General features: G+C 59.3%; 108 protein-coding genes (2 of these 108 only partly in view). 51 read left to right on the top strand and 57 right to left on the bottom strand.

The features are described from left to right. The 5 genes from mnmE to rpmH form a co-directional block, all read right to left on the bottom strand. Nucleotides 1–1203: the 5' portion of a tRNA uridine-5-carboxymethylaminomethyl(34) synthesis GTPase MnmE gene (gene mnmE / locus HUW52_RS01040; RefSeq protein WP_175552753.1), read on the bottom strand. Its footprint begins 168 nt before the window's first position; the window shows 1203 of its 1371 coding nt (coding positions 1–1203); its start codon is at nt 1201–1203; its stop codon lies off the left edge, out of view. Between the two features lie 81 nt (nt 1204–1284). Beyond that, nucleotides 1285–2967 carry a membrane protein insertase YidC gene (gene yidC, locus HUW52_RS01045; protein ID WP_175552754.1) on the bottom strand — a complete coding sequence of 561 codons (1683 nt, stop codon included), beginning with the start codon at nt 2965–2967 and terminating at the stop codon, nt 1285–1287. Between the two features lie 2 nt (nt 2968–2969). Next, nucleotides 2970–3215, bottom strand: a complete 246-nt coding sequence (gene yidD, locus HUW52_RS01050; RefSeq protein ID WP_010465488.1) for a membrane protein insertion efficiency factor YidD — start codon at nt 3213–3215, stop codon at nt 2970–2972. Continuing rightward, nucleotides 3208–3609: a ribonuclease P protein component gene (gene rnpA, locus HUW52_RS01055; RefSeq protein ID WP_016984072.1), complete on the bottom strand. Its 402-nt coding sequence runs from the start codon at nt 3607–3609 to the stop codon at nt 3208–3210. The genes yidD and rnpA overlap by 8 nt, the downstream gene beginning before the upstream one ends. 16 nt (nt 3610–3625) lie before the next feature. Continuing rightward, nucleotides 3626–3760 (bottom strand): 50S ribosomal protein L34, encoded by a 135-nt coding sequence (gene rpmH, locus HUW52_RS01060; RefSeq protein ID WP_003213577.1) that lies wholly within the window; start codon nt 3758–3760, stop codon nt 3626–3628. A 566-nt stretch (nt 3761–4326) separates the two neighbouring features. Between rpmH and dnaA the strand changes: the two genes are divergently transcribed. The 5 genes from dnaA (at nt 4327) to HUW52_RS01085 (ending at nt 12810) form a co-directional block, all read left to right on the top strand. Further along, nucleotides 4327–5856, top strand: a complete 1530-nt coding sequence (gene dnaA, locus HUW52_RS01065) for a chromosomal replication initiator protein DnaA (RefSeq protein WP_016984073.1) — start codon at nt 4327–4329, stop codon at nt 5854–5856. A 39-nt stretch (nt 5857–5895) separates the two neighbouring features. Beyond that, a complete protein-coding gene (gene dnaN, locus HUW52_RS01070; protein ID WP_007911887.1) occupies nt 5896–6999 on the top strand; it encodes a DNA polymerase III subunit beta in 1104 nt (367 codons plus the stop codon). A 14-nt stretch (nt 7000–7013) separates the two neighbouring features. Beyond that, on the top strand, nt 7014–8117 hold the full coding sequence (gene recF, locus HUW52_RS01075) for a DNA replication/repair protein RecF (RefSeq protein ID WP_003220208.1): 1104 nt from the start codon (nt 7014–7016) through the stop codon (nt 8115–8117). A 5-nt stretch (nt 8118–8122) separates the two neighbouring features. After that, the gene (gene gyrB, locus HUW52_RS01080; RefSeq protein WP_175552755.1) at nt 8123–10540 is read left to right on the top strand and encodes a DNA topoisomerase (ATP-hydrolyzing) subunit B; all 2418 of its coding nucleotides are present in this window, start codon (nt 8123–8125) and stop codon (nt 10538–10540) included. 146 nt (nt 10541–10686) lie between these two features. Further along, nucleotides 10687–12810, top strand: a complete 2124-nt coding sequence (locus HUW52_RS01085; RefSeq protein WP_175552756.1) for a DUF6311 domain-containing protein — start codon at nt 10687–10689, stop codon at nt 12808–12810. 47 nt (nt 12811–12857) lie between these two features. Here the strand turns inward: HUW52_RS01085 and HUW52_RS01090 are convergent, their stop codons facing one another. Further along, complete coding sequence (locus tag HUW52_RS01090) at nt 12858–13577, bottom strand: response regulator transcription factor (protein ID WP_016984075.1); 720 nt, start codon at nt 13575–13577, stop codon at nt 12858–12860. 184 nt (nt 13578–13761) lie between these two features. Here HUW52_RS01090 and HUW52_RS01095 point away from each other — a divergent pair, with 184 nt between their 5' ends. Then, nucleotides 13762–15294 (top strand): HAMP domain-containing sensor histidine kinase, encoded by a 1533-nt coding sequence (locus HUW52_RS01095; protein WP_175552757.1) that lies wholly within the window; start codon nt 13762–13764, stop codon nt 15292–15294. A gap of 168 nt (nt 15295–15462) precedes the next feature. On the opposite strand, the gene HUW52_RS01100 is transcribed toward HUW52_RS01095, so the two are convergent. The 4 genes from HUW52_RS01100 to glyQ form a co-directional block, all read right to left on the bottom strand. Next, the gene (locus tag HUW52_RS01100; RefSeq protein WP_175552758.1) at nt 15463–16242 is read right to left on the bottom strand and encodes a 1-acyl-sn-glycerol-3-phosphate acyltransferase; all 780 of its coding nucleotides are present in this window, start codon (nt 16240–16242) and stop codon (nt 15463–15465) included. An 83-nt stretch (nt 16243–16325) separates the two neighbouring features. Further along, a complete protein-coding gene (gmhB, locus tag HUW52_RS01105) occupies nt 16326–16865 on the bottom strand; it encodes a D-glycero-beta-D-manno-heptose 1,7-bisphosphate 7-phosphatase (protein WP_175552759.1) in 540 nt (179 codons plus the stop codon). Nucleotides 16866–16869: 4 nt separating this feature from the next. Further along, nucleotides 16870–18924 carry a glycine--tRNA ligase subunit beta gene (gene glyS / locus HUW52_RS01110; protein ID WP_134176507.1) on the bottom strand — a complete coding sequence of 685 codons (2055 nt, stop codon included), beginning with the start codon at nt 18922–18924 and terminating at the stop codon, nt 16870–16872. Continuing rightward, nucleotides 18921–19874 carry a glycine--tRNA ligase subunit alpha gene (gene glyQ, locus HUW52_RS01115; RefSeq protein ID WP_034152298.1) on the bottom strand — a complete coding sequence of 318 codons (954 nt, stop codon included), beginning with the start codon at nt 19872–19874 and terminating at the stop codon, nt 18921–18923. The genes glyS and glyQ overlap by 4 nt, the downstream gene beginning before the upstream one ends. An 81-nt stretch (nt 19875–19955) precedes the next feature. Between glyQ and HUW52_RS01120 the strand changes: the two genes are divergently transcribed. From HUW52_RS01120 to HUW52_RS01130, 3 genes are all read left to right on the top strand, one after another. Further along, nucleotides 19956–20513 (top strand): DNA-3-methyladenine glycosylase I, encoded by a 558-nt coding sequence (locus HUW52_RS01120; protein ID WP_016984081.1) that lies wholly within the window; start codon nt 19956–19958, stop codon nt 20511–20513. Nucleotides 20514–20553: 40 nt separating this feature from the next. Then, the gene (locus tag HUW52_RS01125; protein ID WP_016984082.1) at nt 20554–21441 is read left to right on the top strand and encodes a lysophospholipid acyltransferase; all 888 of its coding nucleotides are present in this window, start codon (nt 20554–20556) and stop codon (nt 21439–21441) included. Between the two features lie 82 nt (nt 21442–21523). Continuing rightward, complete coding sequence (locus HUW52_RS01130) at nt 21524–21763, top strand: PilZ domain-containing protein (RefSeq protein ID WP_016984083.1); 240 nt, start codon at nt 21524–21526, stop codon at nt 21761–21763. Nucleotide 21764: 1 nt separating this feature from the next. Here the strand turns inward: HUW52_RS01130 and HUW52_RS01135 are convergent, their stop codons facing one another. The 5 genes from HUW52_RS01135 to def form a co-directional block, all read right to left on the bottom strand. Further along, entirely contained in the window at nt 21765–22079 is a 315-nt protein-coding gene (locus tag HUW52_RS01135) for a tetratricopeptide repeat protein (RefSeq protein WP_016984084.1), read from the bottom strand. 88 nt (nt 22080–22167) lie between these two features. After that, nucleotides 22168–23544 carry a Trk system potassium transporter TrkA gene (gene trkA / locus HUW52_RS01140; protein WP_007911861.1) on the bottom strand — a complete coding sequence of 459 codons (1377 nt, stop codon included), beginning with the start codon at nt 23542–23544 and terminating at the stop codon, nt 22168–22170. A 22-nt stretch (nt 23545–23566) separates the two neighbouring features. After that, the gene (gene rsmB, locus HUW52_RS01145; protein ID WP_175552760.1) at nt 23567–24877 is read right to left on the bottom strand and encodes a 16S rRNA (cytosine(967)-C(5))-methyltransferase RsmB; all 1311 of its coding nucleotides are present in this window, start codon (nt 24875–24877) and stop codon (nt 23567–23569) included. After that, nucleotides 24874–25833, bottom strand: coding sequence for a methionyl-tRNA formyltransferase (gene fmt, locus HUW52_RS01150; protein WP_026000524.1), 960 nt, complete (start codon nt 25831–25833; stop codon nt 24874–24876). Before fmt ends, rsmB begins: the two co-directional genes overlap by 4 nt. A 56-nt stretch (nt 25834–25889) precedes the next feature. Then, complete coding sequence (def, locus tag HUW52_RS01155) at nt 25890–26396, bottom strand: peptide deformylase (protein WP_016984087.1); 507 nt, start codon at nt 26394–26396, stop codon at nt 25890–25892. Nucleotides 26397–26556: 160 nt separating this feature from the next. Here def and HUW52_RS01160 point away from each other — a divergent pair, with 160 nt between their 5' ends. The 8 genes from HUW52_RS01160 to HUW52_RS01195 all read left to right on the top strand — a co-directional run bounded on the left by HUW52_RS01160 (nt 26557) and on the right by HUW52_RS01195 (nt 34742). Next, nucleotides 26557–27582 (top strand): LysM peptidoglycan-binding domain-containing protein, encoded by a 1026-nt coding sequence (locus tag HUW52_RS01160; protein ID WP_016984088.1) that lies wholly within the window; start codon nt 26557–26559, stop codon nt 27580–27582. An 80-nt stretch (nt 27583–27662) separates the two neighbouring features. Further along, nucleotides 27663–28763: a DNA-processing protein DprA gene (dprA, locus tag HUW52_RS01165; RefSeq protein WP_175555630.1), complete on the top strand. Its 1101-nt coding sequence runs from the start codon at nt 27663–27665 to the stop codon at nt 28761–28763. Between the two features lie 55 nt (nt 28764–28818). Next, nucleotides 28819–29376, top strand: coding sequence for an L-threonylcarbamoyladenylate synthase (locus tag HUW52_RS01170; RefSeq protein WP_016984090.1), 558 nt, complete (start codon nt 28819–28821; stop codon nt 29374–29376). Nucleotides 29377–29647: 271 nt separating this feature from the next. Continuing rightward, nucleotides 29648–30316 (top strand): hypothetical protein, encoded by a 669-nt coding sequence (locus HUW52_RS01175; RefSeq protein WP_175552761.1) that lies wholly within the window; start codon nt 29648–29650, stop codon nt 30314–30316. After that, nucleotides 30294–31028, top strand: coding sequence for an iron-containing redox enzyme family protein (locus tag HUW52_RS01180; protein ID WP_016984092.1), 735 nt, complete (start codon nt 30294–30296; stop codon nt 31026–31028). Before HUW52_RS01175 ends, HUW52_RS01180 begins: the two co-directional genes overlap by 23 nt. A gap of 42 nt (nt 31029–31070) precedes the next feature. Beyond that, nucleotides 31071–32165, top strand: a complete 1095-nt coding sequence (locus HUW52_RS01185) for a DUF3419 family protein (RefSeq protein WP_256667895.1) — start codon at nt 31071–31073, stop codon at nt 32163–32165. Next, nucleotides 32162–33430, top strand: coding sequence for an aminotransferase class I/II-fold pyridoxal phosphate-dependent enzyme (locus HUW52_RS01190; protein ID WP_175552763.1), 1269 nt, complete (start codon nt 32162–32164; stop codon nt 33428–33430). Before HUW52_RS01185 ends, HUW52_RS01190 begins: the two co-directional genes overlap by 4 nt. Beyond that, nucleotides 33420–34742, top strand: a complete 1323-nt coding sequence (locus HUW52_RS01195) for a phenylacetate--CoA ligase family protein (RefSeq protein WP_175552764.1) — start codon at nt 33420–33422, stop codon at nt 34740–34742. Before HUW52_RS01190 ends, HUW52_RS01195 begins: the two co-directional genes overlap by 11 nt. 36 nt (nt 34743–34778) lie before the next feature. Here HUW52_RS01195 and HUW52_RS01200 read toward each other — a convergent pair whose 3' ends face one another. Next, nucleotides 34779–35756: an NADPH:quinone reductase gene (locus HUW52_RS01200; RefSeq protein WP_175552765.1), complete on the bottom strand. Its 978-nt coding sequence runs from the start codon at nt 35754–35756 to the stop codon at nt 34779–34781. 150 nt (nt 35757–35906) lie between these two features. On the opposite strand from HUW52_RS01200, the gene hemF reads away from it, so the two are divergent. Then, on the top strand, nt 35907–36821 hold the full coding sequence (gene hemF / locus HUW52_RS01205) for an oxygen-dependent coproporphyrinogen oxidase (RefSeq protein ID WP_175552766.1): 915 nt from the start codon (nt 35907–35909) through the stop codon (nt 36819–36821). Between the two features lie 9 nt (nt 36822–36830). Next, complete coding sequence (aroE, locus tag HUW52_RS01210; protein ID WP_175552767.1) at nt 36831–37652, top strand: shikimate dehydrogenase; 822 nt, start codon at nt 36831–36833, stop codon at nt 37650–37652. Between the two features lie 90 nt (nt 37653–37742). Here the strand turns inward: aroE and HUW52_RS01215 are convergent, their stop codons facing one another. The 3 genes from HUW52_RS01215 to betC form a co-directional block, all read right to left on the bottom strand. Beyond that, nucleotides 37743–39311, bottom strand: coding sequence for a SulP family inorganic anion transporter (locus HUW52_RS01215; protein ID WP_016984098.1), 1569 nt, complete (start codon nt 39309–39311; stop codon nt 37743–37745). A 254-nt stretch (nt 39312–39565) separates the two neighbouring features. After that, nucleotides 39566–40486, bottom strand: coding sequence for a choline ABC transporter substrate-binding protein (gene choX / locus HUW52_RS01220; RefSeq protein ID WP_175552768.1), 921 nt, complete (start codon nt 40484–40486; stop codon nt 39566–39568). A gap of 16 nt (nt 40487–40502) precedes the next feature. After that, nucleotides 40503–42017 (bottom strand): choline-sulfatase, encoded by a 1515-nt coding sequence (betC, locus tag HUW52_RS01225; RefSeq protein ID WP_175552769.1) that lies wholly within the window; start codon nt 42015–42017, stop codon nt 40503–40505. A gap of 114 nt (nt 42018–42131) precedes the next feature. Between betC and HUW52_RS01230 the strand changes: the two genes are divergently transcribed. Next, nucleotides 42132–43082 (top strand): LysR family transcriptional regulator, encoded by a 951-nt coding sequence (locus HUW52_RS01230; RefSeq protein WP_175552770.1) that lies wholly within the window; start codon nt 42132–42134, stop codon nt 43080–43082. Nucleotides 43083–43086: 4 nt separating this feature from the next. Here HUW52_RS01230 and HUW52_RS01235 read toward each other — a convergent pair whose 3' ends face one another. Continuing rightward, complete coding sequence (locus HUW52_RS01235; protein ID WP_175552771.1) at nt 43087–43749, bottom strand: NAD(P)-dependent oxidoreductase; 663 nt, start codon at nt 43747–43749, stop codon at nt 43087–43089. Between the two features lie 82 nt (nt 43750–43831). On the opposite strand from HUW52_RS01235, the gene HUW52_RS01240 reads away from it, so the two are divergent. Continuing rightward, nucleotides 43832–44158, top strand: coding sequence for a DOPA 4,5-dioxygenase family protein (locus tag HUW52_RS01240; protein ID WP_016986424.1), 327 nt, complete (start codon nt 43832–43834; stop codon nt 44156–44158). Here the strand turns inward: HUW52_RS01240 and HUW52_RS01245 are convergent, their stop codons facing one another. Further along, a complete protein-coding gene (locus HUW52_RS01245) occupies nt 44159–44560 on the bottom strand; it encodes a GFA family protein (protein ID WP_175552772.1) in 402 nt (133 codons plus the stop codon). Nucleotides 44561–44883: 323 nt separating this feature from the next. On the opposite strand from HUW52_RS01245, the gene HUW52_RS01250 reads away from it, so the two are divergent. The 9 genes from HUW52_RS01250 (at nt 44884) to HUW52_RS01290 (ending at nt 55478) form a co-directional block, all read left to right on the top strand. After that, on the top strand, nt 44884–46191 hold the full coding sequence (locus tag HUW52_RS01250) for a CitMHS family transporter (protein WP_007911819.1): 1308 nt from the start codon (nt 44884–44886) through the stop codon (nt 46189–46191). Nucleotides 46192–46276: 85 nt separating this feature from the next. Next, nucleotides 46277–47044: a TerC family protein gene (locus HUW52_RS01255; RefSeq protein WP_007911817.1), complete on the top strand. Its 768-nt coding sequence runs from the start codon at nt 46277–46279 to the stop codon at nt 47042–47044. A 432-nt stretch (nt 47045–47476) separates the two neighbouring features. Then, nucleotides 47477–49135 (top strand): Na/Pi cotransporter family protein, encoded by a 1659-nt coding sequence (locus HUW52_RS01260; RefSeq protein WP_016986426.1) that lies wholly within the window; start codon nt 47477–47479, stop codon nt 49133–49135. 168 nt (nt 49136–49303) lie between these two features. Beyond that, the gene (locus tag HUW52_RS01265) at nt 49304–50695 is read left to right on the top strand and encodes a pitrilysin family protein (RefSeq protein ID WP_175552773.1); all 1392 of its coding nucleotides are present in this window, start codon (nt 49304–49306) and stop codon (nt 50693–50695) included. Between the two features lie 191 nt (nt 50696–50886). After that, a complete protein-coding gene (locus tag HUW52_RS01270; protein ID WP_016986428.1) occupies nt 50887–51915 on the top strand; it encodes a DUF5924 family protein in 1029 nt (342 codons plus the stop codon). 54 nt (nt 51916–51969) lie between these two features. Further along, entirely contained in the window at nt 51970–53118 is a 1149-nt protein-coding gene (locus HUW52_RS01275; protein WP_016986429.1) for an ABC transporter permease, read from the top strand. Continuing rightward, on the top strand, nt 53115–53918 hold the full coding sequence (locus HUW52_RS01280) for an ABC transporter ATP-binding protein (protein ID WP_007911797.1): 804 nt from the start codon (nt 53115–53117) through the stop codon (nt 53916–53918). The genes HUW52_RS01275 and HUW52_RS01280 overlap by 4 nt, the downstream gene beginning before the upstream one ends. Before the next feature lies 1 nt (nt 53919). Continuing rightward, on the top strand, nt 53920–54858 hold the full coding sequence (locus HUW52_RS01285) for an MlaD family protein (RefSeq protein WP_110718233.1): 939 nt from the start codon (nt 53920–53922) through the stop codon (nt 54856–54858). Beyond that, entirely contained in the window at nt 54855–55478 is a 624-nt protein-coding gene (locus HUW52_RS01290) for an ABC-type transport auxiliary lipoprotein family protein (RefSeq protein ID WP_175552774.1), read from the top strand. Before HUW52_RS01285 ends, HUW52_RS01290 begins: the two co-directional genes overlap by 4 nt. Nucleotides 55479–55596: 118 nt before the next feature. Here the strand turns inward: HUW52_RS01290 and HUW52_RS01295 are convergent, their stop codons facing one another. From HUW52_RS01295 to HUW52_RS01315, 5 genes are all read right to left on the bottom strand, one after another. After that, nucleotides 55597–56826 carry a nucleoside recognition domain-containing protein gene (locus HUW52_RS01295; protein ID WP_175552775.1) on the bottom strand — a complete coding sequence of 410 codons (1230 nt, stop codon included), beginning with the start codon at nt 56824–56826 and terminating at the stop codon, nt 55597–55599. A 202-nt stretch (nt 56827–57028) separates the two neighbouring features. Continuing rightward, entirely contained in the window at nt 57029–58360 is a 1332-nt protein-coding gene (gltP, locus tag HUW52_RS01300) for a glutamate/aspartate:proton symporter GltP (protein ID WP_016986434.1), read from the bottom strand. Nucleotides 58361–59062: 702 nt separating this feature from the next. Continuing rightward, nucleotides 59063–59527 (bottom strand): inhibitor of vertebrate lysozyme family protein, encoded by a 465-nt coding sequence (locus tag HUW52_RS01305; RefSeq protein WP_016986435.1) that lies wholly within the window; start codon nt 59525–59527, stop codon nt 59063–59065. Nucleotides 59528–59529: 2 nt separating this feature from the next. Next, on the bottom strand, nt 59530–59694 hold the full coding sequence (locus HUW52_RS01310; protein ID WP_003177151.1) for a DUF1328 domain-containing protein: 165 nt from the start codon (nt 59692–59694) through the stop codon (nt 59530–59532). A 73-nt stretch (nt 59695–59767) separates the two neighbouring features. After that, complete coding sequence (locus HUW52_RS01315; RefSeq protein ID WP_016986436.1) at nt 59768–60052, bottom strand: hypothetical protein; 285 nt, start codon at nt 60050–60052, stop codon at nt 59768–59770. A 427-nt stretch (nt 60053–60479) separates the two neighbouring features. On the opposite strand from HUW52_RS01315, the gene algB reads away from it, so the two are divergent. Both algB and HUW52_RS01325 read left to right on the top strand, forming a co-directional pair. Beyond that, on the top strand, nt 60480–61826 hold the full coding sequence (gene algB / locus HUW52_RS01320; RefSeq protein WP_016986437.1) for a sigma-54-dependent response regulator transcription factor AlgB: 1347 nt from the start codon (nt 60480–60482) through the stop codon (nt 61824–61826). Nucleotides 61827–61836: 10 nt separating this feature from the next. Further along, nucleotides 61837–63627 carry an ATP-binding protein gene (locus HUW52_RS01325; RefSeq protein ID WP_175552776.1) on the top strand — a complete coding sequence of 597 codons (1791 nt, stop codon included), beginning with the start codon at nt 61837–61839 and terminating at the stop codon, nt 63625–63627. Here the strand turns inward: HUW52_RS01325 and HUW52_RS01330 are convergent. The 7 genes from HUW52_RS01330 to HUW52_RS01360 all read right to left on the bottom strand — a co-directional run bounded on the left by HUW52_RS01330 (nt 63624) and on the right by HUW52_RS01360 (nt 70928). Next, on the bottom strand, nt 63624–65237 hold the full coding sequence (locus tag HUW52_RS01330; RefSeq protein ID WP_175555631.1) for an EAL domain-containing protein: 1614 nt from the start codon (nt 65235–65237) through the stop codon (nt 63624–63626). The genes HUW52_RS01325 and HUW52_RS01330 overlap by 4 nt on opposite strands. Before the next feature lie 76 nt (nt 65238–65313). Next, on the bottom strand, nt 65314–66096 hold the full coding sequence (locus HUW52_RS01335; RefSeq protein ID WP_175552777.1) for an N-acetylmuramoyl-L-alanine amidase: 783 nt from the start codon (nt 66094–66096) through the stop codon (nt 65314–65316). Nucleotides 66097–66197: 101 nt separating this feature from the next. Then, nucleotides 66198–68264, bottom strand: a complete 2067-nt coding sequence (locus tag HUW52_RS01340) for a diguanylate cyclase (protein WP_175552778.1) — start codon at nt 68262–68264, stop codon at nt 66198–66200. Then, nucleotides 68261–69139: an endonuclease/exonuclease/phosphatase family protein gene (locus HUW52_RS01345; RefSeq protein WP_016986441.1), complete on the bottom strand. Its 879-nt coding sequence runs from the start codon at nt 69137–69139 to the stop codon at nt 68261–68263. Before HUW52_RS01345 ends, HUW52_RS01340 begins: the two co-directional genes overlap by 4 nt. Before the next feature lie 14 nt (nt 69140–69153). Further along, the gene (locus HUW52_RS01350) at nt 69154–69795 is read right to left on the bottom strand and encodes a thiol:disulfide interchange protein DsbA/DsbL (protein WP_016986442.1); all 642 of its coding nucleotides are present in this window, start codon (nt 69793–69795) and stop codon (nt 69154–69156) included. Nucleotides 69796–69982: 187 nt separating this feature from the next. Next, a complete protein-coding gene (locus tag HUW52_RS01355; protein WP_016986443.1) occupies nt 69983–70594 on the bottom strand; it encodes a cytochrome c in 612 nt (203 codons plus the stop codon). Between the two features lie 43 nt (nt 70595–70637). Continuing rightward, nucleotides 70638–70928 carry a cytochrome c5 family protein gene (locus HUW52_RS01360; RefSeq protein ID WP_016986444.1) on the bottom strand — a complete coding sequence of 97 codons (291 nt, stop codon included), beginning with the start codon at nt 70926–70928 and terminating at the stop codon, nt 70638–70640. Nucleotides 70929–71119: 191 nt separating this feature from the next. Between HUW52_RS01360 and yihA the strand changes: the two genes are divergently transcribed. Further along, nucleotides 71120–71764: a ribosome biogenesis GTP-binding protein YihA/YsxC gene (gene yihA / locus HUW52_RS01365; RefSeq protein ID WP_016986445.1), complete on the top strand. Its 645-nt coding sequence runs from the start codon at nt 71120–71122 to the stop codon at nt 71762–71764. A 281-nt stretch (nt 71765–72045) separates the two neighbouring features. Here yihA and polA read toward each other — a convergent pair whose 3' ends face one another. Then, a complete protein-coding gene (gene polA, locus HUW52_RS01370; protein WP_175552779.1) occupies nt 72046–74850 on the bottom strand; it encodes a DNA polymerase I in 2805 nt (934 codons plus the stop codon). Between the two features lie 74 nt (nt 74851–74924). Between polA and HUW52_RS01375 the strand changes: the two genes are divergently transcribed. Then, nucleotides 74925–75221 (top strand): DUF2782 domain-containing protein, encoded by a 297-nt coding sequence (locus HUW52_RS01375; RefSeq protein WP_008081231.1) that lies wholly within the window; start codon nt 74925–74927, stop codon nt 75219–75221. A gap of 61 nt (nt 75222–75282) precedes the next feature. Then, nucleotides 75283–76236: a homoserine kinase gene (locus tag HUW52_RS01380; protein WP_175552780.1), complete on the top strand. Its 954-nt coding sequence runs from the start codon at nt 75283–75285 to the stop codon at nt 76234–76236. Nucleotides 76237–76327: 91 nt separating this feature from the next. Here the strand turns inward: HUW52_RS01380 and HUW52_RS01385 are convergent, their stop codons facing one another. Then, nucleotides 76328–77248: a zinc ABC transporter substrate-binding protein gene (locus tag HUW52_RS01385; RefSeq protein ID WP_175552781.1), complete on the bottom strand. Its 921-nt coding sequence runs from the start codon at nt 77246–77248 to the stop codon at nt 76328–76330. A 66-nt stretch (nt 77249–77314) separates the two neighbouring features. Here HUW52_RS01385 and HUW52_RS01390 point away from each other — a divergent pair, with 66 nt between their 5' ends. From HUW52_RS01390 to HUW52_RS01405, 4 genes are read left to right on the top strand one after another with little or no spacing between them, the layout of a single operon-like run. Further along, nucleotides 77315–77797, top strand: a complete 483-nt coding sequence (locus HUW52_RS01390; protein WP_007911760.1) for a Fur family transcriptional regulator — start codon at nt 77315–77317, stop codon at nt 77795–77797. After that, nucleotides 77797–78582, top strand: coding sequence for a zinc ABC transporter ATP-binding protein ZnuC (gene znuC, locus HUW52_RS01395; RefSeq protein ID WP_007911759.1), 786 nt, complete (start codon nt 77797–77799; stop codon nt 78580–78582). Before HUW52_RS01390 ends, znuC begins: the two co-directional genes overlap by 1 nt. Continuing rightward, a complete protein-coding gene (gene znuB / locus HUW52_RS01400) occupies nt 78575–79363 on the top strand; it encodes a zinc ABC transporter permease subunit ZnuB (protein ID WP_016986450.1) in 789 nt (262 codons plus the stop codon). The genes znuC and znuB overlap by 8 nt, the downstream gene beginning before the upstream one ends. 37 nt (nt 79364–79400) lie before the next feature. Beyond that, on the top strand, nt 79401–80114 hold the full coding sequence (locus HUW52_RS01405) for a PA5502 family lipoprotein (protein WP_016986451.1): 714 nt from the start codon (nt 79401–79403) through the stop codon (nt 80112–80114). A 123-nt stretch (nt 80115–80237) separates the two neighbouring features. Here the strand turns inward: HUW52_RS01405 and katE are convergent, their stop codons facing one another. Further along, nucleotides 80238–82379 carry a catalase HPII gene (gene katE, locus HUW52_RS01410; protein WP_175555632.1) on the bottom strand — a complete coding sequence of 714 codons (2142 nt, stop codon included), beginning with the start codon at nt 82377–82379 and terminating at the stop codon, nt 80238–80240. 260 nt (nt 82380–82639) lie between these two features. Here katE and HUW52_RS01415 point away from each other — a divergent pair, with 260 nt between their 5' ends. The 3 genes from HUW52_RS01415 to HUW52_RS01425 all read left to right on the top strand — a co-directional run bounded on the left by HUW52_RS01415 (nt 82640) and on the right by HUW52_RS01425 (nt 85169). Beyond that, nucleotides 82640–83647, top strand: coding sequence for a methionine ABC transporter ATP-binding protein (locus HUW52_RS01415; protein WP_064389737.1), 1008 nt, complete (start codon nt 82640–82642; stop codon nt 83645–83647). Continuing rightward, nucleotides 83647–84321, top strand: coding sequence for a methionine ABC transporter permease (locus tag HUW52_RS01420; protein ID WP_016986455.1), 675 nt, complete (start codon nt 83647–83649; stop codon nt 84319–84321). The genes HUW52_RS01415 and HUW52_RS01420 overlap by 1 nt, the downstream gene beginning before the upstream one ends. 77 nt (nt 84322–84398) lie before the next feature. Then, nucleotides 84399–85169: a MetQ/NlpA family ABC transporter substrate-binding protein gene (locus HUW52_RS01425; protein WP_150694375.1), complete on the top strand. Its 771-nt coding sequence runs from the start codon at nt 84399–84401 to the stop codon at nt 85167–85169. A gap of 325 nt (nt 85170–85494) precedes the next feature. Here the strand turns inward: HUW52_RS01425 and HUW52_RS01430 are convergent, their stop codons facing one another. The 5 genes from HUW52_RS01430 to HUW52_RS01450 are packed head-to-tail and all read right to left on the bottom strand — an operon-like array spanning nt 85495 to nt 89403. Then, complete coding sequence (locus HUW52_RS01430; RefSeq protein WP_016986457.1) at nt 85495–86130, bottom strand: SCO family protein; 636 nt, start codon at nt 86128–86130, stop codon at nt 85495–85497. Beyond that, entirely contained in the window at nt 86127–87026 is a 900-nt protein-coding gene (cyoE, locus tag HUW52_RS01435; protein ID WP_160054517.1) for a heme o synthase, read from the bottom strand. The genes HUW52_RS01430 and cyoE overlap by 4 nt, the downstream gene beginning before the upstream one ends. Continuing rightward, nucleotides 87014–88093 (bottom strand): heme A synthase, encoded by a 1080-nt coding sequence (locus HUW52_RS01440; protein ID WP_175552782.1) that lies wholly within the window; start codon nt 88091–88093, stop codon nt 87014–87016. The genes cyoE and HUW52_RS01440 overlap by 13 nt, the downstream gene beginning before the upstream one ends. A 10-nt stretch (nt 88094–88103) precedes the next feature. Then, nucleotides 88104–88697, bottom strand: a complete 594-nt coding sequence (locus HUW52_RS01445) for a hypothetical protein (RefSeq protein ID WP_175552783.1) — start codon at nt 88695–88697, stop codon at nt 88104–88106. Next, on the bottom strand, nt 88663–89403 hold the full coding sequence (locus HUW52_RS01450; RefSeq protein ID WP_175552784.1) for an SURF1 family protein: 741 nt from the start codon (nt 89401–89403) through the stop codon (nt 88663–88665). The genes HUW52_RS01445 and HUW52_RS01450 overlap by 35 nt, the downstream gene beginning before the upstream one ends. 71 nt (nt 89404–89474) lie before the next feature. On the opposite strand from HUW52_RS01450, the gene HUW52_RS01455 reads away from it, so the two are divergent. After that, nucleotides 89475–89678, top strand: a complete 204-nt coding sequence (locus tag HUW52_RS01455) for a twin transmembrane helix small protein (RefSeq protein ID WP_175552785.1) — start codon at nt 89475–89477, stop codon at nt 89676–89678. A 9-nt stretch (nt 89679–89687) separates the two neighbouring features. On the opposite strand, the gene HUW52_RS01460 is transcribed toward HUW52_RS01455, so the two are convergent. From HUW52_RS01460 to coxB, 4 genes are all read right to left on the bottom strand, one after another. Then, entirely contained in the window at nt 89688–90575 is an 888-nt protein-coding gene (locus HUW52_RS01460) for a cytochrome c oxidase subunit 3 (RefSeq protein WP_093429494.1), read from the bottom strand. A gap of 25 nt (nt 90576–90600) precedes the next feature. Beyond that, nucleotides 90601–91152, bottom strand: coding sequence for a cytochrome c oxidase assembly protein (locus tag HUW52_RS01465; RefSeq protein ID WP_175552786.1), 552 nt, complete (start codon nt 91150–91152; stop codon nt 90601–90603). A gap of 114 nt (nt 91153–91266) precedes the next feature. After that, nucleotides 91267–92853 carry a cytochrome c oxidase subunit I gene (ctaD, locus tag HUW52_RS01470; protein WP_016986466.1) on the bottom strand — a complete coding sequence of 529 codons (1587 nt, stop codon included), beginning with the start codon at nt 92851–92853 and terminating at the stop codon, nt 91267–91269. Nucleotides 92854–92935: 82 nt separating this feature from the next. Beyond that, nucleotides 92936–94063, bottom strand: coding sequence for a cytochrome c oxidase subunit II (coxB, locus tag HUW52_RS01475; RefSeq protein ID WP_016986467.1), 1128 nt, complete (start codon nt 94061–94063; stop codon nt 92936–92938). Between the two features lie 369 nt (nt 94064–94432). Between coxB and HUW52_RS01480 the strand changes: the two genes are divergently transcribed. After that, complete coding sequence (locus HUW52_RS01480; protein ID WP_016986468.1) at nt 94433–95065, top strand: hypothetical protein; 633 nt, start codon at nt 94433–94435, stop codon at nt 95063–95065. Nucleotides 95066–95188: 123 nt separating this feature from the next. Here the strand turns inward: HUW52_RS01480 and HUW52_RS01485 are convergent, their stop codons facing one another. Continuing rightward, entirely contained in the window at nt 95189–96715 is a 1527-nt protein-coding gene (locus HUW52_RS01485) for a SulP family inorganic anion transporter (RefSeq protein WP_175552787.1), read from the bottom strand. A gap of 90 nt (nt 96716–96805) precedes the next feature. After that, the gene (locus tag HUW52_RS01490) at nt 96806–97534 is read right to left on the bottom strand and encodes a carbonic anhydrase (RefSeq protein WP_007911720.1); all 729 of its coding nucleotides are present in this window, start codon (nt 97532–97534) and stop codon (nt 96806–96808) included. Between the two features lie 472 nt (nt 97535–98006). On the opposite strand from HUW52_RS01490, the gene HUW52_RS01495 reads away from it, so the two are divergent. Next, nucleotides 98007–98336, top strand: a complete 330-nt coding sequence (locus HUW52_RS01495; RefSeq protein ID WP_016983438.1) for a hypothetical protein — start codon at nt 98007–98009, stop codon at nt 98334–98336. A gap of 105 nt (nt 98337–98441) precedes the next feature. Here HUW52_RS01495 and HUW52_RS01500 read toward each other — a convergent pair whose 3' ends face one another. The 4 genes from HUW52_RS01500 to HUW52_RS01515 all read right to left on the bottom strand — a co-directional run bounded on the left by HUW52_RS01500 (nt 98442) and on the right by HUW52_RS01515 (nt 103422). Beyond that, a complete protein-coding gene (locus HUW52_RS01500) occupies nt 98442–99500 on the bottom strand; it encodes a PA0069 family radical SAM protein (protein ID WP_175552788.1) in 1059 nt (352 codons plus the stop codon). 74 nt (nt 99501–99574) lie between these two features. Further along, nucleotides 99575–100876, bottom strand: a complete 1302-nt coding sequence (locus HUW52_RS01505; protein WP_175552789.1) for a cytochrome c — start codon at nt 100874–100876, stop codon at nt 99575–99577. Nucleotides 100877–100888: 12 nt separating this feature from the next. After that, a complete protein-coding gene (locus HUW52_RS01510) occupies nt 100889–102673 on the bottom strand; it encodes a GMC family oxidoreductase (RefSeq protein WP_016983441.1) in 1785 nt (594 codons plus the stop codon). A 2-nt stretch (nt 102674–102675) separates the two neighbouring features. After that, entirely contained in the window at nt 102676–103422 is a 747-nt protein-coding gene (locus HUW52_RS01515; protein WP_175552790.1) for a gluconate 2-dehydrogenase subunit 3 family protein, read from the bottom strand. Between the two features lie 308 nt (nt 103423–103730). On the opposite strand from HUW52_RS01515, the gene HUW52_RS01520 reads away from it, so the two are divergent. Then, nucleotides 103731–104411: a dual specificity protein phosphatase family protein gene (locus HUW52_RS01520; protein WP_175552791.1), complete on the top strand. Its 681-nt coding sequence runs from the start codon at nt 103731–103733 to the stop codon at nt 104409–104411. On the opposite strand, the gene HUW52_RS01525 is transcribed toward HUW52_RS01520, so the two are convergent. The 3 genes from HUW52_RS01525 to prlC form a co-directional block, all read right to left on the bottom strand. After that, nucleotides 104362–106407, bottom strand: coding sequence for a M3 family metallopeptidase (locus tag HUW52_RS01525; protein WP_175552792.1), 2046 nt, complete (start codon nt 106405–106407; stop codon nt 104362–104364). The two genes, HUW52_RS01520 and HUW52_RS01525, sit on opposite strands and share 50 nt — an antisense overlap. Before the next feature lie 111 nt (nt 106408–106518). Further along, on the bottom strand, nt 106519–106809 hold the full coding sequence (locus HUW52_RS01530) for a YheV family putative zinc ribbon protein (RefSeq protein ID WP_016983445.1): 291 nt from the start codon (nt 106807–106809) through the stop codon (nt 106519–106521). Then, entirely contained in the window at nt 106806–108857 is a 2052-nt protein-coding gene (gene prlC, locus HUW52_RS01535) for an oligopeptidase A (protein WP_016983446.1), read from the bottom strand. The genes HUW52_RS01530 and prlC overlap by 4 nt, the downstream gene beginning before the upstream one ends. A gap of 88 nt (nt 108858–108945) precedes the next feature. On the opposite strand from prlC, the gene HUW52_RS01540 reads away from it, so the two are divergent. Together HUW52_RS01540 and HUW52_RS01545 are read left to right on the top strand one after the other, a co-directional pair. Then, nucleotides 108946–109491: a gamma carbonic anhydrase family protein gene (locus tag HUW52_RS01540; RefSeq protein WP_016983447.1), complete on the top strand. Its 546-nt coding sequence runs from the start codon at nt 108946–108948 to the stop codon at nt 109489–109491. Between the two features lie 28 nt (nt 109492–109519). Continuing rightward, a complete protein-coding gene (locus HUW52_RS01545; protein ID WP_016983448.1) occupies nt 109520–110170 on the top strand; it encodes an HAD family hydrolase in 651 nt (216 codons plus the stop codon). Between the two features lie 96 nt (nt 110171–110266). Here the strand turns inward: HUW52_RS01545 and HUW52_RS01550 are convergent, their stop codons facing one another. Beyond that, a complete protein-coding gene (locus HUW52_RS01550; protein ID WP_175552793.1) occupies nt 110267–111349 on the bottom strand; it encodes an aminopeptidase in 1083 nt (360 codons plus the stop codon). Between the two features lie 59 nt (nt 111350–111408). Here HUW52_RS01550 and HUW52_RS01555 point away from each other — a divergent pair, with 59 nt between their 5' ends. Further along, nucleotides 111409–111831 (top strand): hypothetical protein, encoded by a 423-nt coding sequence (locus HUW52_RS01555; protein ID WP_175552794.1) that lies wholly within the window; start codon nt 111409–111411, stop codon nt 111829–111831. A 40-nt stretch (nt 111832–111871) separates the two neighbouring features. Beyond that, complete coding sequence (locus HUW52_RS01560) at nt 111872–112291, top strand: hypothetical protein (protein ID WP_175552795.1); 420 nt, start codon at nt 111872–111874, stop codon at nt 112289–112291. A gap of 6 nt (nt 112292–112297) precedes the next feature. Here the strand turns inward: HUW52_RS01560 and HUW52_RS01565 are convergent, their stop codons facing one another. Continuing rightward, nucleotides 112298–112537, bottom strand: coding sequence for a DUF1161 domain-containing protein (locus tag HUW52_RS01565; protein ID WP_150694394.1), 240 nt, complete (start codon nt 112535–112537; stop codon nt 112298–112300). A 241-nt stretch (nt 112538–112778) separates the two neighbouring features. Beyond that, nucleotides 112779–113210 (bottom strand): OsmC family protein, encoded by a 432-nt coding sequence (locus HUW52_RS01570; RefSeq protein WP_016983453.1) that lies wholly within the window; start codon nt 113208–113210, stop codon nt 112779–112781. Nucleotides 113211–113452: 242 nt separating this feature from the next. Between HUW52_RS01570 and HUW52_RS01575 the strand changes: the two genes are divergently transcribed. Beyond that, a protein-coding gene (locus tag HUW52_RS01575) for an LLM class flavin-dependent oxidoreductase (protein WP_016983454.1) crosses the window boundary here: on the top strand, nt 113453–114080 show its 5' portion. The gene runs 374 nt beyond the window's last position; only the first 628 of its 1002 coding nucleotides appear in the window; it begins with the start codon at nt 113453–113455; the stop codon falls past the right edge of the window.

Here is a 114080-nt window from a genome sequence, read left to right on the forward strand (position 1 = left end):
GGCGTGGCGCAAGGCTTCAAGATGCCGGCGACGTGCGCTGAAACTGCTTTCCGAGGTCTGCTCGTAACCCATGCAGGCCTTGAGATGATCGCGCAGCAGATCCAGACCTTCACCGGCCGACTTGGCGCTGAGACTGATCGTCACATGCCCGTCTTCGCTGGTTTCCAAAACAATGGCTTCGCCCGTTAGATCGGCCTTGTTGCGGATCAGCGTAACTTTGGCCGGATCCGGCCGGGTTTCGAGGAATTCCGGCCACAGGGCAAACGGATCCAGTGCTTCCGGAGCGGTCGCGTCGACTACCAGCAACACTCGATCCGCTTCACCAATGGCTTTCAACGCGCGTTCAACGCCGATCTTTTCCACATGATCATCGGTATCGCGCAAACCGGCGGTGTCGACAACGTGCAGCGGCATGCCATCAATGTGGATATGTTCGCGCAGGATATCCCGCGTGGTGCCGGCAATCTCGGTGACGATCGCCGCTTCCCGACCGGCCAACGCATTCAGCAGGCTGGATTTACCGGCATTCGGCCGCCCGGCAATCACCACAGTCATGCCGTCGCGGAGCAAGGCACCCTGCCCGGCCTCACGCAGTACTGTGGATAACTCATCACGGACTTTGTCGAGCATGCTCAGCACATGGCCATCGGCGAGGAAGTCGATTTCCTCTTCCGGGAAGTCGATGGCGGCTTCGACGTAGATACGCAGCCCGATCAGTTGTTCGGTCAAGTTATGCACACGCTGGGAAAACGCACCCTGCAAGGAACGCAGAGCATTACGTGCAGCCTGTGCAGAACTGGCTTCGATCAAATCGGCAATCGCCTCGGCCTGGGCCAGGTCGAGTTTGTCATTGAGGAAGGCGCGTTCGCTGAATTCACCGGGCCGAGCCAAGCGACACCCCAATTCCAGGCAACGCTTGAGCAACATATCCAGAACGATCGGGCCACCGTGGCCCTGCAATTCCAGAACGTCTTCGCCGGTGAACGAGTTCGGCCCCGGGAAATACAAAGCCAGACCTTCATCGAGCACTTGCTGGTCGGCACTGAAAAACGGCCCGTAATGGGCGTAACGCGGTTTCAGTTCGCGGCCGCTGATGGCTTTGGCCGCAACGCTGGCCAACGGCCCGGAAATACGGACGATGCCCACACCGCCGCGACCTTGAGCGGTGGCGACAGCGGCGATGGTTTCACGAGGTGTGCTCATAAACCGAAATCCAGACAAAAGTGGCAGATAGCAAAACGCCCCACTAGGGGGCGTTTTGAGTGGTGTTATCCACAGTGCAAGTTACGCCTCGGCTTTTTTCGTCGCCGCTTCGATCTTACGCGTGATGTACCACTGTTGTGCAATCGACAGGCAGTTGTTCACAACCCAGTACAGCACCAGACCAGCCGGGAACCACAGGAAGAAGAAGGTGAAGATGATTGGCATCATTTTCATGACCTTCGCCTGCATCGGATCCGGAGGCGTCGGGTTCAGCTGCTGCTGGATGAACATGGTTGCGCCCATGATGATCGGCAGAATGAAGAACGGATCCTTGATCGACAGGTCAGTGATCCACAGCATGAACGGCGCCTGGCGCATTTCCACGCTTTCCAGCAGAACCCAGTACAGCGAAAGGAAAACCGGCATCTGCACGAGGATCGGCAAGCAGCCACCCAACGGGTTGATCTTCTCTTTCTTGTACAGCTCCATCATGGCTTGCGACATTTTCTGCCGGTCATCGCCATGTTGCTCTTTCAGAGCAGCCAGTTTTGGCGCAACGGCACGCATGCGCGCCATCGATTTGTAGCTGGCAGCCGACAGAGGGAAGAAGATCCCCTTGATCAGCATGGTCAGGAAGATGATCGACCAGCCCCAGTTACCAACGATCGCGTGGATGTGTTGCAGCAGCCAGAAGATTGGCTGGGCAATGAACCACAGAATGCCGTAGTCGACGGTCAGTTCCAGACCTGGGGACAACTCTTTCAGCACAGCCTGGCTTTTCGGACCGGCGTACAGCACAGCGCTGGTTTCAACTTTGGCACCTGGTGCAGCGGTCAATGTAGGACCGGTGTAACCGATGATGTAGTTGCCTTTGCTGTCTTTACGGGTCTGAACGACGTTGTTTTCGCCCTTCGCCGGAATCCACGCGGTCACGAAGTAGTGTTGCAGCCAGGCTACCCAACCACCGGTGACGGTTTCTTTCAGCTGCGCCTTGTCCATGTCCTTCATGGACACTTTTTTGTACGGCTCCGAACTTGTCCACAGGGCGGCGCCCAGGTAAGTCGCGGTGCCAGTAGCAGTGGTGGACGAAGGGTCAGCGCTGTTATCACGCTTCAACTGAGCAAACATTGCGCCGTTCCAGGGCTGAGCGCTCTGGTTATCCACAATGTAGGAAACGGCTACGTCATACAGGCCGCGTTTCAAGGTGAAACGCTTGATGTAATTGACGCCGTCCTTGCTGAACTTCAGGTCTACGACCAGTTGGTCCTGACCGTCAGCCAGTTGATAAGTCTTCTTCTCCGAGGAGTAAACCGGACGACCGGCAGGATTTGCATCCGGACCGTTGGTGCCGATCAGACCGCTTTGTGCCAGATAAACACGTTCGCCGCCGTTATCGAACAGCTGGAACGGAACATCAGGACGATCCTGACGACGTGGATACAAAGGCAAGGTCAGTTGAGCAACATCGCCACCCTGTGGATCGATCGCGAGATCGAGCACGTCGGTTTTGATCTGGATCAGATCCTTGCTGGCGGCTACCGGTGTTTCGGCAGGTGCGCTGGTATCGCTAGCGGCGCGCGGAATATCGTCACTGGCGGCAGCATTATTGCCAGTGGCGGTGTCCGGCAAACCGGATGTAGTCGTACTGGAAGCAACATTCTGAGTCGGCAGGGCAGCCTGACCGTAGTCCTGGTTCCATTTAAGGACCATAACGTAGGCCACGATTGCCAGGGCGACGATCAGGATCGTGCGTTTGATATCCATGATTACTCGGCCATCGAAGAAGAACGGGAGGTAGGGATAGGTGGAACCGGGTCATAACCACCGGGATTCCACGGATGACAGCGACCTAAACGACGAAAGGTCAGCCAGCCACCGCGCAGAAGGCCATGATTTTCAATGGCTTCATACGCGTAGCAGGAACAACTGGGGTAGAAACGACAGTGGCTGGCCATCAAAGGACTAATGGCATAGCGATAAAACTGGATCGGAACGAGGGCCAGTTTACGCATCGGTACTGTCTACCCCTACAGTTTCGGTTTTGACTTCTGGAACTGGCTTGCTGCGTGCCAGACGCTTCCAGAGCTTGCCGAAATGCTGAATCAATTCGGGGTTTTCTACATCGCCCAGACCTTTGCGCGCGACGATAACGATATCCCAGCCGACCAGTGAATCCTGGTGCAGACGGAACGATTCGCGCATCAAACGTTTGAGGCGATTGCGCTCAACGGAGAGCTTTACGCTCTTTTTCCCGATAACCAGCCCGAGACGGGGGTGATCAAGATCGTTGTTGCGTGCAAGGAGCAGGAGATTTTTCCCCGGAACCTTGCCGGTAGGGGAGTCAAAGACTGCCTTGAAATGCCGGGGGGTAAGCAGACGCTTTTCCCGACTGAAGTCCTGACTCACCTCCAGTACCGGATTATCAAACTGCCAGACGCGCACGACCTTTGGCGCGGCGACGCGACAGGACAGCACGGCCGTTCTTGGTAGCCATGCGAGCACGGAAACCGTGGGTACGGGCGCGTTTGATAGTGCTTGGTTGGAAAGTACGTTTCATGTCGTGTTACCTGGTTCGTCCACAACGGGCCGGAATGGCCCCCGTTTTAAGAGACCGGGGATTCTAGAGAAAGCAAGCCTTCAGGTCAATTTCCAACCAACGTTTCCTTATAAATAGATCTCAAGGTGTTCTTTGCCTGATCACCTGCTCGCCATACATAAAAATAAAGAAGGGAATTATTTAAAGCTTTTCTGTAAAGCTTATAAAAGCTAGGCACGACTTCTTCTGTGGATAAGTGGCATCAGCCCATGTTTTACCTGATGTACAGAGAATGACAACTACAGTGGAAAACCGTGTTCAGCCTGTGCTGCGCTGTCGGATAACCTGTGCGTGGAATGGGCTGTTATCCACAGGCAGGTTATCCACCGAGTTCAACCCCCAGTTGTCCAGTGCCCTTAGAGGCGGTTATCCACAGAGCTTATTCACACACCGTTGGTCGCCTTTTTCCGATTTAACGCATTGATAAATCATGGTCACCGGGCAACCTGCATGTGGATAAGTGGACGGCTCGCCGCTACAATGGCCGCTTGTTTTTGCCTCACCGGCTTTCAACTTAGGGGATATCCGTGTCAGTGGAACTTTGGCAGCAGTGCGTGGAGCTTTTGCGCGAGGAGCTGCCTGCCCAACAATTCAACACCTGGATCCGTCCACTACAGGTCGAAGCCGAAGGCGACGAGTTGCGCGTCTACGCACCGAACCGTTTTGTGCTGGACTGGGTCAACGAAAAGTACCTGGGCCGCGTCCTTGAACTGCTGGATGAGCATGGCAACGGCATGGCGCCTGCGCTTTCCTTGTTAATAGGCAGCAAACGCAGTTCCGCTCCGCGTGCCGCACCGAATGCGCCGCTTGCAGCCGCGCAGGTTTCCCAGCAGGCCCAGGCAAATGCCACGCCTGTGAGTACGCCGGCCCCCATCCAGACGTCAGCGCCGGCAGCCAAGCGTTCGACGCAGAAAAGCGCCGAAGTCAGCGATGAACCGTCTCGCGACAGTTTCGATCCGATGTCCGGTGCTGCGTCGCAACAAGCTCCGGTCCGCGCCGAACAGCGCACCGTGCAGGTCGAAGGTGCGCTCAAGCACACCAGTTACCTGAACCGCACCTTCACCTTCGAAAACTTCGTCGAAGGTAAATCCAACCAGCTCGCCCGCGCGGCGGCCTGGCAGGTGGCGGATAACCCCAAGCACGGCTACAACCCACTGTTCCTTTATGGTGGCGTCGGCCTGGGTAAAACCCACTTGATGCACGCGGTGGGTAACCATCTATTAAAGAAGAACCCGAATGCCAAGGTCGTGTACCTGCATTCCGAGCGTTTCGTCGCTGACATGGTCAAGGCGCTGCAACTGAACGCGATCAACGAGTTCAAGCGTTTCTACCGTTCGGTGGACGCCTTGCTGATCGACGACATTCAGTTCTTCGCCCGCAAAGAGCGTTCGCAGGAAGAGTTTTTCCACACCTTCAACGCTCTGCTTGAAGGTGGCCAGCAGGTTATTCTCACCAGTGACCGCTACCCGAAAGAAATCGAAGGCCTTGAAGAGCGCCTCAAATCCCGCTTCGGCTGGGGCCTGACGGTTGCCGTCGAGCCGCCGGAACTGGAAACCCGCGTGGCGATCTTGATGAAAAAGGCTGACCAAGCCAAAGTCGACTTGCCGCACGACGCCGCGTTCTTCATCGCCCAGCGTATTCGTTCCAACGTCCGTGAGCTGGAAGGCGCGCTGAAACGCGTGATCGCCCACTCGCACTTCATGGGCCGCGACATCACCATCGAGCTGATTCGCGAATCCCTGAAAGACCTGTTGGCGCTGCAGGACAAACTGGTCTCTGTGGATAACATTCAGCGCACCGTCGCCGAGTACTACAAGATCAAGATCTCGGATCTGCTGTCCAAGCGCCGTTCGCGCTCGGTTGCACGTCCGCGTCAGGTGGCCATGGCCTTGTCCAAGGAACTGACCAACCACAGCCTGCCGGAAATCGGCGATGTGTTTGGCGGCCGCGACCACACGACCGTATTGCACGCCTGCCGCAAGATCAACGAACTTAAGGAATCCGACGCGGACATCCGCGAGGACTACAAGAACCTGCTGCGTACACTGACCACTTGATGAACACCAGCGCAGCTTATTAAGGCAAGGGACTAGACCATGCATTTCACCATTCAACGCGAAGCCCTGTTGAAACCCCTGCAACTGGTCGCAGGCGTCGTCGAGCGTCGACAGACCTTGCCGGTACTGTCCAACGTGCTGTTGGTAGTCGAAGGCCAGCAACTGTCGCTGACCGGTACCGACCTGGAAGTCGAACTGGTCGGTCGTGTGCAACTCGAGGAGCCGGCTGAAACAGGTTCCATCACCGTGCCTGCGCGCAAGCTGATGGACATCTGCAAAAGCCTGCCCAACGACGCGCTGATCGACATCAAGGTCGACGAGCAGAAGCTGGTCGTGAAGGCTGGCCGTAGCCGTTTCACTCTGTCGACTTTGCCAGCCAACGATTTCCCGACCGTCGAAGAAGGTCCGGGCTCGCTGACTTGCAGTCTCGAGCAGAGCAAACTGCGTCGTTTGATCGAACGCACCAGCTTCGCCATGGCCCAGCAGGACGTGCGTTATTACCTCAACGGCATGCTGCTGGAAGTGTCCGAAGGCATCATCCGCGCGGTGGCCACCGACGGTCACCGTCTGGCCATGTGCTCGATGAAAGCCGATATCGGCCAGCCGGATCGCCATCAGGTGATCGTGCCACGCAAGGGTATTCTGGAACTGGCGCGTCTGCTCACCGAGCCGGACGGCAATGTCAGCATCGTCCTGGGTCAGCACCACATCCGCGCGACCACCGGCGAATTCACCTTCACCTCGAAACTGGTCGACGGCAAATTCCCGGACTACGAGCGTGTTCTGCCGAAGGGCGGCGACAAGCTGGTATTGGGCGATCGCCAGGCGCTGCGTGAAGCGTTCAGCCGTACCGCGATTCTGTCCAACGAGAAGTACCGCGGTATCCGTCTGCAACTGGCCAGCGGTCAGTTGAAGATCCAGGCCAACAACCCGGAGCAGGAAGAAGCGGAAGAAGAAGTGGGCGTTGAATACAACGGCGGCTCGCTGGAAATCGGCTTCAACGTCAGCTACTTGCTCGATGTGCTGGGCGTGATGACCACCGAGCAGGTTCGTCTGATCCTGTCCGACTCCAACAGCAGTGCGCTGGTGCAAGAGTCCGACAACGACGATTCGGCTTACGTTGTCATGCCGATGCGTCTGTAATCAGCTGACCCTGGATGTCCTTAAGTCGTGTTTCGGTCACCGCGGTGCGCAATTTGCACCCGGTGACCTTCTCCCCCTCCCCCCGCATCAACATTCTTTACGGCGCCAACGGCAGCGGCAAAACCAGTGTTCTGGAAGCCATTCATCTGCTGGGGCTTGCCCGTTCGTTTCGTAGCACGCGTCTGTTGCCGGTCATCCAGTACGAACAGCTCGCCTGTACCGTGTTCGGTCAGGTCGAATTGGCCGAGGGTGGTCATAGCGCTTTGGGCATCTCGCGCGATCGTCAGGGTGAGTTTCAGATCCGCATCGACGGTCAGAACGCCCGCAGCGCAGCACAGCTTGCGGAGATCCTGCCACTGCAGTTGATCAACCCCGACAGCTTCCGCCTGCTCGAAGGTGCACCGAAGATTCGCCGGCAGTTTCTCGACTGGGGCGTGTTCCACGTCGAACCGCGTTTTATGGCCACTTGGCAGCGTTTGCAGAAGGCCTTGCGCCAGAGAAACTCATGGCTGCGGCATGGTACACTTGACGCCGTTTCGCAAGCGGTTTGGGACAGGGAACTGTGCCAGGCCAGCGCTGAAATCGATGAATACCGCCGCGCGTACATCAAAGCCTTGAAACCAGTCTTTGAACAAACCTTGAGCGAACTGGTTGAGCTCGAAGGTTTGACGCTCAGCTATTACCGAGGCTGGGACAAAGACCGGGAATTGAGCGCTGTACTGGCCGGTTCCGTGCAACGGGACCAGCAAATGGGTCATACCCAGGCCGGACCGCAACGGGCTGATTTGCGTCTTAGATTGGGCGCACACAACGCCGCGGACATTTTGTCCCGGGGTCAGCAGAAGTTGGTGGTCTGTGCGTTGCGGATTGCCCAAGGGCATCTGGTCAGCCAGGCCCGCCGCGGGCAGTGTATTTATCTTGTGGATGACTTGCCGTCCGAGCTGGACGAAAGCCACCGTCGCGCGCTGTGCCGCTTGCTGGAAGACTTACGCTGCCAGGTGTTCATCACCTGTGTAGATCACGAATTATTGAGGGAAGGCTGGCAGACGGAAACGCCAGTCGCTTTGTTCCACGTGGAACAGGGCCGTATCACCCAGACCCACGACCATCGGGAGTGAAGGCATTGAGCGAAGAAAATACGTACGACTCAACGAGCATTAAAGTGCTGAAAGGCCTGGATGCCGTACGCAAACGTCCCGGTATGTACATTGGTGACACCGACGATGGCAGCGGTCTGCACCACATGGTGTTCGAGGTGGTCGACAACTCGATCGACGAAGCCCTCGCCGGCCACTGCGACGACATCAGCATCATCATCCACCCGGATGAGTCCATCACCGTTAAAGACAACGGCCGTGGCATCCCGGTAGACGTACATAAAGAGGAAGGCGTTTCCGCCGCCGAGGTCATCATGACCGTCCTCCACGCTGGCGGTAAGTTCGACGACAACTCCTACAAAGTATCCGGCGGTCTGCACGGTGTAGGTGTGTCGGTAGTGAACGCACTGTCTGAAGAGCTGGTACTGACCGTACGCCGCAGCGGCAAGATCTGGGAACAGACCTACGTCCACGGCGTGCCTCAGGCACCGATGGCCATCGTTGGCGACAGCGAAACCACCGGCACCCAGATTCACTTCAAGCCATCGGCTGACACCTTCAAGAATATTCACTTCAGCTGGGACATCCTCGCCAAACGTATTCGTGAACTGTCCTTCCTCAACTCCGGTGTCGGCATCGTCCTCAAGGACGAACGCAGCGGCAAGGAAGAGCTGTTCAAGTACGAAGGCGGCCTGCGTGCGTTCGTTGAATACCTGAACACCAACAAGACTGCGGTCAACCAGGTGTTCCACTTCAACATCCAGCGTGAAGATGGCATCGGCGTGGAAATCGCCCTGCAGTGGAACGACAGCTTCAACGAGAACCTGTTGTGCTTCACCAACAACATTCCGCAGCGCGACGGCGGTACTCACCTGGTGGGTTTCCGTTCGGCACTGACGCGTAACCTGAACAACTACATCGAGCAGGAGGGTCTGGCGAAGAAGCACAAAGTCGCCACCACCGGCGACGATGCCCGTGAAGGTCTGACCGCGATCATCTCGGTGAAAGTGCCGGATCCGAAGTTCAGCTCGCAGACCAAAGACAAGTTGGTCTCTTCCGAAGTGAAGACTGCGGTCGAACAGGAAATGGGCAAGTACTTCTCCGACTTCCTCCTGGAAAACCCGAACGAAGCCAAGCTGGTCGTCGGCAAGATGATCGACGCCGCCCGTGCCCGTGAAGCGGCGCGCAAGGCCCGTGAGATGACCCGCCGCAAAGGCGCGCTGGACATCGCCGGCCTGCCGGGCAAGCTCGCTGACTGCCAGGAAAAAGACCCGGCACTGTCCGAACTGTACCTCGTGGAAGGTGACTCCGCGGGCGGCTCTGCCAAGCAGGGGCGTAACCGCAAGACCCAGGCGATCCTGCCGTTGAAGGGCAAGATCCTTAACGTCGAGAAAGCGCGTTTCGACAAGATGATCTCTTCCCAGGAAGTGGGCACCTTGATCACCGCACTGGGCTGCGGTATCGGTCGCGACGAGTACAACATCGACAAGCTGCGTTATCACAACATCATCATCATGACCGATGCTGACGTCGACGGTTCGCACATCCGTACCCTGCTGCTGACCTTCTTCTTCCGTCAGTTGCCGGAGCTGATCGAGCGTGGCTACATCTACATCGCTCAGCCGCCGTTGTACAAGGTCAAGAAAGGCAAGCAAGAGCAATACATCAAAGACGACGACGCCATGGAAGAGTACATGACGCAGTCGGCCCTGGAAGATGCGAGCCTGCACCTGAACGAAGAAGCCCCGGGCATTTCCGGTGAAGCACTCGAGCGTCTGGTGAACGACTTCCGCATGGTGATGAAGACCCTCAAGCGTCTGTCGCGCCTGTACCCGCAGGAGCTGACCGAGCACTTCATCTACCTGCCGGCCGTGAGCCTGGAAAAGCTTGGCGACCACGCAGCAATGCAAGAGTGGCTGGCCCAGTACGAAGCGCGTCTGCGCACCGTCGAGAAGTCCGGTCTGGTCTACAAGGCCAGTCTGCGTGAAGACCGTGAACGTGGCGTCTGGCTGCCAGAGGTCGAACTGATCTCCCACGGCCTGTCGAACTACGTCACCTTCAACCGCGACTTCTTCGGCAGCAACGACTACAAAACCGTCGTCACCCTCGGCGCTCAGTTGAGCACCCTGCTCGACGAAGGCGCGTACATCCAGCGTGGCGAGCGCAAGAAAGCAGTCACCGAGTTCAAGGAAGCACTGGACTGGCTGATGGCGGAAAGCACCAAGCGCCACACTATCCAGCGATACAAAGGTCTGGGCGAAATGAACCCTGATCAGCTGTGGGAAACCACCATGGACCCAAGCGTGCGCCGCATGCTGAAAGTCACCATCGAAGACGCCATTGGCGCAGACCAGATCTTCAACACCCTGATGGGTGATGCGGTCGAACCTCGCCGTGACTTCATCGAGAGCAATGCTCTCGCGGTATCCAATCTGGACTTCTAGGTTGCCAACTCCGCACAGGAAAGGCCCGCGCAAGCGGGCTTTTTTTTGCGTTCAATTTCGTCTTGAAGCGCGATACGATGCGGCTCTTTCGTCGCAGACAGGCGGCGGCCAGATTGTAGAAAAACGACTAAAAAAAGAGCAATCAATTGACTCATCAATGCGTAAGGAAGGATTCCGTCACACGTCTATCGGTCAATGTGCTGCCCCTGCTGTTGGGGATTCTGGCCTTTTTTATCGTCATCGGTCCAAGGGCGCTAAACCCGCAAAACATTGCGTGGCTGGGCAGCGGTGATCCGGCAACGCACTACCTTGGCTGGGTGTTTTTCAGGCATTCGCCCTGGTCGTTGCCGCTGGGGCTCAATCCTTCGTATGGATTGGAGCTGAGCAGCGCGATCATCTACTCGGATTCGAACCCGCTGCTGGCGTTGATCTTCAAACCCTTTGCCGCATGGCTTCCCGAGCCTTTCCAGTACTTTGGCCTGTGGCTGTTGTTGTGTTTTGTGTTGCAGGGCTGGTTTGCCTGGAAGCTGATGGGCCTGGCCACCGCCAACATTGCGCTGCGTTTGCTGGGGGCGGCACTGTTTCTGTTCAACCCGGCGCTGATTTCGCGGATGGGAGAGCACTTATCCCTCGCCGGGCACTTCCTGATCCTGGCCGCTCTGTATCTGGCCCTGCGCCCTCATGCCGAGCGGCGTTGTCTGGCCTGGGGCTCGTTGTTGGCGGTCGCGGCCTTGATACACGCTTATCTGTTGGCAATGGTTGGCTTGATCTGGCTGGCCGACTTGCTGGCCCGATCATTGAGGCGGCAGTTGCTGCTGAAGAGGTCGTTCGTCGAGCTGGTTGGCCTGCTGTTGCTGACCGGAGTGTGTTGCTGGCAAGCAGGCTATTTCACCGTTGAAGGTGAGGGACTGGCTTCATTCGGATTCGGATTGTTTCGCGCCAATGTGCTGACGTTTTTCGACCCCGCTGGATGGTCTCGCGTCCTCGGCGATATACCTGGCGTACCTGGGGATTCGGCCGGCATGGCTTTCCCGGGGCTGGGGGTGATGTTTCTGCTCGTTTGCGCGCTGTGGTTCATTTGCTCAGGCGAAGGCCAGATCGTTGCAACGATGCGCAAACGCTGGTTATTGCTGCTGGCACTGTCTGGACTGATGCTTTTTGCGTTCTCTAACAGGATCGGCGTCGGACCGCTCGAGTTCGTCTACTGGTTGCCTGACCCCGTCATTTCCATGGCCGGTATTTTCCGCGCTTCGGGGCGGATGATCTGGCCGGTCATGTACGCGGCGATCTTTGCGGTGGTGTTCCTGATCGCGCGTAACGCGGCGCCACGGACTGCGCTGTTGCTGCTGGTGACAGCCCTTCTGGTACAGGTCTTCGACACCCGTGCCGGTTGGGCAGGCATACGCCGGCAGCAGATGGTCACACCTGCTGCGACGTGGAAAACCCAGATGGTCAATCCGTTCTGGCAAAGCGCGGCAGCGCACTATCAGAAGGTCCGCTACGTGATTCCGCAGAACCTGACGGCTCATTGGATGACCCTCTCCGATTACGCGGGCCGGAATCATCTCGCCACCGATGCGGTGTACCTGGGCCGGGTGAGCGCGCAAGCGCAGGAGGATCTACAGCGTACTGCCGGCAGAACCATCGACTCCGGCAAGTATGAGCGCGATACCCTCTACGTGCTTGAGCAGCGGTCAGCGCTGCAAGCGGCGCTCAACGTGGATGACGACAGCGATATGCTGGCCAGGATTGACGGCTTCCATGTGCTGGCCCCGGGCTGGAAGCGCTGCGCTGATTGTCTGCCACTCATGGCCGGTGCTTCCCGGGATTTGATCCCTTCATTCGACGCCGGCGAAAAGCTGCAGTTTGTGGAGGGCAGTCGGGGCACGGCTGCACTTGGAAAAGGCTGGTGGTTTGCCGAGGCGTGGGGCACCGGATCGGTCGGGCCGGATGCCGAGATCATCCTGCGGCCCAAGGCTGGCGTGAGTTCACTGACGCTTGAAACCAACGCGTTCCTGTCTGAGAAAACGCCGCGCCAAACGGTGGATATCAGCATCAATAACGTGCCCGTAATCTCTGCCAGCCTGACCAACGCCACCAGCAATGCAATCAATATCAACCTGCCTGCCGAGGTGCAGGCCCTAGTTGCGCAACAAGGCGTCCTGCGTATCCAGCTGCATTTTCCGCTGGCAGTCAGTCCGCATGATCTCGGCTGGGGAGAAGACATCCGCAAACTGGCGATTGGATTGCTGGCATTGACCTTTCATTGATGACTGGTGCCAGCCAGGGCCAACGCAATGCCGTTGGCCTGCTCTCTTCACTCGCTCGTTGCCGTGACGCTCTCCAGCCGATATCCATACCCATAAATGGTCAGCAGTTGCCAACCCCGCTCCGCCGTCAGCCCAAGTTTGTTGCGCAGGCGGTAGATGTGCGTATCCAGCGGTCGCGAAGAGACCGCCTCTTCATGGGGCCAGAACCGCTCATATAGGTATTCACGTGACAACGGCCGCCCCAGATTACTGAACAGGCAGCGAGCGAGGCGGTATTCGCGCTCGGTCATGACGATGGGTTTAAGGTCGCGGGTGACGGTCAGTTCGGCGTCATCGAAGATCAGGTCATTGAAGCTCAGCACTTCGGTGGCAGCGCTGCGTGGCTGGCTATGCCGACGTAGTACTGCGGCGACTCGGGCTTTCAGTTCATTGGGGCGGAACGGCTTGCTCACATAATCATCAGCGCCGGCGTTCAGCGCCTGAACAATATCGCTCTCACCATCGCGACTGGTCAGCATGATTGCTGCCGGTGGCGCTTCCATGTGCTCGCGGGTCCAGCGCAGCAGGGATAGACCCGTGAGGTCGGGCAGTTGCCAGTCGAGGATCAGCAGGTCAAAGGTTTCCCGGCGTAGCTGTCGCAGCAGGTCCTCACCGCGTTCGAAGCTGTGAAGCGACCACGGCTGTTCACCGGCATCGGCCATTTGCTGCAGGGTTTGCTCGACCCGGCGCAGTTCGGCGGGTTCGTCGTCCAGTATCGCAACGCGCATACGCGGTGATTCCTTGATGCTTGGGTTGTTGGGCATGAACCATAGTCGCCGCGCCAACGCTATGAAAGTAAGCGGCCCGTCATGGGACGACGTCCGCTATGATTCTTCGAGTCTACGTCCTCAGACCTGTGACCCATGAATCCATTCGCCGCGCCCTGCCCTTTTTCCCGTGAATCCTCCTTCCATGAATAACGAACGTCGGCGTGAAAGCCGTGAGCCAAGTCAGGTTCAGCGATTATTTCGGCGACTGGTCCGTGAGTGGGTGTGGATAAGTCTAGTGCTGTTGCCGCTCACTGCACTGTTGTCTTATCGCGCGCAGGTCAATCTGCACGATGTCTCGCCGGGGTTGAGTGTTGCACTGTCAGTGGTATTAGTCGCCTGCGTGCTCGGGCTGCTGCTGTGGCGACCGCGTCTGGCACTGTGGATAACGCTCGTGGGTATCGCCTGTGTGTTGCTGAGCAGCGCCGGGCTCGCAGAAATCAGACGCTGGTGGTCGCCGACGCCGGCAGCGCTGGGCATGCTGTTTGGTTATCTGATCTGGAACTGGCGGCGCCTGAGCGTTGTGTTGACTTATTTTGGCTGGGAGTTGGCACGACTCGATCGTGAGCCAAAGGTGTTTCCCGAACGCCGCCGTACGCAATTCACGGGTGCTGATCGTTTGCAGGGCCAGATCATGGCGCTCGAACAAGCCATGAGCCGCACCCGCGATACCCGACGGTTCATTGCTGATGGACTGGAATATTTGCCGGTGGCAACGCTGATCAGCGACCCGACCGGGAAGATCCTGTTGGGCAATCGCAAGGCGCGAGGCCTCTTCGAACAGCCGTTAGTGGGCGACGACGTGCTCGATAAGTTGGCACAACTCGGTTATCCCGATCTGTCCACAACCCCTCGCCCGCTGATGTCGGCCCTGCCGCTGCTGGAGTTTCGCGATCACAAGGAGCGCAGCTTGCGCCTGGAGCGCGCGGCGCTGTTGCCGGTAGACGGCGATACGCCGATTGGCTGGCTGCTGAGTCTTACCGACCTCAGTGCCGAACGCGCTGCCGAGGAGCAACGCAGCGTGTTGTTGCGCTTTCTGTCCCACGACCTGCGTGCGCCACATTCGGCCATCCTGGCGTTGCTCGATGTTCATCGCCATCAGGCTGAAGCGGATGCGCCACTGTTTGAGCAGATTGAACGGCAAGTGCGCCGCGCGCTCTCGCTGACCGACGGCTTCGTCCTGTTGGCGCGGGCCGAGTCGCAGGCCTATCAGTTCCAGCCGAGCCTGTTTGCGATGCTCGTGCTCGACGTGCTCGATCAGGCACTGCCGATCGCGCAACAGAAAGGTATCGAGTTGCTCCACGACATGGATGAGCAGTCTCAGGAACGCCTGGTTTTAGCGGATCAGGGTCTGCTGACCCGCGCGCTGTTCAACCTGTTGGAGAACGCGATCAAATACAGCGGACCCAATACCACGGTTCGCCTTAATGTCAGTTGCCATGAAGAATGGCTGCGCTGCGAACTGAGCGATCAGGGTAAAGGCATTGCCGCCGAAGAATTGCCCGACCTGTTCATTCAGTACCGACGTTTTTCCTCTGCCCAAGGCATCGATGGCGTGGGCCTCGGCTTGTCGATGGTCAAAGCGGTAGTCGATCACCACGGCGGCAAAATCGAATGCCGCAGCGTGGTCGATCAAGGCACCACGTTCCTGCTTCAGTTACCGCTGATCCTCGAATGATCGCGCACAAAAAAACCGGCTATAACAGCCGGTTTTTTTACTTCCGAAAAAAACTTATGCACCTTTTACGGTGTTTTATGAGCTTGAGAAATATATAAGTAAATCAATCACTTAATTTCAATATTCAAGCGTTTTCAACAAAACCGTACACAGGTTATCCACAAAATCTCAGACAGCGATCTGATCATTTGAGGCCGGTGCTTGCGGGGCCGGTGGCAGCGAACCCATTTCGCGCTGCATCTTCTCGTTCCAGGCTTGCACCCGGTCGTTCAACTCGGCGATGGCGCGCGGACCCGTGCCTTCGGCATACATCGGCTCACCGATGACTACGGTGATCACGCCGGACTTCTTGCCCCAGCCGATTTTCGGCCAGAACTTGCCGGCATTGTGTGCAATCGGCAGCACCGGAAGCGCCGCATTCACCGCCAAAGCGCTACCACTGCGCGAGAACTTGCCGACAGTGCCAAACGGCACCCGAGTGCCTTCCGGGAAGATCAGCACCCAAACGTTGTCCTTGAGCAGTTCATCACCCTTGGCCGCGACTTGTTTCAGCGCCGCTTTCGGGTTGTCGCGATCAATCGCGATCGGCCGCAACATGGCCATCGCCCAGCCGAAGAACGGTACATAAAGCAGTTCGCGTTTGAGCACTTGGCTCAACGGCGAGAAATAAGCGGAGAGAAAGAACGTCTCCCAAGTGCTCTGGTGGTTCGACTGAATCACGCAAGGCCGGTCAGGCACGTTTTCAGCGCCTTTGATTTCGTAACGAATACCGAGAAACACCTTGGTCAACCACAAGGCGCAGCGACACCAGTACACGTTGATAAAACGATAACGCGCCTTGAACGGCAAAAACGGCGCGATAAAAAAACTCAAGCTGCACCACAGCAGGGAAGTGGTGCCCAGCAGCAGGTAAAAGAGAAAAATCCTGATGGCCCGCAGTATCGACATAGTGACGTTTACCGTTACGGGGCAATGCCCGAGTGTTCAAGCGCACTCCCGATCAATCCCTGGTCAGGAACTTCAGAAGTACTCTAGTTGTGGATAAGTTCTGCGGCAATCGCCGCCAGATCGTCAAAAATCAGAGTGCCAACCGGCAGGGTTTTGCCCTGAGTCTTTGCGCCTTTTCCGGTCTTTACCAAAACTGGCTGTGAATCGACGGCTTTGGCGGCCTCCAGGTCACCAAGGCTGTCGCCGACGAACCAGACATTGGTCAGCTCGACGTTGTAATGCGCGGCGATGGTTTTCAACATCCCCGGTTTCGGCTTGCGGCAATCGCAGCCTTCGTCCGGCCCATGCGGGCAATACACGATCAGCCCGACTTCACCGCCCTGCTCCGCTACCAGCTCGCGCAAGCGCGCGTGCATGGCATCCAGGGTGGCGAGGTCGTAATAGCCGCGAGCAATGCCCGACTGGTTGGTGGCCACCGCCACCGTCCAGCCGGCCTTGCTCAACTGCGCAATCGCTTCGATCGAGCCGGGCAATGGTATCCACTCCGCCACTGACTTGATGTAAGCGTCGGAGTCGTAATTGATCACTCCGTCCCGATCGAGAATCAGCAGTTTCAACAGCAATCCCTCAACCCAGCAGAGAAATGTCGGCAACACCGAGGAACAGACCACGCAGACGCGCCAGCAGCGCGTAACGGTTGGCCCGCACATTGGCGTCGTCGGCATTGACCATCACCGCGTCGAAGAACGCATCCACCGGCTCACGCAATGCCGCCAGGCGTGCCAGCGATTCGTTGTACTGACGCGCTGCAGCCATTGGCTGAACCGCTTGATCCGCTTGCTGGATCGCCGAGTACAGCGAGAACTCGTTGGCGTTGTCGAAGTACTTGGCTTGCACCTCGGTCGGCACCGCGCCTTCGAGTTTGCTCAACAGGTTCGATACACGCTTGTTCACCGCCGCCAGCGCTGCCGCTTCCGGCAGTTTGCGGAAGGCCTGCACCGCTTGCACACGCTGGTCGAAATCCAGCGCCGAACCCGGCTTCAGGGCACGGACCGACAGGTAAGTCGCCACTTCAACGCCTTCGTCTTCGTAACGCGCACGCAGACGGTCGAAGATGAATTCCAGAACGGCTTCGTTGAGACCGGCTGCCTTGACCTTGGCACCGAACGCATTCACCGCGAATGCGACGGCGTCGTTCAGGTCCAGATCGAGTTTTTTCTCGATGAGGATACGCAGCACGCCGAGTGCCGCACGGCGCAGGGCATACGGGTCTTTGCTACCGGTAGGCAGCATTCCGATACCGAAGATACCGACGAGGGTGTCGAGTTTGTCAGCGATGGCAACGGCCGCACCGGTCAGGGTCGCCGGCAGTTCTGCACCGGCTCCGCGTGGCATGTACTGCTCGTTGAGCGCCAGCGCGACGTCTTCCGGCTCGCCATCATTCAGCGCGTAGTAGTAACCGGCAACACCTTGCATCTCCGGGAACTCGCCAACCATTTCGGTGGCCAGGTCGCACTTCGACAGCAGGCCAGCGCGGGCAGCCCACGAGGCATTGCCGCCGATGCGCGCGGCGATGTATGCAGCGAGCTTGGAAACGCGTTCGGCCTTGTCGTAGACGCTGCCGAGTTTTTCCTGGAACACCACGTTCTTCAGGCGATCGTTGAAAGCTTCGAGCTTCTGCTTCTTGTCTTGCTTGAAGAAGAACTCGGCGTCGGTCAGGCGTGGGCGAACCACTTTCTCGTTACCGGCGATGATCTGCTGCGGATCTTTGCTTTCGATGTTGGCCACAGTGATGAAACGTGGCAGCAACTTGCCATCGGCATCCAGCAGGCAGAAGTACTTCTGGTTGTCCTGCATGGTGGTGATCAGTGCTTCCTGCGGCACGTCGAGGAAGCGTTCCTCGAACGAGCACACCAGCGGCACTGGCCATTCAACCAGCGCGGTCACTTCGTCGAGCAGTGCCGGCGGAACGATTGCCGTGCCTTCCTGACGGGTGGCCAGTTCTTCAGTGCGCTTGCTGATGATTTCGCGACGCTCGTTGGCGTCGGCCAGCACGTAAGCGGCACGCAGGTCGGCGAGGTAGCTCGACGGCGAACCGATGCGCACGCTTTGCGGGTGATGGAAACGGTGACCACGGGAATCACGGCCAGCCTTTTGCGCGAGGATGGTGCAGTCGATGACCTGGTCACCGAGCAGCATCACCAGCCATTGGGTCGGACGTACGAACTCTTCCTTGCGCGCACCCCAACGCATGCGTTTCGGGATTGGCAGGTCGTTCAGCGAATCTTCGACGATGGTTGGCAGCAGGCTCGCGGTCGGCTTGCCGGCGATGCTCTGGCTGTAACGCAGTTTCGGGCCGCTCTGATCGATTTCGCTCAGATCGACGCCGCATTTCTTGGCGAAACCCAGTGCTGCTTGAGTTGGGTTGCCGTCAGCGTCGAAGGCCGCCTGACGTGGCGGACCGTCGAGGTTGATGCTGCGATCCGGTTGCTGGGTGGCCAGCGCGGTAATCAGCACAGCCAGACGACGCGGTGCGGCGTAGACGGTTTTAGTCTCGTAGCTCAGGCCAGCGGCTTGCAGGCCCTTGTCGATACCGGCGAGGAACGCCTCAGCCAAGGTATTCAGGGCTTTCGGTGGCAGTTCTTCGGTGCCCAGTTCAACCAGAAAATCTTGCGCACTCATTGTGCTGCCTCCAGCTTGGCCAGTACTTCGTCACGCAGGTCCGGGGTCGCCATCGGGAAGCCCAGCTTGGCGCGTGCCAGCAGGTAGGCTTGCGCAACGGAACGCGCCAGGGTGCGTACGCGCAGAATGTATTGCTGACGCGCGGTCACCGAGATCGCCCGGCGCGCATCCAGCAGGTTGAAGGTGTGCGAGGCCTTCAGCACCATTTCGTAGCTCGGCAACGGCAGCGGCTGATCAAGTTCGATCAAGCGCTTGGCTTCGCCTTCATAGAAGTCGAACAGTTCGAACAGTTTGTCGACGTTGGCGTGTTCGAAGTTGTAAGTGGACTGCTCCACTTCGTTCTGGTGGAACACGTCGCCGTAGGTGACTTTGCCCATCGGGCCGTCAGCCCAGACCAGGTCGTAGACCGAATCCACGCCTTGCAGGTACATGGCCAGACGTTCAAGACCGTAAGTGATCTCGCCGGTCACCGGGTAGCACTCGATGCCGCCAGCCTGCTGGAAGTAAGTGAACTGGGTCACTTCCATACCGTTCAGCCAGACTTCCCAGCCCAGACCCCAGGCGCCGAGGGTCGGCGATTCCCAGTTGTCTTCGACGAAACGAATGTCGTGGACCAGCGGGTCCAGGCCGACATGCTTGAGCGAGCCCAGGTACAGTTCCTGGAAGTTGTCCGGGTTCGGCTTGAGCACGACCTGGAACTGATAGTAGTGCTGCAGACGGTTCGGGTTTTCGCCGTAACGGCCGTCAGTCGGACGGCGGCTTGGCTGCACGTAAGCGGCGTTCCAGGTTTCCGGGCCGATGGCGCGCAGGAAGGTCGCGGTGTGGAAAGTGCCGGCGCCTACTTCCATATCGTAGGGCTGAAGTACCACACAACCTTGCTCGGCCCAGTATTGCTGGAGCGCGAGGATCAAGTCTTGGAAGGTACGCACGGCTGGCGTAGGCTGGCTCACGAAATTCACCTGTTTCTTGGGCTGCGATTTAAAGAGCGGGAGTATACCCGATTCATTGCTGCGCACGCCCCCTGGAGCCTTATGCCACGCTGCTTTTGGTGTACCGAAGATCCGCTGTACATGGCTTATCACGACCAGGAGTGGGGCACGCCGCTACGCGATGCGCAGGGTTTGTTCGAGTTGCTTTTGCTCGAAGGGTTCCAGGCCGGGCTGTCGTGGATCACCGTGTTGCGTAAACGCGAGCGTTATCGCGAGGTGCTGTTCGGCTTCGACGTACAGCGCGTGGCGCAGATGAGCGACGCCGAAATCGACGAATTGATGCTCGATCCGGGGATCATCCGCAACCGCCTCAAACTCAACGCCGCCCGCCGTAATGCCCAGGCCTGGCTGGCGCTGGAGGATCCGGTGGCGTTCCTCTGGTCGTTCGTTAACGACCAACCGATCATCAATCATTTCAAGGATCGCAGCGAAGTCCCGGCGATCACCTCCGAAGCCGTTGCCATGAGCAAAGGCCTGAAAAAGGCCGGGTTCACGTTCGTCGGCCCGACCATTTGCTACGCATTGATGCAGGCCTCGGGCATGGTCATGGATCACACCCAGGACTGCGACCGCTACGCGCAGCTCGTCAACGGCGGTTAGAATGGCCGCCTCGCGCACCGCACAAGATCAGGAGTGACCTGTGGAAAAGTTTAAAGGCGCCTTGCTGGTAGGCGCTCTGCGGCTGTTTGCCCTGCTGCCATGGCGGGCCGTGCAGGCCGTGGGTTCGGCGATCGGCTGGATCATGTGGAAAACCCCCAACCGCTCCCGCGACGTGGTGCGGATCAACCTCGCCAAATGTTTTCCACAGATGGATGCGGCCGAACGTGAGCGTCTGGTCGGGCAGAGCCTGAAAGACATCGGCAAGTCGTTGACCGAAAGCGCCTGCGCGTGGATCTGGCCAGCGCAGCGTTCGATCGATCTGGTGCGCGAAGTCGAAGGCCTCGACGTTCTAAAGGATGCGCTGGCCTCGGGCAAAGGCGTGGTCGGCATCACCAGCCACCTGGGCAATTGGGAAGTGCTCAACCACTTCTATTGCAGCCAGTGCAAACCGATCATTTTCTATCGTCCGCCGAAGCTCAAGGCTGTGGATGAATTGCTGCGCAAACAGCGCGTGCAACTGGGCAACAAAGTCGCTGCTTCCACCAAGGAAGGCATCCTCAGCGTCATCAAGGAAGTGCGCAAAGGTGGTGCAGTGGGCATTCCCGCCGACCCGGAACCGGCCGAATCTGCCGGGATCTTCGTGCCGTTCTTCGCCACGCAGGCGCTGACCAGCAAATTCGTGCCGAACATGCTCGCCGGTGGCAAAGCCGTTGGCGTGTTCCTGCATGCGCTGCGCTTGCCCGACGGTTCTGGCTACAAAGTGATCCTCGAAGCCGCGCCCGAAGCCATGTACAGCATCGATACTGCCGAATCCTGCGCAGCCATGAGTAAAGTGGTCGAGCGCTACGTGGCGGCGTATCCGAGTCAGTACATGTGGAGCATGAAGCGCTTCAAGAAGCGTCCGCCGGGCGAAGAGCGCTGGTACTGAGCTTTTTGGATGTGATTGGCATGATCTGTGGATAACCTCATTGGCGAGGTTATCCACAACCGTTCATTCAAGGGCGCAGCAGATGTCCGAACACCGCAAATCGTTTCGCATCAAGATCACCCATGACAGCTTCGGCGAGTGCCTCGGGCAGACGCGTAACCTGTCGCCCACCGGGGTATTTGTGCAACATCCGACCTTGGCATCGTTGCCCAAAGGTGCGGTGGTGTATGGCCAGGTGCAGGGTTTACCCACCGGCGCGCCAAGCGTACGAATGGAAGTTGTGGCGGTGGACGCCGACGGGATCGGCCTTCGTTACCTTTGATTCATTGGGCCTGGCGATCGAGCTTCTTCAGAAAAACAGCCATTTCCTTTTCGGCTTGCTTGTCGCCATGGGCGCGGGCCGCTTCCAGACCTTGTTCCCACGCCGTACGCGCGGCGGCGTGATCGCCCTGCGCGAGTTGCGCCTTGCCTAACAGTTTCCACGCCGCCGAGTACTTCGGATCGAAACCGACACAGCGCTGGAAATGCTCGGCAGCCTTGGCGTTTTCGCCCAGATCCAGATAGCCCTTGCCCAAGCCGAAGCGCAAAAGGGAGTTATCCACACCCTTGGCGAGCATTTTTTCCAGGGATTCGAGCATGGGAGATTCCTTGAGTGAGGTGTGTCAGGGATGAGTCTTGCTTACTGATACCGCCATCGCGAGCAGTCTGATCACCCAAAAATCCGGATCAGAAGAAGCTCAACCCCACATGAAACAGCTTCTCCACATCGCGAATATGCTTTTTATCCACAAGGAACAGGATCACATGGTCGCCCGCTTCGATCACCGTGTCGTCGTGGGCGATGATCACTTGTTCATTGCGGATCACCGCACCAATCGTGGTGCCCGGCGGCAGGCCGATCTTCTCGATCGGTTTGCCGATGACCTTGCTCGACTTCGCATCGCCGTGGGCAATCGCCTCGATCGCTTCCGCCGCGCCGCGCCGCAATGAGTGCACGCTGACGATATCGCCACGGCGCACGTGGGCCAGCAGGGTGCCGATGGTCGCCAGTTGCGGGCTGATGGCGATATCGATGTCGCCGCCCTGAATCAGGTCGACGTAGGCCGGGTTGTTGATGATCGTCATGACCTTCTTCGCCCCCAGCCGTTTCGCCAGCAGCGACGACATGATGTTGGCTTCGTCATCGTTGGTCAGCGCGAGAAAAATGTCGGCGTCGGCGATGTTCTCTTCCAGCAGCAAATCGCGGTCGGAGGCGCTGCCCTGCAACACCACGGTGCTGTCGAGGGTGTCGGAGAGATAGCGGCAACGCGCCGGACTCATCTCGATGATCTTCACCTGATAACGGCTTTCGATGGCCTCGGCCAGACGCTCGCCAATCTGCCCGCCACCGGCGATGACAATACGTTTATAGGTTTCGTCGAGACGGCGCATTTCGCTCATGACCGCGCGAATATTCTCACGGGCGGCGATGAAGAAGACTTCGTCATCGGCCTCGATCACCGTATCGCCCTGCGGCAGGATCGGTCGGTCACGGCGGAAAATCGCGGCGACGCGGGTCTCGACATTCGGCATGTGCTCGCGCAACTGGCGCAGTTGCTGGCCCACCAACGGCCCGCCGTAATAGGCACGCACCGCCACCAGTTGCGCCGCGCCTTCGGCGAAGTCGATCACCTGCAACGCGCCGGGATGCTGGATCAGGCGCTTGATGTAGTTGGTCACCACTTGCTCGGGGCTGATCAGCACGTCGACCGGAATCGCTTCGTTCTGGAACAGTTGCTCCTCGCGATTGAGGTAGGACGCTTCGCGCACCCGGGCGATCTTGGTCGGGGTGTGGAACAACGTATGGGCGACCTGGCAGGCGACCATGTTGGTCTCGTCGCTGTTGGTCACCGCCACCAGCATGTCAGCGTCGTCGGCGCCGGCCTGACGCAGCACCGACGGCAGCGAGCCACGGCCCTGCACGGTGCGGATGTCGAGGCGGTCGCCGAGGTCGCGCAGGCGCTCGCCATCGGTGTCGACCACCGTGATGTCGTTGGCCTCGCTGGCCAAATGCTCGGCCAGCGAACCGCCGACCTGTCCCGCACCGAGGATGATGATTTTCATCCAGTCACTCCATTGAATCCGTTTAGCCGCGCGCGGCAGCGATCTTGATCAGCTTGGCGTAGTAGAACCCGTCATGCCCGCCCTGCTGGGCCAGCAATTGGCGACCATGGGGCTGTTTGATCCCGGCGGCAGTGGCGAGGTCCAGTTCGCGGGCACCTGGCGTACGCTCAAGGAATGCGGCGATGACTTCGGTGTTCTCGGTCGGCAGCGTCGAGCAGGTGGCGTATAGCAGGATGCCGCCGACTTCGAGGGTTTCCCACATGGCGTCGAGCAGCTCGCCTTGCAGTTGCGCGAGGGCAACGATGTCGTCCGGCTGACGGGTCAGCTTGATGTCCGGATGGCGACGGATCACACCAGTGGCCGAGCATGGCGCGTCGAGCAGAATGCGCTGGAACGGTTTGCCGTCCCACCATTTCGCGGTATCGCGACCGTCGGCGGCGATCAGTTCGGCGTTTAGACCGAGACGCTCAAGGTTCTCCTTAACGCGCACCAGACGCTTGGCTTCCAGATCCACCGCCACCACACCGGCCAGTGCCGGCTCGGCTTCGAGGATATGGCAAGTTTTGCCACCGGGCGCGCAACAGGCGTCGAGCACACGTTGCCCCGGCGCCAGATCCAGCAGGTCGGCGGCCAGTTGCGCCGCTTCGTCCTGCACGCTGATCCAGCCTTCGGCGAAACCTGGCAGGCTGCGCACATCGGCAGCGGCTTCGAGAATGATGCCGTCGCGACTGTAAACGCACGGCGTTGCAGCAATGCCGGCTTCAGTCAGCAAGCCGAGGTAAGCATCGCGGCTGTGATGACGGCGGTTGACCCGCAGGATCATCGGCGGATGCGCGTTGTTCGCTTCGCAGATGGCTTCCCACTGTTCAGGCCAGAACGCCTTCAGGGATTTTTGCAGCCAGCGCGGGTGAGCAGTGCGCACCACCGGATCACGTTCCAGCTCAGCGAAAATTGTCTCGCTTTCGCGCTGGGCGTTACGCAGCACGGCGTTGAGCAGGCCTTTTGCCCACGGCTTCTTCAGCTTGTCGGCGCAACCCACGGTTTCGCCGATGGCGGCGTGGGCCGGGACGCGGGTGTAGAGCAATTGGTAGAGACCGACCAGCAGCAGCGCTTCGACATCGGCGTCGGCAGCCTTGAACGGTTTCTGCAGCAGTTTCTCCGCCAATGCCGACAGGCGTGGCTGCCAGCGCGCGGTGCCGAAGGCCAGATCCTGAGTAAAACCGCGATCGCGATCCTCGACCTTGTCCAGTTGTGTCGGTAAGGAGCTGTTCAGCGAGGCCTTGCCGCTGAGGACGGCGGCGAGTGCCTTGGCGGCGGCCAGACGCGGGTTCATTGTGCGTCCACCGTTGCGCCTAGCACGGTGCCGACAGCGAACTTCTCGCGACGGCTGTTGAACAGGTCGCTGAAGTTCAGCGCTTTGCCGCCGGGCAATTGCAGGCGGGTCAGGCACAGCGCCTGTTCGCCGCACGCGACAACCAGGCCGTCCTTGCTGGCGCTGAGGATTTCACCCGGCGCGCCGTTGCCTTCGGCAATTATTGCCGCCAGCACTTTCAGCGCTTCACCGTTGAGGCTGCTGTGGGTGATCGGCCATGGATTGAAGGCGCGCACCAGTCGCTCCAGCTCGACGGCCGGACGGCTCCAGTCGATGCGTGCTTCGTCTTTGTTCAATTTGTGCGCGTAGGTGGCGAGCTCATCGTTCTGCACTTCGCCTTCCAGCGTGCCTGCGGCCAGACCGGCGATCGCTTGCACCACGGCCGGTGGGCCCATTTCGGCGAGGCGATCATGCAGGCTGCCACCGGTGTCTTCGCCGGTGATCGGGGTGACGACCTTGAGCAGCATCGGCCCGGTGTCGAGACCGGCTTCCATGCGCATCACGGTCACGCCGCTCTCGGCATCACCGTGTTCGACGGCGCGCTGGATCGGCGCCGCACCGCGCCAGCGTGGCAGCAAGGATGCGTGACTGTTGATGCAGCCCAGGCGCGGAATATCCAGCACGACCTGCGGCAGAATCAAACCGTAGGCAACCACCACCAGCAAGTCCGGTTTCAGCGCTGCCAGTTCAGCCTGTGCGTCGGCGTTGCGCAACGTCGGCGGCTGCAACACCTGGATATTATTTTCCAGGGCCAGCTGTTTGACCGGGCTCGGCATCAGTTTTTGCCCGCGACCGGCTGGACGATCCGGTTGGGTGTAAACCGCAACGATCTCGTAAGGGCTGTTCAGCAGGGCCTTGAGGTGTTCGGCGGCGAATTCCGGGGTGCCGGCAAAAACGATGCGCAGTGGCTCAGTCATGAAGGGAGTCTCATAAAAAGAAAAGGCTTGCCGCAGCAAGCCTTTGAAGAGGGGCATCAAGCGTTCTGGCGGTGCTGCTTTTCCAGTTTCTTCTTGATCCGGTCGCGTTTGAGCGTGGACAGGTAATCGACGAACAATTTGCCGTTGAGGTGGTCGCATTCGTGCTGGATGCACACCGCGAGCAGGCCTTCGGCGATCAGCTCATAGGGCTTGCCGTCGCGGTCCAGCGCCTTGATTTTGACCTTTTGCGGGCGGTCGACGTTTTCGTAGAAACCCGGTACCGAGAGGCAACCTTCCTGGTATTGGTCCATTTCGTCGGTCAGCGATTCGAACTCGGGGTTGATGAACACCCGTGGTTCGGTGCGGTCTTCGGAAAGGTCCATCACGACGATACGTTTGTGCACGTTGACCTGGGTCGCGGCAAGGCCGATGCCCGGCGCTTCATACATTGTTTCAAACATGTCATCGACCAACTGACGCACTTCGTCGTCCACTACAGCCACAGGCTTGGCGATAGTGCGCAGACGCGGGTCCGGGAATTCGAGGATGTTTAAAATGGCCATAGGCTTTGATTGCTGCACACGTTGAGTAAAGTCGGGCGATGGCCTGGCAGGTCCGAAGATGCAGGCTACCGTTGTGAAGCGTAGCTTGTGCATTTTGCACAAGCGAGCCACGGGGGCTCTGACGGTTCACGCGAATGCACATGATAAAGGGATTCACTGCATGAGGAAAACACTACTCGCCCTGCTGCTGTTGGCTTCGGCCGGCGCGGTGCAAGGGCAAGTGCAACTCAGGGATGGTTTTCCACAGCAATACACGGTGGTTTCGGGGGACACGCTCTGGGACATTTCCGGCAAATACCTGCGCGAGCCCTGGCAGTGGCCACAACTGTGGCGGGCCAATCCGCAAATCGAAAACCCCAACCTGATCTATCCCGGCGACACGCTGACCCTCAGCTATGTCGACGGCCAACCGCGTCTGACGCTCAATCGTGGCGAGTCACGCGGCACCATCAAGCTTTCGCCGCGGATCCGCACCAGCCCGGTAGCCGAGGCGATTCCGAGCATTCCGCTGAAATCGATCAACAGCTTTCTGCTGAGCAACCGCATCGTCGACAAGGCCGAAGATTTCGACAAGGCACCGTACATCGTCGCCGGCGATGCCGAACGCGTGCTCAGCGGCACCGGTGACCGGATCTTCGCGCGCGGCCATTTCGATCCGGATCAGCCGGTCTACGGCATTTTCCGTCAGGGCAAGGTCTACACCGATCCGCAGACCAAGGAGTTCCTCGGAATCAACGCAGACGACATCGGTGGCGGTGAGATCGTGGCCACCGAAGGCGACGTCGCCACCCTCGCCCTGCAACGCACCACGCAGGAAGTGCGCCTCGGCGACCGCTTGTTCAGCGGCGAAGAGCGCTCGATCAACTCGACCTTCATGCCCAGCGCGCCAACGACCAGCATCAACGGCGTGATCATCGATGTGCCGCGCGGCGTCACCCAAATCGGCGTGATGGACGTGGTTACCCTGAACAAGGGCAGACGCGACGGTTTGGTCGAAGGCAATGTGTTGGAAGTGATGAAAACCGGCGAAACCGTGCGCGACCGCATCACCGGGCAGCCGCTGAAAATTCCCGACGAACGCGCCGGGTTGCTGATGGTGTTCCGCACCTACGACAAACTCAGTTACGGCCTCGTCCTTAACGCTTCACGCTCGCTGGCGGTGCTCGATAAGGTGCGAAATCCGTAAGCAAGCTTCACAAGTTACCAACAGAGTTATCCACAGCTTGTTCCGAATGGTTCGGGGCTTGTAACGATCAAGGATGATCCATCATGTTGCCTGTCTGTACGCCGGTTTCCCCGGCGGAACTGGAAGCGCGTCTGCGCCTGCACCGCTTGCCGGATGTCGGCCCGAAACGCTTTGCCAAATTGCTCGAAGCCTTTGGCTCGGCGTCCAAAGCCATCAGCGCGCCGGCCAGCGCCTGGCGTTCGCTGGGGTTACCGGCGGCGTGCGCCGAAGCGCGGCGCTGTCCCGAGGTTCGCGACGGCGCCAGCCATGCAATGCGCTGGCTAGAGCGGCCGGATCAGCATTTGCTGATGTGGGACCAGCCGGATTACCCGACGTTGCTGGCGCAGATTCCCGACCCGCCACCAATATTGTTTGTTGCCGGTGATCCGTTGATTCTGGAAAAACCGCAACTGGCGATGGTCGGCAGTCGCCGCGCCTCGCGTCCGGGTATGGACACGGCAGCGGCATTTTCCCGAAGCCTTGCCGGGGCCGGTTTTGTCATCACCAGCGGTCTGGCATTGGGCATCGATGCCGCTGCGCATCAAGCCGCGCTGGATGTCGGCGGGCTGACGGTCGGTGTGCTTGGCACGGGACTGGAAAACTTTTATCCACAGCGAAATCGACGCTTGGCGGACGCGATGATTGCATCCGGCAGCGCGGTGCTTTCCGAGTTTCCGCTGGATGCCGGGCCGACGGCGAGCAACTTCCCGCGGCGTAACCGCATCATCAGCGGTTTGTCCCTTGGTGTGTTGGTGGTCGAGGCCAGCGTGGCCAGTGGTTCGCTGATCACCGCGCGACTGGCGGCGGAACAGGGACGCGAGGTTTACGCGATTCCTGGTTCGATCCATCACCCCGGTGCGCGCGGTTGCCATCAGTTGATCCGGGATGGCGCGGTACTGGTGGAAACCATTGAACATATCCTCGAAGCCCTGCGCGGTTGGCAGCATTTACCATTATCTACAGACACGGCGAAAGTCGATCACCCATTGCTCTCCTTGCTCCACGCCGCGCCGCACACCAGCGAAGCGCTGGCCGGCAGCAGTGGCTGGGCGTTGCCCAAAGTGTTGGCGGCGCTCACCGAACTGGAAATGGACGGCCGTGCGGTCTGCGAAAACGGCCGCTGGTTGGCCAGGACACGCTAGGTTTTACAAAGAAGATCGGTAAACTGCGCGAAACCTGATTGCGGAGAGTTTTTTCATGGTCAACAGTTGGCGTGTGCAACAAGCCGCACGAGAGATTCGCGCCGGGGCGGTGATTGCCTATCCAACCGAAGCCGTCTGGGGGCTGGGTTGCGACCCGTGGAACGAAGAGGCAGTGGATCGCCTGTTGGCGATCAAGAATCGTTCGGTGGACAAGGGCCTGATTCTGGTCGCCGACAACATTCGCCAATTCGACTTCCTGTTCGAAGACTTCCCGCAAGAGTGGATCGACCGCATGGCCAGCACCTGGCCGGGGCCGAACACCTGGCTGGTGCCGCATCAGAATCTGTTACCGGAATGGGTTACCGGGGTGCACGACACCGTGGCGTTGCGGGTCAGTGATCATCCGCAGGTGCGCGATCTGTGTTCGATGGTCGGGCCGCTGATTTCAACGTCGGCCAATCCGCAGGGCCGGCCGGCGGCGCGCACGCGTTTGCGGGTTGAACAATATTTCCGTGGCCAGATTGATCTTGTGCTGGGCGGCAGCCTTGGCGGACGGAAGAACCCTAGTGTCATCCGCGATCTTGCCTCCGGTAGGATCATTCGTCCCGACTGACCCGATTTTTCCCGATTGGCTTGCGAACTCCTCGACTGTATTGGCGAGGAGTTTTTCGCCTGCGTGCGATTTATCCTTGAAGTTGTCGCGATACTTAAACAGTCTGTTGTTTATATGTGTTCTTCGTGTGTCAGATAAATCTATAAGTTAAAATTTTCAGTAACTTTTCCCACGTCATTATCAGAAGTCGCGCAGTGGCGATATTTCTAAAAGCATCCATTATTTCAATGCGCTCAGAAAACTTCGATAAGTTAACGTCTGCGGAGAAGGAATGGATACTACGAACTTACAGCTCAAGGATTATCTGCAGGGACTTCAAGAGAAATTAATCAAGCAGCACACTGAATATCGTATCGCTACTCTTGATGCGGGATCAGATGTCCGCGAGTTTGAAAGATTCATCGGGCGGCAGTTTCGTCTCCGATTAAAGCATTACATGCTGACGTCCAGAGCCCGGGCACTTGAAGCAAAGCTGGCGATTTCATCGCGCAGTACGCATTTTCTGCTGTACCAGCGCGAGCAACTGACGGCGGTTTTGAGAGTGACCCCTTCGCCGTTCGAATGGGCTTCATTGACACATCAGTACGTCTCGCCGACCGTGGCGCTGGCGCGGCATGTCGAGTTCAGTCGTCTGATCACACATTCGCAACAACACCGGCCCGTGCCGATCAATGCACTGCTTGCCGCCGCCACTGAATGGGCGATCGATCGCGGATACCAAGGCGTTACCGCCTTGTGCAGATCGCCACAACGGCGGCTGTTCCAGCGTTTTGGCCTGACCCCGATCACCTCTGACTCGCTTCATATCGAACATCGCGCTCGCGGCGATTACTGGCTGCTGTCTGCGCAATGGCTGCAAATCCTCACAGCGCTTCAACAACCCTTTCCCATGAACGCCAACTACCCGGAGAGTCGCGATGAATGCATCCATCAGTTTTGAACAACAGTTGATTCTGCTCGATCGTCGAATCGAAAAAACATGGGCCGATATCCTGGACAACTCCCGGCTGGTGAAGGCGATACGCGAGGGCAGTGTTTCCAAGGCGTTATATGCCATCTATATGATCGAAACCTTTCATTACACCGCACACAATGCGCGAAATCAGGGGCTGGTCGGTGTAAGACATGCCGATAACCCTGTTTATGCAAAGTTCTGTTTTGAACATGCTGCGCAAGAAGTCGGTCATGAAAAAATGGCTTTGCATGATGTCATGAGCCTGGGATTGAAAAATCAAATTTTTGATATGCCGCCAGCACTTGCGGAAACTGAAGTGCTGATCGCTTACTTGTACTGGATTTCTTTTACCGGTAATCCGTTACAACGGCTGGGATACAGCTACTGGGCGGAAAACGCCTATCACTTCATCACTCCACTGATAAACCAGCTGAGTGAAACATTGGCGCTGAAACCTGCACAACTGACGTTTTTCATCGCTCATTCAGATATCGATGTCGAGCACTTCAACGAAATCAAACTCATCCTGCAGCGTACCTGCAAGTGCCAGACTGACTGGGATGCCATCGCCATGGTGATGGAAACCAGTCTGCGCCTGACCGGCAATATGCTCGAGGGCGTTTATAAGCAATACGAAGCCTGGCAAAGCGGCGATGCGCCCCGCTACGAATTCCTCCATGCCCTGGATAACTCATGACGTCTTCACATGCATTGTCAAAATGGACAGGCGGAGGTCGAGATGGCTGATTACTTCGAGCGGTTGAACTACTCGCTCGGGGATGAAGACACGGCGCTCGAGTACGCCCTTCTTCCTCAGCATGCCAGGCACGTGGTGGGCGTTTCCGGTTGTGGTGGTCGGCTTCTGCCATTGCTGGCCCGCAGTCCGGCCCGCATGACCTGCGTTGATATCAGTGCGCCGCAACTGGCTTTTACCCGCTTGCGTTTTGCCCTGCTGGAGCAGACCGATCACGAGTCATTCATGGACTTCATGGGGTTCCTGTCGGGGGCCTCTGCGAAACGGCGCCAGTCCATTTTTCGCCATCTGAACCTGCCTCCGCCGGATCGCCGCTGGCTGGCGGACTTGTTTCATTCTCGTCACTGGGGGGCACCGGTGTACATGGGGGCTTTTGAGCAGACTTTGCAGCGGCTGGCAAAGATCAACGGACTGTTCACCGGCAAAGCGGGCCGGGCGATTTTCCAGTGCCGCGACCTCGGTGAGCAATCAGCTTATTACCGACGACACTTCCCCCTAAAGCGCTGGAAGGCCGTGATCGCATTGTTGGGTAATGCAGCGGTGCTCAATTCGCTGCTGTACCGGGGCGCATTTCCTCGCAACAACCTGGGGATCCGCTCCCGCGAGGTGTATCTGGGTATTTTCCATACCTTGTTTACCACTCAAGTGGTGCGCGAAAGCTTTTTCCTGCAAATGCTGTTCTTCGGTGAACTGCGATATCCGCAAGGCTTGCCGCTTGAGTGTGATCCGCAGCTATTCCAGCGGGCTCGTAGGGCACTCCAGGGGTGCGAGTTGTCCGTGGTTCAGGGCGACATTTTCGACTGCGTTGCCCCGTGCAGGGATGTCGATTTTGTCTCGCTTTCCGACGTGCCTTCATTCCTGCCCCCGGCGATTGGCACCCGTGTCCTGCAGCGAATTCAGCCAGCCTTGGGCAAACATGCGCTGACGGTCATTCGTGGCCATTTGCATGTGGTCAGGCCCGATTGCAATGGCTTCTGCGACGTTACCGCGCAGTTTCAGGACGCAATCGCACGTGAAAAAACCCAACTCTGGCGAGTACAGGTCTATCGCCAGACCTCACCTGTGCAGGTATCTCGATGAATACACCTCATCCGACCGTCAATTGGGTCAAGAACCGCGTCCGCCAGGCCCGTGACGATCAGCAGCAATTATTCGATGCCGGCCTCAATGGCCTGAAGTTGGTAAAGCGCGAGGGCAAGGTCGTCGAGCTGGGCAATGGCGAGCAGTTGACCGAGTTTCTCTCATGTTCCTATCTGGGACTTGAGAGCGATCCCCGTCTGATTCAAGGCGCAGTGCAAGCCGTGGAGTCTTTCGGTGTGCAATTCGCGGCCGCCCGGACCCGAGCACTGCTGCCGCCGATGCGTGAACTTGATGAGCAGTTGAACCGCATATTCCAGGGGCATACGGTGACTTTCAATTCGGTGGGCAGTGCCCATCTCGGTTGTTTGCCGCTATTGGGTTCCGGTGAGTTGCCGTCGTATCCCTTGCGGCGTGGGCCAGGCTGGATCGTTGACCGCGCTGCTCATGCGTCGATGCAAGTGCTGCAAGGCATTCTGTGGCAGTTCGGCCCCGTGCAGCGCTGCGATTGCAGTGATCTTCAGCAAGTCGAAGACGCTTGTTCCGCCGTTGTTGCTGCCGGCAATACGCCCATTATTCTGACTGACAGCATTGGCTCGATGCGGGGCCTTTATCCCGTCAATCGACTGCTGCAACTGGCTGAGCGCTTTGAGGGTTATCTGTATGCGGATGACGCTCACGGCACGTCGATTCATGGCCTGACCGGGGGCGGTTATGCGCTTGATGTCGCTGCTGAGCCATTGCGCGATCGTTTGATCCTGCTGTCGTCATTGTCCAAAGCCTTCGGCGCAACCGGCGGTGCAATTACGGTGCTGACGTCGGCCGATGCCGAGATGATTCGGCGCCATGCGTCGACTTATACGTTCGGGGGGCCACTGTCCATGGGCGGTGTCGGTGCGGCAGTCGCCTCGGCCAGTATTCATCTTTCTGCGCAGTTGGGCCGGTTGCAGGCCTCGCTATGGCGAAATGTGGCGGTCATCGATGATCTGTTCGGGCCTGTGCTGGGTAATCACCAGATTGCTTCACCCATACGTTTCGTCCGGGTCGGCGCCGAGCGTGACGCCATCAACCTGGCGTTGCACCTGCGTCGGCAAGCCATCGCGGTCACCACCGCGGTGTTTCCGGTGGTGGCAAAAGGCGAAGCGATCCTGCGGCTGGCCATCAGCGCGAATCACAGCCAGGCCCAGTTGGAACATCTGGCCGGTGCCGTCAGTGACGGGTTCGCTGAACTGGGCATTCGTCAGGGAGAGCCGCAGCATGCGCAGTGATCCGATTCGGCACGCCAGTTCGACGGCGGTTCACGCGGCAGCTACGGAGGCCTTTGCGAGAAAGTTGGCCCATGCGCGATCACTGCCATGGTTCTGCACGTTTTGCCCACAGATTCGGCACGTACAGACCGCAGAGGACCTGCATCGGCTACCGATCCTGAGTGTGGAGGACGAACAGGGTGGATTGCTGTTTACTCAACTCGGTGAGGCGTCACACCGTGCGCCGGGTGGCGGGCTGACCCTGACCTCGGGTGGCAGCACCGGTAATCGCAAGCACATTACCCATTCCTGGGCATTCAACGAAAGCATCGTACCCTTGGGCGCGCGGATGTTCGCTGCGTCCGATGAACATCCCCGTGTCGTCATCAATTGCCTCACGCCCGGTGAAGTGCAGGGTGCCTTTCAATACGCGTCGGCCATCGTCCAGCACATTGGCGCGCGCCTGCTGCCCGCCGGCGCACTGATGGGCGCTCAGCGCATAGCCGGGTTGATTCATTCACAAGCGGCCGATGCACTGATCTGCACCCCCTCTTTTGCGGCGGCGCTGTTCAATCATGCCGATGTCGATAAGGCGCAGTTGAGCAGTCTGAGATGGCTCTACTACATTGGAGAACCTTGCCACCAGCCTCTACGCGAGCAACTGGCCCGGGACTGGCCGGCCTTGAGCATACGGTCATTGGGCTATAGCTCAACGGAGACAGGGCCGATCGGCTTCCAGTGCGCACACCTCGAACATGGTTTCTATCATCTGCATGCGGACGCCATGCTGCTGGAAGTGGTTGATCCCGTCAGCCTGCGAGCGATGGCCGACGGTGAAACCGGCGAGTTTCTGCTGACGCCTTTGCTGCCCGATCACGCGCCGTTGCTGCGATATCGCATTGACGACCGTGGACGAATCCTGGGCAGGCAATCAGATTGTGCCTGTGGCAGTGCTCTGCCAATACTGGAGCTGCAGGGGCGAGTCGAAACCTCGATCAAACTGGGCGGTGCGATCATCACTCAGCGGCAGGTTCTATGTGTCCTCGCAGAGGCGTTGCCCGAACTGCATGCTTCGGATGTGCAGGTGCAAATCGATCGACAGACCGACGGCGCGCACATGTGGCTGCTCATCGCGCAGGAGAGATTGCCGGCCGGTGCAGAACGCGTTATCGAACAGGCTTTGCACAACGAGGCGCAAGCGAGCGCATTGCTCGGACTGCCAGGAGTGCTGGGCTTGCAGGTGCGGCGTCTGGCTCGTGGTGACTTTGCAACCACCGTGGCCGGCAAAACACCATTCTTTGTTGAGTTGCGAGGCGCCTCGGGCGAGTCATGAAGACTCGTCCGGGGGGCTTCGTTGGCTGGCTACGTATCAGGGCAGCAGAACGGTGGAGCCAGTGGTGCGCCGCGCCGACAGTTCCGTTTGCGCCTTCGCCGCGTCAGCCAGTGGATATCGCTGGCTGATGTCCACCTTCAACTTGCCGCTGATGATCATCTCGAACAGTTCATCAGCCATTCGCTGCAGATTCTCAGCATTGTTGGCATAAGTCGCCAACGTCGGCCGGGTCACGTAGAGCGAACCCTTGGCGGCGAGAATGCCCAGGTTCACCCCGTCCACCGCGCCGGAAGCATTGCCGAAGCTCACGACCAGGCCGCGTGCGGATACGCTGTCGAGCGAGGTCAGCCAAGTGTCCTTGCCGACGCCGTCGTAGACCACCGGGACTTTCTTGCCATCGGTCAATTCGAGCACGCGCTGCGCGACGTTTTCGTGGCTGTAATCGATGGTCGCCCAAGCACCATTGGCCTTGGCCAGCTCGGCTTTGTCTTTGGAACTGACGGTGCCGATCAGCTTCACGCCTAACGCTTTGGCCCATTGGCAGGCCAGTGAACCGACGCCGCCTGCCGCCGCGTGGAACAGAATGGTTTCGCCACCCTTGAGTTCGTAGGTCTGGCGCAGCAGGTATTGCACGGTCAGGCCCTTGAGCATGACCCCGGCAGCCGTTTCGAAACTGATTTCGTCGGGCAGGTGCACCAGATTGTCTTGGGGCAGCACATGCAATTCGCTGTAGGCCCCCAATGGACCACTGCCATAGGCGACGCGATCACCGACCTTGAACCGGGTGACGTCGCTGCCCACGGCATCGACGATGCCCGCACCTTCAGCACCCAGGCCGGACGGCAAGGCGGGCGGTGCATACAGGCCGCTGCGGAAATAGGTATCGATGAAGTTCAGGCCGATCGCCTTGTTGGCCACGCGCACTTGATTGGGGCCGGGCGCGGCGGGTTGGTAGTCAACATATTCGAGCACTTCGGGACCGCCGTGGGCGCGGAACTGGATACGCTTTGCCATCTGCCTGCTCTCCTTGGGTCTTTTGTAAGCCCCCTATCCAACTCCCATGCTTGATCTTCGTCAACTGCGGCGCGTCGTTGCGCGGTGGTATGCTACGCGCCCATTTGCGTCGCCCGTCTGCCGTGGCGGCGCCCGATTCAAGGTGAAGCCATGACGACCCGCACCGACGCCGTAAAGGCCTATCTGCTCGACCTGCAAGACCGCATCTGCGCTGTCCTCGAAACCGAAGACGGCGGCACGCGCTTCGTCGAAGACGCCTGGACCCGGCCCGCCGGCGGTGGCGGTCGTACCCGCGTGATCGAGAACGGCACGCTGATCGAAAAGGGCGGCGTCAACTTTTCCCACGTCTTCGGCAGCGGTTTGCCGCCTTCGGCGAGCGCGCATCGCCCTGAATTGGCCGGTCGCGGTTTTGAAGCCCTCGGCGTGTCGCTGGTGATCCACCCGCACAACCCGCATGTGCCGACGTCCCACGCCAACGTACGGTTTTTCATCGCCGAGAAGGAAGGTGAAGAGCCTGTCTGGTGGTTCGGCGGCGGCTTCGACCTGACCCCGTATTACGGCAACGAAGAAGACTGCATCCACTGGCACCGCGTCGCCGAACAGGCCTGCGCGCCGTTCGGGGCGGATGTCTACCCGCGCTATAAAGCCTGGTGCGACACCTACTTCCACATCAAGCATCGCCACGAACCGCGCGGCATCGGCGGTCTGTTCTTCGATGACCTGAACGAGTGGGACTTCGATACCAGCTTCGCCTTCATGCGCGCCATCGGCGACGCTTACATCGACGCCTACCTGCCGATCGTGCAGCGCCGTAAAAACGATGCCTTCACCGCGCAGCAGCGTGAGTTCCAGGAATTCCGCCGTGGCCGCTACGTCGAGTTCAACCTGGTTTACGACCGTGGCACGCTGTTCGGCCTGCAATCGGGTGGGCGTACCGAGTCGATTCTGATGTCGCTGCCGCCGCAAGTGCGCTGGGGCTACGACTGGAAGGCCGAGCCTGGCAGCGAAGAAGCGCGCCTGACCGACTACTTCCTGCAGGACCGCGACTGGCTGGCCGAGGCCTGAGGATTTCTGATGGATCGTTACGTCGTTTTCGGTAACCCGATCGGCCACAGCAAATCGCCGATGATTCACAAGCTGTTCGCCGAACAGACTGGTCAACTCCTCGACTACAGCACGCTGCTGGCGCCGCTCGATGATTTCAATGGCTGCGCCACGGCGTTTTTCCAGGAAGGTCGCGGCGCCAACGTTACCGTGCCGTTCAAGGAAGACGCCTATCGTCTGGCCAACAGCCTGACCGCCCGGGCGCAACGTGCTGGCGCGGTAAATACCTTGAGCAAACTGGCCGATGACTCGCTGCTTGGCGATAACACCGATGGTGCGGGGCTGGTGCGTGATCTGACGGTGAACGCCGGGTTCAGCCTGACCGGCAAACGCATCCTGCTGCTCGGTGCGGGTGGCGCAGTGCGCGGGGCGCTGGAGCCGTTGCTGGCGGAGAAACCAGCGTCGGTGATCATTGCCAATCGCACGGTGGACAAGGCTGAGTTGCTGGCGGAGTTGTTCTGCGATTTGGGACCGGTGTCGGCCAGTGGTTTCGACTGGTTGCGCGAGCCGGTGGACGTGATCATCAACGCCACGTCGGCGAGCCTGACCGGCGACGTGCCGCCGATTGCACCGAGCCTGATCGAGCCGGGCAAGACCCTGTGCTACGACATGATGTATGGCAAGGAACCGACCGCGTTCTGCCGTTGGGCCAGTGAGCATGGCGCGGCGGTGGCGATGGATGGCTTGGGGATGCTTGCTGAGCAGGCGGCTGAGGCATTTTACCTGTGGCGCGGCGTACGCCCGGACACGGCGCCAGTATTAGCCGAACTGCGCCGCCAGTTGGCCCTTTAAAAGCTTCGCGAGCAAGCTCGCTCCCACAGTGGAATGCGATCAAATGTGGGAGCGAGCTTGCTCGCGAATGGCCGCACCGCCGGTCTTTGATCAATCCTCAAACCGGATCGGACATTTCTCCGGCCCCTCAAGCTTCCTCAACTCCTCCACCACCTGTGGCCGCGCCCGGCGCAAGGTCAGGCTGCGATTCTGGCTCAATAACCGCCGCGCCTCCTGATGGAGCATCTCCACCCCTGAATAGTCGATGAAGTTGATCTGCTGCGCCTCGATCACCACCCGCGCGCCATGCATGCGTTGCAGGCGCACTTGCAGGTAATGGCTGGCGCCGAAAAAGATCGAGCCGCCGACGCGCAAAATATCGTCCTCACCGTCGCGCCAATGCTGCACGCGCGGTTGCGAGGTGCGCTTGAGGTAGAAGAACAGCGAGGCCAGCACACCGGCATAAATCGCTGTCTGCAACTCCAGCAGCAACGTCGCCAGACAAGTCAGGGCCATCACCACGAACTCGGCACGACTGACACGTAGCAAGGCGCGAATCCCGCGATGATCGACCAGGCCCCAGGCAATCAAAAGAATGCTGCCCGCCATCGCCGGAATCGGAATGTGCGAAATCAGCTCCGCGCCAAAAATCGCAAACAACGCCACCCAAATCGCTGAAAACACCCCGGCCAGCGGTGAACATGCGCCCGCCTCGTAACTGAGGCCCGAACGGGTAAACGATCCGGCGGACAACGATCCGGAAAAGAACGCGCCGACAATATTCGATAAACCTTGTGCGCGGACTTCCTGATTGGCATCGAGCAACTGCTGCGAACGCGCCGAAATCGAGCGGGCAATCGACAGGCTGGTGACCAGCCCGAGCATGCCCACCGCGACTGCACTCGGCAGCAGGCGCAAGATCAAATCCAGATCCAGCGGCAACCCACTGAACGGTGGCAACCGCCCGACGAATGCGCTGACCAGATGCACATGGCCGAACATCGCCGGCCACAGCCATACCAATAGACTGGCCAGCACCAGCGTGATCAGCAGCGTCGGCCAGCGTGGCAGCAATTGTTTGAGCAGCAAGCCGACGACCACCGTGGCTACGCCCAGTACCAGCGAAGGTTTATCCACAGCCCGGAGGTGTTGCAGCAGATCCATCAGACTCGCCAGCGCCGTAGCCTTGGCCGGCAGATCCAACCCCAGCAGATTCGGCAATTGCCCGATGGCTATCACCACCGCCGCGCCGAGGGTGAACCCCAGCACCACCGAGTGCGAAACGAAATTCACCAAAGCGCCGAAGCGCAGCAAACCGAGCAGCCACTGGAAAATCCCGGCGAGGAAGGTCAGCAGCAGGATCAGCGTGATGTAGTCCTGTGATGCGGGTACGGCCAAAGGGCTGACGCTGGCGTACAGCACGATCGAAATGGCCGCTGTCGGGCCGCAGATCAGATGCCACGATGAACCCCACAGGCAAGCGATCAATACCGGAATGATTGCGGCGTAGAGGCCATATTCGGGTGGCAGGCCGGCGATCAGTGCGTAGGCAATCGACTGAGGTAACGCGAGAATTGCGCCGCTGAGGCCGACGATCAGGTCCCGTCCGACGCTGGCACGTGTTTGCCGCGGTAGCCAGGTGAGGAAGGGCAAGAGAGAGTGGCGGCTGGGGAAGGCCATGAGTCCTCGCGGTTGGGGTTTTGTTCAAGGTTATCAGGGTGTCAGGGAAAGGGCCCTCACCCTAGCCCTCTCCCGGAGGGAGAGGGGACTGACCGAGGTGTTTGGTGGAGATGCACCGACCTGCAATTTCGGAGTTGAGCGCAAGTTTAGAATCCAACAACGATCGGCTCCCTTTCCCCTCGCCCCCCTGGGGGAGAGGGCTGGGGTGAGGAGGCAAAAATCTCAAGCCAAACCCAATTCCAACCACCCCACAATCAAAGCTTCGCTTTCACCGCCGCCAGCGCATCCTTGCCATCTACGGTCTTCACCCCATCCAGCCACTTATCCAGCACCGCCGGATTCGCCTTGATCCACGCCTTCGCTGCCTCGGCATTGCTGACCTTCTTGTTCACCACCTCAGCCATGATGCTGTTTTCCATCTCCTGCGTGAACGACAGATTGGTCAGCAACTTACCCACATTCGGACACGCCTCGGCATAGCCCTTGCGCGTCAACGTAAAAACACTGCCGGTATCGCCAAAGTACTTCTCGCCGCCTTTCAGATAATGCATTTTCAACTGCACATTCATCGGGTGCGGGGTCCAGCCGAGGAAGGTGACGAATTTCTGTTTCTTCACCGCCCGCGACACTTCCGCCAGCATCGCCTGTTCGCTGGATTCGATCAGCTTCCACTGGCCCATGTCGAAGTCGTTCTTCTTGATGATTTCCTGCAACGAGATGTTGGCCGGCGCGCCGGAGCCGATGCCGTAGATCTTGCGCTCGAACTTGTCCGCGTATTTGTTCAGGTCGGCAAAGTCATGCACACCCGCGTCCCACACATAGTCCGGCACTGCGAGAGTGAACTCGGTGCCGTCGAGATTCTTCGCCAGTTGCGTGACGTCACCGGTGGCGACGAACTTGTCGTAGAAGCCCTGCTGCGCCGGCATCCAGTTGCCGAGGAACACATCCACTTGACCGTCCTTCAAACCGCCAAAGGTGATCGGCACCGCAAGGGTGTCGACCTTGGCCTTGTAGCCCATGCCGTCCAGCAGAAACCCGGTGATGGCGTTGGTCGCGGCGATGTCGCTCCAGCCCGGGTCGGCCATCTTCACCGTGTCGCAACTCTGCTCGGCGAAGGCCGAAGCGCTGCTTACCGCGAGCAGGCCAATCGTCACTACTGTGGATAACTTACGCATGGACTTCCCCTTAACATTATTGGTTTTGGCAGGGTTGTGGATAACGTGCTTTGCGCTCCAGATCATCGAGGTCGATGTGGTTGCGCATGTACTGCTGACTGGCGTCCACCAGTGGCTGGTGATCCCAGCTCTTCAGCTTGCCGATGGTCAGTGCGTCGGCAACAAAACGCCGGCGGCGCTGGCTGGCGAGGACCTCTCGGTGAATCGCCGGAATATCCCATTTGGCTCGCGCTTCAACGAGAAATTCGTCGAAAAGCTGGCGATGCTGCGGCGATTTGCTGAGTTCTTCCAGTTCGCACGGATCGTTACTTACGTCGAACAGTAGGCAAGGGTCGCTTTCACTGTAGATAAATTTGTAGGCGCCGCGACGGATCATCATCAACGGGCTGATGGTGCCTTCGGCCATGTATTCGCCAAATACTTCGTCATGACCGCCCTGCCCTTGCAGGTGCGATACCAGTGAGCGGCCGTCCAGCGGCAAGCTCGGTTCCAGCGTGCCTCCGGCCAGTTCAACAAATGTCGGCAGCAGATCGGCGGTCGAAACGGCAGCGCTGACGCGGCCTGAATCGAACTGCCCCGGCGCACTTATCAACAGGGGCACACGGGCTGCCATTTCGTACCAGTGCATTTTGTACCAGAGGCCTTTCTCGCCAAGCATGTCGCCGTGGTCGCCGGAGAAGACAATGATGGTGTCGTCGATCAGACCGGTTTCTTCCAGCGTTTGCAGGAGTTTGCCGACGTTAGCATCGATATAGCTGCACGCGCCGAAGTACGCCCGGCGTGCATCGCGAATCTTATCCACAGGCAGCGGCTTGTCCCACAGGTCGTAAACCTTGAGCAGACGCTGGGAGTGTGGATCGAGTTCATGTTGAGCCGGGGTTGTAGGCAACGGGATATCGGCATCGTCGTACAAATCCCAGAACGCCCTGGGAATTGTGTACGGGTCGTGTGGGTGAGTCATCGAGACGGTCAGGCAGAACGGCTGATCGCCATCCTCGCGAATGTGATCGAACAGATACTGCTGCGCCTTGAACACCACCTCTTCATCGAAATCGAGTTGGTTGGTACGCACACACGGTCCGGCCTGTAATACCGAAGACATGTTGTGATACCAGCTCGGCCGCACATCCGGCTCATCCCAGTTCACCGCCCAACCGTAATCGGCCGGGTAGATATCGCTGGTCAGGCGTTCTTCGTAGCCGTGCAGCTGATCGGGGCCACAGAAATGCATCTTGCCCGACAACGCGGTGCGGTAGCCGAGACGGCGCAGGTAATGGGCGTAAGTCGGAACATCGGCGGGGAAATCAGCAGCGTTGTCATAAGCGCCGATCTTGCTCGGCAACTGGCCACTGACCAGAGTAAAACGCGATGGCGCGCACAGAGGGCTGTTGCAGTAAGCGGCGTCGAACACCACGCCTTGTTCGGCGAGGCGAGAGAGATTCGGCAGTTTGATCGGCGAAGGGCCGTAGAACGGCAACATTGGCGCGGCCATCTGATCGGCCATGATGAAAAGAATATTCTTGCGCTTCATGTGATCGCGGCATTCCATAGTGAATATTTATGCGACATTGCTGCGATCGAGCATGAAGTCCATGCTGTATCCGGTAAAGCCCGCGCCGGACAATGACTAGGATAAGCACTGCTTATGTATGAAGCCTTGGGTGATCTGTCGCTCGACCTGTTGCGCGCTTTCGAGGCGGCGGCGCGACAGCGCAGTTTTACCGCCGCATCGGTAGAGCTGGGCACTACGCAACCGGCGATCAGTCAGCAGATCAAACGGCTGGAAGAGCAACTCGGTACGCGTCTGTTTGATCGGATCTACCGAGGCATCGAATTGACGGAAATCGGCGCGATCCTGTTCGAGCAAGTTACCCTCGGTTTGCAGAATATCGATGCAGGATTAAGCGCAATCAGCACGCAACAGCAACATGAAGTCCTGCAGGTTGCCACCGATTTTGCCTTCGCTGCGTATTGGTTGATGCCGCGCTTGCACCGCTTTCATGAAGCCAATCCTCACGTTGATGTCAGCCTCGTCACCAGCGAGCGCAACCACAACATGCTGCGTACGGATATCGATGTAGCGATTCTGTTCGGCGATGGGCGTTTCAAGCAGGGCGAGAGTCACTGGTTGTTCAGCGAAGAAGTGTTCCCGGTGTGCAGTCCGCAGTTGCTCAAGGACCGTGCCCTGCCCTTGCCCGCTCAGGCGTTGCTGGAGTTTCCATTGCTGCACCTGCGTGGCGAAAACAGCAGCAACTGGTTTGACTGGAGTGGCCTGTTTCGCCAACTCGGCATCACCACTGCGCCAGCGCCCGGGCAGTTGCGCTTCGATAATTACACGCTGTTGATTCAGGCGGCGATTGGTGGCCAGGGCGTGGCGATCGGTTGGCGGCACCTTGTGGATAACTTGCTGAGACAGGGTTTGTTGTGCCGGCCGATTGCTGAAACGACGCTGTCGCGGCTGGGGTATTACGTGGTGTTGCCGCAGCGCAAACGTCGAGGGGCGTTGATTCAACAATTTGTCGATTGGTTGATGGCGGAGCAGGCGAGCAATGCGCAATCCCTCAATGGGCTCGCACTGCCCTCCATCGCTGTGTAGAGGCCTATTCGCTGGTCGCGACGAAATTCACGTGCTGCCCCACATGCAGATTCAGCCGCAACTCATCAGCAATCCCCACCGCCACCCGATTCAGACGCTCCAACGGTTCGGCCAGACCCGGCTCGAGATTGCCGCCGACCTGACTGAAATGCTCAATCGTCAGCCCGGCCACGCCGTGCGGAGCATTGACCAGCGTCCAGTGCAGCGGGCTGCTTTGCACGGCTTCAAGGATTTCTTCGGCGGCATGACGTTGCAGGCGATCATCGACATCCGGCTCATCAAGTACGGCAAAATCGCCCACCAGAAACAGCCGCGAAACGTTGGCGGCTTGCAGTCCATCGACCAATGCGTCGACGGCCAGCACTTGCTCGACAGGGCCGAGTACGACAGAGCGCTCAACGTGATCGCTGCTGAATGGCAAACCCGGCGCATCCAATAAGCAGATGACCACCGAACTGCCGGCCACACTTTGATTGACCCGCTCGGAATCGAACAGGTCGCCGCTCTTGGTGCGTAGTCCGGGACGCGGCGCGAGCGCGGTGAGATCGTCGAGAATGGCAATGACTTCATGCTGACGACGCAGCAATTCAGCCATCAACGCGCTGCCCAGGCTACTCATGGCACCATAGAGCACCACTTTTACCGCCGGGGTTTCGGCATTTTTCATGGCTGATCCCTTTTCTTATCCCTTGTATGGCGTGTGACATACGGGCGACGCCGAGGGTTCGAACCGATTCAGAGGCTTTTAGATGCAAGCGATCAAGGGTTATCACGCCCATGTCTATTTCGACGCCAGGACCATCGAGCAGGCGCGGGCCTTGTGCGAGCAGGCCGCGCAATTGTTTGCTCTGAAAATGGGCCGCGTCCATGAGCGCCCGGTCGGGCCGCATCCGGACTGGAGCTGCCAATTGGCCTTCGGCCCTGAGTTGATCGGCGAGGTGCTGCCGTGGCTGGCACTCAATCGCAAAGGCCTGGTGGTGTTTCTGCACCCGGACACTGGGGATGATTTGCTCGACCACACCGAACACGCGATATGGATGGGCGCGATGCGACCGCTGAATCTGTCTGTTTTCTGATCAGATCGTTTCTTCGGATTCGCTCGGCAGTTGCTCATCCAGATGCAGCCAGGGTAACTGGCTGTCAGTCCAGATATGCCGCTCAGCCGGCGCCAGTTCGGGCTGGTCAAGGGTAGCGATGGTCACGTCGATGCTCTCGGGCCTGAGCAATGTCACCAGCGCCAGTTGCGCGCCGCAGTTCGGGCAGAAGAACCGAGCGCAACTGGCCGACGAGTCATAACGCGCCGGACTCTGCGCCAGCCATTGAAAATTCGCCGCCGGCACCGTGATCCAGGTCGTGACGATGCCGCCGCTGACTCGGCGACAAATCGAACAATGGCAATGGGCGATATCCTGCAACGCCCCGCTGAACTGGTAACGAATGTGTCCGCAATGGCAGCCGCCACTGTGCATTTCGCTCATGGTCAAAGCCCTCTTTCCTGTGTTCATTGACTTTAGTTCGCATCCGACGACCGGTTGACCGTTCACCCAAAGCTTTCTTCAGCGAAAGGTAGCTGAAAGCTTCCCCGATTAGCATCGCCTCCACTTCCGGCGACAGACCGGTTGGCCAACGCGTGTGATACCTCGCACGAACGGCCCAATTAACAACAACAATGGTGATTCTGATGTCCTCTGTAACCCGCCTCTTCGCTGTCACTCCGCCCGTACGTCTCGTGCTTCCCGTTCTGCGCTGATCCCGCCCGATCCGCTCACTCAACTAGCCGCGCTACGCCTGGAGTATTCCCATGCTGACTTTCCTTGGCTTCGCCATGGTCATCACGTTCATGTTCCTGATCATGACCAAGCGCCTGTCCGCGCTGATCGCTCTGATCATCATCCCGATCGTCTTCGCCCTGTTCGGTGGTTTCGCGCCGAAGATCGGCCCGATGATGCTCGAAGGCATCACCAAGCTGGCGCCGACTGGCGTGATGCTGATGTTCGCCATTCTCTATTTCGCCCTGATGATCGACTCCGGCCTGTTTGACCCGGCCGTGCGCAAGATCCTCAAACTGGTCAAGGGTGATCCGCTGAAGGTTTCGGTCGGCACCGCCGTACTGGCGCTCGTCGTTTCCCTCGATGGTGACGGCGCGACCACTTACATGATCTGCGTGGCCGCCATGCTGCCGCTGTACAGCCGCATCGGCATGAGCCCGCGAATTATGGCCGGCCTGATCATCCTCGCCGGTGGCGTGATGAACATGACCCCGTGGGGCGGCCCGACTGCCCGTGCGGCGAGTGCGTTGCATGTCGACCCGTCGGATATTTTCGTGCCGATGATTCCGGCCATGGCCGCGGGTGTGGTGGCGATCCTGGTCATCGCCTACTTCTACGGTAAACGTGAGCGTGCGCGTCTGGGTGAGCTGCATCTGGTTGGCGATGATATCGATCACAGCGAAATCAGCGTGTCGCAGTTCCCGGATGCCCGCCGTCCAAAACTGATCTGGTTCAACGGCGCCCTGACCTTCGGCCTGATGTGCACCCTGATTGCTGGCCTGCTGCCTTTGCCGGTGCTGTTCATGGTCGCGTTCAGTATTGCCATGATCGTCAACTACCCTTGCCTGCAGATGCAGAAGGATCGCGTCGCGGCTCACGCCGGTAGCGTGCTGGCAGTGGTCGGGCTGATCTTTGCGGCGGGTATCTTCACCGGTATCCTGAGCGGCACCGGCATGGTCGATGCGATGTCGAAGAGCCTGTTGGCGGTGATTCCGGATTTCCTCGGCCCATACCTGGCCGTGATCACGGCGCTGGTGAGCATGCCGTTCACCTTCTTCATGTCCAACGATGCGTTTTACTATGGCGTGTTGCCGGTGTTGGCCGAAGCGGCCAGCCACTATGGGATCACCGCAGTGGAAATGGCCCGTGCCTCGATCGTCGGTCAGCCCGTCCACTTGCTGAGCCCGCTGGTGCCATCGACGTATCTGTTGGTGGCCCTGGCTGGCATCGATTTCGGTGACCACCAGCGTTTCACCCTGAAATGGGCGATCCTGGTTTGTATCTGCATCCTGATTGCTGCACTGCTGTTGGGGACTTTCCCGGTGTTCAGCACTCTATAAGCCCAAGACTCACCGTTTCGGGTCCTGGCTTCGCGGTTTGAAGCCCGGACCTTTTTCGGTTTAACAATTGCTCAAAGGAATACACATGGAATGGCTGACCAACCCCGAAATCTGGGTTGCCTTCTTCACCCTGACCGCCCTGGAAATCGTCCTCGGCATCGATAACATCATCATGATTTCGATCCTGGTCAGCCGCATGCCCAAGCACATGCAGCAGCGCACCCGGATCTTCGGTCTTGGCCTGGCCATGATCACCCGCATCCTGTTGCTGCTGTCGATCACTTGGGTCATGCGCCTTACTGCCGACCTGTTCGAAGTGTTTGGCCAAGGCATTTCCGGCCGTGACCTGATTCTGTTCTTCGGTGGTCTGTTCCTGCTGTGGAAGAGCTCGCAAGAGATGTACCACGCGCTGGAAGGCGAAGACGAAAGCGACGAAACCCCGGGTGGCAAGGGCGGCAACTTCCTCTACACCATCATCCAGATTGCGATCATCGACATCGTCTTCTCGCTGGACTCGGTGATCACCGCAGTGGGCATGGTTTCCCACGTGCCGGTGATGGTCGCGGCGATCGTCGTAGCGGTGCTGGTGATGATGCTGGCGTCGGGCAAGATCAGCGAGTTCATCGACAAGCACCCGTCGTTGAAGATGCTGGCGCTGTCGTTCCTTCTGGTGGTCGGTACGGTACTGATTGCCGAGTCGTTCGATGTGCATGTGCCGAAGGGCTATGTCTACTTCGCCATGGCGTTCTCGCTGGCGGTGGAAGCGATCAACATCAAGCTACGCGGCGCAATGGCCAAGAAGAGACAGCAGCAAGACCCGGTGAAACTGCGCAAGGACATTCCGGGCCAGTAACCCGGTAATCCAGACGCACGCAATATCCCCTGTGGGAGCGAGCTTGCTCGCGAAGGCTTCGTGTCAGTCGACAGAAATGTTGGCTGGCCCACCGCTTTCGCGAGCAAGCTCGCTCCCACATTTGTTTGTGCAACATTCAGTCACTGCGGACCTTGTGGGAGCTGGCTTGCCAGCGATAGCGGAGTGTCAGGCGACATCAATGTTGGTTGTGCCGACGCCATCGCTGGCAAGCCAGCTCCCACAGGAGACGGCGTTGATTTAAAGGGGGTGTATGAAGCGCTTTTCATGACACTTTTGTTTCAATCGACACTTTAGCTGTGCAATGCTGGCGCCCAGACCGTTAGCCAACTACAGCTTAAGTATCAAAAACGTAGAAACCGCGCGGTACCGTCCACTTGCCCCTCTGGGGCGCTGCTACTACAGGGGGTCTGCATGCTCACCCTGCTCAATCTGCTTTCCGCCGTCGCCCTGCTGATCTGGGGCACGCACATCGTCCGAACCGGCATCCTGCGGGTGTACGGCACCAACCTGCGCCATGTGATCGGCCAGAACATGTCCAAGCGCTGGCTGGCCTTTGTCGCTGGTATTGTCGTCACTGCGATGGTGCAGAGCAGCAACGCCACCGCCATGCTCGTGACCTCTTTCGTCGGCCAGGGCCTGATGGCGCTGACTCCGGCACTGGCGACCATGCTCGGCGCCGACGTCGGTACTGCGCTGATGGCGCGGGTGTTGACGTTCGACCTGTCGTGGTTGTCGCCGCTGCTGATTTTCCTTGGGGTGATTTTCTTTCTGTCGCGCAAACAGACGCGCCTTGGGCAGATGGGCCGGGTGGCCATCGGGCTGGGGCTGATCATTTTGGCGCTGCAATTGATCGTTGAGGCCGCCGCGCCGATCACCCATGCGCAAGGGGTGAAGGTGATTTTCGCCTCGCTGACCGGCGATATCCTCCTCGACGCCTTGGTTGGCGCGTTGTTCGCGATGATTTCCTACTCCAGCCTCGCTGCCGTTTTGCTCACTGCAACCCTGGCCGGCGCCAGCGTGATCAGTCTTCCAGTGGCAATCGGTCTGGTGATCGGCGCCAACATCGGCAGCGGCATTCTCGCCTTTATGAGCACCAGCATGCAGAACGCCGCCGGCCGGCAAGTGGCGTTGGGCAGTCTGTTGTACAAACTCATTGGCCTGTTGCTGATCATCCCGGTGCTCGACCCGCTGGTGCACTGGATCGACAGCCTCGATTTCAGCCCGCAGGAAATGGTCATCGGCTTCCACTTGCTCTACAACACCGCGCGCTGCCTGATTCTGCTGCCTAGCGTTGGCCCGATGGCGCGACTCTGCGCGTGGCTGCTGCCGGAACGTCCGGAGGTCAACGGCACCGCCAAACCGCGTCACCTCGACGCGACGGCGCTGGTGACGCCGAGTCTGGCGTTGGCCAACGCCGCCCGGGAAACCCTGCGCATGGGCGATCTGCTCGACAACATGCTCGATGCCACCCTCGATGTACTGCGCGGCAAGCAGACCGCCGTCACCCAGGAAATGCGTCGGCTGACCGATGACGTCGAAGCGCTGTACAGCGCGATCAAGCTGTACCTGGCGCAGATGCCCCGCGAAGACCTCGGCGAGCAGGACAGTCGGCGCTGGGCCGAGATCATCGAGCTGGCGATCAACCTCAAATTGGCCGCCGACCTGATCGAACGCATGCTGCGCAAGATCCAGCAACAGAAGACCTCGCAGCGCCGCTCGTTTTCTGAAGAAGGTCTGGAGGATCTGGCCGGATTGCAGCAGCAACTGATTTCCAACCTGCGTTTGGGCCTTTCGGTATTCCTCAGCGGCGACCGCGAAAGTGCCCGGCAGTTGCTCCGCGAGAAACGCCGCTTTCGCGCGCAGGAACGGCGGTTGGCCCATGCGCATGTCAGCCGTTTGCAACGCAAGATCGTGCAGAGTATCGAGACCAGTTCGCTGCACCTGGAGTTGATTGCCGACATGAAACGCTTGAACTCACTGTTTTGCGGCAGTGCGTATGTGGTGCTGGAAACGGCGGACACCGGAGCGCTGGCGGCGGATGATATTGCCGACATTACGCATTCGCCTTGAACGTCTGGGGCTGGGTTTAGTCAGTTACATTGATTCAGCCTTCAGGCCGCTATCGCGAGCAGGCTCACTCCTGCAGGGGGACGCATTCCAAATGCAGGAGTGAGCCTGCTCGCGATGGGGCCCTGACTGACGACACGGATCTCCAAATCAGCCGTATGGAAGCCTGTTATGCGTTGCCTGTTGTTCGCCTGTCTGTTGCTCGGTTCCCTGCCCTCCTTCGCCCTGGATCGTTTTCAGGTCGAAGGCTATGCGCTGCCCAATGGTTTGCAACTGATGCTCAAGCCCGGCACCGAACGTGGGCACGTGGCGATCCGCTTGGTGGTTGGCGTTGGCCTCGATGATTTCGATTGCGCTGAAAAAGAGCTGCCGCACCTGCTCGAACACCTGCTGTTCAGCGGCATCGATGCCACTGGCGAAGGGGGCCTGGAAGAACGCATGCAAGCACTGGGCGGTGACTGGAATGCCTTCACCAGTAACGCCGACACCACGTTCGTCATCGAGGCCCCGGCGAAAAACCAGCGCAAAGTGCTCGACCTCCTGCTCGCTCTGCTCACACAAACGCGCATCGACGACAACGCCATCAACGCCGCCAAGCGTGTGGTTGAACGTGAAGATGGCGGCCATTACACACGGCTGCAACGCTTTCTCGATCGTCAGGATCTTGGCCACACCGCGAGCAATCAGCTCGCCGTCGAACTGGGCCTGAAATGCCCGCAACGTGCCGAGGTCGGTCACCTGACTCAGGAACAACTGGAGAAGGTGCGCAAGGCCTGGTACGCGCCGAACAACATGACCCTGATTGTCGTTGGCGAACTCGACAAACTGCTGCCGGCCTATCTGGAGCGTACCTGGGGTGCACTCGAAGCCGTTGAGCCGAGCGAACACCGTGCACTGCCAGACATCAGCACCAGCGCCGCCCATGAGCGCTCCCTCACCCGTGGCTTTATCGGCGACAGCGCCAAGCTGCACTGGCTGGTGCCGGAGCCGGTGATCGATGATCAGTACGACCAGACCTTCGACATTCTCAAGGATTACCTCGACTGGGCGCTGTACCGGCAGATTCGCCTCAACCACGGTTTGTCCTACGGGCCATGGGCCGAGCGCGAAGTGTTTGGCGGCGTCGGTTTCATGAGCCTGAATGCCGATCTGGATCGTGATGACGTCGACGAAGCCATTCAGGTGCTGGAAGACCTCAAGGCTGATCTGCTGAAAAACGGCCTCGACCCGGACACCTTCGCGCGGATCAAACAGGCTTCCATCGCCCATCAGGCCTGGGCGGTCCAAGGCAACAGCGCGATGGCGGATTACTACTGGAGCGCCCTCGGCGATTACCAGGACGGCCGTTTTGCCAACCCGGCGCGGGAGCTGCAAGGGGTGACGCTGGAAGCAGCGAACAAGGCCATGCGTGAGTTGCTGTTGCAACCGGGGTATCTGCGGATCGAGAAACCGTTGGTCAGTGATGATCAGGTGTTGTGGTTGAGTGCGGGTGGCTTGGGCCTGGTGTTGCTGATCCTGATCGGCTGGCGTTTGCACCGCCGGCGAAAACCCGCCGAACACTAACCCTGTAGGAGTGAGCCTGCTCGCGATAGCGGTCTACCAGACGAAGAGATAGTGACTGAACGACCGCTATCGCGAGCAGGCTCACTCCTACAGGGGAATGTGTTGGTTTTAAGTGACCGGCAGCCTCGCCACAGCGCCCGACGGGCGCTACTCTGTCGAGGTTTTTTCCCTTCAAGTCGTGAACCGCCCAAATGCCAAAAATACAGCTCCTGATCCAGCGCATTCTCGAACTGATGAAGCGCTATCCCGGGGTCATTGCGCTTGGCGGGTTCATCTCCGGGGTCGGCAGTTTCATCATGGTCGATCGTCAGCAAGGGCTGGCGAGCTGGATCACCGTGATCATGCTGCTCAGCTGGATCTGGCTGATGCTGGAAAACACCCTCACCGGCCTCTTCACCCGCGTGTTCAAACGCGAGATTCCCCAGCCGCTGTTGCGTTACGCGACGCAGATGATTCATCAGGAAAGCCTGTTTTTCGTTCTGCCGTTCTTCTTCATCACCACGACGTGGAACAGTGGCCAGCTGTTTTTCACCGGCCTGCTCAGCGTTGCCGCCCTGATTTCCATCGTCGATCCGCTCTATTACAAATGGCTGGCGCCACGGCGCTGGGCATTTCTTGCGTTGCACACTCTGACCCTGTTCGCCGCCCTGCTCACCGCGTTGCCGGTGATCATGCACCTGACCACCGCGCAGAGCTTCAAATGGGCGCTGGGCATTGCCGTGCTGTTGTCGTTCCCGAGCCTGGCGTCGATCTTCCCGATCCGCACGGTGCGCAATGCCTTGGCGATCCTGTGTATTACCGTTGGTATTGGCGGCGTCGGTTGGGCGCTGCGCTCGTGGGTGCCGCCGGCGACGCTGTGGATGACCGACGTGGCGATCAGCACGCAAATGCAGGACCGCACCCCCGGCGCGAGCCTCGACACGGTCAGCGCCGAGCAGATTCGTGGCGATGGCCTCTACGCCTACACCGCGATCAATGCGCCGCGCGGGCTCGATGAGCGGATTTATCACGTCTGGCAGTTCAATGGCAAAGAGGTCGACCGCATCGCCCTCGACATCCACGGCGGGCGCAAGGAAGGCTACCGCGCGTGGACGCACAAGCAGAACTTCCCCGGCAACCCGGCGGGCAAATGGCAAGTGCGCGTGCTGACCGAAGACGGCCAGGTGATCGGCGTGCTGCGCTTCGAAGTTACAGACAGCACAGCGATCAAAGAAAAGTAACCCGGTTCGTGCTATTACGTTAGTTCGCATAAAGGCCGAACAAGCACGGAGCTTATGACCAGCAGCTCGATCAGCGGTAATGCCCAACTGGACACGTCGATAACCCCTGCCCGCCTGCGGGTCACGGGGGACTGGACGCTTGCCCATTACGCCGAGCTCAAGCAACTGAGCGAAAAGCTCCACGGCCAGTACGATGGCAACACCCCGATCGATCTCAACAGCCTCGGCGCCCTCGACACCGCTGGCGCTTCGTTGCTGGTCGAACTGCTCGGTTCCGAGCGCCTCGGCAAATCCGCCGAACACCCTGACTGCACCCTGACCTCCGCCGACCGCGCGCTGCTGCAAACCGTGTACTGCTCGATGACCGACTTCTGCGTGCCGATCAAGGAGCCGGAAATCAGCGTCAGCGTGCAGTTGCTGACGCGTATTGGTCGCGCCGTCGACACCGTCTGGCAAGACACCTTGCAACTGCTCGGCTTCGTCGGCCTGATCATGGAAACCATCGCTCGCAGCCTGTTCCGGCCCAAGCGCTGGCGCATCACTCCAATGATCGCGCACATCGAACAGACCGGCCTCGACGCTGCACCCATCGTGGCGCTGCTGACCTTTCTGGTCGGCGCAGTGGTGGCATTTCTCGGGGCGACGGTGCTGGCCAGTTTCGGCGCGACGATTTTTACTGTGGACCTGGTGGGCTTCTCGTTCCTGCGCGAATTTGGTGTGCTGCTCACGGCGATCCTCATGGCCGGGCGCACCGCCAGTGCCTTCACCGCGCAAATCGGCTCGATGAAGGCCAACGAAGAAATCGACGCGATCCGCACCCTCGGCCTCGACCCGATGGAGCTGTTGGTGGTGCCGCGCGTGCTGGCAATGCTGGTGGCGCTGCCGATGCTGACGTTTCTGGCGATGCTCTGCGGAATCATCGGTGGCGGCGTGGTCTGCGCGGTGTCGCTGGATATCTCGCCGGCGATGTTCCTGACGTTGTTGCAGTCGGACATCGGCGTTCAGCACTTTCTGGTCGGCTTGGTGAAGGCGCCAATCTTCGCCTTCATCATCGCCGCGATTGGTTGCCTGGAAGGCTTCAAGGTCAGCGGTAGCGCTGAGTCGGTCGGCGCCCACACGACGTCCGCCGTGGTGCAGTCGATTTTTGTGGTGATCGTGCTCGACGCGGTGGCCGCGCTGTTCTTCATGGAGATGGGCTGGTGAGTCGTCTACCCCGCGCGCCCTCGGAGGCGGTGATCGAAGTCCGTGGCCTGTGCAATCGTTTCGGCAGCCAGAGCGTGCACGAGAACCTCGATCTGGATTTGTACAAAGGCGAAATCCTCGCCGTGGTCGGCGGCTCCGGCAGTGGCAAATCAGTGCTGTTGCGCAGCATTGTCGGGTTGCGCCGGCCCAGCGAAGGCATGGTCAAAGTGTTCGGCAAGAACCTGCCGAGCCTCTCCGAGCATGAACGTTCGCTGGTCGAGCGACGTTTTGGTGTGTTGTTTCAGAAAGGTGCGCTGTTCTCCTCGCTGACCGTCACCGAGAACGTCGCCCTGCCCCTTATCGAACACGCCGGCCTCAGCCGCAACGACGCCGAGCACTTGGCGGCGGTGAAGCTGGCGCTGGCCGGGTTGCCGCTGTCGGCGGCGGATAAATACCCGGCGTCGCTGTCCGGCGGCATGATCAAGCGCGCCGCTCTGGCCCGTGCTTTGGCGCTGGATCCGGACATTCTGTTTCTCGATGAACCCACCGCCGGGCTCGATCCGATTGGCGCGGCGCAGTTCGATCAATTGATCCTGACCCTGCGCGATGCACTCGGCCTCAGCGTGTTTCTGGTGACCCACGATCTCGACACGCTCTACACCATCACCGACCGTGTGGCGGTGCTCGCGCAGAAAAAAGTCCTGGTCGCAGGACCCATCGACGTCGTTTCCGAAACCGACGACGCGTGGATTCACGAATACTTCCACGGCCCGCGCGGCCGCTCGGCGCTGGACGCCGCCAAATTGCTCAACGAGGTCTGACATGGAAACCCGAGCGCATCATGTGTTGATCGGCCTGTTCACCGTGATTGTGGTGGCAGGTGCCCTGCTCTTCGGTCTGTTCCTGGCAAAGTCCAGCGTCGATACCGAGTTCAAGGATTACGAAATTGTCTTCAGCGAGGCAGTCAGCGGCCTGTCCAAGGGCAGCCCGGTGCAGTACAGCGGGATCAAGGTTGGCGATGTGATCAACCTGCGCCTTGATCCAAAGGATCCACGGCGGGTGCTGGCGCGGATTCGTCTGGCCGGGGACACGCCAGTCAAGGAAGACACCCAGGCCAAACTGGCGCTGGCCGGGATCACCGGTACGTCGATTATCCAGCTCAGCGGCGGCACGCCCGAGAGCCCGAAACTGCGTGGGCGTGACGGTAATCTGCCGACCATTGTCGCCTCGCCCTCGCCTATTTCGCGCTTGCTCAATGACTCCAACGACTTGATGACCGGCATCACCGCGCTGCTGCAGAACGCCAATCAGATGTTCTCTGCCGAGAACGTCGAGCGCGTGAGCAAAACCCTCGCCCATCTGGAGCAGACCACCGGCACCATCAACGATCAGCGCGGTGACATCAAACAGGCCATGCAGCAACTGGCGACGGTCGGCAAACAGGCCGGCAGCATGCTCGAACAGACCTCGCTGCTGATGCGCAACGCCAACGGCTTGATCAACGATCAGGGCAAGCAGGCGCTGGGCAGTGCCGAGCAAGCGATGAAGTCGCTGGAACAAAGCACGACCACCATCAGCACGTTGCTGAGCAAAAACGAAAACTCCCTCGACAACGGCATGCAGGGCCTCAATGGCCTGGCCCCGGCGATCCGCGAACTGCGCGAGACGCTGACCTCGCTGCGCGCCATCTCGCAACGCCTTGAGGCCAACCCCAGCGGCTACCTGCTGGGCCGTGACAAGAACAAGGAATTCACGCCATGAAGCTGACTCGACTTGCCCTCCTCGCCGGCTTCACGCTGATCAGCGCCTGTTCGATTCTGCCGCAGCCCGAGCCGTCGGATGTCTATCGCCTGCCGGCCGCACAGGCGCCCGCCTCGGCCAGTTCAGTGGCGACGCAGCATTGGTCGTTGCGGCTGAACAAGTTGCAGGCCAGTGAGGCGTTGAACCGGCCGACGATTGCGGTCATTCCGCAGGGTGATGTGATCAGCAGCTACAAGGGCTCGCGCTGGAGCGATCCGGCGCCGGTGCTGGTGCGTAATCGTCTGCTGGATGGGTTTGCGCGTGATGGTCGGGTGACGTTGCTCAGTACCGATGACAGCAACTTTGCTGCGGATCTGGAATTGGGCGGGAATTTGCAGGCGTTTCAGACTGAATATCAGGGCACGCAGGCCAGCGTCGTGGTGCGGGTTGATGCGTTGCTGGTGCGTGGCTATGACCAGCGCATTCTCGCCAGTCGCCGCTTTGAAGAGCGCCAGCCGTTGGGCGATGTGCAGGTGCCAGCGGTGGTTGCGGGATTTGGTCAGGCCAGTGATCGCCTGACCGCGAAGGTCGTTGCGTGGGCCGTGGACCAAGGCCAGAAACTCGCCCCCCAAAGGCGCTGATTCACCACAATCCATGTAGGAGTGAGCCTGCTCGCGATAGCGGTCTATAAGCCACCATCATTGGTGACTGTCCGCCAGCTATCGCGAGCAGGCTCACTCCTACAGTTTGGATTTGTGTTTAGCCGAAGAACCAGTAGCAGACGGCAATGGCGCCAACCACGCCAGCAAACTCCGCCAGCAACGCACACCCCACCGCATGCCGCGCGCGCTGAATCCCCACCGCGCCGAAATACACCGCCAGTACGTAGAACGTCGTTTCAGTACTACCCTGCACCGTCGCCGCGACCAGCGCCGGGAAACTGTCGACGCCCGAGGTCTGCATCGTCTCGATCAACATCGCCCGCGCCGCGCTGCCAGAGAACGGTTTGACCATCGCCGTCGGCAATGCATCGACAAACCGCGTGTCCCAACCGGCCCACTCGACCAGATGGCGAATCCCGTCCAGTCCAAAGTCCAGCGCCCCGGACGCACGCAGTACGCCCACCGCGCAGAGCATCGCCACCAGATACGGCAGCAGATTTTTCGCGACGTCGAAGCCTTCTTTGGCGCCTTCAACGAACGCCTCGTAAACCTTCACTTTCCTTAACGCGCCGATCAGCAAGAACAGCATGATCAACCCGAACAGCGTGAGATTGCCGAGGATCGACGACAATCCCGCCAAAGCCGTCGCTGAAAGCGTGCCGAGCAGCGCCATAAAGCCACCGAGAATCAGCGCGCCGGGAATCAGATAAGCCAACACCACCGGATCCCAGATCCGCAGCCGCTGCATGAACGCCACCGAGAGGAAGCCGACGATCGTCGAGCAACTGGTCGCCAGCAGGATCGGCAGGAACACCAGCGTCGGATCCGGCGCGCCTTGCTGGGCGCGGTACATGAAGATCGTCACCGGCAGCAGGGTCAGGGAGGAGGCGTTGAGCACCAGGAAGAGGATTTGCGCGTTACTGGCGATGGTGGCACTGGGATTGAGCTCTTGCAGCGCCTTCATGGCTTTCAGGCCGATGGGCGTCGCAGCATTGTCCAGACCGAGGCCGTTGGCGGCGAAGTTCAAAGTGATCAGGCCAAGGGCAGGGTGGCCGGGTGGGACTTCCGGCATCAGCCGCAGGAACAGCGGGCCGAGCACCTTGGCCAGCCACTCGACGATCCCGGCCTTCTCGGCAATGCGCAGAAAGCCCAGCCACAGGGTGAGGGTGCCAAACAGCAGCACCATGACTTCGACCGAAAGCTTGGCCATGGCGAAAATGCTTTCCACCATCGCCGCGAAGATCCCGGCGTTGCCGCCGATCAGCCACTGCGCCAGCGCCGACACGGCTGCCACGATGAAGAAGCCAAGCCACAGGCCATTAAGCATCAGTCAAATCCCCCGAAGAATGCGGCGAATGATAGCGGGGTCGCCAGAAACGACAAACCCCGGATTTCTCCGGGGTTCGTTGGTAAGCCTTGCATCAATTACTGTGGGAGCGAGCTTGCTCGCGAAGGCGGTGTGTCAATCAACATAATTGTTGAATGTACCGGCCTCTTCGCGAGCAAGCTCGCTCCCACAGGGTTTTGCATTACGGCTTGGAGATTTCGCCAGCCGGCAGTTTTTCCTTGCTGCGCCAGTGCGGCAGGGAGTTCCAGTAGCGCTGGCCCTTGGCGTCGTCGTACATGCCTTCCCAGCGTGCGATAACCAAAACGGCCAGGGCGTTACCAATCACGTTCAGAGCGGTACGCGCCATGTCCATGATGCGGTCGACACCGGCGATGAACGCCAGGCCTTCCAGCGGAATACCCACGCTGCCCAGAGTGGCCAGCAGCACCACGAAGGACACACCCGGTACACCGGCGATGCCTTTGGAGGTGACCATCAGGGTCAGGACCAGCAGCAATTGCTGGCTGATCGACAGGTCGATGCCATACAGCTGAGCAATGAAGATCGCGGCGATCGACTGGTACAGGGTCGAACCGTCGAGGTTGAACGAGTAACCGGTCGGTACCACGAAGCTGCAGATGGCTTTCGGTGCGCCGTAGGCTTCCATCTTCTCGATCACGCGCGGCAGCACGGTTTCCGAAGAAGCGGTGGAGTAGGCCAGCACCAGCTCATCCTTGAAGATGCGCATCAGCTTGATCACCGAGAAACCGAACAGCTTGGCGATCAGGCCCAGTACCACGAAGGCGAAGAAGGCGATGGCGACGTAAACCAGGATCACCAGTTTCGCCAGCGGCAGCAGCGAGGCGAAGCCGAAGTTGGCGACGGTCACCGCGATCAGGGCGAATACGCCGATCGGCGCATAGTTCATGATCATGTGGGTGACTTTGAACATGCTTTCCGAGACGCCCTGGAACATCTTCACCAGCGGCTCGCGCAAGTCTGACTGCAGGCTCGACAGGCCGAGACCGAACAGCACGGAGAAGAAGATGATCGGCAGCATTTCGCCGCGGGCCATGGCCGCGAAGATATTCGACGGGATCAGGTTGAGGATGGTCTCGATGAACGCGTGTTCATGCTGTACTTCGGCGGCAGTCGCCTGGTACTTGGAAATGTCCACCGTACCCAAGGTGCTCATGTCGATGCCGGTACCTGGATGGAACAGGTTGGCCAATACCAGACCGACGACGATGGCGATGGTGGTGACGATTTCGAAATAGATGATCGTCTTCAGGCCGATACGCCCCAGCTTCTTGGCGTCGCCCACGCCGGCAATGCCGACAATCAGGGAAGAGATGACAATCGGTATCACGATCATCTTGATCAGACGGATAAAGATATCGCCTGCCGGTTGCAAGACGTTGCTGATCCACCAGGCTTTTTCGGCACTGAAATGGTTGAGCAACGCACCAATTGCAATACCCAAAACCAGACCGATGAGGATCTGCCAGGCGAGGCTAATTTTTGCCTTCTTCATTATCTTTACCCTTACTTGCGTTTGACTCAGGCACATGCAGGAACTGGAACGCTCTTTAGCGGAAAAGTCTGTGCATCTGCCTCCGTATAAGGTGCCCCGAAGCGCGTATTTGCAGCTCTTCGGCAGGCGAAAAAAGGCGCAACTATTCCGATGCAAGGTTGCGCCGTCTAATGCCGTAAACGCCTACCCTATGCCGAATCGGCATGAGTTTTTTTTAATGAAACTGGCGTCCCAACCGGTTCGATTGTGACATTTCGGCCGGCATAAGTGCCGTGAACCGGACATCACAGCGCAGATTGGTTGTTTTTTGAGCAAGAAAAATCGACTAAAAACTTAGGAAAAAGCCTACGTTGGAAGACTAGAAGTCCTACTGTTTAAACGGTCTTTTTGTCGATATACGGTCGCCAGGAAACACCGCGTAATGTTTTCACGCGCAGTGTCAGCGATAAAAGGAACGAGCTGAAGGCTCTGGATCAACGTTTTGTCTGATTGAAAGCTCAGCGCAAGTCCGTCGAGCCACTGTGGGTCGGCGAACCTGCGGCGCAGCTTTTACCCTGACCCGGCCCTCGCGCAGGCACTCCCTGTACCCGTAGGTCACTCCGACCCTGCAACAGTCAGAACATCCCGGCCCCTTGGTCATGCGCCTGCCTTCCTCAGGTGGGCGCAATGGAAGGCAGCAGGGCTGCTGCCTTCATGTTCGAATCAGTACCACTTCGGATCTTTTTTCAGGGTTTCCATCAAAAGATCCTGCATGCCCTGATCGGGTTTGCCGAGGAAGCGGTAGGTGGCATGTCGCGTTGGCGACTTGTCGGCCGGCAATCCTTCGGGCACATCGACGAGCATGGCGTAAGCGTCTTTCTTGTCGAAACTGAAGGCGACGATCAAGCGGTGGTTGAGGCATTTGTCCGCAGATTCGCAGAGCGGTCCAACCAGATATTGATCGCCATCTTCAGTCACGGCATTCATCTGCTGGTCAGGCGTTCCGGACAGGTTCATCACCCATTCCGGCAGGCGTTCTTCCTTCTTTACCACGCCTTCCCAGGTTTCCCGATATTGCGGGTCGGAACTGAGGAGTTCGTTGACCCGCGTCTGGCCGTCATTGGCCGCCATCGCCATGGCACTACCGCCCAGAAGCAGGGCGGCTGCCAGTGTCTTTAACGCACTCATCGTTAACCTCGGCCGCGACGGCCAAAGAAGAAGGAAGCGATGAACATCACCAGGAACACGACAAACAGAATCTTGGCGATACCCGTGGCGGTGCCCGCGATACCACCGAAGCCCAGTACTGCAGCGATGATGGCAATGATCAAGAATGTAATTGCCCAGCTCAACATGGTGATTCTCCTTACTTCTCTATTTGGGGGTGTTACGTGTTCCGACGCGTTGCGTCTGAATCTGTTCAATCAATTAGAAAACCCAGCGCTCTTCACGTGGCATTTGATCCTGTGGTTGCACTTGATCGACGTCCATCATGCGCATCGAGGTGGTCTCGGTATGGTTGCTGCTGACGGCGCTGAAGTGCACTTGTGTCGCATGCTGCATCGAGATCAACGGCTCTGGGCGCTGGCTGTTTTCCCAGCTCAGGTATTGCTGGCAGGCAATCAGGGTGATCAACAGCGCAAGTACGCCGAACAGACCTTGCTGGATGTGCAGTGGCGAGATACGCACTTGGGCGGCACGTTGGCGAGTCATCCTGGGTTCCTCACTCTTATTCGGTTGGGGCAGTTCTGATCTGCCCGGGATGAGTGAGGTATTGCAGCCTGCATGCCAGTTTTTTATTTGAAAAATATTCAATAAAATCAATAACTTGTAAGCATGATGAAAAACGTCCGCGACGCATCCTGCACGATGGGTCATCTGGGATCGTGCGCAATGCACGATTTTTTCGTAGGAGATTTCATTCTTATGGAATTGAGAGCAGGGCGCAGATGTCAGAAAAGTACGCAGGGAATGCCCTGCAAATCGGCGTTTGTTTAAAAAACCAACAAAATCAACGTATTGGCCGTAATGGCAGGAGAGAGCTACCCTCCTATGGCTGGCATCGTTCAGAATCAACCATGCAACTTGCCCGATTTTTCCGGGACTAACCCAAGACCAATCACTATGGAGCGTAGGAAAAATGGAATCTGCCACTGAGCATCAAGGCCGCATTCTGCTGGTGGACGACGAATCCGCCATCCTGCGTACTTTCCGTTATTGCCTCGAAGACGAGGGCTATACGGTGGCCACCGCCAACAGCGCGGCCCAGGCTGAGGCGCTGTTGCAGCGTCAGGTCTTCGATCTGTGCTTCCTTGATTTGCGTTTGGGTGAAGACAATGGCCTCGACGTATTGGCGCAGATGCGCATCCAAGCGCCGTGGATGCGCGTGGTGATTGTGACCGCGCATTCGGCCGTCGACACTGCCGTCGATGCGATCCAGGCCGGTGCTGCCGATTATCTGGTCAAGCCATGCAGCCCGGATCAACTGCGTCTGGCCACCGCCAAGCAACTGGAAGTGCGCCAATTGTCCGCGCGTCTTGAAGCGCTTGAAGGCGAGATACGCAAACCGAAGGACGGTCTCGATTCCCACAGCCCGGCGATGAAAGTGGTATTGGAGACGGCCCGCCAGGTTGCCAGCACTGACGCCAACATTCTTATTCTCGGCGAGTCCGGCACCGGTAAAGGTGAGCTGGCCCGAGCGATTCATGGTTGGAGCAAGCGCGAGAAGAAATCCTGCGTGACCATTAACTGCCCGTCGCTGACGGCGGAATTGATGGAAAGCGAGCTGTTCGGTCACAGTCGCGGTGCGTTTACCGGTGCCAGCGAAAGTACGCTGGGTCGGGTTAATCAAGCGGACGGCGGTACGCTTTTTCTCGACGAGATCGGCGATTTTCCTCTGACATTGCAGCCAAAGTTGCTGCGCTTCATTCAGGACAAGGAATATGAGCGTGTGGGCGATCCGGTGACCCGTCGCGCTGACGTGCGCATTCTGGCGGCAACCAACCTCAACCTAGAAGACATGGTTCGTGACGGTCGCTTCCGTGAAGATTTGCTCTATCGCCTGAACGTCATCACCTTGCACCTGCCGCCACTGCGTGAACGTGCCGAGGACATTCTGACCCTGGCCGATCGCTTCCTCGCGCGCTTCGTCAAAGAGTACGCACGCCCGGCAAGGGGCTTCAGCGACGAAGCTCGTGAGGCACTGCTCGGCTACCGCTGGCCGGGCAACATTCGCGAGCTGCGCAACGTGGTCGAGCGGGCGAGCATCATCTGCCCGCAGGAGCGCGTGGAAATCAGCCACCTCGGCATGGCCGAGCAACCTGCCAACAATGCGCCAAGAGTCGGTGCGGCGTTGAGTCTCGACGAGTTGGAAAAGGCCCACATCGGCGCAGTCCTCGCCACCGCCGGCACGCTGGATCAGGCGGCGAAAACCCTCGGCATCGACGCTTCGACCCTGTATCGCAAGCGCAAGCAGTACAACCTGTGAGCGCCCGACGATGAAACTGGCGATGAAGTTGCGGACCCGTTTGTTCTTGAGCATTTCCGCGCTGATCACCGTGGCTTTGCTCGGGTTGCTGCTCGGGTTGGTCAGCGTGATGCAGATGGCCGGTACTCAAGAAGCTTTGGTGCGCAGCAACTTCGTCACCCTGGATCTGGGGCTCAAGTTGCGGCAGACGCTGGGTGATCAACTGATCATCATGCTGGCGGAAAAGCCTGATCCCGTGGCGTTCGAAGCGTCGAAGCAGCATTACTTCGAGCTGCTGGACCAAGGCATCGCCCAAGAGCAAGAGGGCGATGGCCGGCTATATGGCTTCAGTCGGGCAAAAGCGGATTATCTGAGCTTTCTGGAAGCATTCGATTTGTCCCGTGACCCGGCCAGCTCGATGAGCAGCAGCGCTGACTTCCGGGAGCGCTTCAACACATTGCGCAACGGACTGATCACCGAACACAAGCATGCACTGGACAATATCAACGCGGTACAGCGTGAGGCGCGTGACCGTGCCTTGTTGATTGCGGGTCTGCTTGGATTTGTCGGGTTAGCGGTGCTGATCATCGGTTTCATCACGGCCCACGGCATTGCCAGGCGTTTCGGCGCGCCGATCGAGGCGCTGGCGCAAGCGGCGGACAATATCGGCCAAGGTAATTTTGAAGTGACCCTGCCTATTTCGTCAGCGATGGAAATGAATCAGCTGACCAAACGCTTCGGCCTGATGGCTGAGGCACTGCGCGAGCATCAGGCGACCAACGTCGATGAATTGCTCGCCGGCCAGCAACGCTTGCAAGCGGTGCTCGACAGCATCGATGACGGCTTGCTGATGATCGACCGTCAGGGGAATCTGGAGCACCTCAATCCAGTGGCTCAGCGACAATTGGGCTGGGAAGATGATCGCCTCGGCCAGGGGCTGGGCACGGCGCTGGAACGACCAGAGTTGGATGCGCAGCTGCAACTGGTGCTACGCGGCGGCACCCTGGAGCGGGCGCCGGAAGATCTGAGTATCGAGGTCGACGGCGAATCACGCCTGCTGACCTACAGCCTGACCCCGGTCAGCCACACCCAAGGGCATATTCTCGGGGCGGTGATGGTGCTGCACGACGTCACCGAGCAGCGCGCCTTCGAACGGGTACGCAGTGAATTCGTCTTGCGCGCCTCCCATGAACTGCGCACGCCGGTCACCGGCATGCACATGGCGTTCGGTTTGTTCCGCGAACGGGCGAAGTTTCCAGCGGAGTCGCGCGAGGCTGATCTGCTCGACACCGTGAACGAGGAAATGCAGCGCCTGATGCAGTTGATCAATGACCTGCTCAACTTCTCGCGTTATCAGAACGGCCTGCAGAAACTCACGCTGGCGCCGTGCTCCATCGAAGATTTGCTCGAGCAGGCGCAATTGCGTTTTGCCGATTCGGCGGCGGCCAAGGGCATCGCCTTGAATGTCGAAGTGCAGGGGCCGCTGCCACGTTTGCAGGCGGATCAGGCGCAGCTCGATCGCGTGCTCGACAATCTGATCGACAACGCGCTGCGCCATACCGCCCGCGACGGTCAGATCCGTTTGCAGGCGCGCCGACATGGCGAGCGGGTGATCATCAGTGTCGAAGACAACGGCGAAGGCATTGCCTACGGCCAGCAAGGACGAATCTTCGAGCCGTTCGTGCAGGTCGGCCGCAAAAAGGGCGGCGCCGGGCTTGGTCTGGCGCTGTGCAAGGAAATCGTCCAGCTGCATGGTGGGCGTATGGGCGTTTATTCGCGGCCGGGGCAGGGCACGCAGTTTTATATGGCGCTGGCGGTTTAGGCTTCGTCGTCCATGCGCCGTCCGGCAAGGCGTCGGCCACGGGTGATCAGTTCGATGAACTGCACCGCGCTCAGCGCATGGGCGAACAACCAGCCCTGACCGAACTTCACGCCTTCGCTGCTAAGCAATTGCGCCTGTGATTCCAGCTCTATACCTTCGGCAATCACCTTCAGATCCAACGCCTGGGCCATGTGAATGATGTGCGGAGCGACGCCGCTGCTGGCCGCGTCATGGCCCAGTGCATCGATGAACGCTTTGTCGATCTTCAGGCAGTCCACGGGCAAGGTTTGCAGGTAGGCGAGGCTGCAATAGCCGGTGCCGAAGTCGTCTATCAACACCTGATGGCCGACATCGCGCAAGGCTTGCAGGTTTTCCCGCGCCACCACCACGTCAATCAAGCCACGTTCAGTGACCTCGAAGGCTATCTGCCGCGCGGCTACACGATGGAGCGTTAGCAGCCGCGCCATGACCTGGCCGATGCGCGGCACCATCACGTCGCAGGCGGCGAGGTTGACCGAGATATACAGTTGCGGATTGGCCCGCAGCACCGGACCCAGTTGCTCCAGCAAACGCTGGAGGACAAAGTCGGTCATCTGGCGAATCTGCCCGGTATTTTCCGCCATGGGGATGAACAGGTCCGGGCTGGTCAGTGTGCCGTCGGGGCGGCGCCAGCGCAGCAGCGCTTCGGCGCCGACGCAGTTGCGGCTGTCGAGGTCAAAGATCGGCTGATAGAGCACCTGCAACTCGCCCCGGCGAATGGCACCGTGCAATTCGGCGTCCAGTGACTGGCGCTGGCGCACCAGCAAGAACACAAAGAACCCTACGAATGCGCCGAGCAATAGACAGGCCGGAACCACCCACCACCAGATCGCAGGGATGTGCATGCCGGTGCGCGGCGTGATCAGTACCAGTTGATACTCCGGGTTGTCGGTAGGCATGCGGTAGATCAGTCGAGTCTGAGTGACCTGTAGTGACTCGCGACTTTTCGGTGGCCAATGTTCGGTCGGTGGCCAGGCCTGCGCCGTGCCGAGCACCGGGATCGCACGAGCACCATGGTCGAGTACCACCAGCAGGCTGCTGCCGGGTGACAGATCGACCATGTCGGTCAGATGCCCGCGTGATGTGGCCACACGAAAATTGCCGCGGCCCAGCATCAGCGCGGCGCGGTTTTCATCGGGTTCGGTGGTGGTATTGAGCCAATAGCTGTAAGTCGGCCCTCTGATATCCGGCGCCCGTACTACCGACACGCCTTCCTGACGCGGACGGTTGGAGCAGATCCGTGAGGCGTCCATGTAAGCCGCTTCGTAGACGAAGCGATAGTTGAAGGTGACTTGCTGCAAGGTGGCGATCATTTCATCGTCACAACTGCGCAATGGCTGGGCTTCGAGATCGTCGAGACTTTCGCGCAACTGGCCGAACAATTGTTCGAGGCGGGCGAGGAAACGCTCGCCTTGCGCGTTCATTTGCTGGCTTTCGTTTTGCTCGACCTGACGTATCGCCACGAACATACCGCCGGCGATCAGCAGGCTGGTACTGAGGACAGCCGCGATCATCGCCAAAAACCAGGGGCGATAAAACCAGCTACGCAGTGTCTCTCGGGTAGCAACCATCATGGAATATCCGAAGAATTACCAATGAGTTATAGCTGCTGATTGCGATTTCGCCTTAACCGTCGGGCGGGCGTCATTATTTTGTCTGATTGAGTACCAGCAACAACGCTGCCGTTTGCGCATCCGGCGTGCCGTCGAAGTGTGAAGGGCGGAAGTGCATCTGGAACGCGGCGAGGACATGGCGCGTTGCGATATCCAGCTCACCGGTCTGCGGCGTGTCGTAGCCCAAGTGCGCCAATTGCGCCTGAAACCAGCTGATGCTTGGAAGTCCGCTGCTGTTGAACAGCATTTGCTGGCGCGCTACTGCCTGTTCGTTCGGCCATACGCCCAAGCCTTCGGCGGCGAGACGCTTCCACGGGAACAGCGGGCCCGGATCGAGTTTGCGCAGTGGCGCGATGTCGCTATGGCCAATGATGTGGCGCGGGCTGATGCCGTTGCGTTTGCTGATGTCCTTGAGCAGGACGATCAACGATTGAATCTGCGCTTCGCTGTACGGATACCACAGACGCCCGGTCGGCGTGTCCTTGAAGCCTGGATTGACGATTTCAATGCCGATCGAGCTGGAATTGAGCCAGGTGCGGCCCTGCCATTGGCTCTCGCCGGCGTGCCAGGCGCGCTGGTTTTCATCCATCAGCTTGTAGATGGTGCCGCTCTTGTCGTCGCCGATCAGGTAATGGCTGCTGACTTCGCCGTGAGTCAGCAACTGCAGCGAGCGCTCCAGCGACGCCGAGGTGTAATGCACGATCACGAACTGAATACGGCTGTCGTAATTGGTCGAAGGATGGCTGGTGTCATACCGCGGGCTGCTGGCACAACCGGCCAGAACAAGGAGCGACGCGAGGAGGGCAAAGAATTTCATGGCAGAGGGCAGTACACGCAAGACAGTAATGCAACAGTGTAACGTACTGCCTTGCGTCTCGACGGTCAGCGGGCGGATTTAAACAAAATGGAACAATTTGATCAGCCCAGCTCGACCCGATTGCGCCCCGCATTTTTCGCCCGGTACAACGCCTGATCGGCTCTTTTCAACACAAGATCGCTGTGTTCTCCGGCACGGAATGTCGCCAGTCCCATGGAGATGGTGATCGTCACTCGTTCACCCTTGAAGTGGAACGGGCAGGCTTCGATGGCGGCGCGCAGGGTTTCCAGCAGCTTGGCGCCGACTGCGGGCGGCGTCCCCGGCATCAACAGAACGAACTCCTCACCGCCGAAACGGGCAATGAAGTCCGAGCCGCGCAGACGCTTGCGCAGCACCGTGGCAATGATCTTCAGCACCTTGTCGCCAGCGAGGTGGCCGTAGTTGTCGTTGATGCGTTTGAAGTGGTCCAGATCGAGCATCGCCAGGCTCAGGGTGTTGCCGTGCTGTTGCCACTGGTTGATCTCATGCTCAAGGCGTTCGCTCCACGCGGCGCGATTGGGCAGGCCGGTGAGCGGATCGATCAGGGCTTTCTGCCGCTGTACTTCAAGATGTTCGCGGAAACCCTGGGCTTCCTGCTCCATATGCGCCACGCGCTCGGACAGGCTTTTCAGCCGCGTGGCGACTTCCTGTTCACGAGCGTCACGCTGCTTCTGGTGCTGGTCCATAGTGCCGAGCAGGCCTTCGAGGTGGTTCTCCAGCACTTGCTTGAGGTCATCCAGATCTGCAGCTTCCTGCACGCTGGTCTGCAAGCCGTCGACCTGCTCACGGATTTGCGTGTCCATCGCCCGCGCTGCCGAGCTGTTATCGGCGTGACCTTCACTGGCGGCTTGCAGGTTGCTCTGGAACGCTTCGAGGCGTTCGTTGAGCTGTTGCAGATAGGCTTCGAATTCATGCTGACCGCTGTCGGTGATCGCCAGCATCAACGTCGCAAGATCGTCGAGGATCGGGATCAGTTCGTACCAGTTCAAGCCGTGCTTGAGCCGTTCACGCATCGCTTCGGCTTGCGGGCGGTGGCGTTCCGGCAAGGTCAGGTCGTCGAGGAGGCCGATCAGGGTATCTTCGATGTGCTTGGCCACCGAGCTGTAGGACGGCTCCGGGGTGTCCGGCAGGGCGAACAGGATGTCATGCTCGGATTGCTCCGGGTCGATGGCCGCCAGTGCCTGAGCAATCGGTTCGGGTAGGGGCAGGCTATCGAGGATCAGCGCTGTCCGGTCGCCGGGGTGGGTCAATTCGTCGGGATTGAAGCTGGAGACCGTGACTGGTATCGGCGTGACACTGGGCGCCATGGCAACTTCAGGTTCGGCCTGAGCTGCTTCAGTGGCAACGGGCGCTGCTTCGCTGGCGAGGGGTGGTTCAAACGCAACCACGTCAGTTTCCGGCTGAGGTTCCGAGAGCGGTGAGGGTTTCTCAGTCGCGGGCTCCGGTTGTTTGATCACGGGAGCGGTGATGACCGGCTCTGCAACAGCGGCAGTCTGCAAGGGCGCTGGTTCTGGCTCGACTTCTGATGCGACAGGCGCTTGCGCATCAGGTGGTGCCGGAGTTGGCGCGGGTGCTTCTGCGCTCGGGGCTGGCGCTTCTTCGCTGTCACGGCTACCAAACAAACGCTGCAACAATCCTGGGCGTCCCGGTTCGGCTGGCGTTTCCAGCTGACTCAACGCCTTGCCCTGCAAGCCGCTGAGTTCACTCAGCAGCAATGGCATTTCCCGCGCTGAACCGACGCGGCCATCCAGTTGTTTGGCGAATTTCTTCAGTGGCTGAGCGACTTCACGCGGCAACGGCAAAGCCTGCAACTGGGTGACCAGCGAGGTCAGCGCGGTACTGACTTGATCGATGCGGGTTTCGCGGCGCTGCTCGGAATCGAGCACGGCCTTTTCCAGGCGCGGCAGCAGGGCGGCGAGGCCGGCGTCCATGTCGTCGGTGCGCACCACGTCGCGCATCTCTTTCATGCACTGATCAACGACCTTGTCGGTGCCTTCGGCCGCCAGTGTGCTGCGCACCAGACCGCGACGCAGCAGATCGAGCCTGGCGGCCCATCGCCGTTCAAGCTTGTCCTGTTGTTCGATGCTTTTGAGGTACTTCTCTTTCCAGCGCTGGGCGTCGTCGCTCATTCAGGGTTTCCGCGAGGGGCAGGACTCAACGCGGGCAATGCATCGGCCGTGAGCGAACCCGGCAGACGAATCTCTACCGCGACCGGCAGGTGATCGGAAATCGGTTGGGCCAGCACTTCGACCTTTTCCAGGGTCAGGGTCGGGCTGAGCAAAATATGATCAAGGCAACGCTGAGGACGCCAGCTGGGGAATGTTGCTTCCACCTGCGGGGCCAGCAGGCCGAGATCGCGTAACGGAGAATGTTGCAGCAGATCGCTGGCATGGGTGTTCATGTCGCCCATCAGCACTTGATGTTTATAGCCACCGATCAGCTCACGAATATAGGCCAGTTGCAGGCTGCGGGTTCGCGCGCCAAGGGCCAGGTGCATCATCACCACCACCAACGCCTCCGGACCTTCGCCGAAGCGCAGCAGAATTGCGCCGCGACCTTTCGGGCCGGGCAGCGGGTGATCTTCGATCGCCGACGGTTTCAGGCGACTGAGCACGCCATTGCTGTGCTGGGCCAGCCGACCGAGGTTGCGATTGAGTTGTTGGTACCAGTAGGGGAAGGCGCCGAGATGGGCCAGATGTTCCACCTGATTGACGTAGCCCGAACGGAGGCTGCCGCCATCGGCTTCCTGCAGCGCGACCAGATCGAAGTCGCCCAGCAAGTCACCGATCTTTTGCAGATTGCCTGAGCGCCCGGTGTGCGGCAGCAGATGCTGCCAGCTACGGGTCAGGTAATGCCGGTAGCGCTCGGTGCTGATGCCGACCTGGATATTGAAACTGAGCAAGCGCAGACGCTGGTCTGCGGGCAGGCCCGTGGACTCCAGGTGATGCTCGTTGACCTGCGGGTCATGCAGGCCAACGATGCGTTCAGACTTCCAGCGGCGCATGGCGGCAGCCGCGCTTAGTTGGCAGCAGCCTTGGTTGCCGCTCGCTCTTTGGCGACCAGTTGGTCAGCCAGTTGCAGCGCTTGCTCGGCACCACCGGCGGAGCCGATGTCGAAGCGGTACTTGCCGTTGACGATCATGGTTGGCACGCCAGTAATTTCATACTTCTTGGCCAGTTCACGGGCCTTGACGATCTGACCTTTGATGGCGAACGAGTCGAAGGTGGCGAGGAATTTATCCTTGTCCACGCCTTGGGTGGCGAGGAAGTCAGCCATGTCGTTCTTGTCGGTCAGCTTCTTGTGTTCTTTCTGGATTGCGTTGAACACGGCGTTGTGAACCTTGTGCTCGACACCCATGGCTTCGAGAGTCAGGAACATCTGGCCGTGAGCGTCCCATGGGCCGCCGAACATGGCTGGAATACGCACGAAGTTGACGTCCTTGGGCAGTTTTTCAACCCATGGGTTGATCACCGGTTCAAACGCGTAGCAATGCGGGCAGCCATACCAGAACAGCTCGACCACTTCGATCTTGCCAGGCTCTGCCACCGGCACCGGGTTGGCCAGTTCGACATAAGGGGCGGCAGGGGCTTCGGCGGCTTGAGCGGTCACGCCGAACAGGCTGGCAGCGACGAGGGCGGCGCTGATGATCAGATTACGCATGCTTTACTCCTGGACAATTTCGGTCGCCTCGCGCGACCTGTTTTCAGACAGATCCTGGCGGGCATGAGTTCTGTAGTGTAACGGTAGCGGCCACAAAAAAGGGCGGCCAAAGCCACCCTTTTTATACTTGCTGCGACGGATTAATCGAGCGTTAACGTTGCCCGAGATCTATCGCCGCCAAGTGCGCTTAGTGCAAACCTTGAATGTAGCTGGAGACCGCAGCGATGTCTTCGTCGCTCAGGCGCTTGGCGATGGTCTGCATGGTCATCGTGTCGCCGTCGTTGTTGCGGCCGCCTTCTTCCTTGCGGAAATCGGTCAGCTGCTTGGCGATGTATTGAGCGTGTTGGCCACCCAGGTGCGGGAAGCCGGCAGCGGCGTTGCCGGCGCCGTTCGGCGAGTGACAACCGGTGCAAGCGGGCAGGCCCTTGGCGAGGTTGCCGCCACGGAACAGCGCTTCACCGCGAGCGACGATCTTCGGATCGGCGGCGCCGACGCTGCCTTTCTGGCTGGCGAAGTAGGCGGCGATATCGGCCAGGTCCTGATCGCTCAGGTTGGTCAGCAGGCCGGTCATTTCCAGAACGGTGCGCTTGCCCGACTTGATGTCGTGCAGTTGCTTGGTCAGGTAGCGTTCACCTTGACCGGCCAGTTTCGGAAAGTTTGGCGCCATGCTGTTGCCGTCCGGGCCATGGCAGGCTCCGCAAACGGCGGCTTTTGCCTGGCCCGCTGCGGCATCACCGGCAGCATGGGCGAAGCCTGAAATTCCCACGGTCAACAGCAGACTCACGATCAATTTGTTCATCAGCTAATCCAACTACGGCTAAGGGTTAAGTTATGGACCGGGCTTACTCGCTCATCCAAAGGATGATGGCTTGGTAATCCTCGGCACTGCAGTCCATGCACAAACCACGCGGCGGCATCGCCTTGAAACCCTGGGTTACGTGTTGCACCAGCGTCCCCATACCTTTCGCCAACCTCGGCGTCCAAGCTTCCTGATCGCCTCTTTCGGGCGCCATGGGTAGTTGGCCGGAATGACAGGCACCACAAACACGGTTGTACACAGCTTCCGGATCCTGTGTAGCCTGTGCGCTGTAAAGCGGCATCAAGACTCCGGCAGCCAGCAGCCATTTCGTCATAAAACGACCTTTTCAGGGTTGAGAGCGTTCTGCGTTCTAATGCGCAATCAAAGTCTGTCGCTCTCGTGAACTTCATCCTTCGCTGGGACAAAGCACACACAAAATCTGCGGCATTATATACTGGCGTCACTGAAACGGAAGCGACACCGCGTTCCGCGCCCAATCCCGGCGCCGCCCACATCGGAAATCCCATGCAACTCAAGAATCCCATCCTCGGCCTGTGCCAACAGTCCACGTTCATGCTCAGTGCCGCCAAAGTCGATCAATGCCCTGACGACGAAGGCTTCGAAGTAGCGTTTGCCGGTCGTTCCAACGCCGGCAAATCCAGCGCGCTGAACACTTTGACTCACGCCAGCCTGGCGCGTACCTCGAAAACCCCGGGTCGCACACAGCTGTTGAACTTCTTCAAGCTAGACGAAGATCGCCGTCTGGTCGACCTGCCGGGCTACGGTTACGCAAAAGTACCGATCCCGCTGAAGATGCACTGGCAGCGTCACCTTGAGGCTTACCTCGGTGGCCGCGAGAGTTTGAAGGGTTTGATTCTGATGATGGACATCCGTCATCCAATGACCGACTTCGACCTGCTGATGCTCGACTGGGCCGTTGCGGCCGGCATGCCGATGCACATCCTGCTGACCAAGGCCGACAAGCTCACCTACGGCGCAGCCAAGAACACCCTGCTCAAAGTACAGTCGGAAATCCGCAAGGGTTGGGGCGACCTGGTCACCATCCAGCTGTTCTCCGCGCCAAAACGCATGGGCCTGGAAGAGGCCTACACTGTATTGGCCGGCTGGATGGAACTGGCTGACAAAGGCGCTGAATTGCCTGCTGAGTAAATCGCAGGCAAAAAAAGCCCCGGATTTCATTGGGGAGGGAGAAATTCCGGGGTTTAAGTTCCGAACCGCTAGGGCGGGGTTCAGATATCTGCCAACACTTAACACAACATAGGAGCATCGAAGGGCTTCACCAGCCATTCAGTATCTCTGAGTGGTGTCCTTCCAGATTAGTTCAGATTTTTTTCAAAAAGCTTTGGAATAATCCCAAGCGCTTTTCGAAATAAGCAGGTTTTACTGGCGTTGCCGCGACATCAGGTCGCGGCAAACCGTGTTCAAAAGGCTCAATGAGCCTCATCCCAATTGTTGCCCACACCCACTTCGACCAGCAGCGGCACATCCAGTTTCGCCGCTTCGCTCATGTGCACGCGGATTTCGGCGCTGACTTGCTCGACCAGATCCTCGCGAACCTCCAGTACCAGTTCATCGTGCACCTGCAAGATGACTCTGGCGTCCAGCCCGGACGTCGCCAGCCAGTTATCCACCGCCACCATGGCTTTCTTGATGATGTCGGCGGCCGTGCCCTGCATCGGCGCGTTGATCGCCGTGCGCTCGGCGGCAGCGCGTTCCTGCGGCTTGTTCGAGTTGATCTCCGGCAAATACAGACGACGACCGAAGAACGTCTCTACATAACCCTGATCCGCCGCCTGCGCGCGGGTGCGATCCATGTACTCGCGAACCCCCGGATAGCGGGCGAAGTAGGTGTCGATGTAAGCCTTGGCGGTCTTGGTGTCGACGCCGATGTCCTTGCCGAGTTTTTGTGCGCCCATGCCATAGATCAGGCCAAAGTTGATCGCCTTGGCGCCACGGCGTTGGTCGGAGGTCACTTCGTTGAGTTCGACCTTGAACACTTCGGCAGCGGTGGCGGTGTGCACGTCCAGATTGTTGCGGAAGGCGTTCATCAGACCTTCGTCCTTGGACAGGTGCGCCATGATTCGCAGCTCGATCTGCGAATAGTCCGCCGCCAGCAGTTTGTAGCCTTTCGGCGCGACGAATGCCTGACGAATGCGTCGACCTTCAGCGGTGCGCACCGGGATGTTCTGCAGGTTTGGATCGCTCGAGGACAAGCGACCGGTCGACGCTACAGCCTGATGGTACGAGGTGTGAATACGCCCGGTACGCGGGTTGATCTGCTCCGGCAGGCGATCGGTGTAAGTGCTTTTCAGCTTGCTCATCGAGCGGTGCTCCATCAGCACCTTCGGCAAGCGGTGATCGTCTTCGGCGAGTTTCGCCAATACTTCTTCAGCGGTGGACGGTTGGCCCTTGGCGGTCTTCTTCAATACTGGCAGGCCGAGTTTCTCGTAGAGAATCACGCCCAGTTGTTTCGGCGAGCCAAGGTTGAATTCTTCCCCGGCGATTTCGAAGGCTTCGCGCTCAAGTGCGACCATTTTGTTGCCCAGTTCGATGCTCTGGATGCCCAGCAGCTCCGCGTCGACGAACGCGCCCTGGCGTTCGATGCGCGCGAGAACCGGCACCAGCGGAATCTCGATGTCGGTCAAAACGCTGGCCAGACTCGGGATGGCGCTGAGCTTTTCGAACAAAGTCTGGTGCAGACGCAACGTGATGTCGGCGTCTTCGGCGGCGTACGGCCCGGCCTGTTCCAGCGCGATCTGGTCGAAGGTCAGCTGCTTGGCGCCTTTGCCGGCGATGTCCTGGAAGCTCACGGTGGTGTGATCCAGGTACTTCTGCGCGAGGCTGTCCATGTCGTGGCGGGTGGCGGTGGAGTTGAGCACGTAGGACTCAAGCATCGTATCGAAGGCGATGCCGCGCACGGTGATGCCGTTGTTCTGGTCGCCACCGATGGCGCAGTTGGCCAAAATGTTCATGTCGAACTTGGCGTGCTGGCCGACCTTGAGCTTGCTCGGGTCTTCGAGAATCGGCTTGAGTGCGCGCAGCACGGTGTCGCGATCCAGCTGTTCCGGCACGCCGATGTAGGAGTGGGTCAGCGGAATGTACGCGGCCTCGTTGGCCTGCACGGCGAACGACAGGCCGACCAGTTGCGCCTGCTGCGCGTCGATGCCGGTGGTTTCGGTGTCGAAGGCGAAAAGTTTGGCGTTGTTGAGTTTTTCCAGCCAGACGTCGAAACGTGCCTGATCGAGAATGGTTTCGTAAGCGGCTTCAGCGGGAGCGGCAGGCGCTTCTTCCGCTGGAGTGCTGAACAGATCGCCGGCCGGCGCTGGTTCGGCAGCAGCGCTCAGTTCCAGACGCTTGGCGTCGCGATCCAGATCATTGATCCAGCTTTTGAATTCCAGCAGCGAGTACAGCTCGTAGAGCTTGGCCGGGTCTTCCGCGCCCATCTGCAGATCGTCGAGTTCGACGTCCAGCGGCACATCGACCTTGATGGTCGCCAGTTGATAGGAGAGGAAGGCCATCTCCTTGTGCTCTTCAAGCTTGGCCGGCAGGGTTTTCGCGCCGCGAATCGGCAGGGTCGGGACGATGTCGAGATTGGCGTACAGCTCGGTCAAACCGCCGTTGACCCCGACCAACAGGCCGGACGCGGTTTTTGGACCGATGCCCGGAACGCCCGGAATGTTGTCGGACGAATCGCCCATCAGCGCCAGATAATCGATGATCTGCTCCGGTGCGACGCCGAATTTCTCCTTCACGCCTTCCACGTCCATCGAACTACCGGACATGGTGTTGACCAAGGTAATGTGGCCATCGACCAGTTGCGCCATGTCTTTATCGCCGGTGGAGATCACCACTGGGCGATCCGCCGCCGCGCTGCTGCGGGCGAGAGTGCCGATCACGTCGTCGGCTTCGACGCCTTCCACGCACAGCAGCGGGAAGCCGAGGGCGATCACGCTCTGGTGCAGCGGCTCGATCTGCACGCGCATGTCGTCGGGCATGCTCGGGCGATTGGCTTTGTATTCGGCGTACATCTCATCGCGAAATGTCCCACCCTTGGCGTCGAACACCACGGCGAACGGGCTGTCCGGGTACTGCTTGCGCAGACTCTTGAGCATGTTCAACACGCCTTTGACCGCACCGGTCGGCAGGCCTTTGGAGGTGGTCAGTGGTGGCAGCGCGTGAAAGGCGCGGTACAGGTAAGACGAACCGTCCACCAGGACGAGGGGGGCTTGGCTCATGAGCAGGATCAACCTTTTCGGCGGGTCCGGCGCTAGAATAGCGGGACCGTTGACGACAAAGGGACAAGGTTATCATGCGTACGTTAAATCGCTTGCTGCTGGTCGGTCTGATTGCTGCCTCACCGTTGGCCGCGATGGCGGCGGATGATGCGCCCGCTTCGGAACCGGAAGTTACGATCAACACGCACACGGAAGGCGACAAGGTCATCCAGGAATACAGTCGCAGTGGCTTCGTCTACGCGATCAAGGTCACGCCGAAGGGTGGCAAACCGTATTTCCTGGTGCGCGCCGATGGTACGGACGCGAACTACATTCGCTCCGACCAGCCGGATATGCTGATTCCGTCGTGGGAAATCTTTACCTGGAAGTAAGATTCCCGATTTTTAATCGGCGTCGCCTGAGCGCGACGCCTGAACTGAGCAGTTTTTAACCATGTCTGTGTTCACTCCCCTGGCTCGGCCCGAGCTGGAAACCTTTCTCGCCCCTTACGGGCTTGGCCGTCTGCTTGATTTCCAGGGGATCGCCGCCGGCAGCGAAAACACCAACTTCTTTATCAGCCTGGAGCAAGGCGAATTCGTCCTGACCCTGGTCGAACGCGGCCCGGTGCAGGAGATGCCGTTCTTCATCGACCTGCTCGACGTGCTGCACGAAGCCGATCTGCCGGTGCCGTACGCGTTGCGCACCTCTGACGGCGTGGCGTTGCGTGAGCTGAAAGGCAAACCGGCGCTGCTGCAGCCGCGCCTGTCCGGCAAGCACATCAAAGTCGCCAATGCCCAGCATTGCGCGCAGGTCGGCGAGTTGCAGGCGCACCTGCACCTGGCGACCCAGGGCGAGCGCATGATCAAGCGCAAGACCGACCGTGGCCTGGACTGGATGCTGGAGGAGGGCACGGAGTTTCTTTCGCACCTGAGCGATGAACCGCGTGCCTTGCTGCAGAAGGCGCTGGATGAAATCACCGAGCGCAAAGATAAGATCCTCGCGCTGCCTCGGGCGAACATTCACGCCGACCTGTTCCGCGACAACGCGATGTTCGAAGGCACGCACCTGACCGGGCTGATCGACTTCTACAACGCCTGCTCGGGGCCGATGCTGTATGACGTGGCGATTGCCTTGAATGACTGGTGTTCGGACGAGGACGGTCTGATTGATGGCCCGCGTGCTCGCGCATTCCTTGGCGCTTATGCGGCGCTGCGCCCGTTCACGGCGGCGGAGGCTGAGTTGTGGCCGACCATGCTGCGCGTGGCCTGCGTGCGGTTCTGGCTGTCGCGGTTGATCGCGGCGGAGCAGTTCGCCGGGCAGGACGTGTTGATTCACGATCCGAAAGAGTTTGAGCAGCGCTTGGCGCAGCGGCAGCAGGTTCACACACCGTTGCCTTTCGCCCTTTAACATCAAAAGATCGCAGCCTTCGGCAGCTCCTACATGGGATTGATGTACACCCTGTAGGAGCTGCCGAAGGCTGCGATCTTTTTCTATGGGGCTACAGAGATTCCAGGCACCCGGCCAAATCGTTACCCAACTTCTCCAGCACCTGCTCATAACCCTGAGCCGTCGCCGGTGTGTACCCGCCCAACGCATCCAGCTCAGCTAGTTTCACCGGCAGCCCGGCCACCAACGTCTCGGCCAAACGCGGGCGCAACGGCGGCTCACTGAACACACACGTCTTGCCCACTTCCTGCAAACGCTTGCGCATCGCCGCGACATGTTGCGCGCCCGGCTGCACTTCGGCAGCCACGCTGAACACACCGGTATGCTTCAGGCCATAAGCCTCTTCAAAGTAATCAAAGGCCTCGTGAAAGACAAAGTAGGGCTTGCCTTCAACGCTGGTCAAACGCTTCTTCAAACGCTGATCCAGTGCATCCAGACGCTCGTCGAACGCCTTGGCGTTGCTCTGATAGCGCTCGGCATTCGCCGGGTCAGCGGCGCTGAGGTCAGCCGCCATCTTGTCGGCAATCACCCGCGCGTTGAACGGCGATAGCCACAAATGCGCATCCAGCGTGCCCGGACGATGATCGTGATCATGCTCGTCGGCCTCTTCGGCGTGGGAGTGGCTGTCTTCAGCGAAACGGCGCAGCTTCATCCCCGGCAGATCCTGCACGGCGACGCTCGGCAGCGTACGACCATTCAGCACGCGCGGCAGGAAACCCTCCATGTCCGGACCGATCCAGTACAGCAGATCCACCGATTGCACCTTCCGTACGTCGGATGGTCGCAGCGCGTAATTGTGTGGCGAAGCACCCGGCGGCAGCAGCACTTCGGGAATCGCCACGCCGTCCTGCACGGCCGCGGCAATCAGCTGCAACGGTTTGATGCTGGTGAGGACTTTGACCTCGGCCTGGGCCGAACCGATCAGCAGAAAACTGGCGACAAAAGCCACAAAAACAGAAAAAAGTCGGGACACGATGACCACTCAAGGAGGCGAGAACGGGTAACATAATAACGTCTCTATCAAAACTCGTCGCCGCCCATGCCTATTACACCGATTGCCAGCCGTCCCCACGACCACTCTCATTGCGTGCACAGCGCTTTGTCCGAGGCCGATACCTTGTGCGCCCAGAAAGGCTTGCGCCTGACCGCGTTGCGCCGCCGGGTGCTGGAATTGGTGTGGCAGAGCCACAAGCCGCTGGGCGCCTACGACATTCTCGCCGTGCTCAGCGAGCAGGACGGCCGCCGCGCCGCGCCGCCGACCGTGTACCGCGCGCTGGATTTCCTGCTGGAAAACGGCCTGGTGCACCGCATCTCCTCGCTCAACGCCTTCGTTGGCTGCGTACACCCGGAACACGCGCATCAGGGCCAGTTCCTGATCTGCCGCGATTGCCACGCTGCCATCGAACTTGAGCAAAAAGTGATCAGCGACGCGATCATCAACAGCGCCAAAGACGTCGGTTTCATCGTCGAAGCGCAGACCGTCGAAGTCGTCGGCCTGTGCTCAGGTTGCCAGGGGGCTTGATGAGCAATGCGCTGATCCGTCTGGAACAGGTCGCCGTCACGTTTGCCGGGCAGGCTGTGCTGGACAACATCGAGTTGAGCGTCGAGCCGGGGCAGATCGTCACCCTGATCGGTCCTAACGGCGCTGGCAAGACCACGCTGGTGCGCGCCGTGCTCGGGCTGTTGAAACCGGACAGCGGCAGCGTCTGGCGCAAGCCGAAACTGCGCGTCGGCTACATGCCGCAAAAACTCCACGTCGATCCAACCTTGCCGCTGTCGGTGCTGCGCTTTCTGCGTCTGGTGCCGGGCGTTGATCGTCCGCGTGCCTTGGCCGCATTAAAAGAAGTGGGTGCCGAACATGTCATCGACAGCCCGGTGCAAAGCGTTTCCGGCGGTGAAATGCAGCGTGTGCTGCTCGCGCGGGCGCTGCTGCGTGAACCGGAATTGCTGGTGCTCGACGAGCCGGTACAAGGCGTCGACGTTGCCGGCCAGGCCGAGCTGTACAGCCTGATCACCCGTCTGCGCGACCGCCACGGCTGCGGCGTGTTGATGGTGTCGCACGATTTGCATCTGGTGATGAGCACCACCGACCAGGTGGTCTGCCTCAACCGTCACGTCTGCTGCTCCGGGCATCCCGAGCAGGTCAGTGGCGATCCGGCGTTTGTCGAGTTGTTCGGCAAGAACGCGCAGAGCCTGGCGGTCTATCACCACCATCACGACCACGCTCACGACCTGCACGGTTCGGTGGTCAAAGGGCCGGTTATTGGCCAACCTCACGTTCACGGAGACAACTGCAAGCATGGCTGATTTTCTGTTGTATGCCCTGCTTGCAGGTCTGGCGCTGGCGCTGGTGGCCGGGCCGCTCGGTTCCTTCGTGGTCTGGCGGCGCATGGCTTATTTCGGCGATACCCTGTCCCACGCCGCGCTGCTCGGCGTGGCTTTGGGCTTTTTGCTGGATGTCAGCCCGACCGTCGCAGTCACTGTAGGCTGCCTGTTGCTGGCGGTGCTGCTGGTCACGTTGCAACAGCGCCAACCGCTGGCGTCCGACACGCTTTTGGGAATTCTCGCACCGAGCACGCTCTCTCTCGGCCTGGTGGTACTAAGCTTCATGCATGAAGTGCGGATCGACCTGATGGCCTATCTGTTCGGCGACCTGCTGGCGATCAGCCCGACCGATCTAGCGTGGATTCTCGGCGGAAGCGCGGCGGTGCTGGTGTTGCTGGTGACGCTGTGGCGGCCATTGCTGGCGATCACCGTGCACGAAGAGCTGGCCAAAGTTGAAGGCCTGCCAGTCGCTGGCCTGCGCATGGCGCTGATGTTGTTGATTGCGGTGGTGATTGCCGTGGCGATGAAAATCGTCGGGGTGCTGCTGATTACCTCGCTGTTGATCATCCCGGCGGCTGCGGCACAGCGTCACGCCCGTTCGCCGGAGCAGATGGCACTGGGCGCGAGCCTGCTGGGCATGCTCGCGGTGTGTGGCGGGCTGGCGTTGTCGTGGTTCAAGGACACCCCGGCGGGGCCGTCAATCGTTGTGACGGCGGCCGCACTGTTTCTGCTGAGTTTTGTTCTGCCCCGTCGTGGGGTGTAGACTTGGCCGCTTTTTGCGCAAATAGAGAGTCGCAGGAATGAAGCCGTTCGCCTCCCGTTATCTGCTCCTTGTCGCATTTTCAGTGCTGCTGGGCGCCTGCCAAAGCACGCCGCCGGTGGCCGAAGTCCCCGATGCGCGGGCTACGGCCATCGCACAGCTGGAGCAAAGTCTGGCCAGCAGCGAACTGGCCACTGCCGAAGATCAATTGGCTGCTTTGCAGAAAGACACCCCAAACGATCAGTCCCTTGAGCAATACCAGCGGCAGCTTGCTGAAGCGTATCTGCGCCGCAGCCAGATCGTGCTGCAGAAGGGGGATGTGAATGCAGCGGCTACGGCGTTGAGCCGTGCTCGCGCGTTGATGCCGAAAGCACCGGCGCTGACCGGTGGCGTGAATGGCGCCATCACCGAAGCGCGCAAGGCTGAGCTGGAAAAGGCTGAGGCTGCATTGCTGGCCGCCGAAGCCAAGCCGAAAGCTAAAGTGATTGATCCGACCGCTGAGAGCACTACGGTTGCGCTGAACATCACCGATAGCCGCAAACTTCGTCGTCAACTCGACGCGATCGCCGCTGATGTGGTGAATTACGAGTGTGGGGTGACGATTCAGGCGCCACGGACGAATGATTATCCATGGTTGGCGACGTTGCTGACCAAACGGGTCAAGAAACTGAATCCGGATTTTGAACTGAAAATTGAGAAGCAGATTGTGCGCACCGTACCGGCGCAGATGGTTTTGAGCCCGCGTAAACCCTAAAAGGCTTCGCGAGCAAGCTCGCTCCCACATTTGATCTCGGTCTGACACAAAATCTGTGTTCACCAGAGATCCCTTGTGGGAGCGAGCTTGCTCGCGAAAGCGTCCTTTCAGCCAGCGAAGATCTTAAGCCGGAATGGCTTTGGCTTTAGGCTCCCGCTCCCAAACCCGATGCTGCCCGATCGCCGCAAAGAATGGTTTGATCAACGCCGGCACATCCTTGCCCTGCAGCAATCCAGCATCCACCTCCAGCTTCAGCAAATCCTGCAACTGCTTAGCCTCGCCGTGCAACGCAATCGCCTTCAAATGCTTGTACGCCTCCAGCAGGTAATGCAACGCAACGCCGTCACCGCTCAACGCCTTCACCGACGCCGCGCCACCCGGCACGAACACCGCATCGAAAATCACTGACGGCATGCCTTCCATCGAGGCATCCACTGGCAACGTTTTGCCGTCAGCGGTCTTCACCGGCGCTGAAGTTGGGCCGAGCAACTTGGCATGCGCACCTTCAGCGGCCAATGCCTTCTTCATTGCATCAATCGCCGCACCATCGACGCCGTTGGCAGCAAGAATCGCCACTTTTCGGGTTTTGATGTTTTCTGGCAGCAAATTAGCCTGACTCAATGACGGCGAGTGATCGAAAGACACCTTGCGCGTATCCACCGTGCCTTTGGTAGGCGCAGGCAGACCCAGATTAGCCGCCACACGCTTGGCCAATTCCAGATCGATGTTGGCCAGAATCTCGTTCACTTCCCGCGCACGGATGAACTCACGCTCAACCTTGCCCAGCTCGAAGCTGTAAGCGGCAATGATGTGCTCCTTCTCGTGATCGCTCATGCTGTTGAAGAACAACGTCGCCTGGGAGAAGTGATCGCTGAACGACTCGCTGCGCTGGCGGATCTTGTTGGCATCGATTCGTTCCGGATAGCTCTCGAAACCACCGTCCTGCGCGGCCGGCGGCGTTTCTTTCGGCCAGCCACCATCAATCGAGTTCGGCTCATACGAGGCGCGGCCCTTGTCGATCACCGTGCGGTGCTGCGCATCACGCTGGCCATTGTGGAACGGCGCGACCGGGCGGTTGATCGGCAGCTCATGAAAATTCGGCCCGCCGAGTCGGCTGATTTGCGTATCGGTGTAGGAAAACAGCCGGCCTTGCAGCAGCGGGTCATTGGAGAAGTCGATGCCCGGCACGATGTGGCCAGGGCAGAACGCGACCTGCTCGGTCTCGGCAAAGAAGTTGTCCGGGTTGCGGTTCAGGGTCATCTTGCCCAGCGGCGTGATCGGCACGATTTCTTCGGGGATCAGCTTGGTCGGGTCGAGGATATCGAAATCGAAGTCGTGCTCGTTTTCCTCCTCAATAATCTGTACGCCGAGTTCCCATTCCGGATAGTCACCCATCTCGATCGCTTCCCAGAGGTCGCGACGGTGGTAGTCGGTGTCTTTACCGGCGAGCTTTTGCGCCTCGTCCCACACCAGCGAGCAAGTACCGGCCGTAGGGCGCCAGTGGAATTTGACGAAGCGCGATTTACCCTCGGCATTGATCAGGCGGAAGGTGTGTACGCCGAAGCCCTGCATGCTGCGCAGGCTTTTCGGGATCGCCCGGTCGGACATCGCCCAGATGACCATGTGCGCTGATTCCGGCACCAAGGACACAAAGTCCCAGAACGTATCGTGCGCCGAGCCACCGGTAGGAATTTCATTGTGAGGCTCGGGCTTCACCGCGTGGACGAAGTCGGGAAACTTGATCGCGTCCTGAATGAAAAACACCGGCATGTTGTTGCCGACCAGATCGAAGTTGCCTTCATCGGTGAAGAATTTCACCGCGAAACCGCGTACGTCACGCACGGTGTCGCCGGAACCACGCGGCCCCTGCACCGTGGAAAAGCGCACGAATACCGGCGTCTTTTTCCCCGGATCCTGTAGGAAGCCGGCCTTGGTCAGTGTCGAGTGGTTCTCGTAAGCCTGAAAGAAACCATGCGCGCCGGTTCCGCGTGCGTGAACGATGCGCTCCGGGATCCGCTCATGGTCAAAATGCGTGATCTTTTCCCGCATGATGAAGTCTTCAAGCAGCGACGGCCCGCGCGGGCCGGCCTTGAGGGTGTTCTGGTTGTCGGCGATCTTCACGCCTTGGTTGGTGCGCAGCGCCTGGCCGGTGGCATCGGAGCGGAATTTTTCCAGGCTATCGAGTTTGGCGTTGGTGTTGGCACGATCCGGGGCATCGGTTCCGGCCATCTGGCTTTTATCGGACGTAGGCTTCTTGCTCATCAGTCGTAAACTCCTCGGTTGACCCCGATCCTGTCCGGGGACTCTTGAGTGGTTCCCGGGCACGGCACCCAGGGTTTTCAAGTCGCTTACTTAGTGACTGATGGGCTGCTTTGGACGTTCCTTTTTTATGACCTTTGATCTTGTTATTGCCAAATCGAAGGTTAATTGCGAAATAAATGCTAAGAACCTCTATACGGACAGGCTAAAATGCGCGCCCGGCTAACCGCTGATCCTTTTCTAACGCGCCCCACAAGGTTCGCTACGTGATCGAGTTTCAAAACGTCCATAAGACTTACCGCGTCGCCGGTAAGGATATTCCCGCGCTGCACCCGACCAGTCTCTCTATCGAGAACGGGCAAGTGTTCGGCTTGATCGGTCATTCCGGCGCGGGCAAAAGTACCCTGCTGCGTCTGATCAATCGCCTGGAAGACTCCAGCGGCGGCAAGATCATCGTCGACGGCGAAGAAGTCACCGCGCTGGACGCCAACGGCCTGCGCCGTTTCCGTCAGCAAGTCGGGATGATCTTCCAGCACTTCAACCTGCTCGCCTCCAAGACCGTGGCCGACAACGTTGCGTTGCCGCTGACCCTGGCCGGCGAACTGTCGGGCAGCGACATCGACAAGCGTGTCGCCGAGTTGCTGGCACGGGTCGGTCTGTCTGACCACGCGAAGAAGTACCCGGCGCAATTGTCCGGTGGCCAGAAGCAGCGCGTCGGCATCGCCCGCGCCCTGGCAACCAAGCCGAAGATTCTGTTGTGCGACGAGGCCACCAGTGCCCTCGACCCGCAGACCACCGCGTCGGTCCTGCAATTGCTGGCCGAGATCAACCGCGAACTGAAACTGACCATCGTCCTGATCACCCACGAGATGGATGTGATCCGTCGCGTTTGCGATCAAGTGGCGGTAATGGATGCCGGTGTGATCGTCGAGCAAGGTTCGGTCGCCGATGTGTTCCTGCATCCAAAACACCCGACCACCAAGCGTTTTGTGCAGGAAAGCGAGCAGATCGACGAAAGCGAACAGCGTGATGACTTCGCTCACGTGCCGGGCCGCATTGTGCGTCTGACCTTCCAGGGCGAAGCGACCTACGCGCCGCTGCTCGGTACCGTCGCCCGGGAAACCGGCGTCGACTACAGCATCCTCGCCGGTCGCATCGACCGCATCAAAGACATTCCGTACGGGCAATTGACCCTCGCCGTCACCGGTGGCGACATGGAAGCGGCGTTTGCCCGCTTCACCGCCGCTGACGTTCACATGGAGGTATTGCGCTAATGGAAGACCTGATCAGTTTCTTCACCAATATCGACTGGTACGAAATCTGGCTGGCCACCGGCGACACGATGCTGATGCTCGGTGGTTCGCTGCTGTTCACCGTATTACTCGGCCTACCGCTGGGCGTGTTGCTGTTTCTGTGCAGCCCGCGTCAATTGCTGGAAAACCGTGGCCTCTACGCATTCATGTCGCTGGCGGTGAACATCCTGCGTTCGCTGCCGTTCATCATTCTGTTGATCGTGATGATCCCGTTCACCGTGCTGATCACCGGCACGTCGCTGGGCGTGGCCGGTGCGATTCCGCCATTGGTAGTCGGTGCGACACCGTTCTTCGCGCGTTTGGTGGAAACCGCGCTGCGTGAAGTCGATCGCGGCATCATCGAAGCGACCCAGTCGATGGGCGCGACCACGCGGCAGATCATCATGAACGCTTTGCTGCCGGAAGCCCGTCCGGGCATCTTCGCGGCGATTACGGTGACGGCGATTACACTGGTGTCCTACACGGCGATGGCCGGTGTGGTCGGCGCCGGTGGTCTGGGTGACCTGGCGATTCGTTTCGGTTACCAGCGTTTCCAGACTGACGTGATGATCGTCACCGTGGTGTTGCTGCTGATTCTGGTGCAAGTGCTGCAGATGGTCGGTGATCGACTGGTCGTGCATTTTTCGCGCAAATAACCGGTTTTGTAATCAAGAGATGAGCCGGCCATTCGCTGGCAGGCGCCAGACGGGCGCTTTGAAAAGGAGTTAGCTGAATGAAAAAACTGATCGCTGCTTTTGCTGCCGTTGCAGCATTCTCGGCCCACGCCGAAACCCTGACCGTGGCCGCCACCCCGGTGCCACACGCAGAAATCCTCGAGTTCGTGAAACCAGCCTTGGCCAAAGAAGGCGTGGACCTGAAGGTCAAGGTCTTCACCGACTACATTCAGCCGAACGTACAGGTCGCGGAAAAGCGTCTGGACGCCAACTTCTTCCAGCACCAGCCGTACCTCGATGAGTTCAACAAGGCCAAGGGCACCAGTCTGGTTGCCGTGACCGGTGTACACCTGGAGCCGCTGGGCGCTTATTCGAGCAAGCTCAAGGATCTGAAGGATCTGCCAAGCGGTGCCAACGTGGTGATCCCGAACGACGCTACCAACGGTGGCCGTGCGCTGTTGCTGCTGGCCAAGGCTGGCGTGATCACGCTGAAGGATCCGACCAACATCCTGTCGACCGTCAAAGACATCGCGCAAAACCCGAAAGACCTGAAGATCCGTGAACTGGAAGCCGCGACCATCCCGCGCGTGCTGACCCAGGTCGATCTGGCGCTGATCAACACCAACTACGCGCTGGAAGCCAAGCTCGATCCGTCCAAGGATGCGCTGGTGATCGAAGGTAACGACTCGCCGTACGTGAACATCCTCGTGTCCCGCGCGGACAACAAGGACAGCGATGCGATGCAGAAACTCGCTGCTGCGCTGCACAGCCCGGAAGTGAAGAAATTCATTACCGAGAAGTACAAAGGCGCGGTATTGCCGGCGTTCTGATTCAGGAATGCTGCAACGAAAAGGGGACGCCATGCGCGTCCCCTTTTTTGTGTCTTGTGTTTGGCTTGCGACCTGCTGTGAAGCTTCCCCTCACCCCAGCCCTCTCCCAGAGGGAGAGGGGGCCGACCGAGGTATCTGGCGTCATACATCGACCTGAAAGATCGAGTCGATTATGGATTCGGCACAGCACATCGACCTGACCGATCTTGGCGATTATGGATTCAAAGCATCACGTTCAATTCGGTGCAGCTCCCCCATATTCCCCAATCAGTCCCCTCTCCCTTTGGGAGAGGGTTAGGGTGAGGGGCTCTTGGCTTTTAAACTGTCACTTACGGTTAAGCATCACCGGCAGCTGCGCCACCAGTTTGGTGTTATTCAGCGGCGCCCGAATAAACCCCCGCTGCGTGCCATCCGGCCCGATCACCGCCAGATTACCGCTATGGTCAACGGTGTAATTCGGCTTGCTCGTATCCGCCGGAATAAACGGAATACTCACCGCATTCGCCACCTTCTGCAGCTCTTCAATCGAGGTCGGCGTCAGGCCAACAAACTGCGGATCAAAGTAGCCCAGATACTGCTTCAACTGCTTCGGGTTATCGCGGTTCGGGTCAACGCTGACCAGCACGATCTGCAACTTGTCCACAGCGTCCTTCGGCAGTTCACTCTTGATCTGCCGCAGCTGCGCCAGCGTGGTCGGGCAAATGTCCGGGCAGAAGGTGTAGCCGAAGAACAACAGACTCCACTTACCTTTGAGCTCATTGATCGCTACCGGTTTGCCGTCCTGATCGGTCATCGTCACGTCCGGCAAATTACGGCTTTGCGGCAGCAGAATGATGCCGGCGTCGATCAGCGCAGTCGGGTCGCCCTGGCCCTTGCCGCTCAGCACTTTGTTGACGGTAAGTCCCAGGATCAGCGCGATCACGGCGACGAGGATGAAGACGGTTTTCTGGGTTCGAGTCATAGGTTCAACAGTAAGTAGTGGTCTACGAGCAGGGCGATGAACAGCAGGAACAAGTACCAAATAGAGTACTTGAAGGTGTTGATCGCCGCGTGCGGCCGAGTGCCACGGTACAGCACCACGGCCCATTGCAGAAACCTTGCGCCCAGACCGAGGGCGCAAATCAGGTAGAGCACACCGCTCATGTGGATCACGTACGGCAACAGACTCACCGCCAGCAGCGCGAAGGTGTACAGCAGAATGTGCACCTTGGTGTAGTGCTCGCCGTGGGTGACCGGCAGCATCGGGATGTCGGCCTTGGCGTATTCCTCTTTGCGATGGATCGCCAGCGCCCAGAAGTGCGGCGGCGTCCAGGCGAAGATGATCAGCACCAGCAACAACGGTTCGGCGCTGACATGGCCGGTGGCGGCGGTCCAGCCCAGCAGCGGCGGTGCAGCGCCGGCGAGGCCACCGATGACGATGTTCTGCGGCGTCGCGCGTTTGAGGAAACCGGTGTAGATCACCGCATAACCGAGCAGCGAAGCGAGGGTCAACCAAGCGGTCAGCGGATTGGTGAAGGTCAGCAACAAGGCCTGACCGAGCAGCGCCAGCACCAGCGCAAAGGTCAGCGCTGCCGCCGGCGAAACCCGACCCTCAGCGAGTGGCCGTTTATGCGTGCGCGCCATCACCGCATCGATGCGCCGATCGACCACATGATTGACCGCCGCCGCCCCACCAGCACACAACGCGATACCCAGATTGCCGAACACCAGCACCGTCCACGGCACCCCGGCGCGGGTCGCGAGGAACATGCCGACCAGCGAGGTGATCAGCATCAGCACCACGACTTTCGGTTTGGTCAGCTCCAGGTAATCACGCCAGATCGCCTGATGCGGACGTTCGCCAATCAGAATCGCCACGGCGTTTCTCCTTTTATGGTGATGGGCGCGGCTGCGTGTTTACGCGGGCTCAGGCGCCAGCGCGCGAGCACCGGTTGTTTGACCCGGACCAGGCTGGTGCGCGCGTGGTAATTGACCAGCACCATGGTCAGCAACAACGCGGCACCGCCAGCGTTGTGCGCGACAGCGACCGGCAGCGGCAGATGGAACAGCACGTTGCTGATGCCGAGGGTGATTTGTGCGGCGAGGGCGACGAGGACCAATCCGGCCAGCCGCGTCATGCCGACCACTTTCAATTGCCACGCCAGACCGAGCAAAACCAAGGTCACCAACAACGCGCCGATGCGATGAGTCAGGTGAATCGCCGTACGCGCATCGCTGTCGAGTTGTCCGCCCAGGTAATTCGGGCCGATGTGTTGAGTCAGGTGAAAGCCATTGGCGAAATCCGCTGGCGGCAACCATTGCCCGTGGCAGGTCGGAAAATCGATGCACGCCACCGCCGCGTAGTTGGAACTGACCCAGCCACCCAGTGCGATCTGACCAATCACCAGCAACAGTCCCGCCGTCGCCCAATACTGCAAACGCTTGGGCACGGTCAGCGCCGGCAGCACGCCGGACAGTCGCAAGGTCAGCAAAAACAACAGACTCAAGGTCGCAAAACCACCGAGCAAATGCCCGGTGACCACTTGCGGCCAGAGTTTGAGCGTCACCGTCCACATGCCGAACGCCGCTTGTGCGAACACCACCGCGAGCAGAAACAACGGCAGCTTCAACGGCAGCCCCGGATGACGACGGTTAACCCACGCCCGCCCGGCGAGAATCGAAATCAGCAGGCCGAGGGTGCCGGCGAAGTAGCGGTGGATCATCTCGTTCCAGCCTTTGTGTGCCTCCACTGGCGAGTCGGGGTAATGCAGTTCGGCATGGGCCAGTTGCGCTTCGCTTTTCGGCACGCTGATAAACCCGTAGCAGCCCGGCCAGTCCGGACAGCCGAGGCCGGCGTGGGTCAGGCGCGTATAGGCGCCGAGCAGCACCACAATCAGTGCCAGCAGGGTGGCAAACAGCGCGAGGCGAAATCCAGGTTTGGCCATGACGATGCCCTTATCCGATGTTCGACAGTTTCAGCAGATGACGCAGGTCGTTGAGCAGATCCTTGCCTTTCACATTTGGCTCGTAACGCAGCACGAGGTTGCCGTGGGGGTCGATGATCCACAGTTGTGGCGTGGCCTTGTCGCCCGTGGTTTTACTGAAAACCGCAGCATCCAGCGGATATCGTTGCAGCTGCGGATATTCGCGGGTCAGCTTGGCTTCGTAATCGGCGCTCACCGGTTGTGCAGCAGCGAGTGCATGGCTGGCGCGCCCGGCATCGCGACCGAGGCCGATCTGGATCTGCCGCGCCAGATACACCAGTTGCTGGCAATCCACCGCGCAATCCTTCGGCGCGGTGACCAGCATCTGCCAGCGCTCTTCATTCGCCTGCACGCCAAGGTCGGCGCGGGTCTGGCCGTTGCCGATCAGTTCGCCGTGATAGCTGCGACCTTCCGGCACCCAGAACTGCAATTTGTACATGCCGGTGGCGAGCACCATCGGGCCGATCACGCCGAGCAATATCAGCAGCAGCTGAATGCGCCCGCGACGACGGGTGGCGGCAGGCTTCGCCTCAGACATGCTGGGTGGATTCATGGCCGTTCCCATGGTGTTTCTCCTTTGCGTTGTGCAATCCCAAATAGACGTAGAGGCCGAGCAGGGCGGTGGCCATGGCGAACCACTGCACGGCGTAACCGAGGTGTTTTTCCGGGCCCATCGCAACCACCGGCCAATCGGCCTCGTAGCTGGCCGGGCCGGGTTCGGCGCGTAATTCATAGGCGAAGCCGTCACGCTCGAGGGTTTTCCACAGCTTGGCGGGCTCGACGGCGGTGATGGTTTGCGGCCAGGTGTTGCTGACCGGATCGGCGTGCAACTGGAAAGTCGCGCCGGGAGCGACGTAGACCCAGGCATCGACATTCAACGCCTCTGTGGGCGTGGTGAATTGCGGTGGCACGCGGCGATCCGGCCACGGTAACCAGCCGCGATTGACCAGCAGCCATTGGCCGGTGCGTTGATCCTGAAACGGTTGCAGCAGCTCGACGCCGACCTTGCCGTTACGCTGACGGTTATCCAGCAGCAAACTGTGTGCAGCATCGAACTGGCCGTGCAGATGCACGCGGCGATAGGCCGGATCGGCACTGCTCAACAACTCGCTGCTGGCCATCGGTTCGGCCGCGCGGCGTTCGGCGTAACTGGCGAGCAGCGCGCTTTTCTCGGCGCCCCGGCTCAGTTGCCAGAAGCCCAGCGACACCAGCAGCGGCAGCAACAACGCCACCACTACGGTCGGTATCACGCCCGGGCGAAAGCGCTTCATGGCTGTGCCACAAAGTCAGTCGTTGCGATCGCTATACTCAAATGCATCGCCTGTCCCCCGGAGTTCTTCCCATGCTCAAAACAGCGATCGTCCTGATGCTGATTGCCACGGTGATCAGCCTGTTCAGCGGCCTGTTTTTCCTGGTCAAGGACGACCGCAGTTCCAATCGCCTGGTCATCGCCTTGAGTGTTCGGGTGGCACTGGCCGCTGGCACCGTCGGCTTGATCGCCTGGGGCTTTTACAGCGGCCAACTGGTGTCGCATGCGCCTTGGTAGTGGTGATCCTCAGAGTACGTAGACGAAGATAAACAGACCGATCCAGACCACGTCGACGAAGTGCCAATACCAGCTCGCCGCTTCGAAGCCGAACTGGTGCTCGTTGTCGAAGTGGCCCTTCATGATCCGCATCAACATCACAAACAGAATGATCGTGCCGATGGTCACGTGGGCGCCGTGGAAACCGGTGAGCATGAAGAACGTCGCGCCATAAATACCGGAACCGAGGGTCAGGCCCAGTTCGTGGTAAGCGTGCATGTATTCCTCAGCCTGGAAGCCGAGAAACGCGCAGCCGAGCAGCACGGTGATCGCCAGCCAGATTTTCAGCGCGCCGCGATGACCCTTCTTCAGCGCATGGTGGGCGATGGTGATGGTCACGCTGGAGCTGACCAGCAGGATCGTGTTGATCAGCGGCAGTCCCCAAGGGCTGATGACTTCTTTCGGCGGCGGGAACAGTTTCGGATCCGGCGTGTGCAGCAGCGGCCAGGTGAACTGGAAGTTCGGCCAGAGCATGTGCGCGATGCCTTTGGTGCCCTCACCGCCGAGCGCCGGTCCGGAGACGTGCCGCACGTAAAACAGCGCACCGAAGAAGGCGACGAAGAACATCACTTCGGAGAAGATGAACCAACTCATGCCCCAGCGGAACGAGCGATCGAGCTGCGGGCTATAAAGCCCCGCGCGGCTTTCCTTGATCACCGCCCCGAACCAGCCGAACAGCATGTACGCCAGCAACAGGCCACCGACGAAAAAGATGTACGGGCCGTGGGATTCCGGGCGCGCTGCCTTCAGATCGTTAAACCAGGTGGCGAGGCCGTACACAGTGATGGCCATGCCGAAGGTCGCAATGATCGGCCATTTGCTTTGCGGCGGAACGTAATAATGCTCATGAGTTGCCATTTATTGTTCTCCTTATCGGGCACGCTCAACCGCCAGTATTTACAGCCACCGGCGGATGTCGGGCGGTGATATCGAACAGCGTGTAGGACAGCGTCAGGTGCTTCACATCCTTGGGCATGTCGCGGTCAACAATGAAGCGCACCGGCATCTCGATCTGTTGACCGGGCTGCAGCACCTGCTGGGTAAAGCAAAAGCATTCGGTCTTGTGGAAATATGCCGCGGCGTTGCTCGGCGCGATGCTCGGCACGGCTTGCGCACTCATCGGTTTGTCGGTGGGATTGCGCGCGATGAAGATCATCTCGTTGACCGCGCCGGGATTGGCGGTGAGTTCGTCATGCTTGGGGTAAAAGTCCCACGGCATATCGACATTGTTGGTCGAGAGAAACTGCACACGCACCTGGCGCGAAGTGTCGACCACTTGCTCACCCTCGTACTGCCCGGCGGTCTTGCCGTTGATGCCGAAGGCTTTGCACATCACGTCGTAGATCGGCACCAGGGCAAAGCCGAAGACAAACATCGCCACCACCACCCCGAGCAGGCGGATGACGAGTTTTTTCATCGATACCGAGTCAGCCATGATTTTCAGCCTCCACATGAATCTCTGTGGGAGCGAGCTTGCTCGCGAAGCAGGCGCTCCGGTTTCTCAGTGAAACCGAGTTATCGTTCTTCGCGAGCAAGCTCGCTCCCACAGTCATTTCACTTCCGGCGGTGTGGTGAAGGTGTGATACGGCGCCGGTGACGGCACGCTCCACTCCAGACCTTCCGCCCCATCCCACGGTTTGGCCGGTGCTGGCGGGCCGCCGCGAATGGTCTTGATCACAATGAACAGGAAGAAGATCTGCGTGGCACCGAACATGAACGCGCCAATCGACGAAACCATGTTGAAGTCGGCGAACTGCAGGTTGTAGTCCGGAATCCGTCGCGGCATCCCCGCCAGTCCCACGAAGTGCATCGGGAAGAAGGTCAGGTTCATGCCGACAAACGACAGCCAGAAATGCAGTTTGCCGAGGGTTTCGTCGTACATGTGGCCGGTCCATTTCGGCAGCCAGTAGTAGGTCGAGGCGAAGATCCCGAAGATCGCCCCCGGCACCAGCACGTAGTGGAAATGCGCGACCACAAAATAGGTGTCCTGATACTGGAAGTCCGCCGGGGCGATGGCCAGCATCAATCCGGAGAAACCGCCGATGGAGAACAGGATCACGAACGCCACGGCAAACAGCATCGGCGTCTCGAAGGTCAGCGAGCCTTGCCACATGGTGCTGGCCCAGTTGAACACCTTCACCCCGGTCGGCACCGCGATCAGCAGCGTGGCGTACATGAAGAACAGCTCGCCCACCAACGGAATGCCGACCACGAACATGTGGTGCGCCCAGACAATGAACGACAGGAACGCAATGCTCGCCGTCGCGTAGACCATCGAGGTGTAGCCGAACAGCGGCTTGCGCGAGAAGGTCGGGATGATCGAGCTGACGGCGCCGAACGCCGGCAGGATCATGATGTACACCTCAGGGTGCCCGAAGAACCAGAACACATGCTGGAACAACACCGGATCACCGCCACCGGCAGCACTGAAGAAACTGGTGCCGAAGTGGATGTCCATCAGCATCATCGTCACGCACCCGGCCAGTACCGGCATCACCGCGATCAGCAGGAATGCGGTGATCAGCCAGGTCCAGACGAACAGCGGCATTTTCATCAGCGTCATGCCGGGCGCGCGCAGATTGAGAATGGTCGCGATCACGTTGATCGCGCCCATGATCGAACTGATGCCCATCAAGTGGATGGCGAAGATGAAGAAGGTCACGCTTTCCGGCGCGTAGGTCGTCGACAGCGGCGCATAGAACGTCCAGCCGAAGTTCGGCCCGCCACCGGGGGTGAACAGGGTCGAGACGAGGATGAGGAACGCCGCCGGCAACAGCCAGAAGCTGAAGTTGTTCATCCGGGGCAGGGCCATGTCCGGCGCGCCGATCATCAACGGGATCATCCAGTTGGCGAGGCCGACGAAGGCCGGCATCACCGCACCGAAGACCATCACCAGACCGTGCATGGTGGTCATCTGGTTGAAGAACGCCGGCTCGACGATTTGCAGCCCCGGCTGGAACAGTTCGGCGCGAATCACCATCGCGAACGTACCGCCGAGCAGGAACATGCAGAACGCAAACCACAGGTACAGCGTGCCGATGTCCTTGTGGTTGGTGGTCAGCACCCAGCGCATCAGGCCTTTGGCGGGACCGTGGGCGTGGTCGGCATGACCGTGGTCATCGATGACAGCGCTCATGGCCGGTCTCCTTTACGTGAGTGAGTGGGGCAGGCCGGGGCGCAGTGCCCCGACCGGTTCACGAGGTACGCGATAGACCGGCTCATTTGCTTTCCGCCTGTTTCAGCTCCAGCACTTCTTTTGGCGTGACCATGTCGCCCTTGTTGTTGCCCCAGGCGTTGCGTTCGTAGGTCACGACCGCTGCGATATCGACTTCCGACAACTGTTTGCCGAACGCCGCCATGGCGGTGCCGGGCTTGCCGTGGAAGACGATGCTCAAGTGGCCTTCTTTCGGTCCGGTGGCGATTTTCGAGCCCTTGAGCGCCGGGAACATTGGCGGCAGGCCCTGACCTTCGGCCTGGTGACAGGCGACGCAGGTGGTGTGATAGATCTTGTCGCCACGTTCCTTGAGTTCGTCGAGGGTCCATTCCTTGCTGGTCAGCTCTTTAAGCTGCGCGGCTTCGGCTTTGCGATCGGCGAGCCACTTGTCGTAGTCGGCCTTCTCCTTGACCTCGACCACGATCGGCATGAAGCCGTGATCCTTGCCGCACAGTTCGGCGCACTGGCCACGGTAGATGCCGGGCTTGTCGATGCGCGTCCACGCCTCATTGACGAACCCCGGAATCGCATCGCGCTTGACCGCGAAGGCCGGCACCCACCAGGAGTGGATAACGTCGGCGGACGTTACGAGGAAGCGCACTTTGGCCCCGGTCGGCAGCACCAACGGCTTGTCGACCTCGAGCAAGTAGTGCTCGCCCTTGGCTTCCTTGTTGTGGATCTGCTCGGCGGGGGTGGCCAGGTTGCTGAAGAACTCGACGTCCTGGCCCAGGTATTTGTAGTGCCACTTCCATTGGTAACCGGTGATCTGGATATCGATATCCGGCTCACTGGTGTCGTACATCTTGATCAGGGTGGCGGTCGCCGGCACGGCCATTGCCACCAGAATCAGGAACGGTACGACGGTCCAGAGAATTTCGACGGTGGTGCTTTCGTGGAATTTTGCGGCGACCTGCCCGGTAGACCGGCGGTGCACCATCATCGACCAGAACATGGCGCCGAAGACGATGATCCCGATCACCACACAGATCCAGAAAATGGTCATGTGCAGGTCGAATACTGCGTGACTGATTTCAGTCGCTCCAGGCGCCATATTCACAGTCCAGGCGGCGTGCGCCGGACTGAAAATCGACCACAACAGGAGGCCCATCCAGACGTGTGGATGTCGCATCATTGCGGGTTCCCCTTATCGTTCTTGTTATCCCGCCGGCTTTCGCCTGCGGCAAGGGAGCGGCTGCATCAGACTACGAACTTGAATCGCCGGGCCTTGCTGCGGGTGCAGTCGGGCGTCATCAGCTAACTCCATTCACTGGCGAGTATAGACAGCGACGGGAAATTGCAATGTGCACACGTAAATCAAGTGAAACAGCTGCCACTTGCGTTCAAGGGCACGAATGGAGAAGGATGCAGACGAGTGGTGGCAAATCGATATAACGCAGGTGCATCAAGGATGAAATAATTATGACAAATGCGTCTTAGCATTTTTCGTAAGCCAGCTAAGTTATGTCTTCCCTATTTCATTGCCTTGTTTCCTGGAGTTTTCATGAACACCGCCGCATTGCGCGAGCAGATTAAAAAAGCCCGACAACACGAAAACGAAACCGGACGGCTGACCCGTCAGCTGGAAGAACAACTGCCTCATCTACACCCGTCAATCCAATTGCCGGAGACCGATGCCAAGGCTGTATTGACGCGTTTTGTCGAAGCCTACATCGATGAAGTACCTGACCTGCTGGACGCAGCCAATGAAGTTGCCAGGGAAGCGGGAATCGAGTCACAGATCAAACCGGTGCTGAAAATTGCCGAGCAGTATTTCCTCCAGCCTCCGGTTGGCCTGGAACATCTGCTGGACGAGGCCTATCTGGCGCACCGCTTTGTCGAAGAGGTCAACGACCTGTACATCAAGCATTTCGGCCAGCCACTGATCCCCTTGGACATGACGGTCGCCAATCTGATTGCTCACCAGTTGCTCGGTGAGAAATTTGCCAACGAACTGGATGAAGTCGTCCACCACGCGGTGGACAGCATGCTCGACGATGACAGCTTTGCACTGGAATCGGTGGAAGCCTACCGCGAAAAACTCAGCAGCCCGGACACCGGCGCCGCGTGGAAACGCTGGCCGTGCATGGGCCGTCGACTGGGTGTGGGCCTGGAACTGGATCAGCCCGCTGCCTGAGTTCACACGATCCAATGTAGGAGCTGCCGCAGGCTGCGATCTTTTGATCTTGATTGTAAAAAACAAGATCAAAAGATCGCAGCCTGCGGCAGCTCCTACAGGGGTTGAGTTCAACCCGGAGATTTAGCCGGCCGCACCGATACCGGTGGTGGTTCGAATCCGTCCCTCAAGCCTGCGCTTCAACCCGCGCGACTCAATCAACAGCTTCGAGCCCTTCGCCGCATTCGCCCGGCCCCATTCTTCCAGCAACTCCAGACACGAATGGTCGATGTAGCTCAGGTTATTGAGCGGCACATGCACCGTCGTGCCCTGCGGAATACTGCCCAGCACTTGCGTCAGCGCCGGCACCTTGAGGAATGTCGCCGCACCGACCAGACGCAACTCCATTTCGCCGTCCTGCGGCAGATCGATCAGGCTGATCTTCAGGCGCGAAGCCTTGAACGCCAGCTTCAACATCGTCAGACCGAAACCGATCAACACCCCGGTCAGCAGGTCAGTGAAGATGATCGCCAGGGCCGTCGCCGCGTAGGTGAACATCGGCATGCGTCCATAACGACTCAGACCTCGAAATGCCTTGAGATCGACCAGTTTGAACCCGGTGTACACCAGCACCCCCGCCAGACTCGCCACCGGAATGCTTTGCAGCACACTCGACAGCAACAACACGAATGCCAGCAGCCACAGGCCATGGAAGATCGTCGAGTAACGCGTGGTCGCGCCGGCCTGGACGTTGGCCGAACTGCGCACGATCACCCCGGTCATCGGCAGCGCGCCGAGCAGACCGCAGAGCATGTTGCCGACACCTTGCGCCGACAGTTCACGGTCGAAGTCCGATCGCACGCCGCTGTGCATGCGATCCACCGCTGCGGCGGACAGCAAAGTTTCGGCGCTGGCGATAAACGCCACGGCGAACGCGGCGATCAGCAGCGTCGGATCGGCCAGGCTGAGCAAGTCCGCCGGTTTCAGCCAATCGATGGCTTCGGCCAGATTCGCCGGCACTTCAACGCGTTTCACCTGCAACGCCAGCAGCAGGCTTGCGCCTGTCGCCAGCCCGACACCGAGCAATGCCCCGGGCACGAAGCGCAACGAATGTGGGCGGAATTTTTCCCACAGCCACATCACCGCAATCGTCGACAGCCCCAACAGCCCGGCCTGCCAGCCAAACGACGGCAAGGCCTGCGCCACAGCCGCCGGGAATGCCGTGAGGTTATCCAGCCCTGAAGGTTTCGGTGACGCATCGAGCATCACGTGTACCTGTGACAGCACGATCAACACGCCAATCCCCGCCAGCATTCCGTACACCACCGCTGGCGCCGTGACCCGAAACCAGCAACCCAGTTTCAATCGGCCGGCGACCAGTTGCAGAAAACCGGCGAGCAACAGAATCGGCCCGAGCATCTCGATGCCGTGCTGGCGCACCAGTTCAAACACCAACACCGCCAGACCCGCCGCTGGCCCGCTGACCTGTAACGGTGAGCCCGCCAGCCAGCCGACCACCAGACCACCGATGATCCCGGTGATCAGGCCTTTGGCCGGTGGCAACCCTGACGCAATCGCGATACCCATGCACAGCGGCAACGCGACCAGAAACACAACCACTGAAGCAAGCAGCTCCCGTGGCAACACCGCTTTCAATTGAGCCGCACGCATGGCGATTCTCCCGAAGTTTTCTTCAGGCATGGCGAGGCCGGGTCGCTGAATCAGCGACCGGCGTCAAACCACACAGATGTTTAGGAGGATTTAGAAGCGCGCTTTAGGCGTCGCCACCGGAATCGGATGGCTGCCGTCGAGCGGCAGGAAACGTCCCTGATCCGCGTCGTAAGCTTTGATTTCGCTGGTTTCGATGTCGTAGACCCAGCCATGGATGAACAAATGACCGTTCGCCATGCGCGAGGCTACCGAAGGATGGGTACGCAAGTGCTGCAATTGGGCGATGACGTTTTCCTCGGTGAGGATCGGCATGCTTTCTTTTTCGTCGGCGCAGTTACAATTTTCATGCACCATGGTTTTCGCGACTTCAGCGTGGCGCAGCCAGGCTTTGACTGTCGGCATTTTTTCCAGGCTGTCCGGATTGAGCACTGCACGCATGGCGCCGCAATCGGAGTGGCCGCAGATGATGATGTGCTGTACGCCGAGCGCCAGTACCGCGTATTCGATTGCGGTGGAAACGCCGCCGTTCATCTGCCCGTAAGGCGGCACGACGTTGCCGACGTTACGGGTCACGAACAGATCGCCGGGCGAGCTGTGAGTAATCAGCTCGGGGACGATGCGCGAGTCGGCGCAAGTGATGAACATCGCTTTGGGCGCCTGGGCCGTGGCGAGTTTCTTGAAGAGTTCTTCCTGCTGTGGGAAGACCTCATGATGAAAATGCAAAAAGCCGTCTACGATCTGGCGCAGCGCTGCATCGGCGGATTCCGCTTCAGGGGTTTGCGCCGACGCAGCCAACGGCTGTTTATCCTTGTCACTCATGATTCATCCTCTTTGGCGGATTAGGGGAGTCATTCCCATGTATTCCGGTATGAAGCCAGTGGCTGTTTAAAACATCCGGGTCATCCCGACCCGTCAGTCACTCGATGAACAAGGTAGCCACCGAAACTTAACTCAAACTGAATCAAACGCTCTAGAGCGTGTGTTCCAGGTCACAAAAAACGTGACTGGGTGATTTCGGCGGAAGGATTCCAACCCCTCAACCATAGGCCAATTGTCGCTAAATCAAAGACATCTGGCGACCCGGCGGACAGAAGGCGGATCAACAATCCCTGCGTGCGCGTGCGTATGCCCTTCCGTTCGGTGGAGGTATGGCCCGATCTGTTCAAGACGTCAGGCAACAAGCCTCCTTGCGATACATATTTTACGAAACAGATGTCCGATGGTTTTTTGGCAATCGGCTCGTATTATGAGGGCTGCCATGATGGCAAATCAGATAAAAATGGAGTTTTAAATGACAAGTATTGCGCGTGGAAAAAGTATTCGAGGCATCTTCCTCGATCGCACAGTGATTGAGGGTTTACACGCTAACGGTTCAAGATCTGACATTTTGATTACGATGCAGTTGGCGACCAAACAAGAGCATCGCGACCCGCTCACTAATGAAGTGACGGAGACGCTGGTAGATTCCAGGATAGTAGGGGCCATCTCACGTAATCGCGGTAGAACGTTTAACGTTGCACCTGTCGCAAGCGACATCGACGGCGACGGCGATATTGATTCTCAAGACACAGCGAAACTGGCAGCCCTGGCCAAGGCGTATAACAGTATTATCAAGCCCTGAGTCATCGCCGAGGTCAGCGTGAACTTTCATGTTGGCCTCGGCTTTCAAGTATTTCATTCGTTCATTTCGATTGGTTGCGTTGACTCAGCGCTTAGCCAGTTGCTCTTAGATCAATGCCATCTGGCGACCCGGCGGACAGAAGGCCGTGCAATCGAGGTTGTAGCCTTCGCGATGATTCATGCCAAGACGCTTTATGGCTTTGGCAAATCGCTGCGCGAGCAGGTCGGCGAATACCCCTTCACCTCGCATCCGCGCACCGAAACGGCTGTCGTACAGCTCGCCGCCACGGCTCTGGCGGATCAGGCTCAGCACATGCGCAGCACGTTGCGGATAGTGCGCTGCCAGCCATTCTTCAAACAGTGGCGCCACTTCCAGCGGCAGACGCAACATCATGTAGGCAGCGCTTTGCGCACCGGCGGCGTGGGCTTCGGTGAGCAGGTTTTCGATTTCGCTGTCGTTGATCATCGGAATCATCGGCGAACACAGCACTCCCACCGGAATGCCGGCCTCGCGCATCACCCGAATGGCTCGCAACCGCGCTTTGGGTGCGGCGGCACGCGGTTCCAGGATGCGTTTGAGCTCGTCATCCAGCGTGGTCAGGCTGATCATCACGGCTACCAGCCGTTGTTGCGCCAGCTCGGTGAGCAGATCGAGGTCGCGCAGAATCAGCGAACCTTTGGTGACGATGGTCACCGGATGCTTGTAGCGCAGCAGCACCTCAAGGGTCTGCCGGGTGATCTTGTATTCGCGTTCGATCGGCTGATACGGGTCGGTATTGGAGCCGAGATTGATCGGCGCGCATTGATAGCCTTTTTTCCCGAGCTGTTCTTCCAGCACTTGGGCGGCGTTGGTCTTGGCGATCAGTTTCGTTTCGAAATCCAGCCCCGGTGACATGTCCCAATAGGCGTGGCTGGGCCGCGCATAGCAATAGATGCAGCCGTGTTCGCAGCCTCGATAGGGATTGATCGAACGATCGAAGGGCAGATCCGGTGAAGTGTTGCGGGTAATGATGGTTTTCGCGGTTTCGATCATCACCTCGGTGCCTTGGGTCAACGGCACTTCCTGATACCAGCCGTCATCCTCCGCCACTGAACGGTTTGGCGCGAAGCGGTTGTGCGGGTTGGTCGCGGTGCCGCGACCGCGAGGTGGCAATGGAGTAGACATGAAAACGCCCCGATACTGTATATGCACACAGTATCGGGGCGTTGCGCGTCTGACTAGTGCCGTCGGGCGACTGGTCAGTTGTGTTGCGTCACCTGACCGAGGTCATCGCTGGAGGTGTGTTTCATATCTTCCTTGCGCAGTTCGGCGACATCGGCGGCCTTCACCGGCGCGCCTTTGTTGCCCCAACTGCCACGGATGAAACTCACGACGTCCGCCACTTCCTGATCCGACAGGCGCCAGGCGAAACCGGGCATGGTGAAAGTCGACGGTGCCGTGTGCGTCGCCGGCAACGTACCGCCCTTGAGCACGATGTGGATCAGCGAAGTCGGGTCTTCCGATTGCAATACAGGATTGCCCGCCAGCGCCGGGAACACGCGGGTGTAGCCGTGGCCGTCGGTGCGATGGCACGCCGCGCAGTTGTCGATGTACACGGCCGCTCCGCGCTGGCTGTCGTCGCCATTCCACAGGGCTTTGGCGGCTTTCTCATCGTACTGATGCGGTTGATCGTTCGGATCAGTGGCCGGCAGCGATTTGAGGTAGCGGGCAATCGCTGTCAGGTCGGCATCGGTCAGGTATTGCATGCTGTGGGTGACCACATCGCTCATGCCGCCGAACACCGCGCTGCGGTCGCTGCGCCCGGTCTTGAGGAACTGCACCAGTTGCTCCTCGCTCCAACTGCCCAGACCGTCCTTGTGATCACCGCGCAGGCTTTTGGCGATCCAGCCTTCCAGCGGCGCACTGCCTGCCAGAAAGTTACTGCCATCGGCCGCGCTCAAGGATTTTTCCTGCATGGTCAGCGCACGCGGTGTGTGACAGGCACCGCAATGGCCAAGGCCTTCGACCAGATAGGCGCCACGGTTGATGACGTCATCATCACCGGTCGCCTTATAGTCCTGGACCTTCGGCGCAAACATCCAGCGCCAGCCCATCAGCGGCCAGCGCATGCTCAACGGCCACGGGATGTCGCTGGCCTTGTTCTCCTGCGCGACCGGTGCGACGCCGTGCATGAAGTACGCGTACAGCGCTTGCATGTCGTTTTCGCTGACACGGGCATAGGACGGATACGGCATCGCCGGGTACAAGGTACTACCGTTTTTGGCGACGCCATGGCGCACGGCCTGGTCGAAGTCTTCGAAGCTGTAATCACCGACGCCGGTTTTATCCGGAGTGATGTTGGTCGAGTAGATCGTGCCGATCGGCGTTTCCATTGGCAGGCCACCGGCGAACGGTTTGCCGTTCTTGGCGGTGTGGCAAGCCACGCAGTCACCGGCGCGGGCAAGGTATTCGCCTTGTTTGATCAAAGCTTGATCAACGTCAGCTGCATGGATCGACGCACTGCCGAGCAGCGCCAAAGTCGCGATAACGAGATTTTTCATGGTCGTCGCTCCTTAAGCCTGAACCAGCGGGCCGGGGTTTTTCAGGTATTGCTCGCGGATCGCCTTCGCCGACCAATAGGTCAGCGCAGCAACCAGCCCGGTCGGGTTGTAGCCAAGGCCCTGCGGGAATGCCGAGGCGCCAGGGACGAAGACGTTGTGCACGTCCCAGCTCTGCAAGTAGCGGTTCAGCGCGCTCTTCTTCGGATCGGTGCCCATGATCGCGCCACCGTTAAGGTGGGTGGTCTGGTAAGAGGCGGTGTTGAAGTGATCGCCGACCTTCTTGCCGATCACTGCAATCGCTTTCGGCCCCATTGCTTCAGCGACCTTGCCCATTTTCTCGACCATGAAGCGGTTCATCTTGATGTCGTTTTCCTGCCAGTCGAAGGTCATGCGCAGCAGCGGCAAACCGTAGGCATCGCGGTACACCGGATCGAGATCAAGGTAGTTGCCACGGTAGGACTGATGCGCACCGTGGGCGTCCATCGACACCTGGTGGGTGTAGTAATCGGCGGTCGCGCGTTTCCAAGCGCTGCCCCAGGCCGGAGTGCCCGGCGGGTTCGAGGTGCCGGCAATCGGCCGACTGCCGGCCTGGTTGACCCACATCGGCGAGCCACCGACGAAGCCGTGCGGGCCGTGGTCGAAGTTGTCGGCGTTGAAATCGTCCAGCGCCACGCCGTTGCCGCCGGCGCCGATGAAGTTGTTGGTGTGGGTGTCCTTGTCGAAGAACGCCTTGATGGTCGCCATGTTCTGGTAGGCGAAGTTCCGCCCGACCACGCCTTCGCCGCTGATCGGGTCGTACGGTTTGCCGATGCCGGAGAGCAGCATCAGACGCACATTGTGCAACTGGAACGCGCCGAGGATTACCAGATCCGCCGGTTGCTCGATCTCGCGACCCTGGCCGTCGATGTAGGTCACGCCGGTGGCTTTGGATTTCGTGCTGTCGAGATTGACCCGCAGTACGTGCGAGTTAGGCCGCAGCTCGAAATTCGGCAGCGGTTTTAGCGCCGGCAGAATATTCACGTTCGGCGAAGCCTTGGAATACATGTAGCACACGTAACCACTGCAGAAACCGCAGAAGTTGCACGGCCCCATCTGCGCGCCGTAGGGATTGGTGTACGGCCCGGAAGTATTCGCGGACGGCAGGTTGTAGGGTTTGTAACCGACTTCTGTCGCCGCTTTGCCGAACAGCTGTGCGGACACGGTGTTCTTCTGCGCTTCCAGCGGGAACGGGTTGGAACGATCCGGCGCGTACGGGTTACCGCCCTTGCCCTGGCCGACCAGTTGGCCCTTCACCGTCCAGGCCTGGCCCGAGGTGCCAAAGACTTTTTCGGCGAAATCGAAGAACGGTTCCAGCTCTTCATAGCTGACGCCGAAGTCCTGGATGGTCATGTCCTTGGGGATAAAGCTTTTGCCGTAGCGCTCTTCGTAGTGGCTGCGCATGCGCAACTCGATCGGATCGACGCGGAAGTGCACGCCCGACCAGTGCAAACCGGCGCCGCCGACGCCGTTGCCCGGCAGGAACGCGCCCAACTGGCGGTTCGGCAGGGCGATGTCGTTGACGCTGTGGCGAATGGTGACGGTCTCTTTGGAGATGTCCTGAAAGAGTTTTTTGCGCACGCTGTAGGTGAGTTCGTCGATCACCTGGGGATAGTTACCGTCGGGGTAGGTGTCCTGCATCGGCCCGCGCTCCAGCGCCAGCACGTTGAGACCCGCTTCGGTCAGTTCCTTGGCCATGATCGCGCCGGTCCAGCCGAAACCGACGATGACTGCGTCAACCTTCTTCATTACCGTTGCCATGCTTACGCCCTCTCGCCGCGAATCGAAACTGCCGGGAAGGGGTATTGCTCGTTGCGTTCCACCCAATCCATGAAATCGGCGCGGGCGCCGGGAAAGCCGATCATGGTCCAGCCGACCATGCCTTTATTGCCGCCGTGGATCGGGTCGCAGAAGAACCCTTCTTTGGTGTTTTGCAGCAGCAGGTTGAAGAAAATCTTTGCTGGAACCGCATCGAATTGCGGCTTGCCGGCTTCGAGTTGCTTGAGCAAATCTTCTCGGGTAGCGCTGTCTTGCTCAGCAAATACTTTACCGTTGAGGGATTTTGCCCACTGATCCGTGGCGGCGATGCCGAGGCGATAGATCTCTTTGGGCACCAGTTTGCTCTGCCAGCCCATTTCCGGCGCGGCGTCGGCATTGAACGGGCCCTGCATGTACCAAAGGGCGCCGGCGGCGTACGGCGTGTTCATCTGACGGTCGATGTACTCCGGCACACCGGCTTCGAGCGCGCCCGGGCCTTGGGCATCGTTGGGGATCAATTGCGCGACGGCGGCATTGATAAACGCCCATTCCTCAGCGGTGAAATAGCTCGGTTGGTAAGCGCTGGCATCAGTGCGAGCCGATTGCGGTGCGGGCGCAGCAGGTGCCGCTTCAGGTGCCGCTTGCAGGACGCTGCTGCCCAGACCGGTACCGGCCAAAGTGACCACCGGAATCAGGGTCAGGGATTTGCGCAAAAACTCGCGCCGCGGGTTGTCTCGATCTTCATCAGACATGGGGGGGTACACCTCATCAGGCATTAGGGGACAGCCGCTTCTGCGAGCGGCTTGAGGATTTTTCGTCGCGACGACAGCGGTTTGACCCAGGAAAAGGGGACGCGCCTGCAACATCATGTGACAAATGGTAGCAGGCTAAGCTTCTCGATGAACCGATTCATCGGAAAAAAAACAGCGGTTTTCTGAGTGGCGGTGAATCCAACCGTGCCAATTCACGTTTCTTTGACAGGCGCCTCACAGGGCTTTGACCGCCCGACGCCGAAGCTGTGTTTCTCCTCATCGATGAATCCCGACACGGTCACCCCAGCATGTCCCGAGTGCGTTTTCTCCCTGCTTTGTGTTTATCATTTTTAGCGCTGTTGCCCTCGATAGCGGTCCAGGCGCAGACGGCATCGACGGTTCGCCCGACTGAGTGGGCGCAACCGGTCGAAGTGCAATACAACCTGTTCCAGATGTCGCCGACGCTCTATCGCAGCGCATTGCCGGATGACGGCGCGGTGCCGTTGCTGAAAAATCTCAAGGTCGCCACGGTGATCAACTTTCTACCGGAAGCAGACAGCAACTGGTTGTCCGACTCCGGCATCAATCAAGTGCAGTTGCCCTACCGCACCAATCACGTTGACGATGCCGATGTACTCAAGACCCTGCGTGCGATTCAGACTGCAGAGGCCAGCGGCCCGGTGCTGATGCATTGCAAGCACGGTTCTGACCGCACCGGGTTGATGGCGGCGATGTATCGCGTTGTGGTGCAGGGCTGGAGCAAAGAAGACGCCTTGAGTGAGATGACCCAGGGCGGCTTTGGTGAAAGCGGGCATTTTCGCGAGAGCGTGCGTTATATGATGCAGGTCGATGTCGACAAATTGCGCACCGCGCTGGCTAATGGCGATTGCAGCACCAGCGCGTTCGCGACCTGCTCGATGAAGAGCTGGTTTCAGACGGTCAATCTGAAGAAACCGCAGGTGTCGCCGCTGCAAACAGTTGTGCATTGACCGGCTCGCCAAGAAACGCATGTGCCGAGTTCAGCAATGAGCGGGAATCGCCGGGCGAGAAGAACGCCTCGCGAAAACCCCGTCCCGTCTGGGGGGCGAACAGGCCTTCGCGTTGAAACCGTTTGAACACTTCGCTAGCCAGTACGCCTGACCATTTGTAGGCATAGACCGATGCCTCATAGCCGGTCGCCAGGTAGTCAAATCCATAGGCGAAGCGGTAATAGCCCGACATTTGCAGGTGCGGGTTCTCGCGTTGCACGTCCTCGAATATTTGCTCGATGCTGCGACCATCGCCATGGCTGCGATGTAACTGCAGATCAAATGATGCTGACATCAACAGCATGGCAGTTGTCCGGCTGGTGTGAGCACCAATGGCCGTCAGGGCTGTGTTGACTCGCGCCAACGTCAACCGCTCGCCGCTCTGATAATGAGCTCCCAGCCACACCAGAAACTCGGGTGACAGGCACCAGTGTTCGAACAGCTGCCCGGCGAACTCGGCCGTATCGCGGCCCAACTGGGATATGCCCGACAGGTTGCGATGGGGCGAGCGCGTCAGAACATGTTGTAAGCAGTGACCGAACTCGTGGAACAGCACCCGCAGATTTTCGTGGGAGAGCAGGCACGGATGCTCGTCTGTGGCGGCAGGAAAGTTGCTGTAAAGGCGGGCAATCGGCAGTGATGGACGCCCTTCGGCATTGACCCGGCGGATGCGCAAGGCGCTGGTGAATGCGTAGTCGGCGGCATCTTCGCGGTGATAAGGGTCGATGTAGATATACCCGATCACTTGCCCGTGTTCGCGCACCTCCAATAGCCGAATGCTTTCATGCCAGTGCTCGGCAGACGTCTGTTCGATGATATCAACACCGAACATACGCTCGCTGAACCGACAGAGCCGGCGCAACGTACCCTCGAGCGGAAAATACTGACGCAGGCCCTTGAGTGCACCGTTCAATTGCTGGAGGCGTAACTGCTCGGCGAGAAAGTCTTCATCCCAGGCCTGTACCGGCGCAATCCCCTGTGTCAGCGCGAATGCGTTCAGGGCCTGGGCGTCGCGCAGCAAGGCCGGCGTATTCAATGCGGCTTGCTGTCGGACAAAGGTGCCGACTTGCTCGGGCGAGGTGGCCATGCGGTTTTCAAGGCGAAACTGGACGAAATTCTCGTACCCCAGCAATCTGGCTTTCTCGTGACGCAAGGCGACCAGCAACGTCAGCACCGGATCATTGTCGGCTTTGTCCGGCTGCCGGCCGCGATCGGATGCCCGGGTGAACCACGCAGTGAAATACTCTTCCCGCAGTGCCCTGTTTTGCCCATGAGTCATGATCTGCCGATAGGTGTTCTGATCCAGCGTGAGTAGCCAGCCGTCGTGTCCTGCCTCTTTGGCATTGAGCGCCAGGCGCGCCTTCACCGCAGCAGACAAACCGTCGAGCTGCGTGACGTCGTCGATGCGTTTGTGCCATGCGGCGCTGGCCTGCTCCAGATTGCTCAGGAACAGTTGTTCCAGACGCCGGATATCGCGGTTCAGGCGGGCAAGTTTTTGCTGTTGCGCAGTTGGCAGTTCAATCCCGGACAAGCGGAACTTGCGCAGAATCTTCGCCAGCGAGGCTTGGCGCTGACCATCGAAACTTGCTGCGATCGAGCTGTTGGCCAGCCGTTGGTAAGTACGATACAACGCCAGATTGGCGGCCTTTTCGGCCCTGTATCGGTCCGCGGTGAGGCTGCACAAGGCGCTTTCCCTGAGCCAATCGATGTCGTCGACTTTGACCGTCGAGAGTATCTCGATGACGCCCATGGCTTCATCCAGACGAGCATCGGCTTCATCGACGGCCACCACCAGATCGTCCCAGCCCGGATGCTCGGTCTGGCTGGCGATCACTTGGGCAATGATCCGGCGGTTATCGGCAGCGATCACGTTGATTGCCGGCGCCAGATGCTCGGCGCGTATCGCCGACCACGGAGGCAGGGTCCAGTGTTGTAACAGCGGATTGGTGTCAGGCATGGCGTCTTCCTTGAGGCGTGACTGAAAGTGCCAGCCTAGGGAGAAAACGCAGGGGAAGGGCGGTACATAGTTACCACCTTCCACCTGCAAGTGGTGGAAGGTGGCAGTGACTCAGTGTTGTTCGTCAGGCTTTTTTTTCAATTTCGGATTGGGGAAGAACTGCACCGCCTGGACGGTCTTGTCCGCCGTCGGCTTGAGCGCGCTGGTGTTAACTCGCGTGCCCAACTCTTTGGGAACCGACAGGCCTTGTTCGTTCAGCGTATCCGAATATCCGCAGGCCACACATTCACGGTGCGGCACGCTGTCTTCGTTCCACATCATCAACTTGTCCGGCTCGCTGCACGCCGGGCAGACTGCCCCGGCGATAAAGCGTTTCTTGGTAATCACAGGTCCCTCACTCATGCTGCCGCGTCCTCACTCAGGCCGCTGTGGCGCAACAGTGCGTCAATCGACGGCTCACGGCCACGGAAGTCGACGAACAGCACCATCGGTGCCTGCGAACCGCCGCGCGCCAGAATCGCTTCACGGAAGGCGCGACCTGTTTCTGCGTTGAGTACGCCGTCTTCTTCAAACTTCGAGAAGGCATCCGCCGACAGCACTTCCGCCCACTTGTAGCTGTAGTAACCCGCCGCGTAACCACCGGCGAAGATGTGCGCGAAGCTGTTCGGGAAGCGGTTGTAGGCTGGCGGACGCATCACCGACACCTCGTCACGCACGCCCTCGAGCACTTGCAGCGGACTGCGGCCGTCACCGTGGGTGGCGTGCAATTCGAAGTCGAACAGCGAGAACTCCAGCTGACGGACCATCATCAGGCCGGACTGGAAATTTTTCGCCGCAAGCATTTTTTCCAGCAGGTCCTGCGGCAGCGGCTCGCCGCTTTCGTAATGACCGGAAATCAGCGCGAGGCCTTCCGGCTCCCAGCACCAGTTTTCCATGAACTGGCTCGGCAGCTCTACCGCGTCCCACGCCACGCCGTTGATCCCGGAAACGCCGGCATGATCAACGCGGGTCAGCAGGTGATGCAGGCCATGACCGAATTCGTGGAACAGCGTGGTCACTTCATCGTGGGTCAGCAGCGCAGGCTTGCCGCTGTCGGCCGGGGTGAAGTTGCACACCAGATTGGCCACCGGGCTTTGCAGGACACCGTCGACGGTGCGGCGACGGTCGCGGGCGCCGTCCATCCAGGCACCGCCACGCTTGTTGGCGCGGGCATAGAGGTCGAAGAAGAAGCGGCCGACGTGCTGGCCGTTTTCCTTGATTTCGAACAGGCGCACGTCCGGGTGCCAGGTGTCGAAGCCTTTCTGTTCGGCGATTTCGATGCCGTACAGACGCTGAACGATGGCAAACAGACCGCCCAGCACTTTGTCGATCGGGAAGTAGGCGCGCAGGGTTTCCTGGGCGACGCTGTAGCGTTGTTCACGCAGCTTCTCGCCGTAGAAACCGCTGTCCCAGCTTTGCAGATCGGCGCAGCCCTGTTCGGCGGCGTACGCGCGCAGCTGTTGCAGATCCTGTGTTGCGAACGGTTTGCTGCGCTTGGCCAGATCGCGCAGGAAGCTCAGCACCTGATCGCTGGACTCGGCCATTTTCGTCGCCAGGCTCAGTTCGGAGAAACTGGCGAAACCCAACAGCTTGGCCAGTTCCTGACGCAGGTCGAGGATCTCTTCCATCACCGGGCCATTGTCATTCTGGCCGGCGTTCGGGCCTTGATCCGAGGCGCGGGTGCAGTAGGCGGCGTAGACTTCTTCACGCAGCGCACGGTCTTGCGCGTAGGTCATCACCGCGTAGTAGCTTGGGAATTCCAGGGTGATCAGCCAGCCGTCGAGGCCTTTGGCCTGTGCGGCGGCAGCCATTTGCGCCTTGGCCGAATCGGTCAGGCCGGCGAGGGCGGCTTCGTCGGTGACGTGCTTGGTCCACGCCTGAGTGGCGTCGAGCAGTTGATTGGAGAAGCGGCTGCCCAGTTCGGACAGTTTGCTCTGCACTTCGGCGTAGCGTTTCTGTTCGGCTTCCGGCAGGTCAATACCCGACAGACGGAAGTCACGCAGGGCGTGTTCCAGAATAGTCTTCTGCGCCACGTCGAAACTGGCGGCTTCCGGGCTGTTGGCCAGTGCTTCATAAGCCTGGAACAACTCGCGGTTCTGGCCCATCTCGGTGGAGTAGGCGCTCAGGGCTGGCAGGCACGACTCGTAGGCTTCACGCAGTTCGGCGCTGTTGCACACGGCATTGAGGTGGCTGACCGGGCTCCAGGCAGCGCCGAGGCGGTCATTGAGTTCGTCCATCGCCAGGACCAGGCCGGCCCATGTAGGGTTCTGGCCTTGAGTCTTGAGAATTTCGGCGATGGCGGCGCGGTTGTCGGCCAGAATCGTTTCGATGGCGGGCAGGACGTGTTCGGCACGGATCGTGGAGAACGGTGGCAGGTCGTAGGACTGCAGCAGAGGGTTGTTCACGCTCACGGTTGGCACCTTGGCTGGGGAAACATGCAACCATCTTAATTACAATCGGCATTCACCGCAGCTATCGGCGACAGAGAGAGAAATTATCGTGTCCGTTCGCAAGTACCAGAATCACACCCCGCGCTTGAGCAAAGGCGCGTTTGTCGACGCCTCGGCGGTGGTCATCGGCGACGTCGAAATCGGTGAAGACAGCTCGGTCTGGCCGCTGACCGTGATCCGTGGCGACATGCACTGCATCCGCATCGGGGCGCGCACCAGCGTCCAGGACGGCTGCGTGCTGCACATCACTCACGCCGGCCCGTTCAACCCGGACGGCTTCCCGCTGCTGATCGGCGATGACGTGACCATCGCCCATAAAGTCATGTTGCATGGCTGCACCGTCGGCAGTCGCGTTTTGATCGGCATGGGCAGCATCGTCATGGACGGTGCGGTAGTTGAAGACGACGTGATCATCGGCGCTGGCAGCCTGGTGCCGCCGGGCAAGCATCTGCAAAGTGGCTTCCTTTATGTCGGCAGCCCGGTGAAACAGGTGCGGGCGCTCACCGACAAGGAAAAAGCCTTCTTCACTTACAGCGCTGGCAACTACGTGAAGCTCAAGGACCTGCATTTGGCCGAAGGCTACGACAAGCTCTGAATCGCCCTACACCTGCTCAGGATTTCTCATGCATTACCAAACCGTACTGTTCGACCTTGATGGCACCCTGACCGACCCGCGTGAGGGCATCACCCGCTCCATCCAGTTCGCCCTCGCCAAGCTCGGTATCGATGAGCCGGATCTGAGCAAACTGGAACACTTCATCGGCCCGCCGCTGTTGCAGGCGTTTATGCAGTTCTATGACTTTGATGAGGCCAAGGCGTGGGAGGCGGTGAATTTCTATCGCGAGCGCTTCAAGGTCACTGGTCTGTATGAAAACCGTGTGTTCGAGGGTGTGACGCCGTTGTTGGAGACCCTCAGTGGCCAAGGGCGGCAGCTGTATATCGCGACTTCGAAGCCATGGGAATTCGCCCGCGAGATTGCCCGGCACTTTGATTTCGCCCGGCATTTCAAAGTGATTTACGGCAGCGAACTGGATGGCACGCGCACCAACAAGGTCGAGCTGATTGCGCACCTGATGAAGGAAGAGGGGCTGGATCCGGCGAATACGCTGATGATCGGTGATCGTAAGCATGACCTGATCGGGGCGCGCAGCAACGGGCTGGATGCGGCGGCGGTCGGTTATGGGTTTGGCAGTTTTGAAGAGTTGAGCGCGGAGGCGCCGGCCTATCACTTTGAAACGCTGGACGAGTTGCATCGGGCATTTCTGCGGCGCTGATTAGATTGCAATCGCGAGCAGGCTCACTCCTACATTTGGAACGCATTCCCCTAATGAAGGAGTGAGCCTGCTCGCGATGACTTACTCCCAATCAACTCAACTGTTTGGATCTGCCAACATTTTCAAAGCCGCCTTACGCTCAGTCGCCGGCAACCCACCCAACCGCTCAACCTCTGCGTAAAATCTCACCCAATTCTCCCCAACCTGTTTGAACAACGCCGAAAACGCCGGCACCCACTGGTCATACAGCCCAAACGGCAACAACCGCGCATTGTTCAGCGGCGCATTCACCCAGGCGTCATAACGTTTGTCTCCGGCCCACTGACTGTCCCTCATCAGCCGATAATCGCGGCGAAACCGTTCGAACTCGGCCGCTTTGCGTTCGCGCATCTGATCGATTGACAGAGCCTGGGCATACAATTTTTCAAGCCGTGAGCGCACATCAAGCACCAACTCGATGAACTGATCGCGCTGTTTCAGCCGTGAATCGGTATCCGCCGGCAACCCACGAAACGCCCGCCACTGCCGCGTACCTTCCTGTTCGACGAACGTGGCAAACGACTCATTGAACTCGGTGTCGTCCTTCACATAAAAGCGCTGATGCGCCAGCTCATGAAAGATCAGCGTGGCCAGGCGCTCATCGCCCCAGCCCATCATCGAGTTAAGGATCGGATCGTTGAACCAGCCCAGCGTCGAGTAAGCCTCAACGCCGCCAATCGAAACATCCATGCCCTGCAGGCGCTGAATCGCCGCTTCACCGCGCGCAGCGCTCTGGCTGTAATAACCGCGATAAGCCACACAGCCAGCAATCGGGAAGCAATGGTTCTGCGGCGTCAGGGAGAACTCCTGAGTGGCGAACACATTCCACACCACATACGGTCGATGGATGTCGGCGTACAGGCGATAGCTCTGGTTATCCGGCAAGTGCAGATGCTCGCTGGCAAAGGCGCGGGCCTTTTGTGACTGGGCCAGATGCGTGCGCAGTGTCGCGTCGCGGCTCGGGTCGTTGATCACCTTTTCCACTGGCTCGCGTGCCCGCAGCAATTGCAGCTGTCCGCTGGCCAACTGAGCGTAATAGCTGACGCTGGCGCAACCGTTGAGCAACAAAAACATCACACCCGGAAACAAAACCCGAAAAACGCGATCAAGTAACCCATGGCTTGGAAACGGCCTGATCAAAATAAGAAATCCCCCGGAGAGTCTGCCCGCAAGACTATCCCGCCTTAAGGAGCACTGCTATGCGCATGTTGATGCTGTCAGGAGGCCTGCTGACGCTGGCCGGTTGTGCCAATTTCGGAATGCCCGACCCTGACCCCTCACAAGCCTGGATTGATCTCGATGCCCGGCAACAGGACACGACCCTCCAAGCGCTCAAGGTCGACAGTCAGGCCGCAATCGATAAACGGTATTTCGAAGTACAGCCCGGCAGCCATGAATTGAAAGTGCGTTATCAATTCCCGGTTGAGGCGACCAACATCGGTCCGGACGCCGAACCGTTGTGGCGCGATTGCCAGTTGAACGTGAAATTCAAGGATTTCAATGCCGGCCAGCGCTATCAGTTGCAGGCGGGCAGCATCGGTTTCCGGCCTTGGGCCAAGCTTTATGATGAGCAGCGCAAAGTCGTTGGGCAGGGCACGCCGGCGGGCTGCCAGAAGACCTGATCGGCGGTATGCTGGATGTCCACATCAAAGGACATTGATCATGCGCAGGTTGACGTTGTTGCTGATAGGAAGTGTGCTTGCCGGCTGTCAGAGCCCGCTTCCAGCGGTCGATCCGCAAATGGCCTGGGTCGACTTTTCGATGCCGACACCCGGCGGCAAGGTGTTGATGGCTGAACGCCTGGATAATCAGCGTCTGCGCGACGGGCGTTTTTTCCAGGTCACGCCGGGCAGCCATGAACTGACGGTGCGCTTCGATTTCGAGATTTTCGGCGGCGGTCAGGGAATGGATTCCGATCCGCAGGAGCGCCTGTGCTACATGACCGTGCCTTATGACCACTTCGAAGCCGGGCAACGTTACCGGCTCGAAGCACGCTCGCTGGCCTTCATGCCAAGCGCCCGGTTGATCAATCGTCAGGGGCGGATCGTTGCCGAAGAACGGCAGATCAACTGCGTGCCGTAAGTGGCTTTAGTTGCTGTTCTTCTGATAGATGATCGCTTTGGTGCCGTAGTCGCAGGTGCCAACAACCATGGCGATGTCGTGCTTGTCTGCCTCTTCCTTGCTGACGATTTCCAGCGTGTACGAGGGCACGGCATTGGCCTGGATCTTGATTTCGATTTCTTTTCTCAGTTCTTCGCAGTCTTTCGGTGCTGCAACTACCGAGGTGGCCAGTGCACTGCAAAGGATCGCCAAGCCAATACGTTTCATGAGTGAAGCTCCCTGAGGCAGCGCGCACGGGCGTGCGCTAAAGCTGCTGTCACTTATTCGACCATATTTTTACAGCGAGGGTTCTGACTTCGCTCACAACTTGTGTCTTCGGTTTCAAGCTCCGGGTTGATTGTGAAATTGCCTTCGCGAGCGAGCTCGCTCCCACATTGGACCTGTGTGCCACATGAATCCCTGTGGGAGCGAGCCTGCTCGCGAAGGCGTCAGATCAGCCAGCGACAAATTAGCTGACCAGCGAAGCGTCTAAAGTAATCTTTGCATTAAGTACCTTGGACACCGGGCACCCTTCCTTGGCCTTGTTGCTCAGTTCTTCAAACTGCGCCTGGGTCGCCCCAGGAATTTTCGCCTTCAGGATCAGCTTCACCGCTGTGATCGCGAAGCCACCATCAACCTGATCGAGGGTCACTTCAGCCTGGGTGTCGATGCTGTCAGCCTTGAGGCCGGCATCGCCCAGAATCATCGAAAACGCCATGGAGAAGCAGCCGGCATGCGCCGCGCCGATCAGTTCTTCCGGGTTGGTGCCCTTGCCACCCTCGAAGCGCGCCTTGAAACCGTACGGTGCTTCTCTGAGGACACCGGTTTCAGTGGAGATCGAGCCGATGCCGGTTTTCAGATCGCCAGCCCAATGTGCGGATGCTTTCTTCACGATAGCCATGTCTGCCTCCTCAAGATCTGACGCGGAAACGCCGCGTCGTCGTGGTTTTTACTTGCAAGGCTTCTGAGGATAGACGCCGGAACAAAGTTCAGCCCGGCTGAATCGTTGACTTTTTTAGTAGGAAATTTCGTCACTGCTATTGAAACTCGGGTATATGCCCTTATTGCACTAAGCACGCTTATGGATTTGGCAGGTTTTCGTTCGCAAGAAAAACCTGCCTCCTCACTCGGAGACGCAGGTTTATGAAGCAATTGTCCGACGTAAAATTTTCCACCCTCGACCTGGTACCGGTGCGCGAGAACGGTAGCCCGGCGCAGTCACTACGCAACTCACTGGATCTGGCACAGCACGTCGAAAAATTCGGCTACACCCGGTTTTGGGTAGCTGAACACCACAACATGGATGGCATTGCCAGTTCCGCCACCTCGGTGCTGCTGGGTTATCTGGCGGGCGGGACGTCGACCATCCGCGTCGGCTCCGGCGGCGTGATGCTGCCCAACCATGCGCCGCTGGTGATCGCTGAGCAGTTCGGCACCCTGGAAAGCCTGTATCCGGGGCGGATCGATCTCGGTCTGGGCCGTGCACCTGGTTCCGATCAGATGACAGCTCGGGCGCTGCGCCGTGAACGCTCCGGCAGCGCTGATGATTTCCCTGAAGATGTTGCCGAACTGGCGCGCTTCCTTGGCCCGCGCACGCCGGATCAGCGCGTGATCGCTATGCCGGGCACGGGCACCAATGTGCCGATCTGGTTGCTTGGTTCCAGCCTGTTCAGTGCGCAACTGGCCGGTGAGCGCGGTTTGCCTTACGCCTTCGCCTCGCATTTCGCCCCGCGTTTCATGCACGAGGCGATTCGCGTCTATCGCAATCACT

Origin of the sequence: Pseudomonas sp. 43A, from assembly GCF_013363935.1 — a bacterium.
Lineage (GTDB): Bacteria > Pseudomonadota > Gammaproteobacteria > Pseudomonadales > Pseudomonadaceae > Aquipseudomonas > Aquipseudomonas crudilactis.

Coding starts and splice junctions, on each gene's coding strand:
- yidC (WP_175552754.1), bottom strand. CDS start 2,967: ATGGATATCAAACGCACGATCCTGATCGTCGCCCTGGCAATCGTGGCC.
- yidD (WP_010465488.1), bottom strand. CDS start 3,215: ATGCGTAAACTGGCCCTCGTTCCGATCCAGTTTTATCGCTATGCCATT.
- rpmH (WP_003213577.1), bottom strand. CDS start 3,760: ATGAAACGTACTTTCCAACCAAGCACTATCAAACGCGCCCGTACCCAC.
- dnaN (WP_007911887.1), top strand. CDS start 5,896: ATGCATTTCACCATTCAACGCGAAGCCCTGTTGAAACCCCTGCAACTG.
- recF (WP_003220208.1), top strand. CDS start 7,014: ATGTCCTTAAGTCGTGTTTCGGTCACCGCGGTGCGCAATTTGCACCCG.
- HUW52_RS01090 (WP_016984075.1), bottom strand. CDS start 13,577: ATGCGCGTTGCGATACTGGACGACGAACCCGCCGAACTGCGCCGGGTC.
- HUW52_RS01095 (WP_175552757.1), top strand. CDS start 13,762: ATGAATAACGAACGTCGGCGTGAAAGCCGTGAGCCAAGTCAGGTTCAG.
- HUW52_RS01100 (WP_175552758.1), bottom strand. CDS start 16,242: ATGTCGATACTGCGGGCCATCAGGATTTTTCTCTTTTACCTGCTGCTG.
- glyS (WP_134176507.1), bottom strand. CDS start 18,924: ATGAGTGCGCAAGATTTTCTGGTTGAACTGGGCACCGAAGAACTGCCA.
- HUW52_RS01120 (WP_016984081.1), top strand. CDS start 19,956: ATGCCACGCTGCTTTTGGTGTACCGAAGATCCGCTGTACATGGCTTAT.
- HUW52_RS01130 (WP_016984083.1), top strand. CDS start 21,524: ATGTCCGAACACCGCAAATCGTTTCGCATCAAGATCACCCATGACAGC.
- HUW52_RS01135 (WP_016984084.1), bottom strand. CDS start 22,079: ATGCTCGAATCCCTGGAAAAAATGCTCGCCAAGGGTGTGGATAACTCC.
- trkA (WP_007911861.1), bottom strand. CDS start 23,544: ATGAAAATCATCATCCTCGGTGCGGGACAGGTCGGCGGTTCGCTGGCC.
- rsmB (WP_175552760.1), bottom strand. CDS start 24,877: ATGAACCCGCGTCTGGCCGCCGCCAAGGCACTCGCCGCCGTCCTCAGC.
- fmt (WP_026000524.1), bottom strand. CDS start 25,833: ATGACTGAGCCACTGCGCATCGTTTTTGCCGGCACCCCGGAATTCGCC.
- def (WP_016984087.1), bottom strand. CDS start 26,396: ATGGCCATTTTAAACATCCTCGAATTCCCGGACCCGCGTCTGCGCACT.
- HUW52_RS01160 (WP_016984088.1), top strand. CDS start 26,557: ATGAGGAAAACACTACTCGCCCTGCTGCTGTTGGCTTCGGCCGGCGCG.
- HUW52_RS01170 (WP_016984090.1), top strand. CDS start 28,819: ATGGTCAACAGTTGGCGTGTGCAACAAGCCGCACGAGAGATTCGCGCC.
- HUW52_RS01175 (WP_175552761.1), top strand. CDS start 29,648: ATGGATACTACGAACTTACAGCTCAAGGATTATCTGCAGGGACTTCAA.
- HUW52_RS01180 (WP_016984092.1), top strand. CDS start 30,294: ATGAATGCATCCATCAGTTTTGAACAACAGTTGATTCTGCTCGATCGT.
- HUW52_RS01185 (WP_256667895.1), top strand. CDS start 31,071: ATGGCTGATTACTTCGAGCGGTTGAACTACTCGCTCGGGGATGAAGAC.
- HUW52_RS01190 (WP_175552763.1), top strand. CDS start 32,162: ATGAATACACCTCATCCGACCGTCAATTGGGTCAAGAACCGCGTCCGC.
- HUW52_RS01195 (WP_175552764.1), top strand. CDS start 33,420: ATGCGCAGTGATCCGATTCGGCACGCCAGTTCGACGGCGGTTCACGCG.
- HUW52_RS01200 (WP_175552765.1), bottom strand. CDS start 35,756: ATGGCAAAGCGTATCCAGTTCCGCGCCCACGGCGGTCCCGAAGTGCTC.
- hemF (WP_175552766.1), top strand. CDS start 35,907: ATGACGACCCGCACCGACGCCGTAAAGGCCTATCTGCTCGACCTGCAA.
- aroE (WP_175552767.1), top strand. CDS start 36,831: ATGGATCGTTACGTCGTTTTCGGTAACCCGATCGGCCACAGCAAATCG.
- HUW52_RS01215 (WP_016984098.1), bottom strand. CDS start 39,311: ATGGCCTTCCCCAGCCGCCACTCTCTCTTGCCCTTCCTCACCTGGCTA.
- choX (WP_175552768.1), bottom strand. CDS start 40,486: ATGCGTAAGTTATCCACAGTAGTGACGATTGGCCTGCTCGCGGTAAGC.
- betC (WP_175552769.1), bottom strand. CDS start 42,017: ATGAAGCGCAAGAATATTCTTTTCATCATGGCCGATCAGATGGCCGCG.
- HUW52_RS01230 (WP_175552770.1), top strand. CDS start 42,132: ATGTATGAAGCCTTGGGTGATCTGTCGCTCGACCTGTTGCGCGCTTTC.
- HUW52_RS01235 (WP_175552771.1), bottom strand. CDS start 43,749: ATGAAAAATGCCGAAACCCCGGCGGTAAAAGTGGTGCTCTATGGTGCC.
- HUW52_RS01240 (WP_016986424.1), top strand. CDS start 43,832: ATGCAAGCGATCAAGGGTTATCACGCCCATGTCTATTTCGACGCCAGG.
- HUW52_RS01245 (WP_175552772.1), bottom strand. CDS start 44,560: ATGAGCGAAATGCACAGTGGCGGCTGCCATTGCGGACACATTCGTTAC.
- HUW52_RS01250 (WP_007911819.1), top strand. CDS start 44,884: ATGCTGACTTTCCTTGGCTTCGCCATGGTCATCACGTTCATGTTCCTG.
- HUW52_RS01255 (WP_007911817.1), top strand. CDS start 46,277: ATGGAATGGCTGACCAACCCCGAAATCTGGGTTGCCTTCTTCACCCTG.
- HUW52_RS01260 (WP_016986426.1), top strand. CDS start 47,477: ATGCTCACCCTGCTCAATCTGCTTTCCGCCGTCGCCCTGCTGATCTGG.
- HUW52_RS01265 (WP_175552773.1), top strand. CDS start 49,304: ATGCGTTGCCTGTTGTTCGCCTGTCTGTTGCTCGGTTCCCTGCCCTCC.
- HUW52_RS01270 (WP_016986428.1), top strand. CDS start 50,887: ATGCCAAAAATACAGCTCCTGATCCAGCGCATTCTCGAACTGATGAAG.
- HUW52_RS01275 (WP_016986429.1), top strand. CDS start 51,970: ATGACCAGCAGCTCGATCAGCGGTAATGCCCAACTGGACACGTCGATA.
- HUW52_RS01285 (WP_110718233.1), top strand. CDS start 53,920: ATGGAAACCCGAGCGCATCATGTGTTGATCGGCCTGTTCACCGTGATT.
- HUW52_RS01290 (WP_175552774.1), top strand. CDS start 54,855: ATGAAGCTGACTCGACTTGCCCTCCTCGCCGGCTTCACGCTGATCAGC.
- HUW52_RS01295 (WP_175552775.1), bottom strand. CDS start 56,826: ATGCTTAATGGCCTGTGGCTTGGCTTCTTCATCGTGGCAGCCGTGTCG.
- gltP (WP_016986434.1), bottom strand. CDS start 58,360: ATGAAGAAGGCAAAAATTAGCCTCGCCTGGCAGATCCTCATCGGTCTG.
- HUW52_RS01305 (WP_016986435.1), bottom strand. CDS start 59,527: ATGAGTGCGTTAAAGACACTGGCAGCCGCCCTGCTTCTGGGCGGTAGT.
- HUW52_RS01310 (WP_003177151.1), bottom strand. CDS start 59,694: ATGTTGAGCTGGGCAATTACATTCTTGATCATTGCCATCATCGCTGCA.
- HUW52_RS01315 (WP_016986436.1), bottom strand. CDS start 60,052: ATGACTCGCCAACGTGCCGCCCAAGTGCGTATCTCGCCACTGCACATC.
- algB (WP_016986437.1), top strand. CDS start 60,480: ATGGAATCTGCCACTGAGCATCAAGGCCGCATTCTGCTGGTGGACGAC.
- HUW52_RS01325 (WP_175552776.1), top strand. CDS start 61,837: ATGAAACTGGCGATGAAGTTGCGGACCCGTTTGTTCTTGAGCATTTCC.
- HUW52_RS01330 (WP_175555631.1), bottom strand. CDS start 65,237: ATGGTTGCTACCCGAGAGACACTGCGTAGCTGGTTTTATCGCCCCTGG.
- HUW52_RS01335 (WP_175552777.1), bottom strand. CDS start 66,096: ATGAAATTCTTTGCCCTCCTCGCGTCGCTCCTTGTTCTGGCCGGTTGT.
- HUW52_RS01340 (WP_175552778.1), bottom strand. CDS start 68,264: ATGAGCGACGACGCCCAGCGCTGGAAAGAGAAGTACCTCAAAAGCATC.
- HUW52_RS01345 (WP_016986441.1), bottom strand. CDS start 69,139: ATGCGCCGCTGGAAGTCTGAACGCATCGTTGGCCTGCATGACCCGCAG.
- HUW52_RS01350 (WP_016986442.1), bottom strand. CDS start 69,795: ATGCGTAATCTGATCATCAGCGCCGCCCTCGTCGCTGCCAGCCTGTTC.
- HUW52_RS01355 (WP_016986443.1), bottom strand. CDS start 70,594: ATGAACAAATTGATCGTGAGTCTGCTGTTGACCGTGGGAATTTCAGGC.
- HUW52_RS01360 (WP_016986444.1), bottom strand. CDS start 70,928: ATGACGAAATGGCTGCTGGCTGCCGGAGTCTTGATGCCGCTTTACAGC.
- yihA (WP_016986445.1), top strand. CDS start 71,120: ATGCAACTCAAGAATCCCATCCTCGGCCTGTGCCAACAGTCCACGTTC.
- polA (WP_175552779.1), bottom strand. CDS start 74,850: ATGAGCCAAGCCCCCCTCGTCCTGGTGGACGGTTCGTCTTACCTGTAC.
- HUW52_RS01375 (WP_008081231.1), top strand. CDS start 74,925: ATGCGTACGTTAAATCGCTTGCTGCTGGTCGGTCTGATTGCTGCCTCA.
- HUW52_RS01380 (WP_175552780.1), top strand. CDS start 75,283: ATGTCTGTGTTCACTCCCCTGGCTCGGCCCGAGCTGGAAACCTTTCTC.
- HUW52_RS01390 (WP_007911760.1), top strand. CDS start 77,315: ATGCCTATTACACCGATTGCCAGCCGTCCCCACGACCACTCTCATTGC.
- znuC (WP_007911759.1), top strand. CDS start 77,797: ATGAGCAATGCGCTGATCCGTCTGGAACAGGTCGCCGTCACGTTTGCC.
- znuB (WP_016986450.1), top strand. CDS start 78,575: ATGGCTGATTTTCTGTTGTATGCCCTGCTTGCAGGTCTGGCGCTGGCG.
- HUW52_RS01405 (WP_016986451.1), top strand. CDS start 79,401: ATGAAGCCGTTCGCCTCCCGTTATCTGCTCCTTGTCGCATTTTCAGTG.
- HUW52_RS01420 (WP_016986455.1), top strand. CDS start 83,647: ATGGAAGACCTGATCAGTTTCTTCACCAATATCGACTGGTACGAAATC.
- HUW52_RS01425 (WP_150694375.1), top strand. CDS start 84,399: ATGAAAAAACTGATCGCTGCTTTTGCTGCCGTTGCAGCATTCTCGGCC.
- HUW52_RS01430 (WP_016986457.1), bottom strand. CDS start 86,130: ATGACTCGAACCCAGAAAACCGTCTTCATCCTCGTCGCCGTGATCGCG.
- HUW52_RS01440 (WP_175552782.1), bottom strand. CDS start 88,093: ATGGCCAAACCTGGATTTCGCCTCGCGCTGTTTGCCACCCTGCTGGCA.
- HUW52_RS01445 (WP_175552783.1), bottom strand. CDS start 88,697: ATGGGAACGGCCATGAATCCACCCAGCATGTCTGAGGCGAAGCCTGCC.
- HUW52_RS01450 (WP_175552784.1), bottom strand. CDS start 89,403: ATGAAGCGCTTTCGCCCGGGCGTGATACCGACCGTAGTGGTGGCGTTG.
- HUW52_RS01455 (WP_175552785.1), top strand. CDS start 89,475: ATGCTCAAAACAGCGATCGTCCTGATGCTGATTGCCACGGTGATCAGC.
- HUW52_RS01460 (WP_093429494.1), bottom strand. CDS start 90,575: ATGGCAACTCATGAGCATTATTACGTTCCGCCGCAAAGCAAATGGCCG.
- HUW52_RS01465 (WP_175552786.1), bottom strand. CDS start 91,152: ATGGCTGACTCGGTATCGATGAAAAAACTCGTCATCCGCCTGCTCGGG.
- ctaD (WP_016986466.1), bottom strand. CDS start 92,853: ATGAGCGCTGTCATCGATGACCACGGTCATGCCGACCACGCCCACGGT.
- coxB (WP_016986467.1), bottom strand. CDS start 94,063: ATGATGCGACATCCACACGTCTGGATGGGCCTCCTGTTGTGGTCGATT.
- HUW52_RS01480 (WP_016986468.1), top strand. CDS start 94,433: ATGAACACCGCCGCATTGCGCGAGCAGATTAAAAAAGCCCGACAACAC.
- HUW52_RS01485 (WP_175552787.1), bottom strand. CDS start 96,715: ATGCGTGCGGCTCAATTGAAAGCGGTGTTGCCACGGGAGCTGCTTGCT.
- HUW52_RS01490 (WP_007911720.1), bottom strand. CDS start 97,534: ATGAGTGACAAGGATAAACAGCCGTTGGCTGCGTCGGCGCAAACCCCT.
- HUW52_RS01495 (WP_016983438.1), top strand. CDS start 98,007: ATGACAAGTATTGCGCGTGGAAAAAGTATTCGAGGCATCTTCCTCGAT.
- HUW52_RS01500 (WP_175552788.1), bottom strand. CDS start 99,500: ATGTCTACTCCATTGCCACCTCGCGGTCGCGGCACCGCGACCAACCCG.
- HUW52_RS01505 (WP_175552789.1), bottom strand. CDS start 100,876: ATGAAAAATCTCGTTATCGCGACTTTGGCGCTGCTCGGCAGTGCGTCG.
- HUW52_RS01510 (WP_016983441.1), bottom strand. CDS start 102,673: ATGGCAACGGTAATGAAGAAGGTTGACGCAGTCATCGTCGGTTTCGGC.
- HUW52_RS01515 (WP_175552790.1), bottom strand. CDS start 103,422: ATGTCTGATGAAGATCGAGACAACCCGCGGCGCGAGTTTTTGCGCAAA.
- HUW52_RS01520 (WP_175552791.1), top strand. CDS start 103,731: ATGTCCCGAGTGCGTTTTCTCCCTGCTTTGTGTTTATCATTTTTAGCG.
- HUW52_RS01525 (WP_175552792.1), bottom strand. CDS start 106,407: ATGCCTGACACCAATCCGCTGTTACAACACTGGACCCTGCCTCCGTGG.
- HUW52_RS01530 (WP_016983445.1), bottom strand. CDS start 106,809: ATGAGTGAGGGACCTGTGATTACCAAGAAACGCTTTATCGCCGGGGCA.
- HUW52_RS01545 (WP_016983448.1), top strand. CDS start 109,520: ATGCATTACCAAACCGTACTGTTCGACCTTGATGGCACCCTGACCGAC.
- HUW52_RS01555 (WP_175552794.1), top strand. CDS start 111,409: ATGCGCATGTTGATGCTGTCAGGAGGCCTGCTGACGCTGGCCGGTTGT.
- HUW52_RS01560 (WP_175552795.1), top strand. CDS start 111,872: ATGCGCAGGTTGACGTTGTTGCTGATAGGAAGTGTGCTTGCCGGCTGT.
- HUW52_RS01565 (WP_150694394.1), bottom strand. CDS start 112,537: ATGAAACGTATTGGCTTGGCGATCCTTTGCAGTGCACTGGCCACCTCG.
- HUW52_RS01570 (WP_016983453.1), bottom strand. CDS start 113,210: ATGGCTATCGTGAAGAAAGCATCCGCACATTGGGCTGGCGATCTGAAA.